Origin of the sequence: uncultured Exiguobacterium sp. (assembly GCF_964277885.1) — a bacterium.
In the GTDB taxonomy this organism is placed as follows: domain Bacteria; phylum Bacillota; class Bacilli; order Exiguobacteriales; family Exiguobacteriaceae; genus Exiguobacterium_A.
In genome coordinates this window covers 919,318-1,034,660 of the sequence record NZ_CAXYJR010000005.1, presented here as the reverse complement: position 1 = coordinate 1,034,660, position 115,343 = coordinate 919,318, and the positions used below count along the sequence as shown (strand labels likewise).

At 46.7% G+C, this 115,343-nt stretch carries 121 protein-coding genes (2 of these 121 only partly in view); 8 read left to right on the top strand and 113 right to left on the bottom strand.

The genetic code is table 11. From position 1 onward, the window contains the following. Together ACHWTJ_RS06900 and yvfG are read right to left on the bottom strand one after the other, a co-directional pair. A protein-coding gene (locus tag ACHWTJ_RS06900) for an NUDIX hydrolase (RefSeq protein WP_394679295.1) crosses the window boundary here: on the bottom strand, nt 1-288 show its 5' end (the start). The gene continues 315 nt to the left of window position 1, outside the view; the window shows 288 of its 603 coding nt (coding positions 1-288); the start codon lies at nt 286-288; its stop codon lies off the left edge, out of view. Nucleotides 289-293: 5 nt separating this feature from the next. Next, nucleotides 294-524 (bottom strand): protein YvfG, encoded by a 231-nt coding sequence (yvfG, locus tag ACHWTJ_RS06895; RefSeq protein WP_217448908.1) that lies wholly within the window; start codon nt 522-524, stop codon nt 294-296. A gap of 79 nt (nt 525-603) precedes the next feature. Between yvfG and ACHWTJ_RS06890 the strand changes: the two genes are divergently transcribed. After that, nucleotides 604-2,178: an FAD-dependent monooxygenase gene (locus ACHWTJ_RS06890; protein ID WP_294741024.1), complete on the top strand. Its 1,575-nt coding sequence runs from the start codon at nt 604-606 to the stop codon at nt 2,176-2,178. A gap of 33 nt (nt 2,179-2,211) precedes the next feature. Further along, on the top strand, nt 2,212-2,529 hold the full coding sequence (locus ACHWTJ_RS06885) for a hypothetical protein (protein WP_294741023.1): 318 nt from the start codon (nt 2,212-2,214) through the stop codon (nt 2,527-2,529). A gap of 44 nt (nt 2,530-2,573) precedes the next feature. Here the strand turns inward: ACHWTJ_RS06885 and ACHWTJ_RS06880 are convergent, their stop codons facing one another. From ACHWTJ_RS06880 to recU, 7 genes are all read right to left on the bottom strand, one after another. Continuing rightward, on the bottom strand, nt 2,574-3,128 hold the full coding sequence (locus ACHWTJ_RS06880; protein WP_294741021.1) for a nuclease-related domain-containing protein: 555 nt from the start codon (nt 3,126-3,128) through the stop codon (nt 2,574-2,576). 129 nt (nt 3,129-3,257) lie between these two features. After that, complete coding sequence (gpsB, locus tag ACHWTJ_RS06875; RefSeq protein WP_394679294.1) at nt 3,258-3,572, bottom strand: cell division regulator GpsB; 315 nt, start codon at nt 3,570-3,572, stop codon at nt 3,258-3,260. 5 nt (nt 3,573-3,577) lie between these two features. Beyond that, on the bottom strand, nt 3,578-4,138 hold the full coding sequence (locus ACHWTJ_RS06870; protein WP_294741018.1) for a DUF1273 domain-containing protein: 561 nt from the start codon (nt 4,136-4,138) through the stop codon (nt 3,578-3,580). Beyond that, nucleotides 4,135-5,340, bottom strand: a complete 1,206-nt coding sequence (locus ACHWTJ_RS06865; protein ID WP_394679293.1) for a ribonuclease H-like domain-containing protein — start codon at nt 5,338-5,340, stop codon at nt 4,135-4,137. Before ACHWTJ_RS06865 ends, ACHWTJ_RS06870 begins: the two co-directional genes overlap by 4 nt. Next, a complete protein-coding gene (locus ACHWTJ_RS06860) occupies nt 5,337-7,601 on the bottom strand; it encodes a DEAD/DEAH box helicase (protein WP_394679292.1) in 2,265 nt (754 codons plus the stop codon). Before ACHWTJ_RS06860 ends, ACHWTJ_RS06865 begins: the two co-directional genes overlap by 4 nt. A gap of 97 nt (nt 7,602-7,698) precedes the next feature. After that, nucleotides 7,699-10,365: a PBP1A family penicillin-binding protein gene (locus ACHWTJ_RS06855; protein ID WP_294741015.1), complete on the bottom strand. Its 2,667-nt coding sequence runs from the start codon at nt 10,363-10,365 to the stop codon at nt 7,699-7,701. Between the two features lie 36 nt (nt 10,366-10,401). After that, nucleotides 10,402-11,028: a Holliday junction resolvase RecU gene (gene recU, locus ACHWTJ_RS06850; protein WP_294743337.1), complete on the bottom strand. Its 627-nt coding sequence runs from the start codon at nt 11,026-11,028 to the stop codon at nt 10,402-10,404. A gap of 74 nt (nt 11,029-11,102) precedes the next feature. On the opposite strand from recU, the gene ACHWTJ_RS06845 reads away from it, so the two are divergent. Then, nucleotides 11,103-11,405, top strand: coding sequence for a DUF1798 family protein (locus tag ACHWTJ_RS06845; RefSeq protein ID WP_294741013.1), 303 nt, complete (start codon nt 11,103-11,105; stop codon nt 11,403-11,405). Nucleotides 11,406-11,581: 176 nt separating this feature from the next. Beyond that, entirely contained in the window at nt 11,582-12,496 is a 915-nt protein-coding gene (locus tag ACHWTJ_RS06840) for a DUF3800 domain-containing protein (protein WP_023468614.1), read from the top strand. A 223-nt stretch (nt 12,497-12,719) separates the two neighbouring features. Here the strand turns inward: ACHWTJ_RS06840 and nth are convergent, their stop codons facing one another. The 10 genes from nth to panB all read right to left on the bottom strand — a co-directional run bounded on the left by nth (nt 12,720) and on the right by panB (nt 22,217). Next, nucleotides 12,720-13,376: an endonuclease III gene (gene nth / locus ACHWTJ_RS06835; RefSeq protein WP_294741012.1), complete on the bottom strand. Its 657-nt coding sequence runs from the start codon at nt 13,374-13,376 to the stop codon at nt 12,720-12,722. Between the two features lie 4 nt (nt 13,377-13,380). After that, a complete protein-coding gene (locus tag ACHWTJ_RS06830) occupies nt 13,381-13,959 on the bottom strand; it encodes a DnaD domain-containing protein (RefSeq protein ID WP_029341990.1) in 579 nt (192 codons plus the stop codon). A 75-nt stretch (nt 13,960-14,034) separates the two neighbouring features. Further along, a complete protein-coding gene (gene asnS / locus ACHWTJ_RS06825) occupies nt 14,035-15,324 on the bottom strand; it encodes an asparagine--tRNA ligase (RefSeq protein WP_290721746.1) in 1,290 nt (429 codons plus the stop codon). A gap of 29 nt (nt 15,325-15,353) precedes the next feature. Then, nucleotides 15,354-16,535: a pyridoxal phosphate-dependent aminotransferase gene (locus ACHWTJ_RS06820; RefSeq protein ID WP_214854399.1), complete on the bottom strand. Its 1,182-nt coding sequence runs from the start codon at nt 16,533-16,535 to the stop codon at nt 15,354-15,356. 14 nt (nt 16,536-16,549) lie between these two features. Beyond that, complete coding sequence (locus ACHWTJ_RS06815; RefSeq protein WP_294741009.1) at nt 16,550-17,017, bottom strand: hypothetical protein; 468 nt, start codon at nt 17,015-17,017, stop codon at nt 16,550-16,552. Further along, nucleotides 17,014-17,184: a YpmA family protein gene (locus ACHWTJ_RS06810; protein WP_012370646.1), complete on the bottom strand. Its 171-nt coding sequence runs from the start codon at nt 17,182-17,184 to the stop codon at nt 17,014-17,016. The genes ACHWTJ_RS06815 and ACHWTJ_RS06810 overlap by 4 nt, the downstream gene beginning before the upstream one ends. Before the next feature lie 62 nt (nt 17,185-17,246). Further along, a complete protein-coding gene (gene dinG, locus ACHWTJ_RS06805) occupies nt 17,247-20,063 on the bottom strand; it encodes an ATP-dependent DNA helicase DinG (RefSeq protein WP_394679291.1) in 2,817 nt (938 codons plus the stop codon). Between the two features lie 101 nt (nt 20,064-20,164). Further along, nucleotides 20,165-20,548: an aspartate 1-decarboxylase gene (gene panD / locus ACHWTJ_RS06800; RefSeq protein WP_029341994.1), complete on the bottom strand. Its 384-nt coding sequence runs from the start codon at nt 20,546-20,548 to the stop codon at nt 20,165-20,167. A gap of 2 nt (nt 20,549-20,550) precedes the next feature. Then, nucleotides 20,551-21,381, bottom strand: coding sequence for a pantoate--beta-alanine ligase (panC, locus tag ACHWTJ_RS06795; protein WP_394679290.1), 831 nt, complete (start codon nt 21,379-21,381; stop codon nt 20,551-20,553). After that, on the bottom strand, nt 21,378-22,217 hold the full coding sequence (gene panB / locus ACHWTJ_RS06790; RefSeq protein ID WP_394679289.1) for a 3-methyl-2-oxobutanoate hydroxymethyltransferase: 840 nt from the start codon (nt 22,215-22,217) through the stop codon (nt 21,378-21,380). The genes panC and panB overlap by 4 nt, the downstream gene beginning before the upstream one ends. Before the next feature lie 88 nt (nt 22,218-22,305). Here panB and ACHWTJ_RS06785 point away from each other — a divergent pair, with 88 nt between their 5' ends. Next, nucleotides 22,306-22,428 (top strand): hypothetical protein, encoded by a 123-nt coding sequence (locus ACHWTJ_RS06785; RefSeq protein ID WP_294740999.1) that lies wholly within the window; start codon nt 22,306-22,308, stop codon nt 22,426-22,428. A 37-nt stretch (nt 22,429-22,465) separates the two neighbouring features. On the opposite strand, the gene ACHWTJ_RS06780 is transcribed toward ACHWTJ_RS06785, so the two are convergent. From ACHWTJ_RS06780 to bshA, 3 genes are read right to left on the bottom strand one after another with little or no spacing between them, the layout of a single operon-like run. Continuing rightward, the gene (locus tag ACHWTJ_RS06780) at nt 22,466-23,437 is read right to left on the bottom strand and encodes a biotin--[acetyl-CoA-carboxylase] ligase (protein WP_394679288.1); all 972 of its coding nucleotides are present in this window, start codon (nt 23,435-23,437) and stop codon (nt 22,466-22,468) included. Next, nucleotides 23,407-24,540, bottom strand: a complete 1,134-nt coding sequence (locus ACHWTJ_RS06775; protein WP_294750101.1) for a CCA tRNA nucleotidyltransferase — start codon at nt 24,538-24,540, stop codon at nt 23,407-23,409. The genes ACHWTJ_RS06780 and ACHWTJ_RS06775 overlap by 31 nt, the downstream gene beginning before the upstream one ends. Continuing rightward, nucleotides 24,527-25,669, bottom strand: a complete 1,143-nt coding sequence (gene bshA / locus ACHWTJ_RS06770; RefSeq protein ID WP_294740996.1) for an N-acetyl-alpha-D-glucosaminyl L-malate synthase BshA — start codon at nt 25,667-25,669, stop codon at nt 24,527-24,529. Before bshA ends, ACHWTJ_RS06775 begins: the two co-directional genes overlap by 14 nt. 170 nt (nt 25,670-25,839) lie before the next feature. Here bshA and ACHWTJ_RS06765 point away from each other — a divergent pair, with 170 nt between their 5' ends. Continuing rightward, the gene (locus ACHWTJ_RS06765) at nt 25,840-26,727 is read left to right on the top strand and encodes a YitT family protein (protein WP_294740995.1); all 888 of its coding nucleotides are present in this window, start codon (nt 25,840-25,842) and stop codon (nt 26,725-26,727) included. 50 nt (nt 26,728-26,777) lie between these two features. Here the strand turns inward: ACHWTJ_RS06765 and ACHWTJ_RS06760 are convergent, their stop codons facing one another. The 26 genes from ACHWTJ_RS06760 to prsW form a co-directional block, all read right to left on the bottom strand. Beyond that, nucleotides 26,778-27,458, bottom strand: a complete 681-nt coding sequence (locus ACHWTJ_RS06760) for a zinc metallopeptidase (protein ID WP_294740994.1) — start codon at nt 27,456-27,458, stop codon at nt 26,778-26,780. Between the two features lie 45 nt (nt 27,459-27,503). Next, complete coding sequence (locus ACHWTJ_RS06755; RefSeq protein WP_394679287.1) at nt 27,504-28,106, bottom strand: DUF1405 domain-containing protein; 603 nt, start codon at nt 28,104-28,106, stop codon at nt 27,504-27,506. 54 nt (nt 28,107-28,160) lie between these two features. Then, the gene (locus ACHWTJ_RS06750) at nt 28,161-28,952 is read right to left on the bottom strand and encodes a menaquinol-cytochrome c reductase cytochrome b/c subunit (protein ID WP_294740990.1); all 792 of its coding nucleotides are present in this window, start codon (nt 28,950-28,952) and stop codon (nt 28,161-28,163) included. A 40-nt stretch (nt 28,953-28,992) separates the two neighbouring features. Further along, nucleotides 28,993-29,664 (bottom strand): menaquinol-cytochrome c reductase cytochrome b subunit, encoded by a 672-nt coding sequence (gene qcrB / locus ACHWTJ_RS06745; protein WP_294740988.1) that lies wholly within the window; start codon nt 29,662-29,664, stop codon nt 28,993-28,995. Between the two features lie 3 nt (nt 29,665-29,667). Beyond that, nucleotides 29,668-30,174, bottom strand: coding sequence for a ubiquinol-cytochrome c reductase iron-sulfur subunit (locus ACHWTJ_RS06740; protein ID WP_035396830.1), 507 nt, complete (start codon nt 30,172-30,174; stop codon nt 29,668-29,670). A 104-nt stretch (nt 30,175-30,278) separates the two neighbouring features. Further along, nucleotides 30,279-30,719: a DUF2487 family protein gene (locus ACHWTJ_RS06735; RefSeq protein WP_035407181.1), complete on the bottom strand. Its 441-nt coding sequence runs from the start codon at nt 30,717-30,719 to the stop codon at nt 30,279-30,281. Between the two features lie 183 nt (nt 30,720-30,902). Continuing rightward, entirely contained in the window at nt 30,903-31,433 is a 531-nt protein-coding gene (locus tag ACHWTJ_RS06730) for a ReoY family proteolytic degradation factor (RefSeq protein ID WP_294740984.1), read from the bottom strand. Between the two features lie 28 nt (nt 31,434-31,461). Continuing rightward, entirely contained in the window at nt 31,462-32,748 is a 1,287-nt protein-coding gene (locus ACHWTJ_RS06725) for a tetratricopeptide repeat protein (RefSeq protein ID WP_294740982.1), read from the bottom strand. Between the two features lie 11 nt (nt 32,749-32,759). Next, nucleotides 32,760-34,016: a 3-phosphoshikimate 1-carboxyvinyltransferase gene (gene aroA / locus ACHWTJ_RS06720; RefSeq protein ID WP_294745714.1), complete on the bottom strand. Its 1,257-nt coding sequence runs from the start codon at nt 34,014-34,016 to the stop codon at nt 32,760-32,762. Further along, nucleotides 34,007-35,068 (bottom strand): 3-dehydroquinate synthase, encoded by a 1,062-nt coding sequence (gene aroB, locus ACHWTJ_RS06715; protein WP_394679286.1) that lies wholly within the window; start codon nt 35,066-35,068, stop codon nt 34,007-34,009. Before aroB ends, aroA begins: the two co-directional genes overlap by 10 nt. Beyond that, nucleotides 35,065-36,219, bottom strand: a complete 1,155-nt coding sequence (gene aroC, locus ACHWTJ_RS06710; protein WP_294743334.1) for a chorismate synthase — start codon at nt 36,217-36,219, stop codon at nt 35,065-35,067. The genes aroB and aroC overlap by 4 nt, the downstream gene beginning before the upstream one ends. Nucleotides 36,220-36,238: 19 nt before the next feature. Next, on the bottom strand, nt 36,239-37,015 hold the full coding sequence (locus tag ACHWTJ_RS06705) for a CheR family methyltransferase (protein ID WP_394679829.1): 777 nt from the start codon (nt 37,013-37,015) through the stop codon (nt 36,239-36,241). Between the two features lie 191 nt (nt 37,016-37,206). Next, complete coding sequence (ndk, locus tag ACHWTJ_RS06700; protein WP_294740976.1) at nt 37,207-37,623, bottom strand: nucleoside-diphosphate kinase; 417 nt, start codon at nt 37,621-37,623, stop codon at nt 37,207-37,209. 93 nt (nt 37,624-37,716) lie between these two features. Then, entirely contained in the window at nt 37,717-38,679 is a 963-nt protein-coding gene (locus tag ACHWTJ_RS06695) for a polyprenyl synthetase family protein (protein ID WP_294740974.1), read from the bottom strand. A 1-nt stretch (nt 38,680) separates the two neighbouring features. Beyond that, entirely contained in the window at nt 38,681-39,388 is a 708-nt protein-coding gene (locus tag ACHWTJ_RS06690; RefSeq protein ID WP_035407160.1) for a demethylmenaquinone methyltransferase, read from the bottom strand. 22 nt (nt 39,389-39,410) lie between these two features. Further along, complete coding sequence (locus tag ACHWTJ_RS06685) at nt 39,411-39,989, bottom strand: heptaprenyl diphosphate synthase component 1 (protein ID WP_294745708.1); 579 nt, start codon at nt 39,987-39,989, stop codon at nt 39,411-39,413. Nucleotides 39,990-40,129: 140 nt separating this feature from the next. Then, nucleotides 40,130-40,402 (bottom strand): HU family DNA-binding protein, encoded by a 273-nt coding sequence (locus ACHWTJ_RS06680; RefSeq protein ID WP_012370671.1) that lies wholly within the window; start codon nt 40,400-40,402, stop codon nt 40,130-40,132. An 85-nt stretch (nt 40,403-40,487) separates the two neighbouring features. Continuing rightward, nucleotides 40,488-41,222 carry a hypothetical protein gene (locus ACHWTJ_RS06675; RefSeq protein ID WP_294745705.1) on the bottom strand — a complete coding sequence of 245 codons (735 nt, stop codon included), beginning with the start codon at nt 41,220-41,222 and terminating at the stop codon, nt 40,488-40,490. Further along, a complete protein-coding gene (locus ACHWTJ_RS06670; RefSeq protein WP_231496841.1) occupies nt 41,219-41,416 on the bottom strand; it encodes a DUF2768 domain-containing protein in 198 nt (65 codons plus the stop codon). Before ACHWTJ_RS06670 ends, ACHWTJ_RS06675 begins: the two co-directional genes overlap by 4 nt. An 18-nt stretch (nt 41,417-41,434) precedes the next feature. Next, a complete protein-coding gene (locus tag ACHWTJ_RS06665) occupies nt 41,435-42,460 on the bottom strand; it encodes an NAD(P)H-dependent glycerol-3-phosphate dehydrogenase (protein ID WP_294740964.1) in 1,026 nt (341 codons plus the stop codon). Nucleotides 42,461-42,474: 14 nt separating this feature from the next. Then, the gene (gene der, locus ACHWTJ_RS06660) at nt 42,475-43,785 is read right to left on the bottom strand and encodes a ribosome biogenesis GTPase Der (RefSeq protein WP_029342014.1); all 1,311 of its coding nucleotides are present in this window, start codon (nt 43,783-43,785) and stop codon (nt 42,475-42,477) included. A gap of 123 nt (nt 43,786-43,908) precedes the next feature. After that, the gene (gene rpsA / locus ACHWTJ_RS06655) at nt 43,909-45,042 is read right to left on the bottom strand and encodes a 30S ribosomal protein S1 (protein ID WP_294740962.1); all 1,134 of its coding nucleotides are present in this window, start codon (nt 45,040-45,042) and stop codon (nt 43,909-43,911) included. Between the two features lie 102 nt (nt 45,043-45,144). Beyond that, complete coding sequence (locus tag ACHWTJ_RS06650) at nt 45,145-45,744, bottom strand: 1-acyl-sn-glycerol-3-phosphate acyltransferase (RefSeq protein ID WP_294740959.1); 600 nt, start codon at nt 45,742-45,744, stop codon at nt 45,145-45,147. Beyond that, the gene (gene cmk / locus ACHWTJ_RS06645; RefSeq protein WP_294740957.1) at nt 45,741-46,415 is read right to left on the bottom strand and encodes a (d)CMP kinase; all 675 of its coding nucleotides are present in this window, start codon (nt 46,413-46,415) and stop codon (nt 45,741-45,743) included. Before cmk ends, ACHWTJ_RS06650 begins: the two co-directional genes overlap by 4 nt. Before the next feature lie 76 nt (nt 46,416-46,491). Beyond that, on the bottom strand, nt 46,492-47,148 hold the full coding sequence (locus tag ACHWTJ_RS06640) for a flagellar brake protein (RefSeq protein WP_294740955.1): 657 nt from the start codon (nt 47,146-47,148) through the stop codon (nt 46,492-46,494). Nucleotides 47,149-47,159: 11 nt separating this feature from the next. After that, the gene (gene prsW / locus ACHWTJ_RS06635; protein WP_294740953.1) at nt 47,160-47,834 is read right to left on the bottom strand and encodes a glutamic-type intramembrane protease PrsW; all 675 of its coding nucleotides are present in this window, start codon (nt 47,832-47,834) and stop codon (nt 47,160-47,162) included. 169 nt (nt 47,835-48,003) lie between these two features. Between prsW and ACHWTJ_RS06630 the strand changes: the two genes are divergently transcribed. Then, complete coding sequence (locus ACHWTJ_RS06630; protein WP_294740952.1) at nt 48,004-48,972, top strand: asparaginase; 969 nt, start codon at nt 48,004-48,006, stop codon at nt 48,970-48,972. A 52-nt stretch (nt 48,973-49,024) separates the two neighbouring features. Here the strand turns inward: ACHWTJ_RS06630 and ACHWTJ_RS06625 are convergent, their stop codons facing one another. From ACHWTJ_RS06625 to ACHWTJ_RS06590, 8 genes are all read right to left on the bottom strand, one after another. Then, nucleotides 49,025-50,014, bottom strand: a complete 990-nt coding sequence (locus tag ACHWTJ_RS06625; protein ID WP_294752012.1) for a YpdA family putative bacillithiol disulfide reductase — start codon at nt 50,012-50,014, stop codon at nt 49,025-49,027. Nucleotides 50,015-50,144: 130 nt separating this feature from the next. After that, nucleotides 50,145-51,410, bottom strand: coding sequence for a Glu/Leu/Phe/Val dehydrogenase (locus tag ACHWTJ_RS06620; RefSeq protein WP_023468654.1), 1,266 nt, complete (start codon nt 51,408-51,410; stop codon nt 50,145-50,147). Between the two features lie 146 nt (nt 51,411-51,556). Further along, nucleotides 51,557-52,489 (bottom strand): D-alanine--D-alanine ligase, encoded by a 933-nt coding sequence (locus ACHWTJ_RS06615; RefSeq protein ID WP_294740947.1) that lies wholly within the window; start codon nt 52,487-52,489, stop codon nt 51,557-51,559. Nucleotides 52,490-52,629: 140 nt separating this feature from the next. Continuing rightward, the gene (locus ACHWTJ_RS06610) at nt 52,630-53,220 is read right to left on the bottom strand and encodes an adaptor protein MecA (protein WP_294740945.1); all 591 of its coding nucleotides are present in this window, start codon (nt 53,218-53,220) and stop codon (nt 52,630-52,632) included. A gap of 57 nt (nt 53,221-53,277) precedes the next feature. Further along, nucleotides 53,278-54,162, bottom strand: a complete 885-nt coding sequence (locus ACHWTJ_RS06605; RefSeq protein WP_294740943.1) for a B12-binding domain-containing protein — start codon at nt 54,160-54,162, stop codon at nt 53,278-53,280. Between the two features lie 71 nt (nt 54,163-54,233). Continuing rightward, a complete protein-coding gene (locus ACHWTJ_RS06600) occupies nt 54,234-54,428 on the bottom strand; it encodes a hypothetical protein (RefSeq protein WP_035407120.1) in 195 nt (64 codons plus the stop codon). 43 nt (nt 54,429-54,471) lie between these two features. Next, on the bottom strand, nt 54,472-55,902 hold the full coding sequence (locus tag ACHWTJ_RS06595; protein WP_394679285.1) for a RecQ family ATP-dependent DNA helicase: 1,431 nt from the start codon (nt 55,900-55,902) through the stop codon (nt 54,472-54,474). After that, the gene (locus ACHWTJ_RS06590; RefSeq protein ID WP_394679284.1) at nt 55,902-56,924 is read right to left on the bottom strand and encodes a helix-turn-helix domain-containing protein; all 1,023 of its coding nucleotides are present in this window, start codon (nt 56,922-56,924) and stop codon (nt 55,902-55,904) included. The genes ACHWTJ_RS06595 and ACHWTJ_RS06590 overlap by 1 nt, the downstream gene beginning before the upstream one ends. Before the next feature lie 230 nt (nt 56,925-57,154). Here ACHWTJ_RS06590 and ACHWTJ_RS06585 point away from each other — a divergent pair, with 230 nt between their 5' ends. After that, nucleotides 57,155-57,403, top strand: coding sequence for a ferredoxin (locus ACHWTJ_RS06585; protein ID WP_029342027.1), 249 nt, complete (start codon nt 57,155-57,157; stop codon nt 57,401-57,403). Nucleotides 57,404-57,534: 131 nt separating this feature from the next. Here the strand turns inward: ACHWTJ_RS06585 and ACHWTJ_RS06580 are convergent, their stop codons facing one another. From ACHWTJ_RS06580 to fliI, 57 genes are all read right to left on the bottom strand, one after another. Then, nucleotides 57,535-58,494: an ABC transporter permease gene (locus ACHWTJ_RS06580; protein WP_294745685.1), complete on the bottom strand. Its 960-nt coding sequence runs from the start codon at nt 58,492-58,494 to the stop codon at nt 57,535-57,537. Beyond that, nucleotides 58,494-59,564: an ABC transporter permease gene (locus tag ACHWTJ_RS06575; RefSeq protein WP_294740932.1), complete on the bottom strand. Its 1,071-nt coding sequence runs from the start codon at nt 59,562-59,564 to the stop codon at nt 58,494-58,496. The genes ACHWTJ_RS06580 and ACHWTJ_RS06575 overlap by 1 nt, the downstream gene beginning before the upstream one ends. Continuing rightward, nucleotides 59,561-61,090 carry an ABC transporter ATP-binding protein gene (locus tag ACHWTJ_RS06570; RefSeq protein ID WP_294740930.1) on the bottom strand — a complete coding sequence of 510 codons (1,530 nt, stop codon included), beginning with the start codon at nt 61,088-61,090 and terminating at the stop codon, nt 59,561-59,563. The genes ACHWTJ_RS06575 and ACHWTJ_RS06570 overlap by 4 nt, the downstream gene beginning before the upstream one ends. A gap of 66 nt (nt 61,091-61,156) precedes the next feature. Further along, the gene (locus ACHWTJ_RS06565) at nt 61,157-62,230 is read right to left on the bottom strand and encodes a BMP family protein (protein ID WP_294740929.1); all 1,074 of its coding nucleotides are present in this window, start codon (nt 62,228-62,230) and stop codon (nt 61,157-61,159) included. Between the two features lie 130 nt (nt 62,231-62,360). Further along, nucleotides 62,361-63,080 carry a GntR family transcriptional regulator gene (locus ACHWTJ_RS06560; protein WP_294740928.1) on the bottom strand — a complete coding sequence of 240 codons (720 nt, stop codon included), beginning with the start codon at nt 63,078-63,080 and terminating at the stop codon, nt 62,361-62,363. A gap of 222 nt (nt 63,081-63,302) precedes the next feature. Beyond that, on the bottom strand, nt 63,303-64,316 hold the full coding sequence (locus ACHWTJ_RS06555) for a BMP family protein (protein ID WP_394679283.1): 1,014 nt from the start codon (nt 64,314-64,316) through the stop codon (nt 63,303-63,305). A 330-nt stretch (nt 64,317-64,646) separates the two neighbouring features. Further along, on the bottom strand, nt 64,647-66,794 hold the full coding sequence (locus ACHWTJ_RS06550) for a DNA translocase FtsK (RefSeq protein ID WP_294745682.1): 2,148 nt from the start codon (nt 66,792-66,794) through the stop codon (nt 64,647-64,649). A gap of 68 nt (nt 66,795-66,862) precedes the next feature. Continuing rightward, the gene (locus ACHWTJ_RS06545) at nt 66,863-68,527 is read right to left on the bottom strand and encodes a ribonuclease J (protein WP_294740925.1); all 1,665 of its coding nucleotides are present in this window, start codon (nt 68,525-68,527) and stop codon (nt 66,863-66,865) included. A 153-nt stretch (nt 68,528-68,680) separates the two neighbouring features. After that, nucleotides 68,681-69,343, bottom strand: coding sequence for a M15 family metallopeptidase (locus ACHWTJ_RS06540; RefSeq protein ID WP_294750560.1), 663 nt, complete (start codon nt 69,341-69,343; stop codon nt 68,681-68,683). Further along, a complete protein-coding gene (locus ACHWTJ_RS06535; RefSeq protein WP_294740920.1) occupies nt 69,343-70,602 on the bottom strand; it encodes a lipid II:glycine glycyltransferase FemX in 1,260 nt (419 codons plus the stop codon). The genes ACHWTJ_RS06540 and ACHWTJ_RS06535 overlap by 1 nt, the downstream gene beginning before the upstream one ends. After that, nucleotides 70,599-72,062 carry a UDP-N-acetylmuramoyl-L-alanyl-D-glutamate--2,6-diaminopimelate ligase gene (locus ACHWTJ_RS06530; RefSeq protein ID WP_294745674.1) on the bottom strand — a complete coding sequence of 488 codons (1,464 nt, stop codon included), beginning with the start codon at nt 72,060-72,062 and terminating at the stop codon, nt 70,599-70,601. The genes ACHWTJ_RS06535 and ACHWTJ_RS06530 overlap by 4 nt, the downstream gene beginning before the upstream one ends. A gap of 59 nt (nt 72,063-72,121) precedes the next feature. Beyond that, nucleotides 72,122-73,354, bottom strand: coding sequence for a pitrilysin family protein (locus ACHWTJ_RS06525; RefSeq protein WP_294740916.1), 1,233 nt, complete (start codon nt 73,352-73,354; stop codon nt 72,122-72,124). Between the two features lie 74 nt (nt 73,355-73,428). Further along, nucleotides 73,429-75,648 (bottom strand): polyribonucleotide nucleotidyltransferase, encoded by a 2,220-nt coding sequence (gene pnp / locus ACHWTJ_RS06520; protein WP_394679282.1) that lies wholly within the window; start codon nt 75,646-75,648, stop codon nt 73,429-73,431. A 138-nt stretch (nt 75,649-75,786) separates the two neighbouring features. Beyond that, on the bottom strand, nt 75,787-76,056 hold the full coding sequence (rpsO, locus tag ACHWTJ_RS06515; protein ID WP_023468676.1) for a 30S ribosomal protein S15: 270 nt from the start codon (nt 76,054-76,056) through the stop codon (nt 75,787-75,789). Between the two features lie 123 nt (nt 76,057-76,179). After that, the gene (locus ACHWTJ_RS06510) at nt 76,180-77,109 is read right to left on the bottom strand and encodes a bifunctional riboflavin kinase/FAD synthetase (RefSeq protein ID WP_029342039.1); all 930 of its coding nucleotides are present in this window, start codon (nt 77,107-77,109) and stop codon (nt 76,180-76,182) included. A gap of 16 nt (nt 77,110-77,125) precedes the next feature. Beyond that, the gene (gene truB / locus ACHWTJ_RS06505) at nt 77,126-78,034 is read right to left on the bottom strand and encodes a tRNA pseudouridine(55) synthase TruB (protein WP_294740910.1); all 909 of its coding nucleotides are present in this window, start codon (nt 78,032-78,034) and stop codon (nt 77,126-77,128) included. A gap of 50 nt (nt 78,035-78,084) precedes the next feature. Further along, nucleotides 78,085-78,426: a 30S ribosome-binding factor RbfA gene (gene rbfA / locus ACHWTJ_RS06500; RefSeq protein ID WP_023468679.1), complete on the bottom strand. Its 342-nt coding sequence runs from the start codon at nt 78,424-78,426 to the stop codon at nt 78,085-78,087. Nucleotides 78,427-78,465: 39 nt separating this feature from the next. Next, nucleotides 78,466-80,637 carry a translation initiation factor IF-2 gene (gene infB / locus ACHWTJ_RS06495; RefSeq protein WP_023468680.1) on the bottom strand — a complete coding sequence of 724 codons (2,172 nt, stop codon included), beginning with the start codon at nt 80,635-80,637 and terminating at the stop codon, nt 78,466-78,468. Between the two features lie 15 nt (nt 80,638-80,652). Continuing rightward, on the bottom strand, nt 80,653-80,955 hold the full coding sequence (locus ACHWTJ_RS06490) for a YlxQ family RNA-binding protein (RefSeq protein WP_023468681.1): 303 nt from the start codon (nt 80,953-80,955) through the stop codon (nt 80,653-80,655). Further along, nucleotides 80,948-81,217 (bottom strand): RNase P modulator RnpM, encoded by a 270-nt coding sequence (gene rnpM, locus ACHWTJ_RS06485; RefSeq protein WP_023468682.1) that lies wholly within the window; start codon nt 81,215-81,217, stop codon nt 80,948-80,950. Before rnpM ends, ACHWTJ_RS06490 begins: the two co-directional genes overlap by 8 nt. Nucleotides 81,218-81,220: 3 nt before the next feature. Then, nucleotides 81,221-82,330 carry a transcription termination factor NusA gene (nusA, locus tag ACHWTJ_RS06480; protein WP_023468683.1) on the bottom strand — a complete coding sequence of 370 codons (1,110 nt, stop codon included), beginning with the start codon at nt 82,328-82,330 and terminating at the stop codon, nt 81,221-81,223. Nucleotides 82,331-82,347: 17 nt separating this feature from the next. Further along, nucleotides 82,348-82,815, bottom strand: a complete 468-nt coding sequence (rimP, locus tag ACHWTJ_RS06475; protein ID WP_023468684.1) for a ribosome maturation factor RimP — start codon at nt 82,813-82,815, stop codon at nt 82,348-82,350. Nucleotides 82,816-82,944: 129 nt separating this feature from the next. Continuing rightward, a complete protein-coding gene (locus tag ACHWTJ_RS06470) occupies nt 82,945-87,216 on the bottom strand; it encodes a PolC-type DNA polymerase III (protein ID WP_394679828.1) in 4,272 nt (1,423 codons plus the stop codon). A 147-nt stretch (nt 87,217-87,363) separates the two neighbouring features. Next, nucleotides 87,364-89,064, bottom strand: coding sequence for a proline--tRNA ligase (locus ACHWTJ_RS06465; protein ID WP_294740906.1), 1,701 nt, complete (start codon nt 89,062-89,064; stop codon nt 87,364-87,366). Nucleotides 89,065-89,098: 34 nt separating this feature from the next. Next, a complete protein-coding gene (gene rseP / locus ACHWTJ_RS06460; RefSeq protein ID WP_294740904.1) occupies nt 89,099-90,340 on the bottom strand; it encodes an RIP metalloprotease RseP in 1,242 nt (413 codons plus the stop codon). 14 nt (nt 90,341-90,354) lie between these two features. Next, the gene (locus ACHWTJ_RS06455; protein ID WP_394679281.1) at nt 90,355-91,509 is read right to left on the bottom strand and encodes a 1-deoxy-D-xylulose-5-phosphate reductoisomerase; all 1,155 of its coding nucleotides are present in this window, start codon (nt 91,507-91,509) and stop codon (nt 90,355-90,357) included. 14 nt (nt 91,510-91,523) lie between these two features. Continuing rightward, nucleotides 91,524-92,324 (bottom strand): phosphatidate cytidylyltransferase, encoded by an 801-nt coding sequence (locus tag ACHWTJ_RS06450; RefSeq protein ID WP_294740901.1) that lies wholly within the window; start codon nt 92,322-92,324, stop codon nt 91,524-91,526. 19 nt (nt 92,325-92,343) lie between these two features. After that, complete coding sequence (locus tag ACHWTJ_RS06445) at nt 92,344-93,084, bottom strand: isoprenyl transferase (protein WP_294745658.1); 741 nt, start codon at nt 93,082-93,084, stop codon at nt 92,344-92,346. Between the two features lie 79 nt (nt 93,085-93,163). Then, nucleotides 93,164-93,721, bottom strand: coding sequence for a ribosome recycling factor (frr, locus tag ACHWTJ_RS06440; RefSeq protein WP_058704863.1), 558 nt, complete (start codon nt 93,719-93,721; stop codon nt 93,164-93,166). Between the two features lies 1 nt (nt 93,722). Continuing rightward, nucleotides 93,723-94,442 carry a UMP kinase gene (gene pyrH, locus ACHWTJ_RS06435; protein ID WP_294740897.1) on the bottom strand — a complete coding sequence of 240 codons (720 nt, stop codon included), beginning with the start codon at nt 94,440-94,442 and terminating at the stop codon, nt 93,723-93,725. A gap of 111 nt (nt 94,443-94,553) precedes the next feature. Beyond that, nucleotides 94,554-95,435, bottom strand: a complete 882-nt coding sequence (gene tsf / locus ACHWTJ_RS06430) for a translation elongation factor Ts (protein ID WP_023468693.1) — start codon at nt 95,433-95,435, stop codon at nt 94,554-94,556. An 82-nt stretch (nt 95,436-95,517) separates the two neighbouring features. Continuing rightward, nucleotides 95,518-96,252: a 30S ribosomal protein S2 gene (rpsB, locus tag ACHWTJ_RS06425; RefSeq protein WP_012370721.1), complete on the bottom strand. Its 735-nt coding sequence runs from the start codon at nt 96,250-96,252 to the stop codon at nt 95,518-95,520. Nucleotides 96,253-96,381: 129 nt separating this feature from the next. Continuing rightward, on the bottom strand, nt 96,382-96,840 hold the full coding sequence (locus ACHWTJ_RS06420) for a hypothetical protein (protein WP_394679280.1): 459 nt from the start codon (nt 96,838-96,840) through the stop codon (nt 96,382-96,384). 13 nt (nt 96,841-96,853) lie between these two features. Further along, complete coding sequence (locus ACHWTJ_RS06415) at nt 96,854-97,627, bottom strand: FliA/WhiG family RNA polymerase sigma factor (RefSeq protein ID WP_053453774.1); 774 nt, start codon at nt 97,625-97,627, stop codon at nt 96,854-96,856. 13 nt (nt 97,628-97,640) lie between these two features. Then, nucleotides 97,641-98,123: a chemotaxis protein CheD gene (locus ACHWTJ_RS06410; protein ID WP_294740890.1), complete on the bottom strand. Its 483-nt coding sequence runs from the start codon at nt 98,121-98,123 to the stop codon at nt 97,641-97,643. Continuing rightward, entirely contained in the window at nt 98,116-98,724 is a 609-nt protein-coding gene (locus ACHWTJ_RS06405) for a chemotaxis protein CheC (protein WP_294740888.1), read from the bottom strand. The genes ACHWTJ_RS06410 and ACHWTJ_RS06405 overlap by 8 nt, the downstream gene beginning before the upstream one ends. Next, nucleotides 98,717-99,145 carry a chemotaxis protein CheW gene (locus ACHWTJ_RS06400; protein WP_294740886.1) on the bottom strand — a complete coding sequence of 143 codons (429 nt, stop codon included), beginning with the start codon at nt 99,143-99,145 and terminating at the stop codon, nt 98,717-98,719. Before ACHWTJ_RS06400 ends, ACHWTJ_RS06405 begins: the two co-directional genes overlap by 8 nt. A gap of 11 nt (nt 99,146-99,156) precedes the next feature. Then, nucleotides 99,157-101,151: a chemotaxis protein CheA gene (locus tag ACHWTJ_RS06395; RefSeq protein ID WP_294740884.1), complete on the bottom strand. Its 1,995-nt coding sequence runs from the start codon at nt 101,149-101,151 to the stop codon at nt 99,157-99,159. A gap of 26 nt (nt 101,152-101,177) precedes the next feature. Next, nucleotides 101,178-102,032, bottom strand: a complete 855-nt coding sequence (locus ACHWTJ_RS06390; protein WP_394679279.1) for a MinD/ParA family protein — start codon at nt 102,030-102,032, stop codon at nt 101,178-101,180. Then, entirely contained in the window at nt 102,029-103,087 is a 1,059-nt protein-coding gene (locus tag ACHWTJ_RS06385) for a GTP-binding protein (RefSeq protein ID WP_294749588.1), read from the bottom strand. Before ACHWTJ_RS06385 ends, ACHWTJ_RS06390 begins: the two co-directional genes overlap by 4 nt. Nucleotides 103,088-103,090: 3 nt before the next feature. Beyond that, nucleotides 103,091-105,115 (bottom strand): flagellar biosynthesis protein FlhA, encoded by a 2,025-nt coding sequence (flhA, locus tag ACHWTJ_RS06380; RefSeq protein WP_394679278.1) that lies wholly within the window; start codon nt 105,113-105,115, stop codon nt 103,091-103,093. Between the two features lie 14 nt (nt 105,116-105,129). Further along, on the bottom strand, nt 105,130-106,221 hold the full coding sequence (gene flhB, locus ACHWTJ_RS06375) for a flagellar biosynthesis protein FlhB (RefSeq protein ID WP_294740876.1): 1,092 nt from the start codon (nt 106,219-106,221) through the stop codon (nt 105,130-105,132). Nucleotides 106,222-106,225: 4 nt separating this feature from the next. Next, nucleotides 106,226-106,993, bottom strand: coding sequence for a flagellar biosynthetic protein FliR (gene fliR / locus ACHWTJ_RS06370; protein WP_394679277.1), 768 nt, complete (start codon nt 106,991-106,993; stop codon nt 106,226-106,228). Beyond that, the gene (fliQ, locus tag ACHWTJ_RS06365) at nt 106,990-107,262 is read right to left on the bottom strand and encodes a flagellar biosynthesis protein FliQ (protein WP_294740873.1); all 273 of its coding nucleotides are present in this window, start codon (nt 107,260-107,262) and stop codon (nt 106,990-106,992) included. Before fliQ ends, fliR begins: the two co-directional genes overlap by 4 nt. 10 nt (nt 107,263-107,272) lie before the next feature. Continuing rightward, entirely contained in the window at nt 107,273-107,941 is a 669-nt protein-coding gene (gene fliP, locus ACHWTJ_RS06360; RefSeq protein WP_053453782.1) for a flagellar type III secretion system pore protein FliP, read from the bottom strand. After that, nucleotides 107,938-108,426, bottom strand: coding sequence for a flagellar biosynthetic protein FliO (locus ACHWTJ_RS06355; protein WP_294740870.1), 489 nt, complete (start codon nt 108,424-108,426; stop codon nt 107,938-107,940). The genes fliP and ACHWTJ_RS06355 overlap by 4 nt, the downstream gene beginning before the upstream one ends. Continuing rightward, nucleotides 108,423-108,788 (bottom strand): response regulator, encoded by a 366-nt coding sequence (locus ACHWTJ_RS06350; protein WP_023468708.1) that lies wholly within the window; start codon nt 108,786-108,788, stop codon nt 108,423-108,425. The genes ACHWTJ_RS06355 and ACHWTJ_RS06350 overlap by 4 nt, the downstream gene beginning before the upstream one ends. Nucleotides 108,789-108,802: 14 nt before the next feature. After that, the gene (fliY, locus tag ACHWTJ_RS06345) at nt 108,803-109,924 is read right to left on the bottom strand and encodes a flagellar motor switch phosphatase FliY (protein WP_294740868.1); all 1,122 of its coding nucleotides are present in this window, start codon (nt 109,922-109,924) and stop codon (nt 108,803-108,805) included. A gap of 1 nt (nt 109,925) precedes the next feature. Beyond that, on the bottom strand, nt 109,926-110,909 hold the full coding sequence (fliM, locus tag ACHWTJ_RS06340) for a flagellar motor switch protein FliM (RefSeq protein ID WP_023468710.1): 984 nt from the start codon (nt 110,907-110,909) through the stop codon (nt 109,926-109,928). Between the two features lie 9 nt (nt 110,910-110,918). Next, entirely contained in the window at nt 110,919-111,371 is a 453-nt protein-coding gene (locus ACHWTJ_RS06335) for a flagellar basal body-associated FliL family protein (RefSeq protein WP_294740864.1), read from the bottom strand. After that, entirely contained in the window at nt 111,343-111,582 is a 240-nt protein-coding gene (locus tag ACHWTJ_RS06330) for a flagellar FlbD family protein (protein ID WP_294740863.1), read from the bottom strand. The genes ACHWTJ_RS06335 and ACHWTJ_RS06330 overlap by 29 nt, the downstream gene beginning before the upstream one ends. Beyond that, entirely contained in the window at nt 111,579-112,469 is an 891-nt protein-coding gene (gene flgG / locus ACHWTJ_RS06325; protein WP_294740861.1) for a flagellar basal body rod protein FlgG, read from the bottom strand. Before flgG ends, ACHWTJ_RS06330 begins: the two co-directional genes overlap by 4 nt. Next, complete coding sequence (flgD, locus tag ACHWTJ_RS06320) at nt 112,469-112,924, bottom strand: flagellar hook assembly protein FlgD (RefSeq protein WP_294740860.1); 456 nt, start codon at nt 112,922-112,924, stop codon at nt 112,469-112,471. Before flgD ends, flgG begins: the two co-directional genes overlap by 1 nt. Beyond that, the gene (locus tag ACHWTJ_RS06315) at nt 112,908-114,053 is read right to left on the bottom strand and encodes a flagellar hook-length control protein FliK (RefSeq protein ID WP_394679276.1); all 1,146 of its coding nucleotides are present in this window, start codon (nt 114,051-114,053) and stop codon (nt 112,908-112,910) included. Before ACHWTJ_RS06315 ends, flgD begins: the two co-directional genes overlap by 17 nt. 10 nt (nt 114,054-114,063) lie before the next feature. Then, the gene (locus ACHWTJ_RS06310; RefSeq protein WP_394679275.1) at nt 114,064-114,615 is read right to left on the bottom strand and encodes a MotE family protein; all 552 of its coding nucleotides are present in this window, start codon (nt 114,613-114,615) and stop codon (nt 114,064-114,066) included. After that, the gene (locus ACHWTJ_RS06305) at nt 114,612-115,046 is read right to left on the bottom strand and encodes a flagellar export protein FliJ (RefSeq protein WP_294740853.1); all 435 of its coding nucleotides are present in this window, start codon (nt 115,044-115,046) and stop codon (nt 114,612-114,614) included. The genes ACHWTJ_RS06310 and ACHWTJ_RS06305 overlap by 4 nt, the downstream gene beginning before the upstream one ends. An 11-nt stretch (nt 115,047-115,057) precedes the next feature. Beyond that, a protein-coding gene (fliI, locus tag ACHWTJ_RS06300; RefSeq protein ID WP_294740851.1) for a flagellar protein export ATPase FliI crosses the window boundary here: on the bottom strand, nt 115,058-115,343 show its 3' end. Its footprint extends 1,028 nt past the window's final position; only the last 286 of its 1,314 coding nucleotides appear in the window; the start codon falls outside the window, past its right edge — the gene reads right to left on this strand; it ends in the stop codon at nt 115,058-115,060.

Genomic DNA, 115,343 nt, shown 5'->3' with positions numbered 1-115,343 from the left:
TGTCACGAGTGGTTCCAGTGTGCCGATTACTTCGATCTCAGAAGCACTGATATTTAATTCTTCGACCGTTTCACGGACAGCTGCTGCTTTCGGTAATTCACCGCCATCGATCCGACCACCCGGAAAAGCGATTTCACCTGGTTGCGAACGTAATGTCTTGGCTCTCACTTGAAATAATAAATAGACTTCGCCATCCTGCTCGACTAACGGAACGAGTACAGCTGCCGCATGACGAGGTAAACGCTCTTCAGAATCTACGTAATGCTTTCGGATATCGGCTAAGTTCACCTGTTTCATCGCCCTTCTTGTGCAACGTGTTGGTACGCCTCTTCCAGATGACGCATACGGACGATAAGATCTGCATTTTTAGCAATCCGGTCCGATAAAATCGATCCTGCTACCGTCTTGTAATAGGCGTTTAACGCATGTCGTTTCGTCAGATGTGCCTCATTCTGACGAATGTATTCTTTAAAATTCGCAATCAATCGTTCTGTCGTAAAAAGTTGTTCGTTCACAAGTTTCATCCTTTCACACGTCAAGCGTGTCATCAATAGTTTAATGGTAACGAGTTTTGGCTAAGATGTAAATTAAGGGGGGTTATCCGTGAATAAAAAATTAGATGTCCTCATTATCGGTGCCGGACCAACCGGTTTAACACTCGCACTCGCACTCTCGCGCTATGGATTATCCTTTCGCATCGTCGAACGTGCCAGCGGACCATCCGTCGTCTCAAAAGCAATCGGGATTCAAGCGCGTTCTTTAGAGTTGTTCGCAAGGCTCGGTGTTGCAGAAGACTTGATGGAGAATGCGATTAAAATCAATCAAGGAAACCTCTATGTTAATGGTGCATGGCAGGCAAAACTTGATTTTACGGATTTGAATACACCTTTTCCGTTCGTCACGCTTTTGCCTCAAAGTGAGACGGAACGGATTCTTGAAGCACGACTCGCCACATATGGACACGTAGTCGAGCGTGAAACAGAATTAACAGGGTTTGCTCAATTTCCAACGTTCGTCACTGCATCCTTACAACATAAAGGAGAAACAGAGACAGTCGATGCTTCTTTTATCATCGGAGCAGATGGTGCGAACAGTTTCGTTCGTCGTGAGCTCGGGCTTCCGTTCAGCGGGAAGTCGTTCAAAGAATCGTGGGCACTGGCTGACATCGAGGTCGACTGGCCGCTCTCTTCTGAGGAAGTTCATATCTTTTTCTCTGATCATGGCGTCATCGAGTCGTTTCCTCTCCAGTCAAATTTGTTCCGGATTACGGGCAATCTAACGAGCGGACCTGTTCCGACCGACCATAAAGCGATTGACGATTTTTTACAAAATCGAGCCAAAGTACCGTTTGAGCTCAAAAAAGTCCATTGGTATTCGATGTTCCGCGTTCATAATCGGATCATTGAAAAATTTGGACATCATCGAATCTATTTGATTGGGGATGCGGCACACATCAATTCCCCTGTCGGTGGTCAAGGAATGAATACTGGGATCGCTGATGCGATGAACCTTGCTTGGAAGCTCTGGTGTGTCCATCAGTTCAAAGCAAGTTTTCCGTTGCTTGATTCTTACAGTGTCGAACGTCGCGAAGCGGCACAAGGTATCTTACGATCAACGAACCTGGCGACGGAACTCTTGCAAATCAACATTCCTTTTTTATTACCCTTGCAGGAAAAAGTCATTCGAAATAGTCTCAAGATCGCACCCTTACATCATTTCGTGACGAATCGAATTGCTCAGCTCAATAGCCACTATCCAGCGAGTTCGACCTTCGTCACACAAGGACATTTTAGTCCATTGACACCAAAACCAGGTGAACCGATGCCTTACAGTGAAGTTGTCCATCCGCGGACGAAAAAGAACGAACTCTTATTGCGTCGTGCCGATCGAAATTTCTTATTACTATTGTTTTTACCAAAAAATGCAACCGATGATCTTCTTGAACCATTCAAGGAACTCGCCTATACCTATCCCGATCTATTTGAAACGGTACCGATTCATCAATCCCTGAAGGAGGATGGTGTCGTCGATCAAGGCGGTGAACTCGCACGACGCTTCGGTGTTAAACAGTCTGGATTATATTTGATTCGCCCTGACGGTTATATCGCATATCGCCAGCAAGGTTTAAAAAGTAAATCGTTCGCTCGCTATGTTGAACGTTTACTTTATGCGCGTTAACTCGGTATGATAATAGATGAGGTGAAGGCAAAGATGGATATACAACTGATTCGCACGATTTTGATTATTCTTTTGATTGTCGCATTTCTTGTCATCGTCAGCAGACGAACGAAGGAGAACCTTCGATGGTCGCTTCTTGGAGAAGCATTCGGTGAAAAAGGAGAAGATTTATTAAAGGATGCTGCGCGACTTGAAGCAGCCGACTTAGATATTCGAGTCGAACGTGGCGTTAAGACTTCGTTTTTATTCCGACGCTTTAGTAAAGATTTAGACGATCGCGTAGCAGTGTATGTCTTAAAAGAAGACCTAGATCAGGCCGAGGACATTCTTGCGTCTCGACCAAGACGATGATTTTGAACGAAAAGGCAGTGAAGCGAGCGCTTCACTGCCTTTGTTCATTCCTGCTGCTGCGCGAGATAAAACGCAACTTGTTTTCGTTCTTGCTCTTTAACAGGAGAGGATTTCTTTGAGACGATGAACGCCCGGACATCATTAAAGCTGTGTCCCATCGGAAATTTAATACGTTCCGTCCGCATCTGTGGTGCATTCGGAAAAAGTGTGATGCCATGAATCGGTAAGACGATTCCTTGCTCTTTTAGCGTTTTTCGAACCATTTGGACAATGCGTTTCGATTGATTAATCGGATGAGGTGTAAACATTTTTCTACCATGCATAGGATCGATGACATGACAAGATTCTTCTGTCATCCATTCTACGACAGCCTCGTTTTGCAACACGAGAAACAATCCTTTAGGACCAATCAAAGCAAAAGGAATGACAGTCGTGTCAGAAAGACGAATCCGATCAAACAACATCCAATCAAAACGACATACTTGACGAATCTCATTGCAGAGCGCATCCGTCTCACTCGTCGTCGTACTTACTTGTTTACTTGCAAAAAAACGACGACGCGGTGGTGCCGGAACAGAAGCAGTCATGACTTGTAACATGGTTCATCATCCTTTGTAATATGTATTATTAGTTATCTTAACACCATTTTCATTCAGATGACGATTCTTTCGAAAAGAAGGAAATCAAAAAAGACATTTCTGACGATTGGCAGAAATGTCTTTTATTCATTAGTCTTGATGAGGACGACCGAAAACGGCTTTCTCAAGATTCGAAATACGGCGTAACATATCATAATTAGATGAACTCGATACTTGTGGTTCCACTTGTTCGACGCGACGCTCTTCCCGTTTTTCCGGTTGAGCCGGTGTTTGTTTCAATGCCTCATTCTCTTTCTTCAGACGCTCGATTTCACGTTCGAATCCTTCATAGTCTTTAATGATTTGATCCAAGTATCCATCGACATCCTCGATGACATAGCCACGGAGGCCGGTCTTAAATTCCTTTTTGTAAATATCGTCCGCTGTCAACAATGGCTTATACATCTTCTTCACTCCCACTGATCATTGTATTGTAATTCTTGTTCGAGCCAAGATAAATCATCTTGTGTTATCAAAAACAACTGATAATCGGATTGTTCCATTTCCATTCTAGCACGCTCTACTAAAAATTTCGCTGATCCTCCATGCTCTTCATCAAAAACCGACAACAATCCTTGGCTTTTTTGGATCATGAATTCCGTTTTATTACGCAGTTGTGATGGATCCGTGTACGGTTTCTGACTGATTGCTTCGACAAAGTCGGCTTGTTCAAGAATCGAAAGATATTGTGCTTGGACTGGTTCTTTCCAGCGAGCCTCCTGCTCTAAAAATGGCAAGAGGATACCAAGACGAATATGTGGATACTCTTCTTTTAATTCAAGAACGACCTCGCATGCCCAGATTTCGCATCCCGGCGAGGCATTCGTGATGAACCACTCTGTTCCACGATCTTCAATCAAGCGAATCATCCGCTCTCGATATGCTGCCTTTAAGATCCGGATACCAGGATGTTTTTGATCGAAGATGCCTAGTTCATTGGGTTTATATCCTGTGATGGCGACTACTTTCACACGTCACACTTCCTTTTTAACCGACGTTCTCGATGATCCAGTTCAGCTAATATCCGTTCTTTTTTAGTGATTAACCAATGATGTCGCTCGACGTGTTGTCGTGCTCGTTCCGTATAATCATAAGCAAGCACAGGATTTTTTGCAATGTGCTCTGCCCACTTCGCAAGTTCGATATATCCTAAATAACTATCACTCTTTAAAAAACATTCTCGTGCTTCTTCATGATTCTTCATTTTTTTATGCAAGTATCCTTGGCGTAACCATCCTTCTGCTGATAGTTCTTTGACTTGCTGAAAATGAGCGTGTGATCCTTCATGAATTCCGAGATCTGCCAGCCAAATCGCGATGTTTTCTTGAATCGGAGAAGGAGCCTCCGCTCGGTGTGTGACGAGGCGGTTGCACACATCATACAGTCCGACAAGCGTTAAACAGTCATCCAGATGATGTTGCAAGACTCCCGTCATGATATCGGGATGCTGGTGTTCGACGTACTGGAAGTAATGCATCGGTGCTAAAAAACCAGGTAAATCCCCTTCCCGTTCAAATCCGATACGCTCTTCCATCGCTGTCAATCGATAGGAATCATACATTCCTTTAAAGATCCGTCGCGCAACATGAAGTAAATCGAGATGACCGACTTTCGGCAAACGAGGAACACGTTCCCGAACGAAGACATGACGTGTCTTGATTTGCGGCCAATCAAAGCTTTTCCCGTTATAGGTCACAAAGCGGACATCATCTCCGATATCATGCAGGAAGTGATGGTAAAAAGCAGCTTCAAAGTGCGGATGCGGTAAGAAATATTGTCGCATCAGCAATCCGCCCCGCTCAAAGCGCGCAAACCCGAGTAAAAAGATAGTCGTTCCGGTTCCTCTTAATCCTGTCGTCTCTGTATCAAAGAAGATGACTTGCTCAAGTGGCACATCTAGTGCAAGCGGTGGATGAGGAAGCTGTAAGGACTCATACACTTCGGCAAAACTTCGGTCTCCATGCCGGTCTGTTAATGCATATCGTTTGTCGATCCTGACAATCCATTCTTCTTCGAACGTCAAGATATCGGCCCCTCGATCAATCCAGGCTTGCTGTTCGTCAGTCCATCCGATTGGTGTCTTCAGCGTCTCCACTTCAGGAGCGGGAGACACTTGATTCTCCGTTGAGACGTCTGATGTAGATTTCAGCATGCGTCTAAGACGATTTTTCATGATAGTTCGTTCTCCATTTCTGCTAACAACTGAATCGTTCGTTCCTTCTCGTCTGCTACGCCGACCATGCCGATACAAGCAGGACAACCGTCCTGACAAGGGCATGTAACGATCGAATCACGGGCGGCGCGCAACATGACACCGCGCTGTTTATAAATAGACTCCGCGAGACCAACGCCTCCGGGATAACGATCATACAGATAAACAGTTGGCTGTTGTGTGTGTGTCGCCTTGACTTGAGGAACGACGAAGACATCACTGGCATCACACATCAAATAAAGCGGAGCGACACGTCTGAGACTATTCGCGACCCCTTCTAAAACTTGTTCAAGCTCCGTTGACGAGCGTGCGTGATCGGGTAAAGTGAACCAGACACCTGTCGTATGAATTTCTCGTTCCGGTAAGTGAATCGGACCAGACCCGATGTTCTCATGCGTACCGAACTTAATCTTCTTAAACATCGTTGCCATTCCCCGGACGCTGACATCGCCTCGTGCAACACTATATTCTCCCTCTGCATACTGCTCATCTTCTTCGAGCACGGAAAGGTCGACTGAAAAATTAGCATCCGTATAATAATCAACGTCCACGGCACGGACGAACGCTTTTTTCTCCTCAAAATCCAAATGCTCAACCTGGTATTGATCGGCTCCGTGCAGATAGATGGCCTCGTCATGTAATAACGTCATCGCACTAAAGGTATCCATTTCACCGATGACTCGATTCGGTACCTCGGTCTGATCGATGATGATGACATTCTCTTGATCACTCGACCGAAGCGATATCCCATGAGCCGGAAACGCATCGTTCATCCAATAAAACCGATCGCCACGTTCGTGCAGGACACGCTCTTCGACTAAGTACTCGAGGATATCTTCCGTCTCGAGCGTTCCAAATGATTCGCCTTTCGCAAAAGGCAATTCAAACGCCGCACATTTGACATGATCGACGGCAATGATTAGATTATCCGGATCGAGTCGTGCTGCTTCCGGGGATTGATTCAAGAACAACTCTGGTCGTTCTGCGACATATTGATCGAGCATACCGGATGAGGCGACGAGAATGATTAGAGCATCATCTTGACGGCGCCCTGCGCGCCCCGCTTGTTGCCAGAGCGAAGCAATCGTTCCCGGATAGCCATTCATGATACAGACTTGCAGTTGACCGATATCGACACCAAGTTCAAGAGCATTCGTAGAGACGATACCGGTGATTTCTCCTTGACGTAACCGTCGTTCGATATCCCGGCGTTCACTTGGTAGATAACCACCCCGGTACCCCTCGATGGATCTAGGACCAAGCTCATGCGGATAGATACTCCTTAGATATGTCAATAAGACTTCGACACGGACACGCGACCGTGCAAAGACAATTGTTTGGAACTTCTTCTTGATAAAGCGCATCGCTAGTTGTTTCGTCTCAAGCGTCGCAGAACGTCGTATCCCGAGTTGTGCGTTGACAATCGGCGGTTGATAGACAAAAAAATGTTTACGTCCTGTTGGAGCACCATTGTCATCAATCAAACCAACTGTTTTCTCCGTTAATCTTTCGGCTAGTTCCTTTGGATTGGCAATTGTCGCACTCGTCATGATGAAGACGGGATCACTGCCATAATACCGACAAATCCGTCGTAGACGACGAATGACATTGGCGACATGGCTACCAAACACACCACGATAGGTGTGTAATTCATCGATGACGATGTATTTTAAGTTCTCGAACAGTTCAATCCATTTCGTATGGTGTGGTAGGATGCCGGAATGTAGCATATCTGGATTCGTAATGACGATATTTCCGGCTTTTCGTACCTTTGTCCGAATCGTCGGTGACGTATCTCCGTCATAGGTAAAACATCGGATTGGTGCCTCTAATTGATCGATCAATTCAAGTAACTCACTATTTTGATCCTGTGCGAGGGCTTTTGTCGGGTAGAGATACAACGCGCGTGCGTTTGGATGCTCAAGTAAGTGTGATAAGACGGGTAAGTTAAAACAATAGGTCTTTCCCGAGGCGGTCGGTGTGACGATGACCGTCGATTCTCCCGCCTGCACATGTTCAAATGCTAACCCTTGGTGACGGTATAATTGCGTAATCCCACGTGTCCGAAGAGCTTGGCGCAAGCGTTCCGGCAGTCGTTCTGGAAAATCGACATAGCGTCCAGCTGTCGCTTCCATCGTTTTCATATACGTAATCCGCTCCATAAATGAACGGTCTTGTTTTAATTCTTCAAGAAATGCAACGAGCGTTTGTTTCGCTTGCATGCCTTCACTTCCTTCCACCTTTCATTATACAAAAAAAGAAGCAAGACCAAAGAACGATCTACTCGTCTTTGATCTTGTCTTTCTTTACAAGTCGTACTTATGGTGTTGTAGAATTCGTAGCGTCGTTGCCACGACCACTATTTCCATTATCATTCGAATTGTTTCGTTGCGCAGGAGCATTTGAGTTGCTTTGAGTGTTTGCTCCATCATTAGAAGCAGGTTCATTCGTTGATGGCTCGTCCGTTGCTGGTTCGTCCGTCGTCGGTTCATCCGTCGTCGGTTCATCCGTCGTCGGTTCATCCGTCGTCGGCTCGTCCGTCGTCGGTTCATCCGTCGTCGGTTCATCCGTCGTCGGTTCATCCGTCGTCGGTTCGTCTGTCGTCGGTTCGTCTGTCGTCGGTTCGTCTGTCGTTGGTTCGTCTGTCGTTGGTTCGTCTGTCGTTGGTTGATCAGCTTCGGGATCGGTAACCGTTACCGTCGTCGAGACCGGACCTGATTCCTCTCCAGACGCTTTCGCGACGACTTGGAACGTTGACCGTCCTGGTTTTAAACCATTGATAGCAATTCGATTTGTCGTGCTCGTTCCGACTGTCGATGATTTACCATCAGCATCCGTCATTGTCACTTCAAACGAGACATCGTCATATCCATTAGCACGAAGCGCAGCATCATTATAGTTCCATGTCAGTTCACCGCTCTTTGTGTCTTCATCGTATGATGCTTGTAAACCAGTCGGAGCGGGTACTGTCTTTTTTTCAACGTCAGGTTCCTTCGTCCCCTTCACGTACAGTTCATTTCCAATACTCAGAACGGAACTAGGTTGTTTAAATGGTGCAGGTGTTCGATCACGCGTTTTTGTAATGAAATCTTTCCAGATTTGTTGCGCCATCGTACTATTATATGGACCACTGAGCCCTGCACCATTGTTATTGCCGGATTTCGTAGTTCCTGTCCATACACTGATTGAAACATCTGATGTGTATCCAGCAAACCAGACATCTTTATACGCATTCGTCGTACCAGTTTTCCCAGCTGCGTCAAACGATAACCCAGCGCTTGGGAACGTACCGCCTGGTTTCAAGACATCACGCAGCATATCTGTCAACATATACGCCGTATAGTCCTCCATTGCTTTTTTCGATTTAACTGGTGATTTGATTTTTGATCCATCACTGTATTCAATCGATTTGATCAGGTGTGGCTTGATATAATCGCCACCGTTTCCGAGTGTCGCATAAGCTCCAGCCATTTGAGTCGTATTGAACCCATGCTTCATCCCACCAATCGCATAAGCTGGTGAAATCGACTCATCATCTTCTAATTTCAAACCTGATTTTTCAGCGAATGCTTGAACTGGGTCACCACCAATTTCTTGGAACGTCTGAATAGCTGGTGTATTTGCTGAAATTTTTAACCAATGGCGTATCGTATTCGTGCCGCGATACCCATCGTAATAGTTTCCGATGTTCTTACCATTCACTTCGGTTGGTTTATCCGTTAATTGTTTTGCTGTCGACCACTTATCGTTTTCGATGGCTGGACCGTACGCGAAGAATGGTTTAGCTGATGAACCCGGTTGATGAGGTTCATTCGCGTAATTACGTCGCGCTGTTCCTTTACCTGGATTTTTACCATCGACGACTGCGAGAATTTCTCCCGTTTGTGTGTTGACCGCCGTAGCAGCTGTTTCGGCATACTCTGGTAATTGAACGATTTGGTCTTTTTTGATGGCTTCGTTCATATAGTCATGCATAGGTTTATCGATTGATGTATAAATCTTTAACCCTTGACCATAAATATCTTTTCCTTCTAGACCAAAATCATCTTCCAATTCTTTTGATACCATATCGAAGATGACGCTGTCATATGACTCATCCTTCGTTGACTTCGGCGCTGGATTGATCAATTTTGAAATTGGTTGCTTGACTGCTTTGTCACGTTGCGCTTTTGTAATGACCCCCGTCGTCTGCATCGCATTGAGTACTTGTGTTTGACGCCATTTTGTCAGCTTCGGATCCCCTTTGATTGGATCATAGGCTGTCGGACGTTGAGGAAGTCCTGCGAGCATCGCGGCTTCCGCATAATTCAATTTATTTACAGGCTTATTGAAGTATGCTTTTGAAGCGGTTTGGATACCGAATGAATTTTGACCGTAATAGTTTTTGTTCAAATACATTTCTAAAATTTGATCTTTCGTATAGTCCTGCTCTAACCGAATCGCAAGCCATTGTTCTTGGACTTTCCGCGTGATCGTTTTATCAAAGCTGAGGAATGATTGTTTGACGACCTGTTGCGTAATCGTCGAAGCACCTTCTGATCCAAATCCATCGGTGACGTTTGCAATGATGGCTCCGCCAAGACGACGGAAATCAATCCCGTTATGCTGATAGAAGCGACGGTCCTCGATCGAGATGAATGCATCCTTGACGACCTCTGGCACTTCATCGATGGACACATACTCTCGGCTCGTTCCACCTTTCGTGATTTCTTTTTTATTACTCGCATAAATTTTTAGTGGCAACGCATCACGTAACTCCGCTTCATCTAGCTCTGGAGCAGTAGCTACGGCATATGCTGCAAAACCGCCTCCAATCAGCATCATTAAGATGAATAGACCGGTAGCAATCAATAATAACTTTTTCCAAAGTGGACCTTTCCCACCGGAACCTCCACCTGATTTTTTCTTTTGGGGACGTTTCGTCCGTTTTATCTTTTTCTCAGATGACTTCGTCTCTTCACGACGTGCGACACGACTTCTTTCCATATGTTATCCTTCTCCTTCAATCAAAAAGTGTCTGAATTAAAAAGTGTCTGAATTGAAATATAGTTCGTCCACTGCCTTTAAATAATCGATGGCAGGATACGCTCCTGTCTCGACTTTAATGCCATCTCGTTCGATGGTTGTCAACGGAATCGATTTCCGTCCGCTCTCTAACTGATCCCACCAGGGGAACACGTGCTCGACTGAAAGCACATATTGCACATTATACAGACTGAATCGAATGATGACAAAACAAATTCCTCCATGTTCGACACATTGACGCATGTGTGCGATTTGATGGGGGTGAAAATTTTTTATCGGGAAGGAGGTTTTATTCGTCGTCTCCTTTGCCTCGAAATCAATATATTTTCCACGGTAGACACCGTTATAGTCCGTCGTCGACGGTTGCTTAAAATAGGCTTCCTTGACGACAGCAGCTGATCGTTTTGGATAATCGACCTGGACGATTTGTAACGGAGTGGGTTTCTTGTGAATGATTGCCCGATTATGAGTCAGGTAAAACGTATTACTTTCATTCAATAATTTTTCAAGCGTCATTCCTCGGTTGGAAAAGGTCGAATCCGTTGATCGTGCCTTCTTGATTCGGCTTCCATGCGACTCGAGTGGCTTTTGAAATTTTTTCCCATTCGGGTAATTCAAAACGATTCCCCTCCTATCGCGTTTATTGTACCATGATATGTGATTGTACCGTATCGGCCGAGAGGAGTAGTTAAAAACCAATGACAATTGAACCGTTATTACAAGAGATTGAACGTATTTATCAAGAAGGACGTGCCGGAACCGAATATGACTTCAATCGTGACGTCGTACCATTCGTTGAACGAGCGGATCAACTGATTGCACAGTGGCAAACAAATGCCCAAGATAGTCCTTACTTACGTCCGAATATGGTCGAAAGTGCTGTGGATCAACTAAAGCAGATTTCTGTCCAAGCCTTTCAGCCGAAGACGAGTTTGAAGCGTTTCAATGAAACAATTAAATCCGTCCGCTATATCGATCGATTGATGAATGGCGAAGAATAACAATTAATAAACAGGAATTATCTTCCTTAAGTCGAACACCTAATCATACGGGAGAGATGTTTCCACGGTTTCACTTATCAGGCTATAGCTTTTCAGCCGCCTAGCGTGTAAAGTGGCATCAAGAGCATTTCTTTCGAAAAAACTGTGTAATTATTGTGCAATTGGAGGAGATTCATTTGAACAAACGGGTACAATCGAACGTCAAAGGCGTTGACGTCAAAGGATTTCCTAAGAATTCAACCCCTGCCCCGAAGAAATACATCATGTTCGTTGATGAGACGGGGACACCGAAAGGGAATACACAATTCAACTTAACGGGTGTCTTGATGGAATATAAATATGCCATCGATTCGGATGAGACTGGTGAACCGAGTCCGCTTCGTCAACGTTTGATGGATTTTAAGGCAAAAGTTTTTGAAGATCCACATATTCCACTTCATCTCAAAGAAATTTTAAAAGCCGAGCATCCGTATGGAAAAGAAGATGGCATCACGATCGATATGTTGCGTCACTTCTGGATTGCCTTACCGGAATTTTTAGTCGATATCGATTGTACGATCGTCAGCGTTGAAGTCGATAAACAGAAGTTACAAGACTTCTTCTCGACACCTAAGGATCCGTATGTCGTCGCCTTCGCTCATTTGATGAAGTCGTTTTATTCCTTCCTCGATGAGACAGAAGCAACGAGTGCGCGGGTTGTGCTCGAAAGTCGTGATGATTATCAGAATTTACTGATTCAAAAGGCGTTCTTTGATATCTTCAATTCAGGAACGGTCCATCTCGACGTCGAAAAAAGCCGTCAAAAAATCAAGGGCTTTATCTTTGCTGAAAAAGACAGCGACCTCTACCAATCTGGTCTTGAGATTGCCGATTTGGTCTGCTTACCTTTATCTCGCGTCCGTCGTGGTGTCATCGAGGTAAAACCACGGTTTGTCCATTATGGGGACGAAAACCGGATTTTTAAAGCCATCAAAGATAAGATTTACATTCGACGCGATAGTCCGGACCAAGATTTCCGCAACTGGGGATTCAAAAAAGTACCGATCACGAAAAAGCGTCGTGAATGGTCCGATACACCTTGGAATGGTTAATGATTCAAATCTATAAAGATAAGGGTGGCAGAATGATCTGCCACCCTTATCTAATAAAAAAGAATGACTCGTCTTTTCACGCTCCTTCCTCAGGCAAGACACAAGCCAGTTTTCCTGCTTCATTCAAGCAGAAGAGCGGGTCTAGTTTGTCTCAGACAGCGCAAATTGCGCTTTTCCTGTAGGAGTTGCGTGTGACGAGTCATTCTTTTTTAGTCTGTCCCTTTTAGGGTGTAGCTATTCCTTTTGTCCGTTTTTTCCCCTCTCGACACATGTCGAGTAACGGGCACGCTTCACAGTTCGGACGTTGTGCCTTGCAGTGATAACGTCCAAAGAAGATGAATTGGTGATGGAGCTTTGACCAACGCTCCCGTTTGAAACGGCGCATCAGTGTCGCTTCGACCTGCGTGACATTATCCTTCCAGCGACAGATCCCGAGGCGTTTCGAAACACGTTCGACATGTGTATCGACCGCAAATGCCGGTACATCGAAAGCGACAGACAAGACGACGTTCGCCGTCTTGCGTCCAACGCCAGGTAAGGCTTCGAGCCCGGCGCGTTCCGTCGGGACTTCGCCGTCATGCTGCGCAAGGAGTTGTGCCGCAAGCGCCTTGATGTTTTTGGCTTTATTCCGGTACAATCCAAGTCGTTTGATTTTGTCCTCGATTTCCTCGACGGGTGCCGCTGCAAGCGAAGCAGGATCCGGATATGCTGCGAATAATCCAGGCGTCACCTGATTGACAAGCACATCGGTCGCTTGCGCACTGAGTGCGACCGCGACGACCAGTTCAAACGGATTGCGGTGAATCAATTCACAAAATGCATCCGGAAACATCTCTTCTAACGTTGTTTCAATCCGATCGATTTCTGCCTTTCGTAACATCTTCTTAACCTCCCCGTCCTGCGAGATCTTCGAGCGTTTTGATCCCTTCACGTTCCCACGTCCGTAAAATTTGATTGATATAAGTCATTTTGCGGACGTTATGATAGACCGCTTCTCGAAGTGCGGCAAGCACCAGCTCTTCCGAAATGTTCTCGATCGTCAACCACTGGATGATCTGCTCCATTTGAAACGGTGACATCATCCCGAGTTCCCGTTCGAATTGTTGGAAGACGGACGGATTAATCGTATCAAAGTTCGGCGTTTCCTGTTCCGGTGGTGCCATCAGCTTTTCGTAAAGCGGAACAAGCGAATAACGTTCTGATCCGTTGACATTCTCCATTGCCAGTAATCCTTTTTGTAATAAACCGAGTGTCGTCTCGATCGTTTCCGTCTCGGATAGTCCAAGTCGATTGCTTAACTCTTCCGGTGACGGCATCTCCATACCTTCTGCCCGGCAAGCAAACAGTTGACCAATCAACGTGAACTCGACAAAACTGATGCCTAACCGTTTTGCCTCGGTGAACAATCGTTTCGGTAAGACGACCGTCCCCTCCTCGAATAATTGTACTAAATTATGATTCATCGTATTTCCTCGATTCTCTAGTCTAAACAAGAAATCGACCCGTCGAGACGATGGGTCGATGTTTTTCCTTACTGCTTATGGATAGAGGCGGTTCAGCAAACGTGGGAACGGAATCGTTTCCCGAACGTGCTCGACACCTGTGATCCAAGCGACTGTCCGCTCTAAACCAAGACCGAAGCCACTGTGTGGAACAGAACCGTATTGGCGGGTTTCGAGATACCATTTATAAGCACCTGTCTCGTCAAGACCATGTTTCTTCATCTCTGCGAGGAGTTTGTCATGATCTTCTTCACGTTGTGAACCACCGACGATTTCCCCGTATCCTTCAGGGGCAATCAAATCATCACACAAGACGAAGTCTGGGTTTTCCGGGTCTTCTTTCATGTAGAACGGTTTGATTGCTTTTGGCCAGTGCGTGATGAATACAGGACGAGCGAAGCTGTTTGCGATTGCTGTTTCATGTGGTGCACCAAAGTCATCGCCAAATTCGATATCGTCGAATCCTTGCTCCTTGAGCATGTCAATGGCTTCTGTATACTTGACGCGTGGGAACGGTGCTTTAATGTTTTCAAGGACCGTCAAGTCACGCCCAAGTAACTCAAGCTCCGCACGGCAGTTCTTCAGTGCCGATTGCACGAGGTGCGAAACATAGTTTTCTTGGACTTCGAGGTTCATCTCATGATCGTGGAATGCCATCTCCGGCTCCATCATCCAGAATTCGATCAAGTGACGACGTGTTTTTGATTTTTCAGCACGGAACGTCGGACCGAACGAGAAGACCTTTCCAAGTGCCATTGCTGCCGCTTCCATGTAAAGCTGACCAGATTGTGAAAGGTACGCATCTTCATCGAAATATTTCGTGTGGAACAATTCGGTTGTTCCTTCTGGCGCGCTACCTGTCAAGATTGGCGGATCCACTTTGATGAATCCTTCTTGGTTGAAGAATTCGTACGTCGCACGAATCAATTCGTTCCGAACGACCATGACCGCATGCTGACGCTTTGAACGTAACCAGAGGTGACGGTTATCCATCAAGAAGTCCGTTCCGTGTGCTTTTGGTGTGATCGGATAATCGATTGCTTCATGGATGACTTCGATTTTTGAAATTTCCATTTCATGACCAATCGCTGTCCGACCGCCATCTGATTTGATGACACCTGTCACCCAGAGTGATGATTCCTGCGTTAGACCTTTTGCTTGTTTAAATAAGTCTTCGCCAACCGTTTCTTTGACGACGACACCTTGCATGAATCCCGAGCCATCCCGAAGTTGGAGGAATGCGATCTTACCGCTTGAGCGTTTGTTTGCTAACCAACACCCGATCGTCACTTCTTCTCCTACATATTTGTTTACATCCCGAATCATTGCTTTCAACAGTCAACATCCTCTCTCTATTAAACGGCTGTATGTGCCGTGATGAATCCTTCAATCCGATCGAGTGCCTCTAGGACACGTGCCGGATCTGTCGCGTAAGATAGGCGGACATAGTCCGGTGCACCAAATCCTGAACCTGGAATCAAAGCGACCTTCGCTTCAGATAAAACAGCTGTACACCAGTCATCGACATTATCGAATCCACACATCTCGGCAGCTTGCTTTGCATGTGGGAACAAGTAGAATGCCCCTTCCGGCTTCAGACACGTTAATCCTTCGATCTCGATGAGTCGTGCATAAATTTTTTCAAGTCGTTCTTCAAAGATGACACGCATCGCTTCAACCGGTGCATCACCCTCTGCATACGCAGCAACTGATGCGGCTTGCGCAATCGATGTCGGGTTCGACGTCGAATGGCTCGCTAAGTTCGTCATCGCTGAGATGATCTCCTTCGGTCCGATTGCATAGCCGATCCGCCAGCCTGTCATCGCATGGGACTTCGAGACACCATTGATGATGACTGTCCGTTCGCGCATCTCTGGCAAGGACGCGATCGAGATATGTGTCGCACCGTTATAGAGCAACTTTTCATAAATCTCATCACTGATGACGAGTAGATCGTGTTTGATTGCAACATCTGCTACCATCTCGAGCTCTTCTTTCGAATAGACCATTCCTGTTGGATTCGATGGCGAATTCAAAACAAGCGCTTTCGTCTTCGGAGTGATATGTTGCTCGAGCAATTCTCGCGTCACTTTGAAGCGAGACGATTCGTCCGTTTCTAAAATGACCGGTACGCCGTCGCTGAGTTTAATTTGCTCTGGATAACTGACCCAGTATGGTGCTGGAACGATGACTTCATCGCCTGGATCGAGAATCGCTTGGAACAACGTCGAAAGTGCATGCTTTGCTCCTGAAGCGACCATGACTTCTGAGCGCTCGTATGGCATCCATAAGTCACGGCGTGTCTTTTCGATGATCGCATCCTTTAAGGCAACCGTCCCGCCAGACGGCGTGTATTTCGTATCGCCCGCTTCTGCCGCTTCGAATGCCGCTTGGATGATGAATTCCGGTGTATTGAAGTCGGGCTCTCCCGCACCTAAACCGATGATGTCTTGACCTTCTTCACGTAGTGCCTTGGCTTTCGCTGTGATGGCTAGCGTTGTAGATGGTGTCAATTGTCGTACGCGTTTCGATAACATGTCGCCCACTCCCTTTACTTGATTCGTAATCGTTTGATGAAAGAACCTTCTTGGTACGTATAATACGAATAATCATAGCCTGTCTTCGTCTGTGAAACGATCTCGATGACAGCCCGGTCCTCAAAACCGTACTTAGCAGACACGATATCTCCGAGTTCCGGATGATCCGCGATGATGGTCTTGATGGCAAAACCATCGGCAACCGGTCGTGTCTCAATCGTTCCTTTTTTCGGAACGAACGCCCGTACCGCCTGTCCGTTCTGCTTCATCGTAAAAACGACATATTGGCGTTTTCCGTTAAAGACAGATTCGAACCGGACGTCCGTTGGCTTGAGTTCTTTTTTCAGACGCGCCTCTGCTTGTTCGGCGACGCTCTGTTCCCGGTCTTTTGCCTCAGCGATCGTCACCTGGTAAACGGCTGTCCCGAGTACAGCCAAGATGATGAGTGCGCTCAGCAGACCAAGCGTGACTTTCCACTTCATGTGCGGTAGATGGTGAAGACCATCTGCTCCTTATCTTTTTCATCGAGAGCAAGACCGAACATTAAGTCTTCCGTTTTCAGCGTCCGGTTCAATAAGTCGACGATTTTATACGTATCGTCATGGCGGTTCACTTTGACGGTCGCAAGTGTTTCAATTTTTGAATCCATCTGTATGTCCTCCCTCATTTTTCTCTATCTATTATAATGCGATAGGGTTTATCTGAATAGACTCAATCGCCATCATTCAAGAACAATTCGAGTTCTGCCGTCAGTTCGTCGAGTGGTTTTGATAAAACAGGCACTTTTGGCAGACTCGTGACGAATCGTTTTCCATAACGCGTCGTCTCGATCCGGCGATCAAGCACGAAGACGACACCACGGTCGTTCGTCGTCCGGATCAAGCGACCAAATCCTTGCTTAAAGCGAATGATCGCTTGCGGTAGACTGTATTCGAAAAATGATGATTTCCCGAGTTTCTCGATCCGTTCCGAACGTGCCTGAACGATTGGTTGATCCGGTGGCGCGAACGGTAGTCGGACGATAACAAGACAACTAAGGTCATCTCCTGGAATATCGACACCTTCCCAAAAACTAGCTGTTCCGAACAAGATACAGGCGTCGAGTTGTTTGAATTGTTTCATCAGTCGTTGCCGTGAACCTTGCGTGACCCCTTGTGAGAGTAACGTAAACCGGTCAGGTAGTAACGGCTTCGTCGCTTCATGCGTCAGTCGAAGTAAATCATTTGAGGTAAATAAGACGAGCATCCGTCCTTCCGTCACCTCTGCGATTTGTAAGATGGCTTCCGCAATCGTCTCTGCAAATTCCGGCAGTGGCACATCCTGTAGAAGCGGAAGGTCCGTCGGAATCATCAATCGCACGTTATCAGCATATCCGAACGGCGACGGGACGACAAAACGGCGTGTCTCAAACGCATCGAGCCCCAAACGGTTCTCAATGAACTGGAACTTGTTCGAGACTGTCAACGTCGCAGACGTCAGGATACACGTCCGTTTTGAAAAGACATCGCGACGCAGTCGCTCTGAAATGTCGATTGGTTGTGTGTAGACCCGTGTCAGTTTTCGATTCTTAACGGACGTTTCAATCCAAGATACCGTCTCATCGTGCGGAGCAAGCATCGTCTCGAAAATCGCGAGCTCCGCTTCTTCGATTTGTGACGTGATCGCTTTTAAATCCGCGACGAGCGAACGCTCCCGATAACTCATCTGCTCCCGGTGTTCATGGAACAGTTTATGAATCGCGCGGATTGCTTGACGCAAACGTCGCAACACCAATTCAACCCGTTTGGCACTCTCTTGGACGGCACGCATCGAACGATCGAGTCGCTTAAAACGAATGCTGACCATTCCTTCCCGTCGTGCTTTGCGGGAAGCCAGTTCGAGCCCGTATGCTTGAATGATCATCAAGAGACCGTCCGCTTCTTCGAGTAACGTCGTCAGTGCCTCATCGACCGTCTCACTATGGGCTTCGACCATCTCGGCGATATCCCATTCTTCCGACAGATCGAGCAAGCGGTGCAACAGTTTTTTATCAGACGAATACCCAAGTTGTCGGAACAGACGATCAAACGTATGACCATCAAAGACAAGACCAAAATGATGACTCGCAACTTCTTCGATTTGGTGTGCTTCGTCAAGAATCAACGGACTTCCTTTCGGTAAGACCCCTGCTTCGAACTGTAGATCACTGAACAACAAGGCATGATTCGTGACGATGATCGTCGCATCTTTCGCTTGGCGAATCGCATGTTGGAAGAAATCCCGGCTATACCAGGGATCAAATCGTCCAAGCTGCGATTGACTATCGGATTGAATCAACTGTTTGATACCGATATTGCCTTGCGCCGCTCCACCTGGTAAGCTGACTTCTTCTAAATCTCCCGTTTCCGTCTCTGTCAACCAAACGAGCAAAATCGCTTTCGCGAGCGTGAAGTTATAGGCGTCCTCTTGATCATTCAAGAAAAATTCGAATTTCCGTAAATCAATATAGTTACTTCGTCCCTTAAGCAATGCAATCTGGACCGGCGCATCGAACAGTTGACGCAAGAGCGGTAAGTCACGCGCGAATAACTGTTCTTGCAATTGAATCGTGTGCGTACTGACGACGATCGGAACCTCATGTTCGAGCGCGTAATGCGCTGCCGGCACAAGATAACCGAGCGACTTCCCGGTTCCCGTTCCCGCTTCGACGAGTAACGGTGTTTCTTGATCGAGCGATTGATAGACATGACGCATCATCTCAAGCTGCCCACGTCGCTCTTCATATCCTTCGAATAAACGCGGGAACGTGACGGCATTCAATTCATCAACGAATGGTCCAAACGGTTCAAGAACGGGCGGATGCGTCAAGCGTTCGATCGTCTGGCGCTTTTTCAAAGCGATTTTTCGAAAACGATCGAATCCTTTATCCTCTTCGATACCGACCGAGCGAATCGCATGGTCGATCTCCTCTTCGATCGCACTGAACAGACGCGGTGATAAACGTCTGAGGTGTTTTAATGTCTCAAGCGGCAACGTATGTAGTCGTTTGAGTAGTTCGAGCAACAATTCAGCCGTCGCCGAAGCGTCACTCCCTGCCCGGTGCGCTTCTTGATGAGCAAGATCTAATGATTCTGACAGATGCGACAGCGCATGGCTTTCTGCTGTTGGAAGTAAGATTCGCGCAAGTTCAACCGTATCAATGACGGGACCTGTGTACGGCAAGTATCCTTCTTCTTCTAACGCATCGTTTAAGAAGTTTAAATCGAACTGCACATTATGTGCGACGAAGACACCACCATCAAGCAATGATAAGACTCGTGGTGCAAGGACATCGAACGTCTCTGCATTTTTGACATCTTTATCCGTGATGCCCGTCAACTGGGAAATGAATGGAGGAATCGGTTGGGTCGGACGCACGAAGGCAGACAATTGTTCTGTCAACTGTCCATCTTCAATGACCGCCATGCCGATCTCAATCATCTCATCGCCAGCCTTTATGGAGTGACCTGTCGTTTCCAGGTCGACTACGACGTACTTTTTCTTCAACACTGATCCTCCACCTTTAATCCATCCTCTCCATGATCGGATGGCATCTCATTCTTCATCTTAACAAAAAAGAGACCCGCTGACATAATCGGGTCTCTAAAATTTCATAAGATCGTGTGGGCGATTTCTTGAGACAACATTTGTTTGATGTCATTCTGCTCATTTAGAACAGCTACTTTTGGGACATGTGTCGCGATTTCTTCCGTCGATAATTGCGCATATGCCATGATGATGACCTCATCCCCAACTTGGAAATGGCGTGCTGCCGCACCGTTCAAACAAATGACCCCTGAACCACGAGCACCTTTAATCGCATACGTTTCAATTCGCGCACCGTTCTGATTGTTTGTCACTTGGACTTTTTCATTTTCAAGGATTCCAACAGCATCGAGTAAATCCTCATCGATCGTAATCGAACCAACGTAGTGTAAGTTTGCCTCGGTGACCCGTGCCTTGTGTAGTTTAGCGTGCATGAATGTGCGTAACATCGTCATGCTCCTCTCGTATATAGTAAATTATCGATCAAGCGTGCCGATGCGAACTGCACGGCGACAGCTAAGAGAATCGTAGTCGTTTGTTCCGTAACGGCTAGTAGTGATGGATAGTCGACGGCTTCGACGTAATCGATCGTCGTCCCTTCGAATTGAAGTGCTTCACGCGTCCGTTCAAGAACCGTTTCAACAGGCAGACCTTGATCGAGTGCTTGTTTCGCTCGCTGCAATGCCTGCTGGATTCCCGGTGCTTGCGACCGCTCTGTTTCCGATAGATAGACATTACGTGACGATTTCGCTAGACCATCCTCTTCGCGAATGATCGGGCAACGGACGATTTCAACCGGAACGAAGTAATCAGCGACATACGCTTCAATCAAGGCGAGCTGTTGTGCATCCTTTAAACCAAAATATGCACGGGTTGGACGGACGACGTTCAATAGTTTGCTGACGACCGTCAAGACACCATCAAAATGTCCTGGTCGCGATGCGCCGCATAAGACATCATCCCCGGACCGGACTGTGACACGGGCCATATCTAGCGGATACATCGTCTCGTTCGTCGGATAGAACAGGTAATCGACCCCTTCTACCTCCGCGATCTTCTGATCTCGTTCCGCGTCTCGTGGATAACGATCCAAATCTTCGTTTGGTCCGAATTGTGTCGGGTTGACGAAAATACTCAAGACGACGACATCATTCTCTTGTCGTGCTTGTTTGAGCAAGGAGGCATGCCCTTCATGCAAGAATCCCATCGTCGGTACAAAACCGATGGAACCTACTCCCGCTAAACATTCGCGTAACGTCTGGACGTCCTGGATGATTTTCATTCTTTAGTCCCTCCATAAAGCGCACCAATCAATTCTTCGTCCATCTGGAACGAATGTGCTAGTTCAGGGAAGGCACCGGCTTTGACGTCTTTGACGTAAGCAGCGATTGCTTCCGTTCCTGAAGTATTCCAGTCCGTGTACGCTTTAACGAACTTCGGTAATCGACCGACACCATACGTCAAGATATCATGATAGACAAGTACTTGACCGGCGACGTCTGCGCCGGCACCGATTCCGATGACGGGAATCGAGATAAGCTCTTGAATCCGTTTCGCGAGCGGATGCGGCACACACTCGAGGACGAGCATCTTCGCTCCGGCACGCTCTGCTTCCAAACTATCTGCAATCAGTTGTTCGGCTGCTTCTAATGATTTCCCTTGGACTTTGAATCCTTCAAGGACACCGACGGATTGTGGTGTTAATCCGAGGTGTGCGACGCAAGGCATCCCAGCATCCGTCAAACGACGAATCGTCTTTAAGATTTCCCCTGCTCCTTCAAGTTTCAAGGCATCCGCCTGCGATTCTTGAAAGATACGAGCTGCTGATTCCAATGTGCGATCAAATGAACCGTGATAGCTTGCGAACGGCATATCGACAATCATAAACGTCTGTGATGCGCCGCGGCGGACAGCGCGCGCATGATGAACCATGTCGTCTACCGTGACGGCAATCGTTGAATCATAACCAAGGATGACGTTCCCGAGGGAGTCGCCGACGAGCAACATATCAACCCCTGCTGCCTCTGATAGTTTTGCTGAAGGATAGTCATATGCCGTCAACATGACGAGCTTCTCTCCAGCTTGTTGTTTTTTGAGTAATGGACCCATTGTGTGCATTGTGTTCTCTCCTTACGTGTGTAGGGAGGACAAAAGGAAAACGCCTTCCTCTCCATAATAAACGCATGCGGAAAAGAAGGCGGAATAATTGAATATCGTCCTTCTGTCCCTGTCCGTTAAGATCAAGGCAGTTGAAACAGCTAAAACTGGCACCTGTCAATTCGGTATGGTTCCGACGAGCGGATACCATCCGTGGCTTTATTATACATGACGGGAAAAGCTCTCTGCAAACCGTCTGATTCAAACCCTCATTCTTTTTCCCAGTAAATCAGTTCTGCCGAATGGAAACATGTCTCGCCTGCATCCGTCTCAATCCGGATCGTTCCCGTCTCGTCAATACCGAGCAATGTTCCTGAAGCGGTCGCCTGACGTGTCCGTAGCGTCACTTGTTCATGTAAGCGATCAGCGAGTGTTTCCCACTCGGAGACGAAAGGTCCGAATCCTAATTCGAGCCACTGCGTATACAGTCGTTCAAATCGATTCAAAAACGTCGCGACGACTTCCGCCCGTCGGAAAGTTGTTCCTGATTCACGGACGAGCGAAGTGGCGCGATCTTTGATGCCTTCCGGAAACTGTTCGTGATGTACGTTAATGCCAATACCGATGATGACGGAACTGATCCGGTCTGCCTCGGTCTGCATTTCCGTCAAGATGCCTGCTACCTTACGACCGTTGATCAAGATGTCGTTCGGCCATTTAATCGTAACCGGAATATCGAATGTCCGGAGAGACTGCGCGAGCGCAATCCCTGCTACGAGCGTCAATTGCCCCGCTTGGTGCATCGGTACATCCGGTCGAACAAGCAAACTCATCGCGATCCCCTCATTTTTCGCCTCATGCCACGTTCTCCCCAGCTGTCCGCGTCCATTCGTCTGATGATCGCATACGACGAGCGTTCCTTCTTGCGCCTGCTGTTGTGCTTGTTCATGCGCGATCCGTTGCGTCGTGTCCAATTCTTCGAAATGAAGGATGTGTCGACCAAGACGCGCTGTTGTTAATCCGTGTTCAATCGCAATCGGCGTCAGCAGATCGCCTTCATCGATTAATTGATAGCCTTGTTTTTTATTGGAGATGATCTGGTATCCTTCTTCCTTCAAAATCTGCATATGTTTCCAAATAGCGGTACGTGAAATATTTAGTGTCTCCGCTAGTTCCTGTCCGGAGTACCATGTCCGCTTGCGCAGTGCCATCAAGATTTGTTCTCGGACTGTATGTGCCATCGCTCTACCTCCTCCATTAATGCCGATCGGTCGTTTGGACAAGATCGCATGACAACGCTGTACTCCAAGTGCAGAAGTGCTTCTTTGATCTGTTGTTTTTGAAGACCAAAGCGAATCATATCTTTTCCGTCGACAGCAAGCTCTTTGCGACCGCGAATCGGTAAATTCGATCGATCCGGATAATCCGTTCCAGTCATCTCCCGCAGGATCCCTAGCTCTTCATCCGATAACTGATAACGATCCCAGTCCTGTAACGGTCGGTATAATAAAGGCACTAAACACACAGCGAGCTGCATTTGATGTTTCGATCGTTTCCAGCGTGTCAATTGATCGCGTGCAAGACCGGCATCGAGCACGAGTGTCCAAACGGCATCTTTTGAAACACCTCGAAACGATTGCTTGGCGAGTCTCTCGACGATTTCTGCAGTCATGCCGGGGAGATAGCGTTCGATTCCTGTCCGAAGCATTGCCTGTAACGCTTGCTGTTTACCTGGACCAAGTAATAATTTCTCAAACTCGGTAGCGATCCGCTCAATCGCAACGGCCGCTAGATGCGGAGCAAGTTCAACAATTGCTTGTTCCGTCGCCTCGTCAAGCGAGAAATCCAGTTGACTCATGAAGCGGAAAGCCCTCATCATCCGAAGCGCATCTTCATTAAAACGTTCGACCGGTTGACCAACCGTCCGAATGATCCGCTCTTCGATGTCGCGCGCTCCGCCGAACAGATCGACGCGCCCCGATGGTCTGAGTGCCATCGCGTTGATCGTAAAGTCACGTCGGGTCAAATCCTCTTCTAAACTAACGCCAAGCGTCACCGCATCCGGTCGCCGGCGATCGCTATAAGTTTCTTCCGAGCGAAACGTCGTGATTTCATACGGCACGTGGTTGAGAACGACCGTCACGGTTCCATGCTCTAGCCCTGTCGGAATGACGACAGGGAATAAGTCGATGATCTGTTCCGGTAACATCGAACTCGCTAAATCATAGTCTCCTGGTGTCCGGCCGAGTAACATGTCGCGAACGGCACCACCAACGATATACGCCTCACCACCCGCTTGTTCGATCGTTTGGATGATGTGATGTGCGCCTTCAAGCAAGTTCATGACGCGCACACACCCGTTCATAGACTTGTTCATAACGACGGACGATCTCATTCGAATCAAAACGGCGACGCGTATCGCGAATGCCCTCTTCTGCCATCCGTTCCCGTAGCATCGGATCATCTGCGAGTTCACCAATCCGCGCCGCAGCGACTTTGACGTCGTAGGTTGGAACGATATATCCGGTCACACCGTCCTGTATGACTTCTGGTAATCCACCCGCTGTCGAGACGATACTCGGGACACCAATTGCCATCGCCTCGAGGACGACGAGCCCGAACGCTTCTTTTTCCGATAGCAACACATGAATGTCACTGATGGCGAGCAGTTGCGCGACATGTTCCTGTTTACCAGCGAAGATCACTTTGTCGTCAATGCCAAGTTCCTTCGCACGCCGTCTCGTTTGTCCCATCTCTGGACCATCTCCGACAAGTAAGAGACGCATCTTCCGATCTTTTGCTGCGATGGCGAATGCCGCGAGCGTATCGTCGATTCGTTTGACTGGTCGGAAGTTCGAGATATGAATGACGACGACTTCATCTGATTCGATGCCATAATGCCGCTTCAAGCGCTCATCCCGCATCGGATAATAGACACTCTCATCAATCGAGTTTGCAATGACATCGATGTCGTAATGGGCGTTGAGTGTTGCATTCGTTTCAAGCGCTAGACTCTCGGAGACGGCCGTGACCGCGTCCGATCGTTCGATACCGTACCGGATTGCTGGCTGCATCTCTAAGTCTTGCCCGATGACGGTAATGTCCGTTCCGTGTAACGTCGTTACGACGGCAACGCCTTTTTTCTTCGCCATGTTCCGTCCGAGATCTGCACAAACCGCATGCGGAACGGCGTAATGGGCGTGAATGACATCGAGATCAAATAAATCAATGATCTCTGCAACTTTTGACGCCAACGTAATGTCGTAGGGTGGATATTTAAAAACGGAATACTGGTTGACTTCAACCAAGTGGACCGTGATGTTTGGCCGATATTCCGTCAGGCGAAACGGCATGCTCGATGTAATGAAGTGGACGTCATGTCCACGATCTGCTAATTTCATACCAAGTTCCGTCGCGACGACCCCACTCCCACCGACAGATGGATAACAAAGAATCCCAATTGCTTTTTTCATGATAAAACCACACTCTCTTTATGACTTCTATTCGTCTCTATTCTAAGCAATATCGATCAGAATGACCATACTGATCACTTTTCGCCTGATTTTTGTAGGAAAAGCTAGTCTTTTTCCGACCGTGCCGTTACCCTAAAGAAAGAGTCTTGATTTGAAAGGAGCACACGGAAATGGCACCTCCATTCCAGTTTCCGATTCGGATTCAGAACATCCTCTGGATTTTAGTCGGATCATTCATCTTTGCTTTTGGTATTTATCATTTTAACGTCCAAAACGAATTGGCTGAGGGCGGCTTCACCGGAATTACGCTGATTCTAAAAGGGTTGTTCGGTTTATCACCATCAATCACGAACTTAGTACTGAACGTTCCTCTGTTTTTCGTCAGCTATAAGATTCTAGGTCGGACAACGTTCGTCTATACGTTGATTGGTACTTTCAGTTTTTCCTTTTGGTACGGATTGATCGCGAAGTATTCACCACTCGTGATTGATTTACGAGAAGATATGGTCCTCGCTGCCTTATTTGCGGGTGTGTTCATCGGGGTGGGACTCGGGATCATCTTCAACAACGGCGGAACGACGGGTGGTGTTGATATCATCGCACGTCTGACGAAACGCTACTTTGGTTGGTCAATCGGTCGGACGTTCTTAGTCTTTGACTTCTTCGTCATCGTCGCTTCCTTGACGTATCTCGATTATAAACAGGCGATGTATACGTTACTTGCTGTCTACGTCGGTGCCCGCGTCATCGATTGGATGCAAGAAGGCACTTACGCCGGTAAAGCGGCGATGATCATCAGTGATCACCGGACAGAGATCGCGGACGGCATCCATGCTACGATGAACCGCGGTACGACCCGTCTGATCGCAAAAGGCGGGTACTCAGGACGCGACCTCGAAGTGTTATATGTCGTCGTCGCCCGAAACGAGATCAATCGTTTGAAGACACTCGTTAAAAGTGTCGATCAGCACGCCTTCATCACGTTGCATGACGTCTATGAAGTAACGGGAGAAGGCTTCACATTCGACGAAAACCGAGTCCCGATCAAAGAAACCTAAACAGACAAAAAAACACGGATCGCTCAAACGAGCAATCCGTGTTTTTCGTTTTAGTCATCACTTGACGGGTTGAAGACAATCAGTGCGAGACGAAGGAACTCAGCGACGGCAACGAGTGTTGCTGCGACATACGTCCAAGCGGCTGCGTTCAAGACACGACGCGAACCACGCTCCTCTTCGGCGTCAATGATTCCGTGTTCCGTCAATTGCGCCATTGCTCGGTTTGAAGCATCAAACTCAACCGGTAACGTGACGAGTTGGAAGACGACTGCTCCAAGCATCAAGACGACACCGAGCATCGCAAGACCCGTAAATCCGGCGAATAGACCAATCAACAACAGTGGGAACGATAAGTTTGACGTGATCGACGCGACAGGTGCGATCCGGTGCCGGACACGCATCATGTTGTAATCCGTCGCATCTTGAATGACGTGACCGATTTCGTGCGCTGCGATCGAAACGGCTGAGACCGTCGAACCATAATAGACGTCTTCCGACAAACGGACGACTTTGTTCGTCGGGTCATAATGATCGGACATCGTTCCACCAATCGGCTCGAGTCGGACGTTCGTGATGCCGTTTTGCTTCATGATGAAGTCGGCGACCTGTGCCCCTGTCACCCCGCTCTGAATCGGAACATCTTGATATTTTTTATAGGTGCTCCGCACCCGCATCTGAGCCCAAATCGGGACGATGATGATGATCGCGAGATAAATCAAATAGTTTGCCACGAGACATCGTTCCTTTCTTTTTTTGTTTATAGGTCTATTTTATGTTCAAGCGACCTTATTGTCAATTGAATCGCGTGCGACTAGCAGATATCCCATCAAAAGACATAATCCAGTCAACCAGAAAGAACCGTACCCAATCCATTTGATATGCTCCGCAAGCGCAGGGTACCGGGGCCATTGCCCGAGGACATAATCGACGACATCGTTATGGATCACCCAAATCGCGACAAGGACGAGCTCCTTCACACGAAACGTCATCAAGGGACTATACAGTAACGCTTGGAACGCCATCGCTCCGTGTGACACCATCAGCATCAATGCCATCGCTGTTAAGAACAAATCCTCTGTTCCAAGCTGATTTAACATCAAGGCGTTCATGATGACCGCCCAGACACCGTACTTGATCAACGTCACGAAGGCAAGCGCTTCAAACAAGCGGGAACGTCGTCCAAAGATCCAGAGAAAGACGATGATCGTAAAGAACAGCGATGCGGTTGGACTATCCGGAATGAACGGATAGTAGTACCACTTCGATGTCGCAAGTTGTGGTTCATACCAGTAGTAGCCATACAAGGTGCCCGCTAAGTTGATCAATCCGACGACCCAAAGCACAGCTTTATGGCGGAGTAATGTAAGTATTCCTTGCAATCGTTTCACCTCATCATCGACAAAAGCCGGAGGATTGCTCCCCCGGCTTTTGGCTTATTTATTGTTTTCGCCGCCTTCACCGTATGAAGCGATGAATTTCGCAAGTTCTTTATGATCGGCATCTGATCCTTTGAACTGACCAGCAGGCATCGCACCGACACCTTTAACCGCGATATCATAAATCTCTTTTTCTGTCTTTTTCGTTCCTACGAGTGCTGGGGCTGCTGCTCCACCTTCGAGGTTTTTACCATGACAGTTGACACATGACTGGTTCGAATAAATTTCGTATCCTTTTGCCGATGTATCAATTTTTGGTCCTTCGTTCATCGTCAACTCACCTTGCTTGTGGATTGTATCCCAGTGAGTCGTTTGAACAGATTCCCATGTCAAGAAGACGATTGAGACGACTGCGAGGAGCATCATGCTGACTGCGATCGGACGTTTCGCAGGACGACGTTCAAGACCTTGGTCGAGCCATGGCGCGACGAGAAGTGCTGTGAACGCAAGACCTGGGAGGATGACCGTTCCCATCAAGATGTATGGACCTGCTGCGAATTGGTATTTCAAGAGCTGATAGAGGAATAGGAAGTACCAGTCCGGAAGTGGAATGTACGACGTATTCGTCGGATCGGCAATGTTTTGAAGTGGAGCTGCTTCTACGATTGTCAAAGTCATGAAGCCGATCAAGAAGACCGCTCCAACCATCCATTCGCGAAGTAAGAAGTTCGGCCAGAACGCTTCCGTTCGACCTGGATATTCCGAATAGTCTTTTGACTTGTTCGGCATCCGGTTGTTGATCGACACCCGTGAATCGGTGACGAATTTCATTCCTTTACCACGATGCATCGTGTTCTCCCCCTTTTTTGTTGTCTAGATGATAGTCGGTTTAAAGTGGTCCAGAGATCCCTTGTTTACGGATCATCATGAAGTGGGCCCCGAGCAAGACGAACAATGCTGCAGGAAGGAAGAAGACGTGAATCGCAAAGAATCGAGCGATTGTACTTGCGCCGACGATTTCTCCACCCGCAAGGAGGGTCTTCGCGATACCACCGATGACCGGAATACTTTGAGCAATCTGAATCGTTACTTTCGTCGCGAACAAGGCTTTCATGTCCCAAGGCAATAGATATCCTGTCAGACCGAGAGCTAAGACGACGAAGAACAAGAGGACTCCGACGACCCAGTTCAATTCACGTGGTTTTTTGTATGAACCAGTGAAGAAGACACGTAATGTATGTAAGAACAACATTACGATAACGACAGATGCGCCCCAGTGGTGCATACCACGAACGATTTGTCCGTGCGCGACTTCGTTTTGAAGATAATAGACGGACGCGTGCGCGTTGATGATGTCCGGTACATAATACATCGTCAAGAACATCCCCGAAAGAATCTGGATGACGATCGTAAAGAACGTCAATCCGCCAAAACAATAAACGAAAGCTGAAAAGTTATGTGCCGGGTTGACGTGCTCCGGTACTTCATGATCGGCGATGTCTCGCCAGAGCGGCGTAATGTCAACGCGCTCATCAATCCAATCATAGATTTTTTGCATCATCGCTTACGCACCTCTTTCGACTGGTTTACCAAGGTAGAGGTAACCATCTTTCTGTTGCATTTCATACTCATCGAGTGGTTTCGTTGGAGGCGTACCAGGTACGTTCGTGCCATCCTTCGTATACCGTCCGAAGTGACATGGGCAATAGAATTGCTCCGGGTGCGTTGGATCTGCGCCGAAGCTGACTTGGCAACCTAAGTGTTTACAAATCGGTGAAAGGGCAAGAATTTCTCCCTTATCATCTTTGAACACCCAAGCAGACAACGTTTCTTCGAACTCATACCACGCATCTTGCGTTTGTTTCTTGAAGTCGACCCGTTTTGGTTCTGTCGTGATATCCGACAACTTCATTACTTTTACTTTATCGCCTGCTCCTGATTTCTTCAGGACTGGATCAACTGCGAAGTTGACCATCGGCATGACCATTGTCGCAGCCATGAAACCGCCGACGCCTGTCAATGTATACGTCAAGAATTGACGACGTGTTACGTTAGACCCGTTTTGAGCCATCTCGATCCCCCCTTGTGATGTACGCTGTGCCCCAAGACGACAGTACTTCACACAAATTTCTCACATGGTAATAGTATCTTAATAAAATCATTGCGTCAACCGCTTCATAGCGCGGTCCAACGGTTTCCTAACTGTTCGAGAACTTGTCCAACAAAATTCCCGACCATCTGACCTTGTTGGTCACGACTCATCGTCTCAAGAGCTAGACGTGGCACGTAGATAATCTCTTCTGCGGCAGTCTCCTTCCACCTTAAATCAGCGGTGATGAAGGTGATGAAACGGAATTGCCCGGAAGCAGCCGCTTGACGCCATCCTTCCAACTGTTCGATCGACGGTACATCGATGTAGGTCATGGCAGGTAAGAGCAACGCCCGTCCGGATAACTGGCGTTCGACTTCGGACGCCACCGTCAATGTCATGTCTGCGCATTCCGCGTAAGCATGCATCGCCTCATCGAAACCGATCGGAAGCAAAGGCACGATCAGCGTATCGATATACGCTTGCTCGCTTCGTGTCCGCTGTACGTCGGATGGTTTGAAACGCAAGTCATTTCCCCCTTTCTTTCTTACTTACAATTCGTCACATTTAATGTATCATATCCACATTTCCTCCTGCTCTCTTAATGTGAACGTTTTATGAAATTCCGCTCTATTTTTCTTCATATTTTGCACAAATCTTCACATACGAAAAGGACTCTATCACCTGTTATAAGCAATAGAGTCCTTCGATTAAGGGAGTTGACTTCGAACGAGACGTAACTGTTCGGAAAGGGAGTGGAACCGATGTTGATCGCGTGCATCCAGTGCTTCGTCAATCAAGCGGACCAATCGTTCTTCTTCTTGCCGATTGACCGTGACAGCGATGAATTGTGTCGCTTCATCCGCTAAGCGGGGTTCAACAGCGACTTCCGGGCGAAACGGATTTTCTTCTAGTAAAGACAAATATTCATCGTCCATCATCATACCTTGGAAGTTCAGCTCGATGTAGATGTCTTCCGATGTCAGGCGAATGTCATGATATGCTTTTTCTGGGTCCATCGTCGTGACGTCACCTTTTTTAAAAAGAAAGGGTTCCGCATCAAATCCGTATGTCGTCATGATGATCGCTTTCGGAGCAAAGGTTGCGTTTTGCACGAAGTGTACCTGTTCGAGTTTTGCCTCATTACGTAACCAATAATCGATGATCCATTTTGCTTCCCTTCGCTTTAACGTGTAATAGGTTAAGATGCGGCGTAAGAATCGCTGCTTTCTCTCTATCATCTCAATCCTACTCCCTTCTCCCGTGAAGTCATCCATCCATTCGTTCAACATAGTCGACGAGTTCGTTATCCTCTGGTGTCAACTGTGCAGCGCGTCGTAAGAGACGTTGTCCCTCTTCACGCCGTCCTTCCTCGACGAGTGCAAAACCATACTCTTTCAAGAAGAGCGCATCTTCCGTGAATGCACCTTCGACTATCGCATAGTTCTCCATTGCTTGCGTGTATTCCTCTAATGCATATAAAGCGCGCGCTCGATACCATGTCAGAATCGGAGCCGTGACGTGTTCTTCAATGGCTGAGATCGTCTCGATCATCGCCTCATGATCCTCGTCTTCCGCAAGTAACGAGAGCAAACGTTCCGCTGCGACGATCGATTCCGGATTCAAGGCAAGTGCTTCACGTAACGCTTGAACACTTCCTGCGCGATCGCCGAGTTTTAGAAGGAACAAGGCTTCCATCGTCCGTAACTCGTCATTATAATCATCACGCTCCATCCCTTGCTTGATGACGTTCAGTGCCTCTTTCGTCAGACCAAGTTCAGCTTGGCTTTCCGCATACGGGACATAGGCTGATGTATAATCCGGATCCTGCGCGATCAATTGTTGGAATGTCTCGACCGCTTTTTGGTGTTGACCGACACGGTGAGCCGTCATCGCAAGACCAAACAGTGTATGCAAGTCGGACCGTTCCGCGACAGCACGTTCATACAGCGGAATCGCATCTTCAAACTGCCCTGTCATCGCGAGTGATTCCGCGTAAAGGGCATCAAGTGGTAATTCAGCACGTAACTCTGGTCGTTCCGCGATTTCAGCGAACAGCGGTACCGCTTGATCGAATGCTCCAAGCGTCATGTAGAGCTCGGCTAATCCATACGCGAGTAACGGCTCTTCCGGTGCAAGATTACGCGCTTCCTTCAATTTCGCTAATGCCACTTCGTCAAGACCTTGCGACTGGTAAAGGTCAGCAAGTAACACGAGAGATCGGGGACCGTATTCCATGTCCGATGTGTCGACCTGCTCAAGGACGGAGATCGCTTCCTCTTCGCGATCCAAATCGATATAACATTCGGCTAGTAACAAGGCGACCCCCGCATTACCCGCGTATTCGACGTAAAGCGGTGCCAACAAATCAACTGCTCGGTCTGATAATCCGAGTTCGATATAAAGGTCCGCAACAGCGAGGCGGTCCTCATCCGTTCCTGTCTTTTCGAGTTGTTCCAGTGCCGCTAAAGCCTCAGAGGTGTGACCGTGTTCCAATTCTTCGATGATGCCGTTCAATAGTTGTTCATTCAAGGCAAGCGCCCCACTTTCTGTCATCCGCCTATTTCTTACTCAGATCGGTCGGATTGAAGTTTCTTTAAATCATCATAGAACGTTGGGTAGCTGACTTCAACTACTTCGCGTCCATGCACTATAATTTCCGGATTGATCGTCGCCGCGATCGTCAACATCATTGCGAGTCTGTGATCCCCCGCACTGTCGACTTCCGCTGCTTGCAAAGGTGTCGGACCTTCGATGATCATGCCATCATCCGTCGCTTCGATGTTCGCCCCGAGGCGCTGTAACGCTGTAACGACCGTCTCGATCCGGTCCGTCTCCTTGACGCGGAGTTCTTCCGCATCGCGAATAACCGTTCGTCCTTCTGCTTGCGTCGCAAGTAATGCGAGTAACGGAATCTCGTCAATCAACGATGGAATCTGTGCTCCTTCGACCGTGATCGCTTGCAAAGATGTCGTCTCGACCGTCACGTCTGCCGTCTCTTCTCCAGCGTCTTCTGAGCGATGATCGATTTCGACACTTGCACCCATCTGGCGTAACGTCTGTAAAAAACCGATCCGTGTCGGGTTCATCAAGACGTGAGTCGTCGTGATCCGGCTATCCTGTCCGATCGCTGCCGCTGTCCACCAGAATGCAGCTGACGATGGATCCCCTGGAATGTCGAGTGATGTCGCTTGCAGTCGAACAGGACCTTGCAGTCGAATGTGACGGCCATCTTCGTGTTCATCGATTGATACATCGACACCGAACTGCGGCAACATCCGTTCCGTATGATCCCGTGATAGAATCGGTTCGATGACCGTCGTCTCACCCGTCGCATGAAGACCAGCGAGCAAAACGGCACTCTTCACTTGCGCACTCGCGACCGGCAACGTATACGTCGTTCCGACAAGCGGTGTTCCTGTGATGTGAAGCGGTGCTGTCTCGCCTGTCACGTTCGCCCCGAATAAGGCAAGTGGTTCCGTGATCCGTTTCATCGGACGTCTACGCAAGGAATCATCTCCATCAAGTGCATACGTCGCTTGACCGCCTGCTAGGATCCCACTTAAGAGACGAATCGTCGTTCCAGAGTTTCCGCAATCAATCGCCGCTTCTTGAAACGTATCCGTCCCGGTGATCCGAATCTCACCTGCTGTACGCTCGACTTGTGCACCAAGCGCCTGCATCGCTTCTAATGAAGCAAGACAATCCGCTCCCTCAAGTGCGTTTCTGACCTGTGTCGTTCCTTCGGCGATTCCACCGAACAGAAAGGCACGGTGTGTCATTGATTTATCTCCTGGTACTTGTACTGTTCCTCTTAAGCCCATTCTAAACACCTCACTGTTTGATTGAACGCTTGTTGCAATCGTTCTTCACTGATTGCCTCTAAGTCGAAACGTCCTTCTTTCTCAAGGACGAATCGAATCGTGGTTTGGTGATTCTTTTTGTCGCGACGCATCAGTTCTAAATACGAGGCGAATGATTTCCGAGCCGGTAACACCGTACCGAGACGGCGAAGCAATCTTCCGAGTTGTTCCGCCTGCAAGTCATTTCCTTCAAGATACTTCACGAAGACGAGCCCGATCCCTACTGCTTCGCCATGCGACAGACCGGGACTCGCATATTCAACAGCATGTCCGAAAGTATGCCCATAATTCAAGAAGGCCCGCATCCCTTTCTCCGTCTCATCTTGTTCGACGATATCTCGTTTGACGCTGATGCCTCGGGCAAGCCAGTCTTCTAAATCGAGCCCTTTGACATCGTCCAGCGAAACATCAAGTAATATATCCGCAAACGATGGTCGTGCGAGGAATCCATGTTTGACTAACTCAAAGAAGCCACTTCGCCATTCCCGGTCCGGAAGTGTCTGAAGGAGCGCCAAATCATATATGACACCACTTGGCTGATAAAATGCCCCAACTAAGTTTTTTCCGAGGGATAGGTTTAAGCCGACCTTTCCCCCTACACTTGAATCATGTGCTAAGAGTGTCGTCGGAATTTGAATGAACGGGATGCCGCGCAAAAAAGTTGCTGCGACGAATCCCGCTAAGTCACCTATCATGCCACCACCGAATGCAAGGATGATACTGTGCCGTGTCATTCCATGACGTATTCCCTCTTCTAGTAAGGAACCGTAGACCGCAAGCGACTTACTCCGCTCTCCAGCCGGCACAGCGCTAACATGCATGCCTATCGATTGAGGTCTAGACGCTAATGCCGCTTGTAGCGTGTGCAAGTGCAAGTCGTGGACCGTCTCATCCGTAATGATCCAAATACGATCTGCCTCGTTCAGCGCTGAAAGATCTGATAACCGCGCCAATGCTCCGTTTCCGACAAGCACGGGGTATGACGTTTTCAACCGGATATTGAGTTCGATCAAAACGTCCGAACCTCCTCTTTATAAGCGGCGACAGCAGCCTGAAGACGATTGAGTGTTGATGTTCCGAACATTTCAAGAATGGCGACGGCGATTTCAAACGCGACCACTGCCTCAAGGACAACGGACGCGGCAGGAACAGCACAGGCATCACTCCGCTCGATTTGAGCTGTGAAGGCTTCCTTCGTCTCGATGTCAACCGATTGCAACGGACGATAGAGCGTCGGAATCGGCTTCATCGCGACTTGGACGCGGATCGGCATCCCTGTTGACATTCCGCCTTCGATTCCACCTAGGTGGTTCGTCCGTCGATGATATCCAGCGTCATCATGAATGATTTCATCTTGGACGGTACTACCCTTGCGACGACCGAGTTCGTACCCGTCACCAAAACCGACGGATTTCATCGCATTGACGCTGATGACAGCTTGCGCGATTCGGCTATCGAGCTTTAAATCGTTTTGAGTGAAGGATCCGACTCCTGGCATCATGCCCGTCACGACGACTTCGATCTCACCGCCGAGTGTATCGCCTTCTTTTTTAGCGGCATCGATTTCTTCCATCATTCGTTGTCCTGCAAGTTCGTCGGCACAGCGAACAGGTGAAGCATCAATCGTTTCCTGATATTCCACAGGATCTTTCCAAGGAGCATCAATCCCACCGATTGATCGTACATGCGAGAACACTTCAATCCCGAGTTCATTCAGTAATTGTTTAGCGAAGGCACCGACGGCAACACGTGCTGCCGTCTCACGTGCTGAAGAACGTTCAAGCACATCGCGTAAATCGCGATGACCGTACTTCAATCCGCCAACGAGATCCGCATGTCCGGGACGTGGACGCGTCAAGGTCCGTGGGCGCTCCAACTCTTCTTCGAGCGGTTCCGCCTGCATGACTTGTGTCCAGTGCGTATGATCCTTGTTCTCGATGAACAAACTGATCGGTGATCCTGTCGTGTATCCATGGCGAATCCCGCCACGTGAATCGATTTGATCCTGTTCGATTTGCATCCGTCGTCCTCGTCCGTATCCCCCTTGGCGACGCGTCATTTCGCGCTGAATGGCTTCAAAATCAATCGTGAGTCCTGACGGCATCCCATCAATGATGACGGTCAATCCTTTTCCGTGTGATTCCCCTGCTGTCATGTAACGCATTCGCTTCATCCCTTCCTGTTCAACCGATTTTTTCATAAAAGAAGCTTTGTTTCATCTTTAATCCAAATCGTTCGGGTTGGAAAATTTGTTCCGTTCCCCCAACGAATAGGATACCGCCTGGTTTTAATGCCTCGACGAACGAACGATAGACATGCGCTTTCGCTTCTTCCGTAAAATAAATCAGTACATTACGGCAGATGATTAAATCAAAACCGGTATCATACCGGTCGCCCAACAAATTATGCTTACTGAAACGAACCAGTCGTTTGATTTCCGGAACGATTTCAAATGTCTGCTCCTGCTCGATGAAATATTGCTTTTTGCGCGCTTCTACGACCTCATTCAGTGCGGAAGCTCCGTATCGACCCAGCTTCGCTTTTTCAAGAACGAGTTCATCCAAATCCGTCGCTTGAATCGTAAAGGCGGATGGATCGAGCCGTTCACTTAAGATCATCGCAAGGGAATATGGCTCTTCCCCAGTCGAACAAGCGGCGCTCCATGTCCGGATTCGTCCATGTGCCCGTGATTCCAAGACCGGTAAGATATCTTGCTCCAATTGTTGCCAACGTATCGGATTTCGGAAGAATTCACTGACATTGATCGTCATCCGATCTAGGAATTCTTCGTATAACGAGGTACTTTTGTCCATTGCCTGCATATAGGACGCAAACGTACTGTACCCTTTTTTGTCACGTAACGCCGTCAACCGTCGTTTCATCTGTGCTTCTTTATACTGACCGAGATCAATCCCTGATTTGGTCTTGAATCGTTGAATGAAAAGTTCGTAATCTTCCAATTGGCACACCTCGCTCACTCTCGATATCGAATGGTCATCGCTTTGACCGGTTCAACTTATTTTCTATAGTAGCATAAAGCTATAGGCATTCCAAAAAGCAATTAACCAATCCGGTCAGTCCGTTTTACAAGAATATGACAAAAGGGATTCGATTGAATCGAATCCCTCCCCGTTGTCCTGCTATTCATATATTAGGCGTTGACTGGCTGTCCTTGAAACCAAAGACCAAGCTCACGCTCCGCACTTTCGACACTGTCTGAACCATGAATGACGTTCTCACTCATCGTGTTCGCAAAATCGCCACGGATCGTTCCAGGTGCTGCTTCAAGCGGCTTTGTTTTCCCGATCATTAAACGAGAGACAGCAACAACGTCTGTCCCTTCAACACGAAGTGCAACGACAGGTCCCGATGTCAGGAAAGTGACCAACTCTCCAAAGAACGGCTTCTCCGCGTGCTCTTCATAATGTGCTTTCGCTAATTCTTCTGTGACGTTCATCATTTTCATCTCACGAATGATGAAGCCTTTGCGTTCGATCCGTCCAATGATTTCCCCAATCAATCCACGTTCTACGCCATCCGGTTTGACCATCAAAAATGTCTGTTCCATCTCTAGTTCCCCCTATGAAATGCTTTTAGAAAAGCGCTTACATAGTCAGTTTACTGGCTTTTAAGAAGAACAGCAAGAAATTTTTGACATCCATCATCCTTTTCGTTTTCCAACGTAGCGCGCTACCTCTTCGAGCGATCGTTTAGCAGAGGATTTAGGCAGTGGTTCGAGACGCAGAATAGCACGACGGATGTAACGATCAACTGTTTGTTGTGTCCGCTCAAGTGCACCTGAAGTTTGAAGAAATGCTAGTAATGGCGCCACTTCTTCATGAGTCGGCATCGTCTCGATTTTCGACAGACGTTCGTAAAAAGCTGCATCTTCCGCTCCATAAAAAACGGGTAACGTCTTGTGTCCATGGCGCAGATCCTCTGCTACTGGCTTACCAAGTTGCGTTCGATTCGCTGTAAAATCAAGCAAGTCGTCAGCAATCTGAAAAGCGAGTCCGATATCTCGTCCAAACAGTCGTAACGCTTTCGTATCGGCCGCTGAACAATTCGCAACGATGGCACCTAGATGGCAACTTGCTTCGATGAGAATGGCTGTTTTTCGTTCAATCCGTTTGATATAACGTTTAATCGACTGTTCCCAATCATATTGGTCATAGATCTGCTCAATCTCACCTTCGCAAATTTCACGCATCGTATGGACCATCACTTGAACGAGTTCTGGTTTTCCGACTTCTCCAATCAACCGAATCGCTTCTCCGAACAAATAATTGCCTGAATAAAGCGCCACTTCTTCATCAAAATACTGCATGACGGTCGGTTTTCCTCGTCGTAATTCTGCGTCATCAATGACATCGTCGTGCACAAGCGACGCCATATGGACGAGTTCAAGGCTTGCTGCTACACGAATCAATTCATCTCGGTCTGCGTCGCCGAATTTAGAGGCTAACAATACGAAAGCCGGACGAATCCGTTTTCCACCAGCTTTCAGCAGTTGTTTTCCTGCTGCATCGATCGTCGGTTCATCCGAAGCGATATGACTAATCAGGAAACGATCAACTAAATTAACTTCCTTCGTGACATCACGGTATATGGAATGCAGTGACATCTCACCACTTCTTCCCAAGGTGCATCGCAGCAGCCCCACCCGCGAATGCTTTGACTTCCACTTGCATGAAGCCTGCCTGTTCGAAGAGTTGTTTCAGTTCGACACGGTCGAGGAACACTTCTGTTGATTCTTGTAACCAGTTGTATTGATCGTACGATTTAGCAAGCAAACGACCTACTTGTGGCATAATTTTTCCAAAGTATAGTGAATATGCTTCTCGGAAAATCGGTGCCGTTGGTTGACTCGTTTCAAGACAGACAACTGTTCCGCCTGGTTTTAAGACACGATGCATCTCTTTAATGACCTGAAGGTAATCAGGAACGTTCCGTAAACCGAAACCGATCGTCACGAAATCAAACGAGTTGTCGCCAAACGGTAAATCCATCGCGTTTCCGTGAATCAGTTCAATATTTTTCATATCGAGCGCTTCTACTTTCTCTACGCCGACTTTCAGCATGTTCTCCGAAAAATCAAGTCCCTTAATGACACCAGTCGGACCAGCTGCTTTTGCCAATTGAATCGTCCAGTCCGCCGTTCCACAACAAAGATCGAGACATTTAGCACCTGGGAAGACTTGCATCCGGCGCATTGTCTCGCGTCTCCACAATTTATGCAGTCGGAAGCTGATGACTGAATTCATTTGATCATAGTTCGTTGATATCGATTGAAACACTTCATATACTTTTTTTTCTTTATCTTTTGTCTGCACACTGCTCACCCTTTCCAAGATCTCATGCTACCGCCATCTGTTCGAGATGCGATAACAGTAATTTCTGTGCGACCAGATCTAGTTGCTCTGCCTGTTGCTGAATGATCTGCCGTCCTTGTCGTGTCAGCCATTCTCGTTTGGTAATTGTCGCAAGTCCTTGCATTAACCCGAACTCTGCCGTTAACCATAAGAGAACCCGTTCTTCTGTTGATTCGTAGTTCATTTCGTGTAAGGCACACTTCGCTTCATTGACACGTTGAATAGTCCGTCCGAGTGAGACAAGAATCTCTTTCGGCAAACCCGCTAATTGTTCGAAGAAATAGCTCGAGAAAAGATCTCCAGCTAATACAAGAAGCTGTCTTTCCTTCGAACCGCGTAGTGTTTCATTGACGCGTTCATGTAGACGTAAGGCGACTTGTGCGAAATGAATCGCTTTAACTAGTGCTTCTGAATCTAGCGTGTCATGTTGAGCGACATCAATCAACCAACGGATCTGTTCACGATCGATGGAAGGGAAATCCACATGTCGAGCCAATCGTGTCGTTTGTTTAATGGTGAGTGCAGTGATGATTTCATCCACGCGCAGCTCATGTTGTTCCATGCTTTTACCCCCCGATCTCCAGTGCCATCTCGTTGATGGACGTTCTTCTTTTTTAATATACCATAATCGGCGGGCTTTCACGCTTCTGAATGTCCACAAAAAAGCCGCCCGAGAAAATCTCGGGCGACTATGTAGCCGGATTACTTCACAGCATCTTTCAATGCTTTACCTGGTTTGAAGGCAGGTACTTTGCTTGCTGGAATCTCGATATCTTCTTTCGTACGTGGGTTACGACCTTTACGGGCTGCACGCTCACGGACTTCGAAGTTACCAAATCCAATCAATTGGACTTTCTCTCCAGACTGAAGTGTCTCAGTGATCGATTCGAATGTTGATTCAACAACTTTCGTCACGTCTTTTTTCGTAAGACCTGATTTTTCGACGACTGCTTGAATGAGTTCAGTTTTGTTCATTACTTTCACCCCCTCCCAATCACTTCTTCGAGGGTAATCATACCCCATAAACGTTGCTATTACAACATTTTCGTGTAAATAACGTTCAATTTTCAGATTCTTCGCTCGATTTCTCTGAAAACACAGGTTCGCCTTTTTCGTTTATCGTGTAGCTTTGAGAATAGGCAGGAACAAAAGGTTGATCTTCATAGAGCAAATACCGAATATCTTGACCGACTTTCGGCTTTTTCTTCGCAGTTTGCACGGCTTTCTTCAACTCTGGCAAGTAGTTGATGAAAAGACGACCTTGACCATCGACATAAATCGATAATTTTTCATCTGAGTACGGACTTGGGACAGTTGGTTCTTTTTTGATGAATAACTTTTTATAGTCGAGGGTGAACTGGTTTTTTCCGATGGAGCCTTTAAACGGGTACTTATCGTTTTTCTTCCGATACGCATCGATTCGGACTTGAAGCTTCTGTAGTTCTTCCGCGACAAGTAAATCCATCAATTTGACAGTCGGCTTCGTCTCGACGTCGACCAACAAATAGATGAATGTTCCGCCACCTTCAAAACTGTTCGATGGTGGATCACTCATATAACGAGGTATTAGACGCCCTAGTTCGATTTGATATCGTTCCATAAGTGGTGTATCTGCTTCCATCGTTTTGATCGGCAAAACACCTGTGTCTTTCTGATACGCATCGACAGCATCCTGAACAGTACGTAATTGTTGTGGATACGGCACACGGTTCGACGGTTTCTGGCTGTCTGGAAAGAGACACCCTGATAATAACGTCACCGGAATGAGCATGAGTAGTACGAACCACTTTTTCATGCGCTTGGCCCCGCCATGACGATGAATACCATGATGATCGACGCGACGATGAAACAAACGAATGCTAAGGTTGACACGAGAATCTGCCAAATCCCTTTTAACTTCGTCCGACTGACCGTGACCAGCAAGACGCTGATCGCAAAGAGTCCGATGCCAGCGAACGAAATCCACATTTTTAATAATCCTGGACTCAAGGTTTCCACCCCACTCCGTTAATCTTTCGTCGTGAAGAGATGCTCGATCTCATTTTTTTGCGGTCGTTGCATCAACTTTTTGACTTCTTCTTCCGGTGTATGACCGTCAAAGAGAACATGATAGAGAGCAGAAGTGATCGGTAGTTCACACTGTTTCGACTCTGCTAGATCATATGCAGCTTGTGTCGCACGAACACCTTCTACGACCATTCCCATATTTTCAAGCACTGTCTCTAGTTTTTCTCCTCGACCAATAGCATTCCCGGCACGCCAGTTTCGGCTATGCACGGATGTACACGTCACGATCAAGTCACCCATTCCGGTCAATCCTGTGAACGTCATCGGCTTTGCCCCGAGCATCGTGCCAAGACGTGCCATTTCGACCATTCCACGCGTAATCAAAGCAGCCTTCGCATTGTCTCCGTAACCGAGACCATCCGTCATTCCGGCAGCAAGCGCAATGATGTTCTTCAATGCACCACCGAGTTCTGCGCCGATGATGTCCGCATTGAGATACACACGGAAATTCTCATTCGTAAACAACTCTTGCACACGACCAGCTTCCACTAAATCTTCTGAAGCAATCGTTACCGTTGTTGGTTTACGTAATGCGACTTCTTCTGCATGCGAAGGACCCGTCAAAACGCAAATCGCTTTACGCTTCGCTGGATCAATCTCTGCTTCGATCAATTCAGATAATCGAAGATGTGTCTTTGGTTCGATTCCTTTTGACGCATGAATGAGAACGACAGGTTCTGTCAATAATTCATTCAATTGACGAGAAACCGCACGAATCGCAGAAGATGGTGTGACAATCAGGATATGTGTAGCACCCTCAATCGCCATTTTGAGATCCGTCGTCGCCTTTAGTGCTGAAGGCAACTCAACACCCGGAAGGAATTGTGCATTTTCATGATGCTCATTGATGCTGTCGACGTTCGTTTGTTCACGACCGTACAAAATAACTTCCTGATTATTGTCGGCTAAGACGAGCGAGAGTGCTGTTCCCCAGCTCCCCGCTCCAATGACTGCGATTTTGGTCATACTGACTCACCTCATTATTGTTTTTGACGAGCTAAAATTCGAATCGGTGTTCCAGTGAAGTCGAATGCTTCACGAATCCGGTTTTCGAGATATCGTTTATACGAGAAATGAAGCAACTCTGGATCATTGACGAACAAGACAAATGTCGGCGGACGCGACGCGACCTGCGTCGCATAATTGATCCGAAGACGAACCCCTTTATCCGTTGGCGCAGGATTCATCGCGACGGCATCCACGATAACATCGTTCAAGACGCTTGTCTGAATCCGTTGTGCATGACTATGTGCTGCTTGTTGGATGACTGGTAATAAAGTCTGCAAGCGACGTTTTGTTTTCGCCGAGACGAAGACAATCGGAGCATAGTCAAGGAAACGGAATTCTTCCCGAATCTCTTCTTGCATCTTTTTCATCGTCTTATCATCTTTTTCGACAGCGTCCCATTTGTTGACGACGATGATGACTGCACGACCTGCTTCATGCGCATAACCGGCTACTTTTTTATCTTGCTCGATGATACCTTCTTCACCGTCAAGTACAACACAGACGACATCTGCGCGCTCGATTGCTTTTTGTGCACGCATAACGCTGAAACGTTCCGTCGATTCATAAACTTTTCCGCGTTTTCGCATCCCAGCCGTATCGATGATGACGTATTCTTGCTCATCTCGCGTAAACGGTGTATCGATTGCATCACGTGTCGTACCGGCGATATTTGAGACGATAACACGCTCTTCACCAAGAATCGAGTTCGTCATACTTGATTTCCCGACGTTCGGACGACCAATCAAGGCAAACTTGATCGTACTTTCGTCGTATTCCAACTCTTCTTTATCTGGCGCGAGTTCAAGGACACGATCGAGTAAGTCACCAAGACCAAGACCATGTGTACCAGAAATCGGGAACAAGTCTCCGAATCCAAGGGAGTAAAATTCATACATTAAATCACGCATTTCAAAGTTATCGACTTTGTTGACAGCTACGACGACTGGTTTGTTCGAACGGAACAACATGTTCGCGACTTCCTCATCCGCTGCTGTGATTCCTTCGCGTCCGTTCACCATAAAAATGATAACGTCCGCTTCATCAATGGCGAGCTCCGCCTGATGACGCATCATTTGAAGTAGGGGCTCATCCCCGACTTCGATTCCACCTGTATCAATCAAATGAAAATGACGATTCAGCCATTCTCCAGTTCCGTAAATACGGTCGCGGGTAACGCCTGGCTTGTCTTCTACGATTGAAACCCGATCTCCAATCACCCGGTTAAAAATCGTCGACTTTCCGATATTTGGGCGACCTACGATCGCCACGACTGGAATTGCCATCCCAACACCTTCTTTCTCTTCTCTCGCTTCATAGCCGTTCTATTGTATCAAATCAAACTCCCATATACCATAACAAACCGCATATAAAAAGCGGACACGCTTGTGTCCGCTTTGTGTCATTGCTTATTCTTTCTTATCAGAATCGTCCTCAGTCAAGTCAGCGACAGAGAATCCTTCTGATTGATTCGTGTAATCAGAATAGTCGTCAGAAGAGCCTTCTTCCTCTTCTAGGACGCGTGTCGAGAGCGAAATCTTATGCTCATCAAGACGTACTTCGAGTACTTTCGCCTCGATTTCCTGCCCTTCTTCAAGTACTTCTGAAGGCGATCCGATATGACGGTTCGCAATTTGCGAAATGTGCAAAAGTCCTTCTACTTGCGGCGCAAGTTCGATGAAGGCCCCGAACTGGACGAGACGACGGACGCGTCCCTTGACGATATCGCCAGCTTCGATCTTCCCTTCCATTTGTTGCCATGGACCAGGTTGTGTTTCCTTGATCGACAACTTCACCTTTTCTGTATCACGGTCGACACCAAGTACTTTGACTTCGACTTTCTGACCTTCCGTGACGATATCCGAAGGACGTTCGACACGATGATGCGCCATTTCCGAAATGTGAACGAGACCATCTACGCCACCGATATCAACGAAAGCACCGAAATCTGTCAATCGTTGGACTGTACCTTCGAGGATTTGACCTACTTCTAAATTTTCGAGTGTCTCTTTTTTCTTCGCGTTCAATTCACCTTCAACGACGGCTTTGTGCGAGAGAATGACACGATTCTTCTCTTGATCGAGTTCAACGACCTTGACTTCGATCGAACGACCGATGTAATCCGAGAAATCCTCGACGTAGTGACGCTCGACGAGTGACGCCGGAATGAATCCGCGGACACCGATATCAACGACGAGTCCACCTTTGACGATGTCCTTGACGACAACTTCAAAGATTTCACCTGATTTATACTTCTCTTCAACTTGCTCCCACGCTTTGAGCGCGTCGATTTCTCGTTTTGAAACGACGACCTCTTCATCCGTGATTTTCTTGACCTTCACTTGGAGTTCATCTCCGACGTTCAATACACCACGAATATCATCGAGATGAAGACTCGATACTTCGCTGATCGGTAAGATGGCTTCTGTTTTATATCCGATATCAATGAGTGCTTGCTTGTCTTCAATTTTCACGACCATTCCGGTAACTACCTGGTCCCGATGAATTTCAAAATCAGGCATATCTTTCATTTCTTCGACCATTCCAAAACAACCTCCTCACGATGAGTACAAGAAACGCCTGACACGTGTCAATGCGTTTATCCTGCTTCTAACTTCTTACAATTCTGACTATTTGTCAAGGTATTACGCGTGATTGAAGTAGACGGATTTGATTTCGTCCATGATTCGGTCAGAAATCGATTTCGCTGCGCCCCGCTGGTCACGTAAATCCGAAATATCAACCGGTTTTCCGACCGCGACGTGCATTCGTTTGAACGGGCGGTATGATCCGATGATGGCAATCGGTAAAATCTGCGCATTCGATCGTAACGCAAAGAACCCGACTCCTGGTTGTGCTGCTGTAAATTCACCTGGTGCGGAACGTGTTCCTTCTGGGAAAATACCGACCGTTTCATCTGAATTCAACAGTTCAATCGTCCGTTTCAAAGCTTGACGATCTCCTTGACCGCGACCAACAGGATATGTTCCTGCCGCAATCATCAATTGTTTTAAGGCAGGAACTTTGAATAGTTCTTCTTTTGCCATATAACGCACCGCCCGTTTCGGTGGAATCGCGCTGACGAGGAAGACCGGGTCCCAGTTCGAACTATGATTGGCACAGACGAGTAAGGAACCATCTTTCGGAATATTTTCTTGTCCTGTCACTTTCAATCGGAAGACTGTTTTCGCAATGACCCAGACGACGAACCGTGCGATCCGGTAAACGCTATCTCGACGTTTCATTTCAAAACACCGTCCGTTAATTCCATCAAACGGACAACGACATCATCAATCGTCATCTCTGTCGTATCGAGATACAGCGCATCGTCAGCTTGACGTAAAGGCGAGACTTCACGTTCACTGTCCCGTTTGTCACGCAATGCGATTTCTTCTTGAAGAATCGTGATATCACTGTCCATACCACGTGCGATATTCTCCCGGTGTCTTCGAGCTGCACGCTCTTCCACACTTGCTGTCAAAAAGACTTTTAATTCTGCATCTGGCAACACGACTGTGCCGATATCACGTCCGTCCATGACGATTCCACCACGTTCAGCTAATTTACGTTGTGCCGTGACGAGTGCTGCCCGGACTTCTTTTTGACGAGCGACGAACGAGACGTTATTTGTGATTTCGATGGAACGGATCGCATCCGTCACTTCGCGATCACCAATAAAGACACGTTGCCCGTTTTCGCCTGGTGTTAAACGAATATCAAGCGATTTCATTAATTCTCCGAGCACTTCTCCATTATTGAGATCAAGTGATTGTTCGAGTGCTGCGAGCGTCACGGCACGATACATCGCTCCTGTATCAATATATACATAGTCAAGGCGCGCCGCCAGTTGTTTTGCGATCGTACTTTTCCCAGCACCTGCTGGTCCATCTAAAGCAATTTGAATCTTCTTCATCATCCATCTTGTCCTTCCATCTTCCCCATGATTGATGGGAATTCATTCTTCCGAACGTTATCATAGCAAAAAAATGCGGTCAGGTGAATGGATTCATGCCCCTTCTTGAACTTTTCATTTGCATTTGATAACAGTGACGTAATACAAGTTCACGACTTCTGTCAGGAATCATCGTAAATTGAAAGGCGAGTTCATACCGTTCTTCCCGTCGATCGATCCGAACAAGTTCTGCAACGACGTCTAACGTACTCGACATACCTTCTCCCATTGGTAAAATGAATGTCATCTCGACCTCTTCCTCTTTTTCAATGGGTAGCTGATCTGACAAAATCATCATCCCACCAGCTGATAAGTCAAGCGTCACCGTTGTGAACGGTTCGAAATTCGTTTTATGTGGATGAACCGCGACATCGAGCATTTGTGGAACACGAACGAATTGCCGTCGTTGAATATGTTCAATTTGATCATCTTTTGGGCGTCTTAAAGCGTAACGTTGACCACGAAGCGGATCATTCTGTCGTTCCACGACAACTGTCTCAAATCCGTACAACTTTCCTTTTTCTTTGAAAAAGTAAAATGAAATCTCTTCTTGATCGGATAAGATAAACGTTTTCAGTGTCGCCACCTCACTTGGTGCCTCAATCCAAATTAATTGATTGGTTATAGCTGTCACCTTTGAACGACCTTGTCGTTCTTCACTGTTCGAAAGCATAATTAAATCTCCGATTTCCATCATGTCACTCGCTCCTACCTTCTATTCTGATTGGTGCTTTTACGTTTGAATCGACGATTCAAACGATTGGCTCCTCGCACTTGAAATAAACCGATCGTCCATAAAATAAGCATAAAGACGATTGGCAAAAAAGATATACCACCATTTTCCAATATTAACAAATTAAACAGAATATGTGCAAATACCGGAAGGGTGATTGATAACGATAACCACCGATATGGATGCGCCGAAAATTTGGCCATTCCCATGAAGAAGCCCATGATAACCGCAAACAATGCATGTCCGGAAACTGGTAATAGCGCTCGGAATAACATGTGTTCGACCGTTCCATTCACCATTAGATATAAGATGTTCTCAAGGGTTGCGAATCCAAGGGAACACGCCACAGCATAGATGATGCCGTCATAATAATCATTAAAGCGCTGATGGATATAGACCGTGTAGAAGACGACGAACCATTTCGCAAACTCTTCTGTGACAGCAGTACGAATTAAGCGTATTTCTTCATGTCCACCAAACTCCGTCTGGACGATATAGTCAATGAACATCAGAGGAAAGACGAGTAATATTCCAAAGATGAAACTTCGCAAGATATATCCGACAGGCTCGGATTCATGTTCGTGACGTAGATAAAAATATGTTAGGAGCGCGATGCCTGGGGCAACTCCGGAGAAAACGATTTGAATCACGCTTCCTCTCCCCCCTTTCTTCCTCATTAATAAGAATAAAGGTTTCTTTGAAAAAAGAAAACGTCCTCGTTGTTTCAGGAGTGAAAAAGGTTACAATATGGAAGAACGAACCGAAAACACCATAGAAAGTAGGTGAAGGTCTTCTGTCTTTTGACATGGACCCTTTAACATGAAATCATTATTACTCATTCATACGGGTGGAACAATTGCGATGGCACAGGATCACTCCGGGCACGTTTTACCGAATGATATCAATCCACTCGATGCTTCGTTGCCTCGGGCAACGGATATCGCAAATATCACGACACGCCATTTTGCGAATTTACCTTCTCCGCACATGACACCTGACATCATGCTTCGCTTAGCTCATTTCATCGAGAGTGAACGAGCAAAAGAACATTACGACGGGGTCGTCATCACCCATGGGACGGATACGCTTGAAGAGACCGCTTATTTTTTACATTTGACAATAGGTGCGCCTATTCCGATTGTATTGACTGGCGCCATGCGTTCATCCAACGAAGTCGGATCAGATGGCGAGTTTAATTTAATCACGGCGCTTCGTGTCGCCGTCAGTGATGCCGCGCGCGGAAAAGGTGTCCTCGTCGTCTTCAACGGGGAAATCCATTCAGCATTCAACGTCACGAAAACGCATACGTCATCCGTCGATACGTTTAAATCGGTTCACTTCGGAAATCTTGGCATGGTGACGAAAGACCACGTCTACTTATTCAACACGCCACTTCTGAAGCAAACACATATGGTGACTTCGCTCTCGAAACGGGTTGCCGTTCTCAAAGTCTATGCCGGTATGGAACCCGATTTATTACTAGCTGTGAAACAACTCGGTTACGATGGACTTGTGCTAGAAGTTCTCGGTCAAGGAAACGTTCCTCCAAGTATCGTTGATGCCATCGCTGAATTGATTGCCGTCATGCCAATCGTCATCGTCAGCCGTTGCTTCAACGGAATCGTTCAAGACGTTTATGGATATACGGGCGGTGGTCAACAATTGAAGGAACTTGGCGTCATTTTCTCAAATGGACTGAACTCACAGAAAGCGCGGCTTAAACTGATGGTTGAACTCGAAATCAATGCGACCCAATCAGAACTCGAAGAATCATTCCGGGTCGAATAAGTGAAAAAGCCTCTCGCTTCGGAAATAAGGGTCCGAAGCGAGAGGCATTCGTTTAGCCTTGAATTGATGCACCACGTAATCGTTTAGCGAGGTGATTCGCAATGCTCGCGCCATGAAAACGTCCGTTTTCAATGAAAATTTTATTGGCATCATAGCCCGCCGCAACGACTCCGGCAATATAGATCCCCGGAACATTTGATTCCATCGACTCTTCATCATGACTGGGAACACCCGTTTTGCGATCAATCGCGATACCAGCATCAGCGAATAAGCCGACGTCTGGTGTATACCCTGTCATCGCAAATACAAAATCCGCACGGACAGTCCGTTTGACTCCGCCGATTTGATAAACGACTTCTTGCTCCGTGATTTCCTCAATTGTCGCATCAAACACCATCTTGACCTTTTCCGAACGTACGAGTGACTCGAAGTTCGGTAATACCCAGGGTTTGATCGACGGACTATATTCAGGTCCACGATAAAGAACAGTTACGCGTGCACCCGCTTTTTCAAGCTCGATTGCTGCATCGACGCTTGAGTTCTTTCCACCGATGACAACGACATCCTGATCAAAGTATGGATGCCCTTCCGTGAAATAGTGCGATACGTGAGGTAATGTTTCTCCTTGGACGTCCATTCGGTTCGGTAACCCATAATATCCTGTCGCAAGAACGACGGATCGCGCTTCTCGCACTTTCTTAACCCCTGATCGTTCTGAATGGATGATGAAATGATCCGCTTGGCGTTCAATACGCTCGACCGTCTCAAACGGACGAATCGTCAACTGCTTTCGTTTGACGACTTCTCGGTAATAGACGAGCGCATCGAGACGACGTGGTTTTAATTCCTTATTGATGAACGGTATACCACCGATTTCTAACTTCTCACTACTTGAAAAAAACGTTTGATGCGTCGGATAACGATAGATCGCTTCGACGATATTTCCCTTTTCGAGTACTTCGACGTCTAGTCCTCGATCTTGCATTTCGATCGCTGCCGATAACCCGCATGGTCCTGCACCGATTACGATACAATCTAACATTCAAATATCTCCTCTTCCAGTTGCTTTTTTTATATCTTAGCAAATCTCACCAAGAGACGAAAGAAATTGCAATAGGAAAACACCCGCTCCTCATCTAGAGGAACGGGTGTTACGTATCTTTGACGTTTAATTAGACCCAACCACGGAAACGAGATGCTTCTGCCATTTTCCGAACACCGACCATATAGGCGGCGAGACGCATGTCGACATTTCGCGTCTGTGCTGTCTGATAGACTTGGTTGAACGAGTTCACGAGTACTTTTTCGAGTTTCTCATGGACTTCCTCTTCCGTCCAGTAATACCCTTGGTTATTCTGCACCCATTCGAAGTAAGAAACCGTTACGCCACCACTCGAAGCAAGGACGTCCGGGACGATCAAAATGTCACGTTCTGCGAGAATTTTCGTCGCTTCGTTCGTTGTCGGACCATTCGCTGCTTCAACGACAATCGCTGCTTTGATATCGTGCGCATTGTCTTCTGTAATTTGATTCTCGATTGCTGCCGGAACAAGAATATCACATTCGAGTTCAAGCAATTCTTTGTTTGAAATCGTATTTTTGAACAATGTCGTCACGGTACCGAACGAGTCACGACGGTCGAGTAGATATGGGATATCGAGACCGTTCGGATCATGAAGTGCTCCGTACGCATCGCTGATGGCGATGACTTTTGCACCTAAGTCATACATGAACTTTGACAAGAAGCTACCTGCGTTCCCGAACCCTTGAACGACAACTCGTGCTCCTTCAAGTGAAATGCCTTTTTTAGCAGCTGCTTCCCGGATCATGATCGCGACACCCTTCGCCGTTGCTGTCTCACGACCGTGTGAGCCACCAAGGACGAGCGGTTTTCCTGTAATGAAACCAGGTGAGTTGAATTCATCGATCCGACTGTACTCATCCATCATCCAAGCCATGATTTGTGAGTTCGTGAAGACGTCAGGTGCCGGAATATCCTTAGTCGGTCCAACGATTTGACTGATGGCACGGACATATCCGCGGCTGAGACGCTCAATTTCACGGAAGCTCATCTCACGTGGATCACAAATAATCCCGCCTTTCCCACCACCATATGGTAAATCAACGATACCTGCCTTTAGACTCATCCAGACGGATAACGCCTTTACTTCGACTTCCGTCACGTTCGGGTGGAAACGAATTCCACCTTTTGTCGGTCCAACGGCATCGTTATGTTGTGCACGATATCCTGTGAAGATTTTCGTCGAACCATCATCCATTCGCACCGGAATCCGGACTGTCAACATCCGGAGTGGTTCTTTAAGTAATTCATACATCTCGTCTGGATACCCTAGTTTCCCTAGTGCTTCCTTGACGATTTCTTGTGTTGCTTCCAGTACGTTCTTGCGATGATTCGCATGTTGTTGGTCAGTGATCATTCCAACGTTCCTCCCCATAAGTGGCATCCCCTATGCCGTTTCCTTGTTCGGATAAAGTATACTCTTTTCTCGAACGTAATGAAAGGGGTTACGCCTATATTTGTAAGCGCTTTCTCACTTCTTTTCCTAGGATATCAATGATTGGATTACTGGATTTGACGGTGGCGTTCTATCGCTAATTCCATGAAATATTCAACCAATTCCGGATATTCGATACCAACTGCCCGTGCGCCGTCCGGGAATAAACTCGTTGACGTCATACCTGGCAATGTATTTGTCTCTAAAATAACTGGATTTCCAGACTCAGGTACAAGGAAATCTGATCGAGAATACCCCGCACAACCAAGGACTTGATGTGCTTTGACTGCCCACTCTTGAAGTATGACTGTCGTCTCTTCGTCTAATTCGGCAGGGCAGATATGCTCTGATCCTCCGATGGCATATTTCGACTCATAATCATAAAAGGCATTCTTTGGAATGATCTCAATAACCGGTAATGCTTTTTCTGCCCCTTTATGCCCAACGACCGGAACCGTCACTTCGCGCCCTTTAATGAATTGTTCGATGAGAACCGCATCATCTGCTTCGAATGCTTTCGCAATCCCTTCGCGTAACATCGTCTCGTCTTGTGCAATCGTCAATCCGTTCGATGAACCCTCTTGCGCTGGTTTAACGACACAAGGGAATTGACCATTCCATTCTGCGATTTTTGCTTCGATATCCTCTCCACGCTCTAACAGCACATCACGGGCGATCGTAATACCTGCTTTGTCAAAATGAACTTTCGAACGTGCCTTATCCATCGCAAGTGCTGACGCTAAAACGCCTGAACCGGTATATGGAATATTCGCAAGTTCAAGTAACGCCTGCACGCGTCCATCTTCACCAATTTTCCCGTGAAGAGCGATGACAGCCACATCTACATCCAGCTGGAAGAGTTCATGTGCCCGATCAGGATGGAAATCAACAGCCGTGACCTCATGTCCTTTGCTGTTTAACGCTTCCATGATCGATTTTCCACTGTTTAATGAAACCTCCCGTTCACCTGAAGTCCCACCATATAACACTGCCACTTTCATCCTACTTCACTCCTTCTTCTTACGTTCAATGATTATCATACCATCCTTCTGACGATGAAAAAATACAAAATGGTGCCACTTCTGGTAGAAGATAAAAAGGTGCGACATCGCCTTGATGAGGCAATGTCGCACCTGATGATTTAAATGTCGAATTGTTCAGCTATCGTAACGACAGCTTGTTTCGATTGAATCGTTTTTCCATACTCAGCCATAACGAGCGGACTTTTCGGACTCGGTTCCCCGTATTCTGACAAAATCGTTGTCACCGTACGTTCGAGCGCGTCGTTCATTCGTTCCTGGAAATAAAGATAATAGCTGCCTTCGAAGAAATAAAGACTACCGCCCGTCTCCGTATGCGACATATGTCGTAATAATCCATGGCTCGCTTGAATGACGTCTTCTAGCGAATTCAAGGCGTACAAGACGTGATGGACGATGTCGACCGTCATACGGATCTCGACTTGATCAAATTCGTCATTCATCTCTTCCGGTAATTCACCTTCACGACGTACATCAACGAGCATGCCGTCATTCGGGAAGAACGTAACGAAAAATTCAAGTGTTCCTGCTGCCTGAAAACCAAAATTCGATTCAGCTTCCTCTAATAAATTTCGCAATAGAGCTTGTCCCTTTCCGACAGCCAACGTTTCTGGTCGGACATCGTGAAGTGATAACTCTTGCTTCGTAATGAAGACACGAAGGTGCCCTTGTTTCATTTGTTCAAACCTCATATAGACTCCTCCAGTCAAAACCGGAAACGTAGATGTCTCCGTTCGCTATGAACCATACTATACACCAGAAACCGGAGTGAGTCGACTTAACCAACTTTTCCATGATTGATCGTCCGCACCAAGTAAATGTGACCCATATCGTTCCGGAAGCTGATCGACCGCATATCCCCCAAGTCCAATCTCAAGATTCGGAAAATCAGCCATCAAACACTCTAATGCTTCATCAAGCAATGGTAAATGATCGGGTAACGTGCACGATAAGATGACAGCTTTCGGTTGCAATTGATGCGTCACGGCTACTAAGTCTGGCACTGGAATACCAGAACCGAGGAAGATTACATCAAAACCCGATTGCCGCAAGTAGAGTGTGAAGAAGAGTAGTCCGAGTTCATGTTCTTCTTCTGGTGCACAGACACAGACGATTCGCGGCAAGAACGGATTGATCGGCATTTGTAGTGATAACGTCGAAAGACGCGCTCTAAGAAATGCCGTCGCGAAATGCTCATGCGCAATCGTAATCTCGCCCGACTCCCATTTCAATCCGATTTCATGTAGGAGTGGACCAACGATATCTTGAATAACTTTATCGAAACTAAACATCGAGAACGCTTTATTCATGATGTCATGCGCATGCCGTTCTTCAAAGTTCGTCAATGCACGGAATAACTGATCTCGTAGTTCGACTCCGTAATCATGTGGCACTTCTGCTCGATTGACAGGCATCTCATACAATTGGATTGCTTTAGAGACAGACAATCCTTCTTTTTGTTTATCGACGATCCAACGTAACTTCGCGACATCATTGTCACTGTAGATACGATGTCCGGATTCACTTCGATCCGGATCAAGCACTTGATATCTCCGCTCCCAAGCACGAATGGTCGTCGGGTTGAGTCCCACCAACGCAGCGACTGCTTTGATATTGTATTTCCCACGATCCATGCATCGTGCCTCCTTCCCCTTCCTTTCTATTATACGCTGAAAGGAAAAAAATCTCCGTTCATAATGTGCCTTTACATCATGAAACCGATGGAGACGAAGGCGATGATGATCGTGATCATGAGTACCGTCAGCGTGATCGCTAGCGGATTTTTTCGAAATGGTTGCTTCAATCGTTCATTTCGAACGTGTTCGATACGCGAGGAACGTGGTGGTAAAAGTTGCTCCTCTTCGTTCTGATGTAACCGCCGTTGATCTTGTTTACTCAATGTTCATCACCTTTTCTTGAAAAAAATAAGGATATTTTCTAGTTTACACCGAATCTGGTGATGAAAAAAAGACTTGTTCTAAACGCTTTTTCCAATTTACCGTTTGAAGCATCTTACTCTTCACGGGATCCTGCCATTCAATCGTACCGCATATGTCACAACAACGTGGCTGGACGACTGCTGGCTCATCAAAATGATGCAATAACATCGTACGGCGACATTCGTTCCGGTGAATATAGTCCATCATCTGGCTGACTTCTCGTCCTTTGAGCTGTTTTCGTTCCACCTGCCATTGAATAATACGTTCCTTCGACCAGCCATTTTCAAGTTGCGATTTCAATAACCGGTATGCCGGATCTTCCGGATTAAAGTGTAGACGAGTCTCGATTTTCGCATAAGACTCACCTCGTCTCATCCCTTGTTGTAGCTGATCAATCCAAAGGACAGGTGCATATTGCGTCTCAATCAGAAAGGATTGTAATTGTTCATCCTGAGGAGCATAGAGTAAGATCGCAGTCGCCTCTTTTCCGTCCCGACCGGCACGTCCGATTTCCTGCATATAAGCTTCAAGTGTCGCCGGCATCGTATGATGGATGACCGTTCGAACGTTTCCTTTATCAACACCCATTCCAAACGCGCTCGTGCAAACGAGACAGTCCATTTCATCATGAAGAAATTGTTGTTGAACAAGCTGACGGTCTTCCATTGTTAGTCCAGCATGATAGTACGTTGCCCCTTCAATGATTCCTGCAATCCGTTCCGCTTCTTTACGCGTTGTCGTATAGATGACGCACGGACGAACGATACGCGTCATCCAACGCTCGAGTGCTGCGTCTTTTTTTTCTCGACCGACTCGATCCACGATGTACTGGATTTCGGGTCGATTAACGGAACGACGGATAACTTGCGGTTCTCGCATCTGCAATTGTGTTCGAATATCCCGTTCGACAGCTTGAGTCGCTGTTGCGGTTAAGGCGAGGCACTGTGGAAAACCTAGTTCCCGTCGAAGTTGTCCAAGCCTTGCATATTCTGGTCGAAACTCGTGTCCCCACTGTGAGATACAATGGGCTTCATCGACGACGAATAGCGCGATGTTGACCTGTTTCAAACGAGCTCGTATTTGCGGTAATGCGAGTTGTTCCGGTGATAAGTAAAGGTACCGTAGATGTTCGAGCACGGACAAGATTTGCTCTTTTTCTTCACGTGTCTCAACCGATGTCAATTTCGCGACAGAACGTTCTCCTCGACGTTTGATTTGCATGACTTGATCCTCAATCAAAGAAAGCAGCGGAGACAAAATCAATGTCAGTCCCTCGCCTTTTACATACGAAGGAAACTGATAACAAACAGACTTTCCTCCGCCTGTCGGTAGGATGGCTAACGTATCCGTTCCATTCAAGATGGATTCGATGATTTCGCGTTGTCCAGGTCGAAACGATTCATAACCGAAGTGTCGATGCAATAACGCTTCCATTAACTTCCCTCCCATTTACTACGAGCTAAGACTAATCGAATTTGAAAATAGGACACGTCTGATTGCATCGCGCTTTTGATTCGCTTAAGCGCGAAAGTCTTGAGTTGCTGCGCGATATGTCGAATTTCTTCTTGTTGTGCCACACCGACAAATTGATCTAACGGAAAAGTGGACGCATACATTGCAATTTCAACAAGATGGTCTTCCATCGTGCTATTTTTTAGACGTCTTCTGACCGCGACGTCTTCAACAGTGAGTCCTTGTTGTAATAATTCCCAAGTCGTTTGAGCAGACTGTGTCATCTTCGGTGTATGGAGGTCGGCTCCGATTTGTTGTATGAGCGGTGTATTGCTTAAGTCATTGATGCATCTACGCCAAGCTATGATAAATTCGAACTGGACCGTCTCGACATCCACCTTCATCATTCGTGCCAATTGTGGATACGACCATCCCGTTTGCACGCCTGATAATCGATGACTGATCAAAGTCGCATCTCGTTCCGATAAGCGCTCAAGGAGGAGTATCCATTCTTGATACATCTGAGCTAACCACTCTGCTCGATTCGAGATGGTTGGAAGAACACTTTTTACCCATTCCCGGAAAATCGTCTCTTGTTGCACGGGAATGAATGGTTGTTTCGCTTCTAAACAAATCACCGTCTGAACAAGAAGACTGAGTCGTTTCCACATCATTTCAGTATATCCGCGAAGTTCACCACCAAGTTGGTCGATGATTACTTCATCTGTTTGTCTAACTAGTCGAGCACCCTCGCTCGTCAGCCGAAGTGTCTCCTGCCGTTCAATCCACTTCTTTTGAGCAAGCTCCGTTAAAACTGACTCAAATCGCTGTTTACTGACTAATACAGTACCGAACGTCGACTCCAAATCATAAAAATGAGCATCTTGCAGAGAAGTTGCTGACTTTTTCCCCTGAAACACATGATAAAGGCTTCGGTCTGAGCGTTCGTCTCGAAGACGTTGAATCGATTCCAGAAAAATGCGCTCCAGTAAAGAAATTTCCATACGTCACGCTCCCTTCGAATGTATATGGTTTATCGATTGGAAGAAGATTTCCCTTCCTTTTTCTTTTCGTTACGTTTTAGACATACGGTTTGCGGGCATGTGATGATATATACATTTTCTGTTGTCACTTACGCTTCGTCATTGAAATGCAACGATGAGTCCGATACAATGACATATAGATGAGAACAGCGTGTTTCAATAATGTTTTCGTATAGAGAGGAGACCGTTCAATGGCTAAATTTACGATTGTCGACAAAGATACTTGCATCGCTTGTGGTGCTTGTGGGGCAGCGGCACCAGATATCTATGATTATGATGATGAGGGTTTGGCATATGTCATTCTTGATGATAACAATGGTACTGCCGAAATTCCAGAAGCATTATTCGACGATATGATTGATGCATTCGAAGGATGCCCGACGGATTCAATCAAAGTAGCAGATGAATCGTTCGAAGGCGATGCGTTAAAATTCGAATAAGTGAATAAAAAAGATGTTTCCTCGCGAAACATCTTTTTTTATTGATCTTTTATTCAAGTGATGGATTCATCAATCATCCAAAAAACCGAACATCGCCATTTGGCAACATCCGGTTTAGAAGTGGTAAAAAATTAGCGTTTTCCTTTGATATACGGTACACCAACAGCTTTTGGTGCATCCGCCCGACCAACGACACCAGCGAGTGCCAGGATCGTTAAGAGATACGGTGCAATCAATAGATACACTTGCGGAATTTGATCTAGTAATGGCAACTGCTGACCGATGATCGAAATCGCTTGAGCGAATCCGAAGAAGAGCGCAGCACCCATGGCACCGAGTGGATTCCATTTTCCAAAGATCATCGCCGCAATCGCAAGGAACCCTTGGCCGAGAATCGTCGTGACACTGAAGTTCAGTGAGATCGATGTCGCATAAACAGCACCAGCAAGTCCACCGAAACCACCAGAGATCATGACACCAATGAAACGCATCTTCGTGACGTTGATTCCCATCGTATCTGCTGCCATCGGATGTTCCCCGACAGAACGTAAACGAAGACCAAATGGCGTCTTGAAGATGATGTACCATGCGACGAAAGCAAGGATGATCGCGATATACGATGTGTAGTAGACGTTCGCAAAGAACATCTTCAACACAGGAATATCAGACAAGAACGGCACGTTCTCTTTTGAGATCCGGTTTGGAATCGAATCCGTTTGTCCTTTATTGTAAAGCGCCCGGACGAGGAAGATGGCAAAACCGACTGCAAGCAAGTTGATTGCCACTCCAAGGACCGTTTGATCAGCCCGGAAGAGGATTGCCGGAATCGCAAGGAACAGCGAGAAAATTGCTCCGACGACGATCGCAATAAGCATTGCAATCCAAGGACTCGCAGCACCTAAGCCCATTTTTGATAGAGTCAATGCCGTGACGACACCTGTGAAGGCACCCATGACCATTAAACCTTCTAACGCGATGTTAACGACGCCGGAACGTTCACTGAAAATGCCGCCAAGCGCTGCAATGATCAACGGAGCCGAATAGGCAAGTGCGATTGGCACGATGATATAGAGTACTTCAAGAAAGCCCATTATTGACCGGCTCCTTTCGCTTTTTTAGATTCTTTCTTAACCGTGAACTTCTCGATGACGAGACGAATCGCGTAACCAGAAGCCACGAAGATGATGATGAACGCAATAATGATTTTGATCAGTTCTGGTGGAATACCAATCTGTTGCATCGACAGACCACCGATATTGAGTCCTGCAAATAGTAATGCAGCAAGCACGACACCGATCGGGTTATTCGCACCTAACAAGGCAACCGCAATCCCGTCGAATCCAACACCAGTGAAGGACGCGTTCAATGTCATGTTTTGGAACGTCCCAAGACCTTCCATCGCCCCAGCAAGACCAGCGAACACACCTGAGATGACGAATGATAGGACGATGTTGCGGTTAACGCCCATCCCTGCATATTCAGCAGCATTCTTGTTAAATCCAACAGCCCGTAGTTCATAACCAAGCGTTGTTTTCCAAAGAATGAACCAGAAGACGAGTGCAGCGATGATTGCGATGAAAATCCCGTTATGAAGACGTGAGAAATCCGTGAGTTCTTGTAAGAACGGTGACGCAAGTGATGCTGATTCCTTGATTGTCTCCGTCCGTTCATTTGTGATACCAATGACGTGACGTAAAATATCGTTCGTGACGTACAACGCGATATAGTTCATCATGATCGACGTGATGACTTCATGGACGTGGAATTTCGCTTTTAAGATACCAGGAATCGATGCCCATAGTGCACCCGCTAAACCTGCTCCAATCAAAGCGAGGGGTAAATGAATAATTGTCGGCAAATCAAACTTGATTCCGATCCAGACAGCGACCATCCAGCCGACGAGTACTTGACCTTCGACTCCGATGTTAAAGAGTCCTGTCCGAAAGGCAAACGCGACAGCAAGACCGGCGAAGATTAATGGAGCCGCCGCACGCAATGTTTCACCGATGCTGTATGGCTCACCAAAAATACCATAGAATAATTGATCAAACCCAGCAACCGGGTCATACCCACCGATGAGCATGACGATGGCTCCGACGACCATTCCAAGAATGATCGAAAGAATCGGAATGAGGATGCCGTAAAAACGCTCTAACTTCATGAATGACCTACCTCCTCTTTCTTACCGCCGGCCATCAGGAAGCCAAGCTCAATCTCGTTCGTTTCTTTTGGATCCAAGAAAGCTACTGTTCTTCCTTCATATAACACAGCAATCCGGTCGGAGACTTGCAGAATTTCTTCGAGTTCGAATGAAATCAACAAGACAGCACGACCTTTTTCCCGCTCGAGAACTAATTGTTCGTGAATGAACTCGATTGCCCCGACATCAAGACCACGCGTCGGCTGAGCCGCGATCAACAAATCTGGTGAACGATCGACTTCACGCGCGATGATCGCCTTCTGTTGGTTACCACCAGACAAGGCGCGAGCGAACGTCTCTGGACTTGGAGTTCGGACGTCGAACTTCTCGATGAGCGTTTTGGCTTTCTCCATAACTTGTTTATAGTTCATAATGCCCGCTTTTGAGTACGGTTGTTTGTAGTACGTTTGTAAGACCATGTTATGTCCAATCGAATAATCAAGGACTAGTCCATGTTTATGCCGGTCTTGCGGGATGTGACCGACACCTGATTCCGTTACTTTCCGTGGCTTCAAGTTTTTAATCGATTTGTTGTTGAGGAAGATTTCGCCACTGTCCGCTTTACGAAGACCAGTAATGGCTTCAATCAATTCCGTTTGCCCGTTCCCGTCGATTCCGGCAATACCAACGATTTCACCGGCACGAATGTCGAGATTCAATCCATCGACAGCTTTGATGCCACGACTGTCCTTGACGACTAAATCCTTGATGTCGAGAACAAGTTCTTGTGGAGTTGCCTTGGAATACTCCGCATTAAAGTTGACTTCACGACCTACCATCATTTCAGCAAGACGTGACTGTGTCATCGTCTCATCGATATCAACCGTACCGATATACTTCCCACGGCGAATCGTCGTACAGCGATCAGCTACTTCCATGATTTCCTTCAGTTTATGCGTGATGAGGATGATCGACTTTCCTTCCGCAATCAAGCGATTCATGATTTGAATCAATTCCTTGATCTCTTGCGGTGTCAAGACAGCAGATGGTTCATCAAAGATCAAGATGTCTGCTCCACGGTACAACGTCTTCAAAATTTCAACACGTTGTTGCATTCCGACTGAAATATCCTCGATTTTTGCATCAGGATCAACAGCAAGACCATACTGTTCAGAAATCTGGCGTACCTTTTCACGCGCCGATGCACGGTCAATTTTAATTCCTGCACGTGGCTCTGCACCTAAAATGATGTTTTCAGTAACAGTGAAATTTTGAACGAGCATGAAGTGTTGGTGCACCATGCCGATTCCAAGATCATTCGCGACGTTCGGACTCGTAATATTGACTTTTTCACCACGTACACGAATTTCTCCAGCCTCAGGCTGATACAAACCAAATAAGACGTTCATCAGCGTCGATTTTCCGGCACCGTTTTCACCAAGTAAAGCGTGAATCTCACCTTTCCGAAGCTGGAGCGTGATATTATCATTTGCGACGAAACTGCCAAACTCTTTTCTGATGTTTAGCATCTCAATGACGTATTCCAAGAAAATCCACTCCCATGTTTAGTTTAAAAGGGGGAGTCGCAATGCTAGCGACCCCCGCTTTCATTATTATTTCAGTGACGCTTCGTATTCTTTGTACTCGTCGTCTGTCGCAGGGACTTTGATGTCGCCAGCGATGATTTGTTTTTTGTACTCTTCGACTTTGTCGAGTGCTTCTTTTGAAACGTTGTCTTTTGAAGGAGCGATATCAACACCGCCGTCTTTTAGACCGAACTCAACAACTTTACCTGCTGGGAAGTTGCCGTCTTTCGTATCTTTTGCGACTTGCTCTACTGCTGTATCAACACGTTTGACCATTGAAGTCAATGTGACGTTCTCTGGCATACCCTCTTCGACTTGGTCACGGTCTACACCGATAACCCAAACATCTTCACCGTTCTTCTTACGGTTTTTCGCTTCTGTGAATACCCCTTGTCCAGTACCACCAGCTGCGTGATAGATGACGTCGACTTTTTTACCGTACATACCTGAAGCGATCGCTTGTCCTTTTTCAGCTGCGTTGAAGTCTTCTGCATATTGAACTTCGATTTCCGCTTTTGGGTTAGCCGCTTTAACGCCTGCTTTAAATCCGCTTTCGAACTTTTTGATCAAGTCAGAGTTGACACCACCGACGAAACCAACTTTATCCGTTTTAGTCGTTAGACCTGCAACGACACCAACGAGGAACGAACCTTCGTTTTCTTTGAAGACGATTGACGCGACGTTTGGTTTTTCGACGACTTGGTCAACGAGTGCGAAGTTGCTCTTCTTGAACTGATCCGCTACTTTCCCGATATCTTCAGCCATCAAGAAACCGATACCGAGAATCAAGTCGTATTTCGCACGTGCTAATTGCTGAAGGTTCGGTTGATAGTCTGATTGTTTCGCAGATTGAAGGTATTTGTAGCCAGTACCTTCTTTTAAGTCGTTGTCTTTCCCGAACTTTTGGATACCTTCCCAAGCAGATTGGTTGAATGATTTATCATCCACGCCGCCTGTATCTGTAACCATACCTACTTTAAAGCCTTCTGATTTGCTACCGCTACCTGAATCTTTCGAATCGTCGTTGCCACCACATGCTGCAAGGACGGAACTCATTGCTAAACCTGTTGCTGCTAATGCGAGAAGTGACTTCTTTTTCATCTGGAAAAATCCCCTTTCGAATATGGTCATACAAAGTTCAAGACTACGTCTAGCACCTGAGGCTGGCGATGAGGAGCGTTACGTAGGTTTTGACGGAAAGCGCTTTCAGTATTCATCCTAAAACAATGGCTCACACACGTTTACGGATGACGTGGAAATCGAACTTATCTGCTCGGAAATAGTTCGCTGAAAAAAGAACGGAACGGTCGAGCTCATCATAATGCGTCTGACGCAAAGCGAGCAGAGGTTGGTCCGTATGTAATTGTTCAGCGATTTTCGGATCAATACGCGGCTCGATATGCGTCACAGCATGTGTGACACGTCGTCCGAGTTCTTTTTCTAAAGCATCAAACAATGATGTCGAAGAGGTGAACTGCTCTTCATTTTTAATATAATGGCTTGGAATCTTATCGACACAATAGACGACAGGAACATCTCCTGCAAGTCGGATTCGTTCGATTCGATATACCAATTCATCCGGACCAAGTTGAAAGCGTTCTCGGTCGCGCTCAGTCGGTTGGACCATCTCGGATGATAGTACTTCTGAGGTCGGAATCATGCCTGCGCGCGCGATCATCTCTGTCACGCTGTATAACTCCTCGATACCAGAAGTAAACGGTGGTCTTGCATTGATAAACGTACCGACACCGTGTTTACGGATGACGATGTTCTCATCTTCAAGAATTCGTAATGCCTCTCGAAGAGTAGCTCGACTGACGCCAAGTTGCTTTGAAAGTTCAAACTCTGAAGGGAGCTTCTCGCCTTCCTTGTAAACGCCGTCATCGATGTCAGACTTGATTTTTTCAATCACACGTAAATAAAGCAAACGATGATCTAGTTTAATCGACATGACGCATCTCCATCCTCTATCTAGTTGTAACCAGTGCTCAGACTTCTGACGTATGAGAACTCCAGCCAAGATAAGTATATGACGCTCAACACAATCCTGCAATCATTTTGTAACAGGTTAGAAGTCTGACTTCTGGCGCTTTTGTAACCCTTTTCATATCGTAATCAATAATGGAAGAAAATAGGGCATTCTACCTAAGAATGCCCTTAATCTTTTCAACGCTTATTGCTCAGGCACTTCGATTTTCCCTGAAACGACAGCCGCTTTTGCTTTTTCAAGCGCAGTCATCGTCTTCTTCGAGATTTTTTCAGATGGAACGATATCAACGCCGTCTTCTTTCAGACCGTAACGAATCGTCTTACCACCTTCGAGTTTTCCGTCCTTCGCTGCGTTTGCTGTATCTTCAACTGCACGATCGACACGTTTGATGACCGATGTCAACGTCACGTCTTCCGGCATACCTTCTTCTTTTTGATCACGGTCAACACCGATGACCGATACATCTTCTCCATTTTTCTTACGGTTCTTCGCTTCTGTGAAGACACCATTTCCTGTACCACCTGCTGCTGGGAAGATGATATCTGCTCCTTTACCGTACATGCCGGCTGCAATCGCTTGACCTTTTTCAGGTGCTGCGAAGTCCTCTGCGTACTGAACATCGATTTTGATTTTTGGATTGACGGATTTAGCGCCGGCTTCGAAACCAGCTCGGAACCGCTCGATGACGTCCATTTTCATACCACCCACGAAACCGATGTGATCTTTTTTCGTCTCCATAGCAGCAACAATCCCTGCAAGGTACGCACCTTCATTTTCCTTGAACGTGATCGATGTGACGTTTTTCCCTTCAACTACGTTATCAACGATTGCAAATTGTGTATCCTTGAACTGATCTGCTACGGTTTTGATATCTTCATTGAATGTATTCCCGATACCAAAAACGAGATCTTCTCCGCCACGTGCAAGACGCGACAAGTTCGGTTGATAATCTTGTTGCGATTTAGACTGTAGGTAAGAGAATCCTTCATTTTGCTTGAGTTTATTGTCTTTTCCGTACGCTTGTAGACCTTCCCAAGCGGATTGGTTAAACGATTTATCATCGATTCCACCTTTATCCGCTACCATAGCGACAGAGAACTGATCTTTTGGGTCAGCTTTCTCACCTGAACCACCGCAGGCTGCAAGACCAACTGTTGCTACTGACATCATCGATACGATTACCTGTTTTTTCTTCATCCCATCCATCTCCTCTACTTTTATGAGAGCGCTTTCATTATCTATTTGTGAAAAAGTCGCTCCCAGCCCTCTGTTGAAGGTCGGTCACTCATATGTCTGAGTATGCCAAAAAGAATACTGAAAATCAACAGACGTCTGACAACTATTTTCATGAAAGCGATTTTATTTTTGAGACATTCATTAAATTTTCCAGTCATTTCTATTAATGCAAAATCATCGTGTCTTTTTTCATCTGTCTTTTCTTTTTTCGTGATACCGATTCTTATTTATACATTTTTTTAGAAAAGAAAAGGAAGCCTTGGAATATCCCATGACTTCCCTTCTACTTGATTAACGTCCCATGACGCGACGTGGTTTTGATCCTTCCGAAGGACCAATCAGACCGTTTTCTTCTAACGCATCAATCAACCGCGCAGCTCGATTGTAGCCGATGCGATACTTCCGTTGAATCATTGACGTTGATGCCGTCTCTTGTGTCAGAATAAACTGGACGACTTCATCATAGAGTGAGTCATCGACCTCTGTTTCACCTTCCGGTACATCTTTTGGAATCATCGCTTCAACATACTGCGCTTTTTGTTGACTGATGACATGATTGACGACCTTCTCGACTTCTTCGTCTGATAGGAACGCACCTTGTACACGGACGGGTTTGTTCATGCCGTTACCAAGCAATAACATATCCCCTCGTCCGAGTAGCTTATCCGCACCTCCTGTATCAAGAATCGTCCGCGAGTCGGTCGCACTCGATACACTGAAGGCGATCCGCGACGGGATATTCGCTTTGATGACACCGGTGATGATATCAACACTTGGTCGCTGGGTCGCGATGACCATATGAATTCCTGCTGCTCGCGCCATTTGCGCAAGACGCATGATCGCATCTTCGACTTCGTTTGACGCGACCATCATCAAGTCAGCTAACTCATCGACGATAACGACGATGTAAGGTAGTCGTTGGTGTACCTTTTCTTCCGCATTCATCTTATCGATTAGTGCATTGTAGCCTTCGATGTTGCGCGCTCCGTTTTGACTAAAGATCTCATAACGACGTTCCATTTCCGAGACAACCTGTTTTAATGCCTGCGCCGCTTTTTTCGGATCGGTGACGACCGGTGCTAAGAGATGTGGAATACCGTTATAAACGTTTAATTCGACCATTTTCGGATCAATCATCATCAAGCGCACTTCATCTGGTCGTGCCCGCATCAAAATCGACACAATCATTCCGTTAATACAGACTGATTTACCAGAACCGGTCGACCCAGCAACTAAGACGTGTGGCATCTTATTCAATTTTGCTGTCACCGTCTCACCAGAGATGCTTCGTCCAAGTGCGACGAGTAAACGATCGCTGTCCGATTGAACACTTTCCGCTCCTAGTACTTCTCGGAGAGATACCATCGCGACTTCCCGGTTCGGCACCTCAATTCCAACAGCCGCTTTCCCCGGAATCGGTGCTTCGATCCGGATATCTTTTGCGGCTAATGCTAGCGCCAAATCATCAGCGAGTCCCGTGATTCGACTCAGCTTGATTCCTTGTTTTGGTTCAATCTCGTACTTCGTAACACTTGGTCCTAAGTGAATTTTTAAGACCTTTGCTCCAATCCCGAACGATTTTAAAGTCGCAATCAATTTCGTCGCATTGTCCTTCAGTCGTTTGTTCTCCCCGGACAAGTCTTTTGATGTCGGTTCTGCTAACAAATCAAGCGACGGTAATTGATAACCGTCGGGTGTCTCTGTCATCGTCAACGGTCCTTGTGTCTCCGCTGCTTGCGGTTCAACGTGATCCGTGAAACCGATGATTGGAACGTCTTGAATATTGACGGATGGATCTTCTGCTTCTTGTTCCGTTTCGATCGGTTCCTCGACAGTTGCTGGTCGCAACGTCTTCGGTCTTTTCTCACGAACCGGTTTCGCTTTCAACTCTTTTTCAACACGAGGACGTGGTGTTCGTTCACGATTGCGAAACTCTTCTGCACGTTCCCGAAGCCCAAGCCACAGCTCTCCATAAAACGATGGGCGTAGGATATGAACAGCCGTTCCGATGAAGAAGAGACCAATCAAGAAGGCACCCGCGCTCGATATATAATAAGCTGCGTTTTGATAGAGCCATCCATTAAGAAGACCACGTGGTGCTCCGAGTATTAGATCGATCCAGACGAGTGAACCCATCAGTAGCATCGACCATGCCCATTTCTGAGCACGTGTCGCATTCGAGAGTAACAAGAGTAGCACAGCACCGATTCCACCATACAGTAAGGAACCGAACTGACCGATTAACCGTTCTCCTCCACCAGCTAGCGTTAATCCGACTTTTCCGAACTCTCCAAAAGCGAGAACGAAAGCTAGTAATGAGACGATAGCGATGATAGTCGCATATGTACGATACGCAATCGGCTGGCGTTGTTTCTTCGCTGCCGGTCGTTTCCGTGGCGGCGTTTTTTTTCGTACGGGTTTTCGTTTCGTCGTCGCCATATGTCATCCCCCCTGATAAAAAAACGGCTCAGTGGACCAGGTATTGGTCAATCTGAGCCGCTCGTTTGTTAAATCTCCATGATGATTGGAAGAATCATCGGGCGGCGTTTCGTCTGTTCATAGAGATAAGCACTCAGTTTATCTCGAATCAACGACTTCATTTCCGTCCAATCCAATTCTCCGTTTAATTTACCTTGTAGTTGTTTCGCAACGATTCGGTTCGCTTCATTGATCATATCCTCTGATTCTCGCATGTAGACGAATCCGCGAGAGATGATTTCCGGTCCCGAAACAATCGTTTTGTTTTTCCGGCTGATCGTAATGACACAAAGGACGACACCGTCTTGCGATAACAAGCGACGATCACGAAGGACGATGTTTCCGACATCACCCACACCGATTCCGTCAATCAAGACGTTTCCAGCGTTCACTTTGCGTGACATTCGTGCTTTGCGCTTCTCGAACTCAACGACATCCCCATTCTCGATGATGAAGATATTGTTCGAATTGACGCCAACCGTCTGTGCGAGACGACTGTGTGCCTTTTGCATCCGGAATTCTCCATGAATCGGTAGGAAGAATTTCGGTTTGATCAAGTTGAGCATCAATTTCAGATCTTCCGCATGACCGTGACCGGACACGTGTACTTTCCGTTGGTTGTAAATGACATTCGCACCCGCGCGGAATAAGAGATCGATCGTTTTCGAAACCGACTTTTCGTTACCCGGAATCGGCGAAGCCGCAACGACGACCGTATCGTTTAAGCGAATATTGACTTGCTTATGTGCGTTACGTGCCATTCGTGTCAAGGCTGCCATCGGCTCACCTTGTGATCCTGTCGTCAAGATGACGACTTGATTATCGTCGAGGCGGTTGATGTCAGATAGATCAATCAATGTTTTCTGTTTGAAGCGTAAGTAATTCAAACGCTGTGCCACTTCGACGTTATTGACCATGCTACGACCAACGACTGCTACTTTACGATTGTTAGCTTCTGCTGCTGCAAATACTTGTTGTAGACGATGAATATTCGAAGCGAATGAAGCGACGATGACACGACCTGGTGCCTCATAAATGACGTCGTTCAGTTCAGAACCGACGATTGATTCTGATCCAGACATTCCTGGTCGCTCTGCATTCGTAGAGTCAGACAGTAAGCAAAGTACGCCCCGTTGACCAATCGCTGCAATTTTCCCGAAGTCTGCTTGTTTTCCATCAACCGGTGTGTAGTCGAACTTGAAATCCCCTGTATGAACGATGGCACCTTGAGACGTTTGAATACAAACCCCAACCGCATCTGGAATCGAGTGGTTGACCCGGAAGAACGTAATAAAATGACCTGCAACGGTTAATTTCGTCTTGGCATCAATTGGACGAAGATCTGCCTTTTTCAATAAACCGGCTTCTTTTAATTTGTGTTCAATCAATCCGAGCGTCAAACGTGTTCCGTAAACAGGTACCTTCAAGTCACGCAAGACGTAACTGAGTGCCCCAATATGATCCTCGTGACCATGGGTAATGAAAATCCCCTGAATCCGCTCTTTGTTTTCTTTTAAATAACTGATGTCTGGAATGACCTTATCGATTCCAAGCATCTCATCTCCTGGGAACATTAACCCGGCATCGATGACGAAGATGTCTTCGTCGAGTTCGACGACGTACATGTTCTTACCGATCTCACCGGCGCCACCAAGAGCAAAGACGCTTACTTTTTCCGTCTTCTTCTTTGACACGACATGACCTCCTATAATTCATATTCACTTTTCGTGAGCCGTCCACTTATCACTATCACTATTCTAGCCGAATTTTCACAATCTGCCAACAAGCGGACTAGGAAATCTAAAAAAAACGTCATTCCTGCCACAATACTCCAGGAATGACGTTGATCATGTATTCAACAAGTCTTCGACTTCGTCCGTCCGTTTCGCTTTTTCCGAACGACTCGGACGTTCACCAGTCTTCAGTTCATCGAGCGAGTATCCGAACGTCATTTCAAAATGCGGATAATCAACAAATCGTTTCCAATCGCCACCCCATTCAAAACCAAGTGCTTTTCCAATCTCAGCGACTTCACGCCAGTCACTTTTTCCTGATTGATTCCCGTCATATTCAAGATCATATGAAATCTTTCCATTCACGAGTTGCACAAAATCAATCGCAAGTCCATAGTTATGCATCGATTCGCCGCCACGTGCATTCGTGACGACTTCACCTGCTTCAGAACGCCCTTGTTCATAGAGTACATTCTGTTGCTGGATCGAGCGGTATCCTTGCGTGATTTTGATGTCAATATTGTAGCAAGAATGCGCCACACGGATTAAGTCCTTCGCACCTGCCTCGACAGCTGGGTGGAGACGCTTCAGATTTGCTTCGCTTGCATTGATTAAACGATTTTCACCCGCTTCGTCCCGAGGGCAACTCTCGATTCCGAGTTCTGGCTGATCCATTAAAATCGTCGGCACCCGGTTCATAGATGCCGCAAGAAACAATCCAACCGCAAACATCGTCAATAAAAATACGATCCAACCGAAGATTGTCCCCCGTTTCATCAGCGACGAAGTTTCTTCCGGAGTTTTTGTAGAATCGGTAACCCAGTCTCAAGCAACAGATACAGCGGACGATTGAGTACATAGTCGAACTCGCCGATTTTTTCAATCATCCGACTGCCCCAACCAGATTTAAAGGCGTAGAGTCCCGCATAATGATCGTCTGGATCCGTTGAACCACTGACACCACCGAAGTCATAGGAGAGCGCCCCATGTTCTTTCGCATATTGCATCATCGTCCATTGCATCAAGTGATTCGGCATGAACTCCCGGTACTCGTTCGATGAAGCGCCGTATAAGTAATACGAGCGGCGTCCGGCAAGCGTCAACAACCCACCAGACAGAATGACACCGTTTGGATGTTTGGCGGCAATTGTCATCAATTCCGTCTTCGACTTCTCTGCTTTTTCAATTTGTGCAGTCGTCTGCTCCAAACGATTGTTTAAGCTCTTCAATTTTTTCTCAGCCGTCTCTTTCTCAAGCTGACGATGAATCTTCGAGAGTTCCTTATCTGCTTGAAGTAATAAGGCTTCCGTGTTTTCAAGCGCACGTACGACATCAAGTTTCGTCAAAAACAAGACCGCATCACCCTTTGGATGGAGATGATCATAAAGGTTTTCAAAATAATCCAGACCACGAATCGAGAACCCATCCCGTTCGCCCGTCTCGACCATCAGCTTCGCGAATGTCTTTAGTCCTTCACGATCCGCTTGTTCACATACAATCCCTTTGCGTTCTGCTAGGCGGACGTTATAACGAAATTTTGAATGGAAGCCGTCGAAGATCTCTTTTTCTGTTCCTTCCAGACTCGTCTCCATCGTAAAGCGTGGTTGCGCATAGTCAAAACCACCGCCAAAGCCGTTATGTTTGAAACCAAGTCCTTGCATTTCCTGTAACAGGCCAGGATATTCTTGCCGCTCGACGTTCGGATCAAATTTAATCGCAATCGCCTTCTGTTGTTTTGCGACACGAATCGCTTCGTCACGAAGAGCGCGGAGCGCGTCAGTATCCGTATAATCGACGACGAAACCGCGCGGTGCGTAACAAAGTGTGAACGGAAGCTTCGGTACTTTCTTGAATAAGAGAAGACCAACTCCGGCAATCTCTCCGGAAGCCGTCCCGACCGCAATGCGTTCATGTGTCCATCCTGTCGCGCTCTTAACTTCTCCCCATGCCGGAAGCTGGAGTAAATCACCTTTTGGATGTGTTTTTACGAATGCTTCAAATTGATCTAAAGTTACAACGATTGGTTGATAAGTCACTTCTGTTCCTCCATTTGCCGTATCATCTCTTTGACGATGACTTCCTCATCGAGAGGGATTTTCTCATCCCCAATGATTTGATATTTTTCATGACCCTTACCGGCCAAGATGACGATATTATCTGGTCGTGCGAGACGTGCTGCGTAACGCACCGCCTCTTCTCGATCACCGATTTCAACGAACTGATCGTGTGTCATCCCTTTGGCAATACCGGATGTAATTGACTCATAAGCTTCATATCGTGGATCATCCGTCGTGATGACGACGGTTCCTGCGTAGGTCGAAGCGAGTTCGCCCATTTTCGGTCGTTTCGTCACATCTCGGTTTCCGCCTGTTCCGATTAGGAAGACGATTTTTTCCTTCGGTACATCAACGAGTGCTTTCAGACACTGTTCTATGCCATCAGGAGTATGCGCGTAGTCGACATACACGTTATATCCTTCAATCGGCAAGCGTTGCATCCGACCTTTTGCCGGACGGATTACTGAAATCGCGCCTGCAATCGTCGCTAGATCGTATCCGCAAGACAAGAGGATCCCTGTTGCAAGCAATAGATTGTAGACGTTAAAGCGACCGATAAAATTCGCCGTGACATCGACTTGTTCCTCCTTGTACAGCATCGTGAACGTTGTTTGTTGAAGCGATTGTTCAATCGCCGTTGCTCGGAGATCAGCCGCATTGTCGATGCCATACGTCATGACGCGAGCCCCTGTCATCATTTCATACAGTTCACTCGTCGGATCATCAGCATTCAAGACTGCGACTTTCTCTGTCGACAGCCGTTGACCGAGTTGTGCGAATAACAATCCTTTGGCACGCGCATAGTTCTCAAACGTTTTATGAAAATCGAGGTGATCATGGGTCAGATTCGTGAATCCCGCAACGTCGTAATCGACACCCGTTACTCGACCAAGCTCTAGTCCATGTGAAGAGACTTCCATGATGACATCTTGGACATCTTCTTCATACATTTGATGCAGAAATGCTTGTAATTCGGAACTTTGTGGTGTCGTATTACGACTTGGTACGACGCGGTCACCAATCTTGACTTCAACCGTACCGATGATCCCCGTCTTCCGACCAAGATGCGCTAATATATCACGGACGATTGTCGTCGTCGTCGTTTTCCCATTCGTTCCCGTAATACCAATCATCCGCATCTTTTCAGAAGGATAATCATAGAATTTGCCAGCCAACTCGGCAATGGCACGTGATGTACTACGAACAAGAATGACAGGAATCGACACGTCGACCGGTTGTTCCGCGACGATTGCGACCGCTCCTTGTGCTTCCGCCTGTTTAGCATAGTCGTGTCCATCAACAGTATATCCTTTGATGGCGACGAACAATGTTCCCGGTTTAACATCCCGTGAATCGGTCGTGATGGACGTAACATCCACCTCTACCATTCGTTCGATTTTTTGCGTCTGTATGACTTGAATCAATTCAGCTAAATTCAACGGTATTCCTTCTTTCTCGACATCGTCATTTCATATGTTTCATCTATTCCGTTCTGCTATCATGCTTCCTCTTCTTCGTCTGCCGGAAGAATATAGGCCTTTGCCGGTTCCTCCGAAAAGATGTGCTCAATCAGCCCTTCGATGTCCGATGGACGAATCCGTTCGACATCCGCTAACACTTCTTCAAGTGATGGGTGACGATGCAGATGCAACTCATTGCGGGCGTTTCGATTCATGTGACTCGATGTGCCTTCGTTCCCTAGAATCAGAGAACCTTTCAGCTGTTCAATCCCATCTTCGAGTTCCTTCGTCGATAATCCATCCCGCTTCAAGCGATCGATTTCAGCAGCGAGGACCTGTTCGACCTCTTCGACTGATTCCGGAGACGTTCCGACATAAATCGTGAACGTGCCATGATCGTCAAACGTCGTGTAATAGGAGAAGACAGAATAGGCAAGACCACGTTCCTCTCGGATGGATTGGAACAAGCGACTCGACATCGTCGCACCGAATGCATTATTGAGTAAGGCGAGGGCAGGCAAACGTGGGTCAGCAGAAGGAATCGCACGGAAATTATAACAAATATGAGCCTGTTCCGTATCCTTTTCCTTGCGAATCACACCATTTTGTAACCTTGGCTCTGTCGTCTCGCGTGTCTTCGATCGTGATTCGAGGATCGACATCCGCTCTTGAATCTGCGCAATCAACTCGTCTGAGACGTTTCCGGCAACGGAAATGACGATTTGATCCGGAGCATATGCTTCTTCAAGATACCGCCCGATCATCGCACGATCAATCCGAAGCACACTCTCTTCCGTTCCAAGAATCGGACGAGCCATGACATCCTCTCCGTAAGCCGCTACAGCTAATAACTCATGGACGAGATCATCCGGTGTATCATCATACATTTTAATCTCTTCAATGACGACCTTTTTCTCTTTTTCTAATTCCTCCGCGTCAAACGTTGATTCGAGGAACATATCCGCTAATACTTGGAAGGCTTCACCAGCATGTTCATCTAATGTCTTGACGTAATAACACGTTTGATCCTTGCTCGTGAACGCATTAATATTTCCACCAAGTCGATCAAAATAAACCGCAATCTCTTTTGCCGTATGGCGTTTTGTTCCTTTAAACATCATATGCTCGATGAGATGACTAATACCATGCTCCTCGATTTGTTCCGTCCGACTTCCTGCTTGAATGAAGATTCCGGTCGCAACGCTGCGTGCTTCCGGCATCCGTTCAACGATCAGTCGAACTCCATTTTCTAATTGTATCCGTTCGATCATAGTAATTCCTCCAAATATAGGAAACAAGGTGGCTCTCGTTGCATTCTCTGCACCGTCGAGCCACCTTGGATTCATTAGTTACGACGTGGTGGACGTTGTCCGTCACGTGGTGGGCGTGAACCCTGATCCCGGCGTGGCGGGCGGTTCTCACGCTCTGTCTTTTTCTTTTCTTCGTATGCGGCACGATCTTCTTCACTTAAGCCTTCGACGAGCAGGACTTTGTGCGAAGCGTTGACGCGTCCTTTGTCATCGATTTCCGTGACACGGACTTTTAGCTTATCCCCAAGTTTGACGACATCTTCCGTTTGACCGACACGGTTAAGTGCGAGTTCCGAAATGTGGACGAGTGCGTCTTTTCCTTTGAATAACTCGACGAATGCACCGAATTTCTCAACGCGACGGACTGTTCCGTCGAACTCTTCGCCGACGACAACTTCACGGACGATATCTTCGATCAATTGACGAGCACGATCGATACCAGCTTGATCCGTCGAAGCGATGAAGACGGTCCCGTCTTGATCGATATCGATCTTGACGCCTGTCTCATCGATGATACCGTTGATGACTTTACCACCAGGTCCGATGACATCACGGATTTTATCTGGATTGATTTTGAGCGTGACGATTTTTGGCGCGTATTGCGACAATTCGACACGTGGTTCAGCGATGACCGTTTGCATATGCTCAAGAATATGCAGACGACCAAGACGCGCTTGTTCGAGTGCTTCTTCGAGGATTTGACGCGTGATTCCGCCAATTTTCATATCCATTTGCAGAGCTGTGACACCCTCTTGTGTTCCAGCGACTTTGAAGTCCATATCGCCGAGATGATCTTCCATCCCTTGGATATCCGTTAGAATCGAGTAATTGTCGCCTTCCATGATCAAGCCCATCGCAATACCAGCGACAGGTGCTTTGAGTGGAACACCCGCATCCATCATGGCGAGGATCGAACCACAGATTGAAGCCTGTGATGAAGAACCATTTGATTCAAGAACTTCTGACACGAGACGAATCGTGTACGGGAAATCGACTTCATTCGGAAGAACTGGTAAGAGTGCGCGTTCTCCAAGTGCCCCGTGACCAATTTCACGACGACCTGGTGCACGCATCGGACGTGCTTCCCCGACTGAGAATGGCGGGAAGTTATAGTGGTGCATGAAACGTTTCTCTTCCTTCAGACCAAGACCATCGATGATCTGTGCGTCAGCTGCAACACCGAGTGTCGCAACAGACAAGACTTGTGTCTGACCGCGTGTGAACAGACCTGAACCGTGTGCACGTGGTAAGAGACCGACTTCTGAATCGAGTGGACGGATTTCAGCAAGACCACGACCATCTGGACGAACTTTGTCTTCCGTGATGAGACGACGGACTTCGTCTTTGACAAACTTGTTGAGAACGCCTGATACTTCTGCCAGTTGCTCTGCTGTGACTGACTCGTCAGCCGCATACAACTCGATGTATTTTGCGATGACTTCGTTGATGGCAACGTCACGCGCTTGTTTTTCTTCGACTTGAACCGCTTGTGTGACTTCTGCCAATGCTTCTGCTTTCAAGCGATTGACGATTGTCTCATCGAAGCTTGATACCGTGTATTCGAACTTTTCTTTACCGACTTGTGCGACGATTTCTTCTTGGAACGCGATCATTTCCTTGATGACATCGTGTCCAAGCAAGATCGCTTCAAGCATTGCTTGTTCCGATACTTCCTTCGCACCTGCTTCAACCATGTTGACGGCATGTTTTGTTCCGGCAACTTGAAGGTCGATGTCGCTGACTTCCATTTGCGCTGAGGTCGGGTTCACGACGAACTCTCCGTCGACGCGACCGATCGTCACGCCTGCGATTGGACCGTCGAATGGAATATCCGAGATCGAAAGCGCAATCGAAGCCCCGATCATTGCAGCGACTTCTGGTGAATTGTCAGCATCTGACGAAAGGACTGTCGTCGCCACTTGAACGTCGTGACGGAAACCGTCCGGGAATAATGGACGGATTGGACGGTCGATCAGACGCGAAGTCAAAATCGCACTCTCTCCAGGACGTCCTTCACGTTTCAGGAATCCACCTGGGATTTTTCCTGCCGCATATAATTTTTCTTCATAGTTCACTGTTAATGGGAAGAAATCTAAGTCCTTCGGTTGTTTTGATGCAACGACCGTAGCAAGAACGGCTGTATCGCCGTAGCGAATCAATGCTGCTCCGTTCGCTTGTTTTGCTAATTGACCGATTTCAATCGTTAATGGACGTCCACCGAGTTCGGTCGAAAACGTCTGTTTTGTTTGTGACATGCACAAATCTCCTCTCACTGCTATCCGTTTTTTCATTCAAATCTAATTATGTAGGTTCTTGCGCAAAAAGTCCACGAATCGGCAAAAAAAAGAAACAGGAGACGATGCTCCTGCTTCCCTACCTCGTTCTCGTCGGAATTAGCGACGGAGACCAAGACGCTCGATCAACGAACGGTAACGTGCAACATCCTTGTTACGAAGGTATGTGAGCAAGTTACGGCGACGACCGACCATTTTCAAGAGACCACGACGTGAGTGGTGATCCTTTTTGTGTGTACGTAAGTGATCGTTCAAAGTTGTGATCTGTTCAGTTAAAACAGCAACTTGTACTTCCGGCGAACCAGTATCGCCTTGTTTCGTAGCATATGCTTCGATGATTTCGTTTTTACGTTCTTTTGTGAGTGCCATTGTCACTCCACCTCCATCTTATGAATGACCGTATTCCCGAGCATCGGATGGTGAGACCAGATGCCAAGTGAATCGGCTGTACGTGATCGTACTGACCTATCATAACGAACCCTGTCCGTACTGTCAAACGCTTAATCGTGTATTTGCCTCTTCGCGGTCCCGTGCCAATTGTTCCTTTAGTTGATCGATACCGTTGAAGGCTTTTTCATCACGTAAATAAGCGATCCATTCAAGCGTCAATTCTTGACCATAAAGATCCTCATCAAAGTCAAGAAGATGTGTCTCGATACTGACGTCTCCTGTCTCATAGAACGTCGGGCGTCTCCCGACGTTCGTCATCGCTTTGAACCGACGACCGTCCGCTAAACGAACGAATGTCGCATACACACCAAGTTTCGGTATGACGTAGGCGAATTCTGGGCGCATGTTGGCTGTCGGGAAGCCGATTTGTCGACCGCGTGCGTCACCGTGAATGATCGTACCTTTGATTTGGTAGGGTTCTCCGAGTAAACGTGCAGCAGGTTCGACTTCTCCTGCAGCAAGTAAACGACGAATCCGGGTTGAACTGATTTTTTCCGCTTCTTCCTGAAATTCTGCTACGACGGTGTGTGTGAACGTGCCCCGACTATGAAAATCAAGCGTCGTCATCTTGCCCGCTCCGAAGCGACCATAGGAATAATCAAATCCAGCGACGACGTGCTCTGCTCCAGACGCAATCAGATATTCATCGACGAACGCTTGCGGTGACAATTCCGAAAAAGGAATCGTGAACTCAATCACATAAACACGATCGACACCGAGTCGTTCGATTTTCTCTAATTTTCGTTCAAGCGGCGTGATGTAGCGGACCGGTTCATCCCCTTTACCAAGTACTTGTTTCGGATGTGGATCAAAGGTCATGACAGCCAAGGGCAGGCGACGAGCCTCCGCTTCTTTCCGTGCTGCTGCGATGACTTGCTGATGTCCGAGATGTACACCGTCAAAAAAGCCGAGTGCGATGACAGCAGGGGCTTTTTGAGGCTGTTCCGGATATGTCAAATGTATGATGTCCATGATGCTCTCTCCGATCTTAATCGATTTGTAGCATGACCTCGACGCGTGCTACCTGTTCTTCTGGAAGACGTCGATATAGTGCTAAAGGTACGTCTTCTTCATTATAGACAGTAAACAGCTCGAATTCGACTGGAATGCTTGTCAGCTTGGCTCCGTTCAAGACACGCTGCGCTGTTGCTGCATCGACCGTCAAACGAGGCCATTTTTGGATGACGTGTTCGATTGGTAGGACGTGTTGCATCCGTTCTTCGACTGTCTCGTACGATTCGAGTGTCTCAAGTGTGACGGTGTCCGTCTCAGCAATCGCACCCGAACCTGTCCGGCGTAAGTCGCTCATATGTGCGGCATAGCCGAGTCGTTCTCCGATTTCGACTGCTAGTGTCCGGATATACGTTCCTTTTCCACATGCGATATCGAGGCGGAAGCGACAAAGACCATCTTCAAACACAAGGTCCGATGTCCGTTCCAATCGATCGATACGGACGATCCGTGTCGGTCGCTCGATTTCAATCCCTTTTCGTGCATATTCGTATAATTTCTTCCCGTTCACTTTAACTGCTGAGTAGTAGGGTGGCGTCTGCTCGATCTCTCCTGTCAAGGCGCTCAGGATATCAGCGATGGCCGTTTCAGTAATACTTCCGGGTTCGACCGGCGTTTCACGAACCGTCTCTCCGTGTGCATCTTCCGTCGTCGTCGCGAAGCCGATCGTCACCTCCGCCGCGTAACGTTTTCCTTCATCCGTGATGAAGCGGGCAAGCTTCGTCGCTCGACCGAGACAGATCGGTAAGACACCTGTTACTTCTGGGTCAAGCGTCCCTGTATGTCCGACCTTTTTCGTCTGAAACAAACGACGTAGACGAAAGACACAATCATGACTCGTCATGCCGGCTGGTTTATCTAGTGGTAATACTCCAATGGGTTCCACGTGATGTCCTCCTTGAAAAAAGGCAACCACACACGTGGTTGCCTTAAGTGTTAATCTTTGTTCAAATTCCGAAGCAACTCATCAATGCGTGATCCGTATTCGACAGAAGAATCGACCTCGAACAATAGTTCCGGTGTTTTCCGTAGACGAATCCGTGATCCGATTTCCTTACGCATGAAGCCTTTTGATTTTTCAAGACCGATGCGCGCATCCTCACGTGCTTTTTCGTCACCGAGGACCGAATAGAAGATCGTCGCTTGTTGCAAGTCTCCTGTCACTTCGACACCTGTGACGGTAATCGGCTTGACGCGTGGATCCTTGACATCTTTGATAAGCAGTTGCGTAATTTCCTTACGCACCTGTTCGGCGACACGATTCGAGCGTAAACTCATGTTTGTTCCCTCCAGTTCGGAAGAATGGATTCCGTTCTGTTACTTCCGTTTGACTTCTTCCATGATGAACGCTTCGATGACATCATCGACTTTTACGTCATCATAACGTTCGATCTTAATACCACACTCGTAACCAGCAGCGACTTCTTTGACATCATCTTTGAAGCGGCGAAGTGTATCGAGTTTTCCTTCGTAGATGACGATGCTATCACGAACGACACGGACACCTGCATCACGCGTCAACTTACCTTCCGTGACATATCCACCTGCGATCGTACCGACTTTCGATACTTTGATGACATCGCGGACTTCAGCTTGACCGATGATTTTCTCGACGAATTCAGGATCAAGGAGACCTTTCATCGCTTGCTCGATTTCTTCAATCGCATTGTAGATGATCCGGTGAAGACGAATTTCGACTTTCTCCTGATCTGCCATTGATTTTGCGTTACCATCCGGACGAACGTTGAATCCGATGATGATCGCATTTGCTGCCGAGGCGAGGATGACGTCACCTTCTGTGATCGCACCAACACCTGAGTGTACGATGTTAATTTTAACACCTTCGACATCAATTTTCTTCAATGAACCGGCTAAGGCTTCAACTGAACCTTGAACGTCACCTTTGATGATGATGTTGAGGTCCTTGACTTCGCCTTCTTTGATGCGGTCGAAGAGATCTTCTAAGCTAACTTTCGCTGAATCGCGACGTTGTGCTTCGATTTCACGTTGGTAACGTGCTTCACCGATTTGGCGTGCTTTTTTCTCATCTTCGAATGCGAAGAATTGATCGCCCGCTTTCGGGACATCGTTTAAACCTGTGATTTCGATTGGCGTCGATGGTCCGACTTCTTTGACACGACGACCGATATCGTTGACCATTGCCCGGATACGACCGAACGTGTGACCGACGACGATCGGGTCACCAACGCGAAGTGTTCCGTGTTGAACGAGAAGTGTAGCGACGGGACCGCGTCCTTTATCGAGTTTCGCCTCGATAACTGTTCCGCGACCGTTCATGTCTGGTGTTGATTTGTATTCTTGAACTTCTGAGACGAGAAGGATCATCTCGAGCAATTCGTCGATGCCGTCTCCTTTAAGAGCTGAAACCGGTACGAAGATTGTATCGCCGCCCCAGTCCTCTGCAACGAGTTCGAACTCTGTCAATTCTTGTTTGACACGGTCAGGGTTTGCACCCTCTTTATCCATCTTGTTGACCGCGACGATGATTGGGACGCCAGCTGCTTTCGCGTGGCTGATCGCTTCTTCTGTCTGCGGCATGACACCGTCATCTGCTGCAACGACGATGATTGCGATATCCGTGACATCTGCTCCACGTGCACGCATCGTCGTGAACGCCGCGTGACCTGGTGTATCAAGGAACGTGATCTTCTTGCCGTCGATCTCAACTTGGTAAGCACCGATGTGCTGCGTGATCCCGCCGGCTTCGCCTGCAGTGACCTTCGTGTTACGGATTGAGTCGAGCAATGTCGTTTTACCGTGGTCGACGTGTCCCATGATCGTAACGACCGGTGGACGCTCAGACAATTCGTACTGGTCAAGGTTCAATTCGTATTGATCAAAGTCCGTCTCATCGACTTGGACAGTCTTTTCGACTTCAAAACCAAACTCTGTCGCGAGCAGTTCGACTGTCTCGTCATCAAGATCTTGGTTGATTGTCGCCATGACACCGAGACCCATCAATTTCATGATCAGTTCATTCGGCTTTTTCGCCATTTTTTCAGCGAGTTCACCGACTGTCAAGTTATCAGAGTATTGAACGACGTTTGCCATCGCCTCTTCTTGCGCCCGGCGAGCTGCTTTCCGTTGACTCGACTTCGAGTTCGGATCCGCTACTTCAAGTTTACGCGGTTCTGCTTTCTTTTGGTTCGGACGACGTTTGCCGCCACGGTTGTTACGGTTGCCGAATTCTGGGCGTCCGCCTTTGCTGTTACGTGATTGGTTACCTGCTGGTTTGTTTGTACTTCCTGGTCGGTTCGGTTTATTATCTGATTTCACTTGTTTTGGAGCCTCCGTCTTTTGAGCCCGATATTTTTCGGGATTAAATACTTGATCGAGTTGCTGTACTGTCTGTTCATCTAATACTGCCATATGATTCTTGACTGGTTTCTCCAGCTTTTCGAGCTGGGTGATGACCTGCTTACTTGTTACGTTTTGTTCCTTGGCGAATTCGTATACACGTTTACCCAAAGGATCCACCTCCAATTAGTCGTTCGAGAGGAGTTCAGTTAGCTTTTTCGCAAATCCGGCTTCATTGACTGACACGACAACACGCGCATCCTTTCCTAATGCTTGACCGAGAATCGTCCGGTCGGCGACTTCTAGGTAAGGAACCTGATAACTCGTACATTTATCTGTGACTTTCTTACGCGTGGCAGCCCCCGCATCTGCTGCTAAAAGAACAAGCTTCGCTTGTCCTCCTCGTACTTCTTTCAGTACAAGTTCTTCTCCCGTCGTCACTTTTCTAGCTCGATTCGCGAGACCGAGAAGGGATTCCCATTTACTCATTTGTACCTCCCGCGATTTCAAGCAATTCATCGTATAAGGCATCTGTCGTCTTGACCTTCAAATGATGATCAAGCGTCCGTTTTTTCTTCGCCGTCGCAATGACTGCCGCATCTTTTGATAAATAGGCACCCCGCCCATTCATCTTACCATTTAAATCGATGACGACCTCTTGTTCAGGTGTCCGGACGACACGAATTAATTCTTTTTTCGGTTTCATTTCTTGTGTGATGACACACTTGCGTAATGGTACCTTTTTTTGCACGAATTATTCCTCGCCTTCGACTTGGACCGCTTCTACTGCCGGCTCTTCCGTTGCGAAGACATCTTCGAGATCCATCGCTTCCGCTTCAGACTCGCTCTTGATGTCAATTTTCCATCCTGTCAGTTTCGCTGCGAGACGCGCGTTTTGACCACGTTTCCCGATGGCAAGCGACAATTGGAAATCCGGAACGACGACGATTGTCGCTTTCGCTGGTTCATTGACATAGACCGCAACGACTTGAGCTGGGCTAAGTGCGTTCGCGACATATTCTTTCGGATCATCCGAGTAACGGACGATATCGATTTTTTCCCCGTTTAAATCATTGACGATGCGTTGAACACGCGCCCCTTTTTGTCCGACACATGCACCGACTGGATCGATGTCGTCGGCCGCGACTGCGATTTTTGAACGGTCGCCCGCTTCACGCGCAACAGACTTGACTTCGACTTCGCCACTTGAAATCTCTGGTACTTCGATTTCGAAAAGACGTTTTAAGAGACCTGGATGTGTCCGTGATACGAGAATCGATGCCCCTGATCCTTTGACCATTGGATCAACTTTCGTGACGTACACCTTGATGCGATCACGAATCCCGAAACGCTCATTCGGCATTTGTTCGTGTGTCGTCAAGACAGCTTCGATCCCTTCTAGGTTAACGTACAAGTTGCGTGCATCTTGACGCTCGACGATACCTGTCATGATCTCGTCTTCACGATCCGCGAAGTGATTGTAGATGCGTTCGCGTTCTGCTTCACGCATTTTTTGTGTGACGATCTGTTTCGCCGTTTGTGCTGCAACACGACCGAAGTCGCCTGGCGTCACTTCGACTTTATGGAAATCGCCGAGTTCATATGTCGGATCGATCTCGTGCGCTTCTTCAAGCGAAAGTTGCTCTTCTGGTTGTGTCAATCGTTCGACGACTTCCTTAAGCGCGAAGACACGGATGTCTCCTGTCTGCTGGTCGAATTCGACTTTTACAGCCTCCGATTCTTTTCCGAAGTTGCGTCGGTACGCTGAAATCAATGCCTGTTCGAGCGCATCGATGATGATGTTCTTGTCAATTTCCTTCTCTTTCGCGATTTGATTGATCGCCTCGAGTAACTGTGGTCCCATCGTTCTCTTCCTTTCCGTCAGAACATTACCGCAAGTCGCGCAAGTGAAATCTTGTCGACCGGTATCTCAATTTTCAATTTTCTTGTTTTGACACGCACTTCGATTTCAAGCATCTCAGGTGTGTACGCGAGCAACGTTCCTTCGAATTCAACCGCATTCTTTACTGGATCGTGCGTTTTGATGTACACATGTTTCCCAATCGCCTTTTCGAAGTCCTCGTCTTTCTTCAGTGGACGTTCCGCTCCTGGACTAGCGACGTCGAGGTAATACGGCTCGTCGATCGGATCATTGTCATTCAATGCTTCCGATAACTGTTCATTGATTTTGACGCAGTCTTCAAGATCCACGCCACCCTCTTTGTCGATGGAGACACGTAGGAACCAATCCGCCCCTTCTTTGACGAATTCAACGTCGACTAGCTCCATCCCCTCTCGTTCGACGATTGGTTTTGCGAGCGCTTCGACCTTTTCCGTTACGTTCGTCATCTTCATCCTCCTTCAAAAAACAAACAAGAAAGGAGCAGGTCCCCCTACTCCTTCCAAGTCGTAGTATAAAAAACATTTCCTCACTCAATATAGCATAGGAAAGCGCTCAAAGCAAGTGTTCCTAAGGGCTTACAAGTCGAACAAGGAGAGCTGATTCTCGTCTGGTAGCCCTTCGAGACAGCCTAGGTTATCGAGCGTCTCGATGATCGATTTCGACAATTTGGCGCGTTTTTGAAGGTCTTCCTTCGAAAGGAATTCGCCGCCTTTACGTGCTTCAACGATTTGCTTCGCAGCATTCGTTCCGAGACCTGTCACGGCGTTAAATGGTGGTAACAACGTATCCCCGTCTATGAGGAATTCCGTTGCACTTGAGCGGTAGAGATCGACTTTTTGGAACGTAAAGCCACGTTCGATCATCTCAAGCGCGATTTCAAGAACCGTGTACAATCCTTTATCCTTCGCCGTCGCTTCAAATCCTTTGTCCTTGATGTCTTGCAAGACTTTCCGAACGGCAGCAGAGCCCTTATTCATCGCACCGATATCAAAGTCACCCGCACGTACCGTAAAGTACGAAGCGTAGTAATACATCGGATGGTGGACTTTATAATAAGCAATCCGGACAGCCATCAAGACGTAGGCAGCAGCATGGGCTTTCGGAAACATGTACTTGATTTTCTTGCAAGAATCGATATACCAGAGTGGCACATCGTTCTCAATCATCGCCTCTTCCATGTCAATCGAGAGTCCTTTCCCTTTACGGACCGACTCCATGATTTTAAAGGCGAGTGACGGTTCAAGACCGGCGTAGATCAAGTAGACCATGATGTCATCTCGACAACCGATGACGTCTTTTAGTTCACATGTTCCGTTGTAAATCAATTCGCTGGCGTTTCCGAGCCAGACATCCGTTCCGTGCGAGAGTCCTGAAATCTGGACGAGTTCCGAGAACGTCGTCGGTTTCGTCTCTTCTAACATTTGGCGAACGAACTTTGTTCCAAACTCCGGAATACCGAGCGTTCCCGTTTTTGAATCGATTTGCTCCGGCGTCACACCGATCGATTCCGTCGAACTGAAGATTTTCATGACTTCCGGGTCATCGACCGGGATCGTCTTTGGATCTCGTCCTGATAAATCCTGTAGCATCCGAATCATCGTTGGGTCATCGTGACCGAGAATATCGAGTTTGAGTAAGTTATCGTGAATCGAGTGGAAGTCGAAGTGTGTCGTCTTCCATTCAGAACCCATATCGTCTGCCGGATACTGAATCGGACTAATATCGTAGATGTCCATATAGTCCGGTACGACGATGATCCCACCTGGGTGTTGTCCGGTCGTCCGTTTGACACCGGTGACACCACTGACGAGACGATCGACTTCCGCATTCCGATACGTCAGTTCATTCTCCGACTGATACCCTTTGACGTATCCATACGCCGTCTTCTCAGCAATCGTTCCGATCGTTCCGGCACGGTAGACGTAATCGTCACCGAACAAGACTTTCGTATAGGCGTGTGCTTGCGGTTGGTATTCTCCACTGAAGTTCAAATCGATATCCGGTACCTTATCCCCTTTAAATCCGAGGAACGTCTCGAACGGAATATCATGACCGTCTTTGAACAACGGGACATCGCATTTCGAACATGACTTATCCGGTAAATCGAATCCTGAACCGACCGAACCGTCATCGAAGAACTCCGATTCCTTACAATTCGGACAAACATAATGTGGTGGCAATGGATTGACTTCCGTGATCTCGGTCATCGTCGCAACGAGACTTGATCCGACCGATCCCCGTGAACCGACCAAATAGCCGTCGTCAAGCGACTTTTTAACGAGTTTATGAGAAATCAGATAGATGACGGCAAATCCGTGACCGATGATCGACTTCAACTCTTTTTCGAGTCGGGCTTCTACGATCTCTGGTAACGTGTCGCCATAAATCCGGTGCGCCATATCGTACGACAAGTTCCGAACTTCTTCATCCGCTCCTTCGATCTTCGGTGTATAGAGATCTTTTGGAATGATATCGATGTTCTCGAATTGTTCCGCGACGGCTTGACTGTTCGTGATGACGAGACGTTCCGACACATCCGGTCCGAGAAACTTGAAGTCGTCCATCATTTCCTTCGTCGTCCGGAAGTGTGCCGGTGGCAGTTGCTTTCGCATGTTCAGCATGTTCGCTCCACCTTGCGTCCGAATCAAAATTTCTCGGTACGTGGCGTCATGTTGATCGAGGTAATGCACATTCCCTGTCGCGACTGGTAAGATATCATGTTCTTCCGCGACACGGATGATCTTTTTAATCAGTTCGCGCAGTTCGAGTTCATTCTGAACGATTTCCCGTTCGATCAAATGACCATACATCGCGGGTGGCTGAATTTCGATGAAATCATAGAACTGCATCACTTTTGCTAAGTCTTCGTCTGACTTATTCAAGGCGGCATCAAACACCTCGCCGTTATCACAAGCTGATCCGATGATCAATCCATCCCGGTGCGCGACGAGTTGCGAGCGCGGTGTGCGTACGACACGGTGCACGTGTTTCGTATGGGCGAGTGAAATCAACTGGTACAGATTCTTCAAGCCCGTCCGGTTCTTCGCATAGACCGTCGCGTGGTATGGTCGTGCCCGCGAAATATCTTTCCCCATCTCCCGGTTGAGTGAGGCGTGTGTCTTCATGTCGAACATCTCATCCGCCATTTGCAGCAACTTGACCATCAAGTAGCCTGTCGCTTCCGCGTCATAGATGGCGCGGTGATGCTGCGTCAATTCGATGTCAAATCGTTTCGCGAGTGTGTTCAATCGGTGGTTTTTTAGCGTCGGCATCAAAACACGGGCGAGCTCAAGCGTATCAATGACTGGCAAGACCGATTCATCGTGTCCACCGGATCGTAGTGTTGCATTCAAGAATCCGATATCGAATGAGGCATTATGGGCAACGAGAATCGAGTCGCCGACCCAGTCCATGAATTCCTTGACGACTTGTTCCGGGTCTGGTTTTCCCCGGACCATATCATCGGTGATCCCAGTCAAATCAATCGTCGTCGCCGACAATAGATGCTTCGGATCCGCGAACGCTTCGAACTTATCGATGATATCACCATCGTGGATCTTGACGGCTGCAAGTTCGATGATCTTGTTGTACATCGCCGATAAACCAGTTGTCTCGACGTCAAAGACGACGAATGTCGCGTCATCTAAGTTACGATCCACCGGATGATAGGCGACTTGCACCCCGTCATCGACGACATTCGCTTCGATTCCATACAATACCTTGATATCGTTTTTCTTTCCGGCATAGTAGGCATCCGGGAAACTTTGGGCACCCGCGTGATCCGTGATCGCAACAGCAGGATGACCCCATTTTGCTGCGCGTTCAACGTATTTCGTCACGTTCATGACGGCGTCCATCTGACTCATTTGCGAGTGCGCGTGTAACTCGACACGCTTCTCGCCTGCCCAAGGATCAGCCGGTGCTTCCATCTTCACTTCTGACAGTTGGGCAATCATCATACAAAGATCGCGCAGGAATGTATCAAACTCAACGCGACCTGCCGCCTGAATCCACATCCCTTTTTTGATTGCAGAGAGGATCTTGACGTCTGTCTCGTCACGCGCAAACATCTTGACGACAAGGGAGTCCGTATAATCCGTCATCTTGAACGTAAAGATTGTCTTTCCGCTTCGTAATTCACGACTTTCAGCTGAGAAAACGAGACCACGGATCGCAATCCGTCGTTCCTCATCTTGGATCGTCTTGATTGGGACAATCTCATCTTGAATCGGTTTCCCGATTCGGATCTCAACTGGTCCTTCATCGTCATCCCGCGATTGTTCCCGTTTGAATTGCAACTCGAGCATCCGCTTTGCTTCTTCCATGTCTTCCTGTTTCACCTGATTGCGCAACGCTTCTTGTTTCGATTCGTTGATTTGAACAATCGGTTCACAGTTGAATTTCGGGAATCCGTAAGCACTGTAGAGTAACTGCAATTCCCCACATAAGCTACTTTTTAAGAATCCTGCTTCCGGTTCACTCCGGACCGGAATGAATAATTTCTGTTCTTTGAACTCTGGTAAGACACGCCCGAGTTGTGTCCGCATCGCCGATGAGACGTCTGCGAGATCTTGCACGACATATGGCCAGTAATCATGATATAGGCGTTCGTCTGGTCGACCATCCGCGAATAGGATGACTTTGACTTCGGCGAATTGCTGGTACCGACTTATCAAACGACTCGTAAAGAGTTGATAGACGTTTTGGGGCAAAACGTGTGGCAAGCGGATTTCAAATGTCCAGGTTGCTTTTGCTTTATTGACGCGAAGCTTCTCAAGAACTGCTTCGTTAAAGTATTCTTCAATGATACCGTTCGGTAATTCTAAGTCACTGAGCAACAGTGACATGCGTTGTTGTGTATCCACTCGCAATTGTGCTGTCTGATCGCTTCACACCGTGACAGCAACTCCTCCTCCTCTTGCGGATTGCCCAAGGGGCGAATGGGTGTGAGACAAGAAAACAGTCACTTTATGAAAAGTGACCGTCTCCATTCTTTATTCTAAACCTTCATAGAGTGAACGAACAGCATCAACGACTTGTTCCTGTCCAATTTCTTCTGCATCGCCACCGCGACGGGCTTTTAATTCGACAATTCCTTCTGTCGCTTTTTTCCCGACGTTCAAACGAACCGGTAGACCGATCAAATCCGCATCGGCGAATTTGACGCCTGCTCGTTCTTTCCGGTCGTCAAGCAAGACGCTGAATCCTGCAGCTGTCAACTCCCGGTATAGTGTCTCTCCGAGTTCAAGCTGTTCTGCATTTTTACCATTGACGACAATCAAATGGACATCGTATGGTGCGATCGCTTTTGGCCAAATGATTCCGCGCTCATCATAATGTTGTTCAACGACTGCCGACAATGTCCGCGAGACACCGATCCCGTAACATCCCATGATGAGTGGTTGTGCTTTACCGCCTTCATCGAGGAACGTCGCTCCCATTCCTTCAGAGTAACGTGTTCCGAGTTTGAAGACTTGACCGACTTCGATCCCACGTGCGAATTTAACGTTTCCGTTGCCGTCTGGTGACGCGTCACCTTCTTCGACGAAGCGCAAGTCCGTATAGTCTGCTTCAAAATCACGGCTTGGATCGACATGGATATAATGGGTTTCCGCTTTGTTTGCCCCACAGACAGCGTTCGTCAAGGCACGTACCGCGTAATCAGCAACGATTTTCATGTCTGCCCCGATCGGTCCGAGTGTTCCAGGCGTCGAGTGAAGTGCTGCTTCAATCTCTTCGTCGCTCGCCATCGTGATGTCGAGTGCGCCCAGATAGTTTTTCAACTTGATATCGTTGACTTCGTGATCACCCCGGACGAGAGCCATGACAAGCCCTTGTTCCGTTTTGAAGATGACAGTTTTGATCGATTCGTTTGCTGGTAAGTTCAGATGTGCACTGACCGCTTCGATTGTCTTCGCATCTGCCGTATGCACTTCTTCCAGTGCTTCTGATGCTTTGTCTTGCTTCGGATAGGCATCAATCGACTCTGCCATCTCTAAGTTCGCTGCATAATCCGATTGGTCCGAGTAGACGATCGTATCTTCACCGATTGCTGCTAACGCATGGAACTCATGTGTTCCACTGCCACCGATCGCACCAGAGTCCGCGACGACTGGACGGAACTCAAGACCCACACGTGTGAAGATCCGCGAATACGTATCAAACATGTTTTGATACTCTTCGTCTAAGCTCTCTTGTGACGAATGGAACGAATAAGCGTCCTTCATGATGAACTCACGACCACGTAATAAACCGAAACGTGGACGACGTTCGTCACGGTACTTCATTTGAATCTGGAAGAGATTGACCGGTAACTTTTTGTACGAGTTCAATTCATCACGAACGATTGAAGTGATCAGTTCCTCGTGTGTCGCTCCGAGCGCGAACCGGCGATCATGACGATCCGTCAAGCGCATCAATTCAGGTCCATAGATATCCCAGCGTCCTGTTTCTTCCCATAGTTCAGCTGGTTGAATCGCTGGCATGAGCAATTCTTGTGCACCCGCAGCTTCTAATTCCTCACGAATGATTGTCTCGATGTTTGCGAGAACACGTTTCGCGAGTGGGAGATAAGAATAGATTCCAGCGGCATTTTGACGCATGAACCCTGCACGAAGCAAGAGTTGGTGACTGATGGCTTCTGCATCAGATGGCACTTCACGCAACGTTGGCATGAATAGTTTTGATTGTTTCATAATGAGTCACGAACTCCTTTGATTGAGTGATTAATTAAAAGAACTTCTGAATGTCGTTCCAAGTGACGACGAGCATGAGTAACATTAAAAGTGCGAAACCGACGAAGTGAACCAATCCTTCTTTTTGAGGATCAACTGGTTTTCCGCGTAAGGCTTCAAGGAAGAGGAACAGCAAGCGTCCTCCGTCAAGTGCCGGGAGTGGCAATAAGTTGAAGACTGCTAAGTTGACAGACAACAGTGCCGTCCATGTCAACAGCATCGAGAATCCACTTGCTGCGACCTGATCGGTCATCTTAACGATCCCAACTGGTCCTGATAACTGATCAACGCCAACGACACCGGTCACTAGATCTCCAACCGCTCCGACGATGAGCGTCGACATGCGCCACGTTTCCGACACACCCGTTTGTAGTGCTGTTCCGAATGATTTTTCTGTCTCATTCGTAACACCGATGATGCCGACCTTCTGTTCTCCTTGCTGTTGCACTTTTGGCGTGATTTCGGTTGTTGTTTCTTTCCCATCACGTTCATATTTGACTTCTGTCGCTTTACCGGCACGATCTTGGAATCCTGCGCGTAAATCAGTCCATTTCGATGTATCTTGTCCGTTAACCGAAACAATCCGGTCACCTTCAACTAGTCCAGCTTGGTCAGCCGGTGAACCTTTTTGAACTGTTCCGATGACGCTGTCTCCCGTCGGCGAGCCGTTATATAAAGCAAGACCGAATAGGATAACGAACGCGAGGACGAAGTTCATGAACGGTCCTGCAGCAATCGCAAGGACACGTTTCCATACGGATTTCGAACCAAATGTACGGTCATACGGCGCAATTTGTGTCCGTGTCTGACCTTCTACGAGAAATGCTGTTGGTGAGACGGGGTAGCGAACCGATGTCTCGTCTTGTAACCCAACGAGTTCGAGTTGATGCAATAAGTCAATCCGCTCGACAGTAACGACTTGATCGACTTGTGGTTGATCCGCATCGAAATAAATCGTCTCAATGACACCGTCCTTTAACTGTAATCCAACGGTTTGACCTGATTTGATCTCAACGAGTTCAGGTTCTTCACCCGCCATCTTGACGTAACCGCCAATCGGCAACAGGCGTACCGTATACAATGTCTCATTCTTAAACACTGAAAAGATTTTCGGTCCAAATCCAATAGCAAATTCCCGACAGAGAATACCTGCCCGCTTCGCCATTACGAGATGACCCCATTCATGGACGGCGACGAGTACACCGAACATCAGCACGATTGAAATAAAGGTCGTCATTACTTATCCCATCCTTAGTTAGCGAATGTAAGAGACGATACGAACTCACGCGCCCATCGATCAGCTTCAAGGATTTGATCCAACGAAGGCTCCTCGATAAGCTCATGAGCTTGAAGCGCCGCCTCAACGCTCGCTTCGATTTCTAAAAAGCGAATGTCCCCTTTTAAGAAACGGTCCACCGCTTGTTCGTTCGCAGCATTGAGTACTGATGGCATCGATCCGCCGGCTTGACCCGCTTCAAAAGCAAGTCGTAACAAGGGATAACGATCAAATGATGCATCAGCAAAGTGTAAGCGTCCGATTTCCTTTAAGTTTAACCGTTCTCCCCCTTGGATTTCAAGGCGGGACGGATATGTAAGAGCGTACTGAATCGGTTCTCGCATGTCGGGCATACCAAGCTGCGCCATGACAGCTCCATCGTTGAATGCGACCATCGAGTGGATAATGGATTCACGGTGGATGACGACATCGATATCCGCATAGTCGACATCAAATAACCAATGCGCTTCAATGACCTCGAACCCTTTGTTCATCATTGTCGCGGAATCAATCGTGATTTTTGCTCCCATCGACCAGTTCGGATGCGCCAGTGCTTGTTCGACCGTCACATCTGCCAGTTCTTCCCGTGATTGATCGCGGAAGCTGCCGCCTGACGCCGTCAAGATGATTTGACGCACATCTTCTCGCCGCTCACCGTTCAAGCATTGGAAAATCGCCGCATGCTCACTATCGACGGGTAAAATTGTCACGTTTTTTTCGCGCGCGAGCTTCATGACAAGGTGGCCTGCCGTGACGAGTGTTTCTTTGTTCGCAAGACCAATCGTTTTACCCGCCTCGATCGCAGCAAGCGTTGGACGTAAGCCAACAGCTCCTACGACCGCTGTAATGACCGTATCGATTTCAGGATGCGTCACGATATCCAGCAATCCTTCTTCTCCGATGACGATTGTCGGATGATACGTTAAGTGATGCTCAAGTTCTTGGCGGGTCGTCTCATCTTGAACACCGACAAGCATCGGTTGCAGACGATTCAACCACGGTACAGCGATTGTCGTGTTACGCCCAAATGCAAAACTCGTCAATTCAAAAAGGTCTGGATTGGCCGCAATGACGTCAAGCGTCTGCGTACCAATCGATCCTGTTCCACCGATGATACTGATTTTCTTCATAATGAAGCGCCTCCTCAAGCAAAGATATCGAGTACGACGAGGACCGTAAAGACGATCATCATGCTGTCGAACCGATCTAAAATACCACCATGCCCCGGTAGTAGCGTCCCTGAATCCTTGACACCATAATGGCGTTTGTAAGCGGACTGGACCAAGTCACCAAGTTGACCTACGACGGCAACGATGATGGCGAGTAGAACGACTTTCCCAAAACCGACTGTCGGTTCGATACTTTCGAACACGACACCGAGTAAGATGGCAAGTAACACGCCACCGACTGCCCCTTCAATCGTTTTGTTCGGACTGATCGATGGCCACAGTTTATTCTTACCAAATCGTTTGCCGACGAAATAAGCCCCTGAATCCGTGAACCAGATCAAGAGGATGATTAGCAATGACCACGTTAATCCATGTTCGAGTAAACGGATATAGGCAAATGACGCAAAACCGACACCGACATAAACTGCAGTCAGCAGTAAAAAGGCAACATCATCGAATGTAAAGACATTCTTTGAGAACACGTTCCAGAAGAGGCTAATCAATAAGATGATCATTGCCCAAGCAATCGGCGAAAGTCCGATCGGCAGTGTCTGATCGACTGCTTCTTCATAGATACCAACAAACGGCAATAATGTCCCAATCCCAAATAGAATCCGAGGGACGCGCGAGCCGCTCCATTGTCGCATCCGAACGAGCTCGGTATATCCGAGAATCGTTAAGATTGCCATAAACGCTAAAAAGGGAAGTCCGCCGATGTACAGAAGTGCCAAAAAGATGGCACCAGCCCATATCCCTGTAATAATTCGAGTTTTCATAAGCTAGTTCCTCATTTGATCAGACGCCGCCGAATCGGCGTGTCCGTTGATTATAATCTTCGATTGCCGCCAAGAAAGCATCCCGGCGAAATTCTGGCCACAAGACATCTGTGAAATAAAACTCCGCATATGCTGCTTGCCAAAGTAAAAAGTTGGATAACCGTTGTTCCCCACTCGTTCGAATAACGAAATCGACATCGGTTACGGATCCTGTCATCAACTCTCGTTCGATCGTCTCCGGTGTAATCGCATCCGGTGACAATGATCCTGCTTGGATTTGGGCACCCAGTTTCTGCATGACTTGAACGAGTTCATCGCGTCCTCCATAATTCAGAGCGAAAATCAGACGAAGTCCTGTATTGTGTTGCGTATCCAGTTTCGCTTGCTCGACCGCCTCACGCGTGAAATGAGGGAGGCGTGATACTTCACCCGCCACCTCGACTTTGACATTTTGCGCGTCTAACTCTTTTAAATCCGACTCTAAAAATTGTGCCGGTAACTTCATGAGAAAGCTCACTTCTTCCTCAGGACGCGTCCAATTCTCTGTCGAGAAGGCATACAGTGTCAGGCTTTTGATGCCAAGTTCATTTGCCACCCGAACGACTTCACGAATTGATTTCATACCTTCGCGATGACCCATGATACGCGGAAGTCCGCGTTTTTGTGCCCATCGTCCGTTTCCGTCCATGATGATGGCAACGTGTTCAGGTACCCGATCATAGGTTTCGGTTTCTTTCGTCTGATTCAACCATTGAAACATCCGCACTTCCTCCTCTCTCAATTATGAAGAAAGGGACTCTTCGTGTGACAAAGAGTCCCCCCCATGACGATCCGATGCGTCATACTTCCATGATTTCTTGTTCTTTTTCCGTTGCCGTCTGATCAAGTTGTTTGACGAACTTGTCTGTCAACGTTTGAACATCTTCTGTGTATCCACGCAGATCGTCTTCTGTCAATGCACCATCTTTTTCTTGTTTCTTTAACTGCTCGTTCGTATCACGACGAATGTTACGGAGAGCAACTTTCCCTTCTTCCGTATACTTCTTGACGAGTTTAACGAGTTCCTTCCGACGTTCCTCCGTTAGTGGCGGAATCGCAAGACGAATGACCGTACCATCAGATGATGGTGCAAGACCAAGATCTGCACGCTGAATCGCTTTTTCAATTTCACTGACCATTGATTTATCCCACGGAGTAATCAAGATCAGACGCGCTTCTGGTGTGTTGACGTTTGCTACTTGATTGAGCGGTGTCGGTGCACCGTAGTACTCGACTTGAACGGGATCTAAAATCGCTACGTTCGCGCGACCCGCGCGAAGTGTCGCAAGTTCCTTTTTAAGTGAGAGGTGTGCCTTTTCCATCCGTTCTTCGGCTTGTTTTAAGATTTCTTTTGACATATTAGTTCCCCCTTACGATTGTCCCGATTTCATCACCGATGACGACACGTTTGATGTTACCTTCTTCCATCAACGAGAAGACGATGAGCGGGATGTCATTGTCCATACAAAGTGATGTAGCTGTAGAGTCCATGACTTGAAGACCATCTTTTAAGACATCCAAGTAAGAAAGCGTCTCGAACTTCTTCGCTTCTGGATCAACATTCGGGTCCGCTGAGTAGACACCATCAACGTTGTTCTTCGCCATCAAGATGACTTCCGCTTCAATTTCAGCTGCACGAAGAGCAGCTGTCGTATCTGTTGAGAAGTACGGGTTTCCTGTACCTGCCGCAAAGATGACGACGCGTCCTTTTTCTAAGTGACGCATTGCACGGCGACGAATGTACGGTTCTGCCACTTGACGCATCTCAATCGATGTTTGAACGCGTGTCTCAACACCTACATCTTCTAAGCTATCTTGAAGCGCAAGCGAGTTCATGACTGTCGCTAACATCCCCATATAATCGGCATTGGCCCGGTCCATCCCAAGTTCTGCACCTGTTTTACCACGCCAAATGTTTCCAGCTCCGACGACGACCGCTACTTCAACATTCAATTCAATCAATTCGCGAATCTGTTTCGAGATAGATTTGACGATGACAGGATTAATCCCAAACCCTTGATCTCCTGCGAGCGCTTCTCCGCTCAATTTTAACACAATCCGGTTATATTTCGGTTGCATGACTATGTCCCCCTTGCTAAATTCCGTAAAAAAGGAACACGAACCACTTCCACACGAAAGTGGATTGAAGCATACGTGTTCCTTCTCTTGTCATCAGGATGATCCCGATTCTTATTTTTTAAGTTGGTTCATAACTTCTTCAGCGAAGTTCTCTTCGCGTTTTTCCATACCTTCTCCAACTTCGAAGCGTACGAATGACACGACTTTACCGCCTTTAGATTCTACATATTTACCAACTTTGAAGTCTGGATCCTTGACGAACGTTTGATCGACGAGGCAGATTTCCTCGAAGAACTTGTTCATACGACCAACGATCATTTTTTCAACGATGTTAGCAGGTTTTCCTTCGTTCAATGCTTGCTCAGTGAGGACTTTTTCTTCACGCGCTTTTTCTTCTTCTGTGACAGAAGTACGGTCAACGTAAAGTGGACGTGCTGCTGCGATGTGCATTGCAACGTCTTTTGCAACTGTTTCGTCTGTCGTACCTTCGATAACGACGACTGAACCGATGCGTCCACCCATGTGGAGGTAAGAACCGAATACTGCATCATCTGCTTTTGTGAAGAGCGCTACGCGACGGAGTGAGATTTTCTCTCCGATTGTTGAAGCTTCTTCTGAGATGTATGTGTCGATTGTTTTGCCTGCTTCGTATTCAGAAGCAAGAGCAGCTTCTGCTGTCTCAGAACCGTTACGGAGAACAGCATCTGCGATGTTTTGAACGAGTGTTTGGAAACGTTCGTTTTTCGCAACGAAGTCTGTTTCTGAGTTGATTTCAACGAGTGCCGCTTTGTTACCGTCAACTGCAACTGCAGTTAATCCTTCAGCTGCGATACGATCGCCTTTTGCCGCTGCTTTAGCGATCCCTTTTTCACGCAAGAAATCTACTGCTGCGTTCATATCACCGTCAGTTTCAACGAGTGCTTTTTTGCAGTCGAGCATACCTGCACCTGTTTTTTCACGAAGTTCTTTAACCATTGCTGCTGTAATAGCCATTCGATATTCCTCCTTATAACATCCTTAGTTTCAAAAAAAAGGTGATAAAAGGTCGATTCCCTTTATCACCTGGCATCACGAATTACTCAGCGTCTGCTACTACTTCTTCAGTAGTTTCAGGTGCTACGTTATCTTCGCCTTGTTTAACTTCGAGGATTGCGTCAGCCATTTTACCAGTGAGCAATTTGACTGCACGGATCGCATCGTCGTTCGCTGGGATGACGTAGTCGATTTCGTCTGGATCACAGTTAGTATCAACAATCGCAACGATTGGGATGTTGAGTTTGTGTGCTTCTGCAATCGCGATACGCTCTTTGCGTGGGTCAACGATGAAGAGTGCATCCGGAACGCCTGGCATATCTTTGATACCGCCGAGGAATTTCTCAAGACGAGTCATTTCTTTTTTAAGAATGATGACTTCTTTTTTAGGAAGAACTTCGAATGTACCGTTCTCTTCCATTTTTTCGAGTTGTTTCAAACGGTTGATACGTTTTTTGATTGTAGAGAAGTTCGTGAGAGTTCCACCCAACCAACGTTCGTTGATGAAGTATTGACCTGCACGGATCGCTTCTTCTTTCACAGTGTCTTGAGCTTGTTTTTTCGTACCAACGAAAAGAACGTTTCCGCCTTCAGACGCTACTTCACGGATGAAGTTGTATGCTTCGTCTACTTTTTTGACCGTTTTTTGAAGGTCGATGATGTAGATTCCGTTCCGTTCTGTGAAGATGTATTTCGCCATTTTTGGGTTCCAACGGCGTGTTTGGTGACCGAAGTGTACACCAGCTTCTAACAATTGTTTCATCGAGATTACTGCCATGATGAATTCCTCCTTTTGGGTTTTGGATGTCCTCCGCGATGATCGTCTATCCAGCTAACCTATTAAAGGCACCACAGCTGGCGATACATGCGTGCGTAATTAACACCGTAGACTAATATAGCATAAAGATTAACGAGGGGCAACCTTCGTTTGATGAGAAAGTTTCGCGATTAAAGCGACCTCACCCGTTCCTCGGTTCAAGGAACGAGCGAGTGTCTCTATATCTGTACCTTCTTGTAATGCTTGTTTGACATCCGTCATCTCTTGTTCTTGCGTAACTACCGGTTCTTTGTGTACGATTTTCTTCACTTCAGGTTGTCCCGTGTCCGGATCAGTCTTACTATGCAACACTTGCTCACTTGGAGCGAATCCTTGGGCATCTACTTGTAATGAAGGTTCCAGAGTGGATTTTGAATCGCTTTCCGTCATACCGTTCACCTGTTCCATGAAACGCAGCAATATTTGTTCCGTCTCATCCTTCTCACGCTCTAAACGCGTGATACGATCCTTTAAATCCGCTTGCTGACGAAACAGTAGAAGTAACGCGTAGCATATAAGCGCTGCGAGGAGTATATACACGACTGTCATGATCAATTTCCTTTCACATTGCGACACGATCTGCTAAGTATGCACTTCCCAATGCATTTTTTAATTTACGTAGAGCTTTAGAGTGGATTTGAGAGATCCGTGAAGTCGACAATTCCAGAATTTCACCAATCTCGGTCAATGTTAATTCCTCATAGTAGAAGAGCGATACGACCAACTGTTCTTTTTCAGACAGTTCTTTTACTTCCTCTGCCAGTTTAGCGATCAGTTCACGCATTAATAACATGTCCTCAGGCGTTGCTGTATCCGGATCTAAATAGGACACCGTCATGGCTTTCCCTTCATCTTGTAAGGTGACCGCTTCATCGATTGATAATACGTTCGCAAAATAACTTTCGGCTAACGCACTTTTCACTTCATCCGTAGACATCTCGACAATCGAAGATACCTCTTCAATTGTCGGTGTTCTTTGAAGTGATTGCTCTAGTATCTCAACAGCTGCCTCGACCCGTTTTGCTTTTTCTCGTAAAGAACGCGGTAACCAATCGATCTTTCGCAGTCCGTCTAAAATTGCTCCCCGAATCCGAAAGGCGGCATACGTGTCGAATTTATTATTATGATTTTGATCGAATTTTTGAAGAGCGTCGTACAATCCCATCATCCCTAAACTTTTCAATTCATCCCGATCGACACTTTTAGGTAATGTAGCACTCAGGCGTTGAACATGATATTGAACGAGAGGTTCGTAATTCAAGAGTAACTCATCCGCTACCGTGATATCACGTGTCGATAGCCATCGATCCCAAAGTTGTTGTAATTCCTCACGCATGACCATTCCTCCTCTATATTTCCAACGTCCCGACATTTACTGTCCGGATCACGAGACGTCCTGACTTTGAGTGGAACTCGATCGTCCGTCCATTTGTACCTCCGACATCTTCTGCGACAAGTGGAATACCTGTCTTTTGTAGCATGTCTTTGACGGACGCAATGTTTCGTTCTCCAATTCGCATCGATTCATGTTCATATTTGAATTGGAACATTTGTGCACCACCAGCAATTTTAGCGCGTAATCTCACCGCACCTTGCGCTCGTAAACGTTTTACGACCTCCAGAATAGCAGTATCCGCAAACTTACCGACTTCAGCTTCACGATTTCGACTAATCGCTGAGTCTGGCAACATCACGTGTGCCATACTGGACAATCCTCGCTCCTGATCATAGATGACGACACCGACACATGAGCCAAGACCAGCGGTGCGGAGAATGACGGGATGTTTACTGATCGCATATTCCGCGATTCCAATTCGTATGAGTTCATCCATCAATATCCACACCCAATCGCTGAAAGACGGTCTGAAATGCATTAGCTTCTGGTAAAAGAAGCAAATGACCAGTCAATTCATTCCCCGCACTCGAAAGATGCGTGTCGATGTATAATGCCATGTTTCCTGGAGTCGAAGATTCAAGAAGAGCCACTTCAAGCAAGGCGCCGACCATATCAAATGCAGAAGCAGGTACGCTGACTTGTAGGGAAAGGTTCAACCAATCTGAAATCGAACGTGCATATGCGCCGATTAGTATATTCCCGATTTCCTCCCAGGCAGAAACCCCCATTTCATGAAAATCAGAGAAAAATTGGAACTCGGACTTCATCAATTGGCCAATCAATTTCTCTGCGTCGTGCAGAGGCATTAAAAAGAGTAAGGTTGCTCGAATATCTCCTGAGAAACGCAGTAGTGCTCCAGCCGTATACGCTTCCGCTCCTCCGACCCGATCGATAATCGACGAGAATGGCTCTAACTCAGCCGAAGGAACTTCGATTTCAATCGGTTTTCCTAAGAGTGTCGATAATGCTGTAGCTGCATGACCTGCTCCGATATTTCCGATCTCTCTGAAAATATCTTTTTCGTCAGCATTAAGCATGAACGATGTCCTCAAACAAACGGTTCGGCTCGATTAACGAAAACAGCTGATGCTCACCCTTGGCGACTGCTGTCAAATACGATGCATCCTCTTGCTTTTGTTCACTTAAAGGCTCGATTCTGACATCTGATGATTCTACGACTTCATTCGCTCGATCAACGATGAAGCCCGCATCTCCGTGTTCGAGAGTGGCAATGATGATCCGCGTTTCTTCCGTTTCTTCGATCATCTCAAATCCTAAGCGTGCCCGAAGATCAATCACAGGTGTGACGACCCCACGTAAGTTAATCACACCTTTAACGAAAGATGCGGCATTCGGAATCCGTGTGATGGGAATGAGGCGTTCGATCGAACGAACAGATTGTACGTCAATCCCATATGAATTCTCTTCTAATTGAAAAACAACCCACTTTTGTTCCATCTTCAATTCCCTCACTTTCGTAATAGAGCATTACTGTCAATGATCAATGCAACCTGTCCATCACCGAGGATGGTTGCTCCAGAAATCGCACGAATTCCTTCAAGATAACTACCAAGCGGCTTCATGACGATTTCTTGTTGTCCAATCAATTCCGAGACGACCAAACCGGCTAGTTTCTCACCGCTTCGAACCACCACAACGGAGTATGCATCCGCATCATGTTGCGGCAAGCCATAGACTTCATTTAACGAAATCAATGGAACCAATTGTCCACGGAAATCGAATACTTTCTCACGATGCGCCTGTAGGATCGAAGAGCTTCTTAATGATGTCGTCTCGATGATCGCCGTCAACGGAATAGCATACGTTTCTGTACCAAGTTCCACTAGCATCGCTGAAATGATAGATAGTGTCAGTGGTAAGCTGATACGAAAAATCGTTCCTTCTCCACGTCGTGTTTCCACGAACACTTCTCCGCCAAGTGACTCGATCTTGGATTTGACGACATCCAGTCCGACTCCGCGACCAGATAAATCTGTTACGGTTTCCGCCGTCGAAAAACCAGGGGCGAATAATAACATCGATGCTTCTTCTATTGTTAATTGCGTCGCTTCTTCTTCTGTGATCAAACCTTTTTCAATCGCGATTCGTGTAACACGTTCATGATTGATCCCAGCACCATCATCTTCGATTTCAATGAAGACACGATTTCCCGAATGATACGCACGTAAGGACAGGTTACCTTCAACAGGTTTACCGGCAAGAATCCGGTCCGCCTTATTTTCAATTCCATGATCGATTGCGTTACGAATCAAGTGAACCAACGGATCTCCGATTTCGTCGATGACAGTTCGATCTAGTTCTGTCTCAGCACCCGTGATATGTAACTTGATGTGCTTTCCGACATCTTTTGATACAGAACGTACCATCCGTGGGAATCGATTGAATACTTGTTCGATTGGCATCATACGTAACGTGAGTACGAGAGACTGCAATTCATTCGTACCGCGTTTAATCCGTTCGACCGTATCCGTCAATTCTGGAGAACTTACTTCAGCTGCAATCCGTTCCAACCGTCCACGGTCTATGATGAATTCTTCGAATAAGTTCATCAAGCGATCGATTCGTTCTAAATTAACGCGAATCGTCTTGGATGCGACGGGTGCAGTTGTGTCTAGCGTTTCATTCACGGATGTTTCTGTTTTCGGAACATCTACAGTTGCTGGTTCTGGTTGTAACGTGGAGATGGCGACTTCCGCTTCGGGCATGGTCTCGAATGGAACGATTGTTACATTTGCGACTTCCGATACAGTTTCAACGGCTTCCTGGATCGTTTTTTGCTCACTTTGTGTGACGAATAAAATTTCAAAAGAAGTATCAAAATGCTCTTGTTCTAAGTCATCAGAAGTTGGATTCGATAAAATTACATCCCCAAGCGATTGAAGACGATCAAAGACCATGTAGACACGAGCCGCCTTTAAGATCACATCCGCTGAAAGCTCGATGGATAAGACATATGCCTGATATCCTGCCGCAATCGATTGTTGGACGACCGCTTTCGAATACACATCACATTCAAAGTTCTGTTGCGCCACCTCAGGAACGACTGTCGCAGTTTGTACATCGTTCGGCTGGATGAAACGCTTCAAGCGATTGACCGTTTCTGCTACATCTAGCTTTCCTTTTCCGCCTCTGCTAATATCTTCGACCATCGTCTCGAGTTGTTCAGCTGCAACGAATAATACATCAATCAACTCTGCAGTCGCTGGTTGCTTTTTAGAACGAACTAAATCAAGGGCGCTCTCCATTTCATGCGTAAGATCAGCAATGGCATCATACCCCATCGTTCCCGCCATTCCTTTAAGTGTGTGCGCCGAACGAAAAATTTGATCAATGACGGCTTCATCGTCCATCCGTTGTTCGAAATCCAATAAGCTTGTATTGATTGCTTGAAGATGCTCCATTGATTCATCAAGGAACAATCCTACATATTCATTTAAGTCCATGAATGATTTCCTCCTTTATCTCCAACTTAATGGACATGATCTTTCCCATGCTTTAGTCGACCGAATAATCGATCTAAAAATCTTCGTTCTTTTACGCGAACACCTGTCAGTGAAGTCGTGATGTGGTCCATTCGCCAACTGACGTTACTCTTTCGGTCCATGATATAAAATGGCATTTGGGCTTTGACCGCCTTTACGACTGTCTGATCTTCAGGTAAAAAACCGATGAAACGTAATGACTTTTTTAAGAATTGAGAACTAACCAACTCAAGACGATCGAACGTTTCAAGCGCTTCTTCACCATGAGACGCTCGATTGACGATTACAGAGATTGGCAATTCTTTTGCATGATGATGGGCTAACTTCACAAATGCATACCCATCCATGATGGAAGTAGGTTCTGGTGTGACAATCAACCACGCTTCATCTGCACTGCTAATGAAGTCAAACGTTTGATGGTTCGCACCCGCCCCTAAATCCAGCAAGACGTAATCATAGTCATAGAAGAAGCGAAACTCTCGTAGTAAGAAGGTCGTATCCTCTGCCGTAAGATTGGTTAATTCCGCAAACCCACTTCCTCCATGGATGAAGTGTAACGTAGAGGAATACTCCACGATGGATTGCTGCAATGATTCCCTTTTCTTCACACATTCCATGAGGGATAACTTTGAAGATTTCCCTAGTAAAATTCCGATGTTCGCCATACCGATATCTAAATCGATGAGAAGTACCTTCTTATTTTGAAGAGATAACGCAACGCCTAAGTTGACAGCAACATTCGTTTTACCAACGCCACCTTTACCACTGACGATCGCTATCGTCTTGGTCTCATTTACAGATAATTTAGAGCGTAGGACACGTGCTTGATCTTCTTGCATCATCCCATTCCTCTCTTAACGACCATCTCAGATATCTCTTCTGCGGAAGCAAACATAATATCTTCGGGCACCTCTTGACCAGTAGTTATACAATAGATCGGCAGTTCACTTTCCTCCGCAAGACCCACGATCGACCATAATTCACTTGTCTCATCTGCTTTGGAAAAAATAACACCAGATACAGGGACGGTTTGAAAACGATCATACATCCGAATGAGGTCTTGATATTTCGCCGTCAAGCTTAGTACAAGCAACACCTCGGTCTCTTTAAAATCATGACGACTTTTCAATTGCTCAACATATCCAACATCGAGGAAGTTTCTGCCCGCTGTATCGATTAGAACGATATCGCATGATTGCAATGCTGTTTTCGCTTGCTCGAAGTCGTCTAGATCGTATGCGACATGAATCGGGATAGACAGAATATCCGCATACGTCTTTAACTGTTCAATTGCTGATATTCGGTACGTATCCGTCGTGATGAGACCTACTCGTTTTTTCTCTGTCAATGTGTAGTAGGCCGCTAGTTTTGCGATTGTCGTCGTTTTACCGACTCCCGTAGGACCTGTGAGCATGATGTATTTTGCGTTCGTCGTCTTCGTTCGAATCTTCGAACGAACTTCTTCACGTAATACAGCGTTCAAGTCAGATTGTTGCGTCTGATAATAGGATGACACGAGTTTTTCATGTAAATGTTCTGCTAATTGATTCAATGCAGGCTCCGCAAGTAGTCCGGCATAATGACTTATTTCTTTTGGTAGCGGTCTCTCACCAATCGTAATGATCGTAGGACGTTCCACAAAAGCGCGCTTTTCGGGTTGACTTACATGAGGTGGTATCTTATCCGGTAATGGAGAATCGACTTCTTGAGCCGTCTTCTCTTCTCGATATTCATCAATCGAACCGACGAGCTCTACTTTTCGTTTAGCAAAGATCCCGAACAGTCCTCCTACCTTTATGTGCCTCGTGTTCAAGATGATGGCTTCTTCACCTAGCTCTTGTTTAATCCGCTCCATCGCTTCAGCTACTGTATCCGCTACGACTTTTTTCACTATCATTGCTTATATCACCCCAATGCTCTTCACTTCGATCGTCGGCATCAATTCGTTATATGACAAAATTGGTATATCCGGGAAGTAGCGTTCTGTCAATTGACGGACGAACATCCGAATGCTCGGAGAAGTCAGAATGATTGGATGAGCACCATAACGTTCAAACTCCATCGTTCGCTCTTGTAATGCTTCGATGAAACGACTTGCTTTTTCGGGATCAAGGGCTAAGTAGTTTCCGAACTCTGTTTTCTGAATCGCCGATTGTATGTCAAGTTCCATCTCACTTGATACTGTCACGACATGTAATACTTCCCCTTGCATTACTTGTTCCGTAATTTGACGCGACAAGGATTGGCGAACATATTCAGCGAGTAATTCACTATCTTTCGTGACTGCGGCATAATCCGCAAGTGTTTCAAAGATCAATGGTAAATTGCGAATCGAAATCTTTTCTTTAAGCAGTTGTACGAATATTTTTTGTAGATCTCCAATCGATAGAAGTTGTGGTGTCACTTCTTCCACTAAAATTGGATGAGACTCCTTCAAGTGATCAACTAGTTGCTTCGTTTCTTCTCGACCGAGTAACTCAGCGGCATGTTTCTTCAAGAGCTCCGTTAAATGTGTTGCGACGACAGATGGTGGATCAACGACCGTATAGCCTGACATTTCTGCTCGGCTCCGTGTCTGTTCATCAATCCAGAGCGCCGGCATACCGAAAGCCGGTTCAACGGTTTCGATACCGCGGATTTCTGGATCGTCAACCCCGGGACTCATCGCTAAATAATGATCCAGTAATAGTTCACCAGTCGCCATTTCACTTCCGCGAATCTTAATCCGGTACTGATTCGGTGATAACTGCAGATGATCGCGAATCCGAACGGTCGGAAGTACGAACCCAAGTTCAAGCGCCAGTTGCCGACGAATCATGACGACACGATCAAGTAAATCACCGCCTTGTGCTTCATCAGCGAGTGGAATCAATCCATAACCAAATTCGAATTCAATCGTATCGACGTTCAGTAAGGAAATGACCGATTCGCTTGATCGCAAGTTTTCACTTGGTGCTTCTTCGACGGCGACTTCTTCTTGCATCGTTTTCGTCGTCTGCTTCATTCGCCAAGCGAAGAAACCGAACAGTGCTGCAATCGGCATCGTGACGTAATCGGGAATCGCTGTGAATAGCCCGAGTAAGAAGATCGCCCCAGCTGCGATTCCGACGAGTAACGGTGTCCGTGCCAATTGACCGATGACATCCTCACCAAGGTTTCCGTCGGATGTCGAGCGTGTGACGATGATACCGGTCGCAACCGAAATCAAAAGGGCTGGAATCTGGCTGACAAGACCGTCCCCAACTGTCAATAATGTATATAGATTTACGGAATCCATCATCGGTAAGCCTTGCTGGACGACACCGATGATCATTCCGAATATCAAGTTGATGATGACGATGATAATACCGGCGATCGCATCTCCCTTAACGAACTTCGACGCACCGTCCATCGCACCGTAAAAGTCTGCTTCTGACTGAATTTTTTGGCGACGAGTCCGGGCTTGTTGTTCGTCAATCATGCCGGAGTTCAAGTCGGCGTCGATTGCCATCTGTTTCCCTGGCATTGCATCGAGCGTAAAACGTGCCGAGACTTCCGAGACTCGTTCTGAACCCTTCGTGATGACAAGAAACTGAATCAAGACGAGAATCAAGAAGACGACGAAGCCGACGAGCGCATTTCCGCCAACCACAAAACTACCGAAAGCCTCGATGACTTCGCCACCGTTTCCGTTTGACAGGATCGCCCGTGTCGTCGAGACGTTAAGCGCAAGACGAAACAGCGTGACGATCAGCAACAGCGTTGGAAAGACAGAAAACTCAAGTGCCTCTTTGGCATTCATCGCAACGAGTAATACCATCAAAGCAATTAAAATATTAATGATGATTAAAAAATCGAGCATGATAGCGGGCAGTGGAATGACGAGCATGAAGACGATCATGATGACGCCTAACAGAACCGTTAAATCTCGTGTTGATATACTCATGATGCTTCATCCTTTCATTTTGCTTGTTTCAGTTGATAGACAAAGGCGAGTGTTTCAGCGAGCGCCTGATAGAACGTTTCATCCACTGCCATACCAATCTCTGATTGAGCGAACAACGCCCGCGCGAGCGGACGATTTTCAACAATCGGGACGTCAGCTGCTGTCGCCTTCTCCCGAATCCGGAACGCGACAGCATCTACGCCCTTGGCAACGACGATCGGTGCCATATGTTTTCCGTCATCGTATTGAATCGCTACCGCATAATGGGTCGGGTTCGTGATGACGACATCGGCATTCGGTATTTCTTGCATCATCCGACGCATCGCCATCTCCCGTTGTTGTTGTTTAATCTTACCTTTGATTTGAGGGTCACCTTCCGTGTTCTTATGCTCATCCTTTAAATCCTGTTTACTCATTCGGATCGACTTTTCAAAATCAAACTTTTGATAAGCGAAGTCAAGAATGGCTAACGCAATCAAGGCGATACTGACCGACAAACCGAGTAAAAATGTTAAATGACCAATGATGGCTAACGCATCGCCAATCGGTTCAGAAGTTAACCGCGAAATTTCAACCTTGTTATTCCACAAGACCGTTCCACTCGTCACACCGATGACAAGTAGTTTAAAGACAGATTTTAAAAATTCGACGAGTGCTTTGACGCTCACAATCCGTTTGACGCCTTGAAGCGGATTAATCCGGTCCAGTTTCGGTTGAATCGCCTCGCCACTCAAAAGCACACCGATTTGAACAAAGTTACCTAAAATACCGATAATAATTGCCGTTAAAAAGAACGGTGCGACGAGAATACCCATTTGAATTAACATCTCGATTAGTATCTGTTCGACGCGTCCTTGTTCGACGGCTTGCAACACTTGTTTGGCGCTAAGTCCATCTTGCAGAACGAGCACGAACCGTTTGCCTAAAAACGGACCGAAAAAATATAAGACAAGAAACATGGCGAATAGCATGAAACTACTTGTCAAATCTGCTGACTTAGCGACTTGTCCTTTTTTTCGTGAATCATCACGTTTTCGTGGTGTCGCCTTTTCCGTCTTTTCACCTGCGAAATACTGAAGGTCGAGGCGTAGTCGATATGTATGCATGTCCTCAACCTCCTAGTAATCGAATCGCATCGGCAAGTACATCTTGTAGTAACGGAACGAATCGTCCGATTCCGGTAATTGTCGCACCTGCCAATAAAAACAAAATCGCATATCCCATCAGTAATTTGACAGAAAAACCAATTGCAAAAATATTGAATTGTGGTGCTGTCTTTGCTAGAAATCCCAATGCAAGATCCACTAAAAATAAGGAAACGACTAATGGCATCGCCATTTGTAATGCTGTAAGCATCGCAAGCCCCACCACACGAATGACTAAACTCATGCCTGCATCTCCTGAGACCGAAATCAAACTCCCCGGAGGAAAGATTTGAAAACTGGTATAAATACCATCGAGCAAGATGAGATGCATATCAGATGCAAGTAACACAAGCAAAGTCATCATGTAATAAAATCGTCCGACGATGGGTGACTGCCCACCGAACATCGGATCATATGCAGAAGCCATCGCTAAACCCATCTGTAAATCAATGATGGAACCAGCAATTTGTGGTGCATAGAGCAAAAAGCTTGCCAGTAAACCGAGAGCTAGACCGACTAAGACTTCTGTTCCCATGCGAAAGAAAAAATCGAAGTCTTCCACCCGAACATCCGTTTTGACAGCATAACTAGCAAAATACGAGAGTCCTGCCGCTAAAGCTAACTTATGCTGAGCTGGTAATTGCCGAGATGAAAATAAAGGAGCCGATACCAAAAAACCGACGATCCGTCCAAAGACAAGTAAAAAGACGCTCAGAAACGAAAGTAACGTCATTTGCGGGAAACCTCAGCAATCTGTTTAAACAATTCAATCGTAAAAGTTTGTAACTCCTGCATGATCCATGGTCCAAAAAAAACGAGTGCTAAAAACACGGCAACGATTTTCGGAACAAACGATAACGTCTGCTCTTGAATTTGCGTCGTCGCCTGCAAGATACTGACGAGCAAACCGACGACGAGCGAGACAAGTAGCAAGGGAGCCGATACTTTGAGTAATGTCCAGACGGCAGAACTTGCAAGCTGTATGATCATTTCTTGAGTCATTCGGATCCCCCTAACGCATGCTGACAAGCAGTGATTCGACGATCAGATGCCAGCCATCCACTAAAATAAACAACAACAGTTTAAAGGGTAAGGCAATCATGACAGGTGGTAACATCATCATCCCCATCGACATCAGGACACTTGAGACAACCATATCAATGACTAGAAACGGTATGAAGATCATAAATCCGATTTGAAAAGCCGTTTTCAATTCACTGATCGCATAAGCTGGGACGAGCGCGACGAGTGGAATATCTTCAATTTTTTTCGGTTTTTCGTAATTACCATATTTCAGAAACAACTCTAAATCATTCGTTCGCGTATGTTTCGACATGAAGCGCTTCATTGTATCTCCCGCATTATCAAAAGCCTCATCTTGACTGATTTTATCTGCCATGTACGGCTTCAATGCTGTCGTATTCAATTCTGAAAGGACAGGCGACATGACGAATAACGTAATGAATAAGGCCAAACCCACGAGTAACTGGTTCGGGGGCGTCTGTTGAGTTCCAAGAGCCGAACGTACGAAAGATAATACGACGACGACACGGGTAAAGCAGGTCATCAAGATGAGCAGTGATGGTGCAAGTGATAACAGTGTTAGCAACACAAGTAGCTTAATCGATGTCGCTGTTCCTGAAGGAGTATCAAGTGATATCAGATTCTCAATCGTATTCATGAGCGACCTCGATTCTTCTGTAACTGTTCGAGTTGATGCTTGAACGTCTCTAGAAACGGTGAAGGGGTTTGTTTCGATGACGTTTCAAGATCCATCGGCTCGTACCCTTCCAGATCATCCAATTTATCTAATAATTGGACGTTTTCTCCGACACCAACGACGTAAATCTTATCTTGTATCTTGACTAACTGAACAGACCGATCCTTCCCAAGCGGAACACCACCTAAGTGCGTCAATCTTCCAGAATGTCTGACTCCTCTTGTCCGTTCATGAATGAATCGAGTCACAAAGATGAACCCGCCAATCAAGACGACGAGAACGACGACTCCTTTAAAGATGGTCAACGCCATGGAAGGACTCTCATCGACTTGCTGAGTCGTCGGTGCATCATTCTGAGTTGGATTCAATTTTTCTTCGACCGTTTCTGCCTTTACTGGAAGCGTAAGCAGAAACAGCAGACAAATCAGCAAAGTCACTTTTTTCATGACGAGACAGTTTTCGAAACCGCTTCAAGTACACGGTCTGCTTGGAACGGTTTGACGATGAAATCTTTTGCGCCGGCTTGAATGGCATCAATAACCATCGATTGTTGCCCCATTGCTGAGCACATGATGACTTTAGCAGCAGGGTTGATTGCTTTGATTTCTTTCAGAGCAGAGATCCCATCCATTTCTGGCATCGTGATATCCAATGTAACGAGATCTGGTGTTAATTCCTTATACTTCGAGACAGCTTCTAAGCCATTCTCCGCTTCGCCAACGACATCATAGCCGTTTTTCGATAAAATTTCCTTGATCATCATTCGCATGAAAGCAGCGTCATCTACGATTAATACTTTTGCACTCATCTTATAGTTCCTCCTTAGAACATCCGAAGACGTTCTTTTGTATTTACGATTTCTGTGATACGTACACCGAAGTTTTCTTCGATGACGACGACTTCACCAGTAGCAATCAATGTATTATTCACGAATACATCTACCGGTTCACCCGCTAATTTGTCTAGCTCGATGATCGAACCTTGTGTCAGCTCTAAGATGTCTCGAACTGAACGTCGAGTACGTCCTAATTCCACCGTGACATTTAAAGGTACGTCATACAACATTCCGATATTACCTGGCGCTCCATCTACTTGTGCATCACTCAGTTGACCGAATTGAACGGGACTGACGGCAATACTCTCTTTTACCTGCTCCTGTACCGGAGTTGGCTGAACCGGTGGCGGAGAAGCTTCGACTACTGGTTCATGGTGCGTATGGGTAGTCGGTGGAACGGATGCTGATTCATTTGATACTTCCGTACTGGCTAAGAACAACTTTTGGATGAGCTGTTTCGAAAATTCGAGTGGTGCCAGTTGAACGATTTTTGAATCGATTAATGTTCCGATTTTCAAATCGAACTCAATGATGACCATGCTATCCCAAAGCGAAAAACTATCTACGATACTCTTTTCCTGCGAAAAATCAAAGATTTCTACAGCAGGTGGAGAGATATCGATTCGCATTGAAAATACGGTTGACATCGACGTAGCTGCTGCCCCCATCATTTGGTTCATGGCTTCTTGCACCGCTGAGAGCGCAATCGGCTCCATTTCTGCTGTCTCATCGATGACACCGTCTCCGCCCATCATCAAATTTGCGATAATGGATGCATCTCGTTGCGTTAGAATGAGAACATTTTCACCTTTGAACCCTTCCGTATAGCCAACACGTAACGCAACATGTGGGATAGGATATCGGCTTCTTAACTCGTCCATCGTAATCATCCGGACGTGTGGCGTCGTGATCTCTACCTTTTGATTCAACAATGCGGATAAAGCGGTTGCTGAATTTCCTAACGAAATATTACCAACTTCTCCGAGTGCATCGATCTCCATCTCGTCTAAAACTTCTTCATTTGCTGGCACATCATTTGTATCATCTGAAGCAGATGGTGCACCTCGTAATAAAGCATCGATTTCATCTTGCGAAAGCATGTCGCTCATGTTATTCCTCCTCAATTCGTTGTATGACTTGTAAAGCGAGATGCTTCCCGTTTAGACCTGGTCGCGCCTTGAACATTTTACGATCATCGACGAACAGTTCAACCGGATCCGATGTACGTGTCTTCAGGGATAAACAGTCGCCTACTTCGAGGTGTAACAACTCACCAAACGACAGATCCGTCTGGCCAAGCACTGCTTTCAAATCGACGACAGAACTCATCAATTGAGTCTGCATGTGTTCAGACGCTTGATCATTGATGGATTTACGCTTATCTTGCTGCATCCAAAAATGACTGGATAGTTTAGGTAGAATCGGCTCCAGTGTGACAAAAGGTAAACACACATTTAATGTACCGCTCACTTCACCGACAGTTACATAAATGGACACAAGAATGACCGTTTCGTTTGGAGAGACGAGCTGAAGAAATTGTGGATTGATCTCAAGATCATCGTATTCGGCTTCTAATTCTGTAATGGATTCCCAAGCCGCTCCATATTGCACGAATGCTCGTTTAAACAGTTGTGTCAAAATACGTGTTTCAATTTCGGTTAAGTTTTCAATTTTGTTCATTCCTTCTCCCGGACCACCTAAAAGACGGTCTAGCATTGCATACGCGATATTCGGATTTACTTCGAAAATCACTTTCCCATCTAACGGTTGAAGGTTGACCAAATTAATTAATGTCATATTGGGAATAGAATGAATAAATTCGTCATACGGCAGCTGTTCCACCGTATTCACCGTAAACTGGACATATGTTCTTAACTGAGCTGAAAAGTGAGTCGTTAACACCCGAGCGAATTGCTCATGAATGCGCGTTAAATTACGTAATTGATCTTTTGAGAAACGAAGAGCGCGTTTAAAATCATATACTTTGACACGCCGTTCTTCTTCTTGACTCCTGATTTCCTCAACTTCCATATCTCCACTTGAAATAGCTGATAGCAAGGCGTCAATTTCGTGTTGTGATAATACTTCGCTCATGCTGCCACCTCACTGGATGATTTTCTTCGTAGTGTAGACACGTTGGACGTCACCCTCTTGGATGAGTTTTTTGAACTGGACTCGTAACTTCTCCTCCAGCTTTTCCATATCGGCTTTTGAATCTAAATCCGATTTTTTCATGGTAGATAAATCTCCAAGAATGATATTGTTGATTTGGAATTTACGTAGCTCTAGGTCATCCCGTGTCTTTTGATCATCTGTCACAATCGTAAACTGTACATTTAAGAAGCGTTCGTCTGAGATATTCGTCGTCAAGTCATCCGTCTGTAGACTGCGCGCATCGAGTTCTTCTCCAGTCGGTTGTTCAACTTTCGCCTTTGTTTCATCTGGAGAAAGGAGGTATTTCGAGACCATGTATCCAGCTCCCACCATCATCAGAGCAACGACGATCATGATTAATGGTAATTTAAGCTTACTTTTCTTTTTCTCTTCTTCCGCCATCATCGATCCTCCTTACATTCGTCAAACCGGTTAATCCGATTTGACGATAAAATTGAATTGCCGCCTCCATTACTTCCTCCATCGATTCTTTCACGACATAGGTTTGACCTCCAATAAGATGGATGGTCGTATCAGGAGTCGAACGAATGGATTCAATCAAGCTGGCATTAATGACTAGAGGTGTTTTACGTAACGTCGTTAACTGAATCATCGTTTCAGATTGACGAGTTCTTCTAACACTTGGTCACTCGTTGTAATAATTCTTGTGTTTGCCTGGAAACCACGCTGTGCAATGATCATTTCCGTAAACTCTTCTGACAAATCGACGTTTGACATCTCGAGTGTTCCAGATGTCAATTGACCGAGACCATTCGTACTTGGTGATCCTAATGCAGCTCCACCTGAGTTTTGCGAAGCCGAAAATAGGTTAACACCAGACTTTTCAAGACCACCCGGGTTCGCGAAGTTTGCCATCGAAACATAACCTACTCGTTGCAATCCACCTGTAGCGTCTACAAACGTTACCAAACCGTCTTTACCAATGGAAAGGTTCTGCGCCCCAGTTGGAATTTGTAACTTAACGTACCCCGCCGGTGCTTTAGCAGTTATTTTCCCTTGATTATCGTAAGTATTTGTAGGTAATGTACCTGTGACCGTAGTTGGCGTTGGATTTGGAAGAGGATCAGATAATCCAATTAGATAGTTCCCGTCTCCTGTAACAATATTTCCTTGAACATCTGTATAAAAGTTTCCTGATCGGGTATATCTGACGCCATCTGCCGTCATGACTTGGAAGAACCCTTCTCCTGAAATCCCGATATCAAGCGTCCGACCAGTATTTTGAAGCGCCCCTTGGTTATAGACGTTATCGACTGTTGACATCGATGCCCCAAGACCGACTTGTTTTGGGTTCGTTCCGCCGACGCCGCCACCCGCACCTGAAGCAGATCCGACAGATTGGTTAACTAAATCTTTGAACGTAACACGCCCTTTTTTGTAACCGAATGTATTGACGTTTGCGATGTTGTTACCGACGACATCCAATTTCGTTTGGAAGTTTTTCAACCCACTGATTCCTGAATACATTGAACGTAACATTATTTTTCCTCCTTAGATTTAATTTGCGTCAGGTCATACACACTGACTCGTTTACCGTTCGACAATTCAGCAATGACATCCACACCATCTCGTTTGACACTTAGTACAGTGGCTGACTCTTCCGTCGAAGAGGTTTCCCCCTCAGCGTTAGAAGACGGTGTATAACTGACATCTTTTCCAATCAGGTTACTGTACGTCATCAACGCACCCGCATGCTGATTTAGGATCATCGTTTCCATCCCTTTTCCAATCGATTGCATCTGTTCTAATGAAGAAAACTGAGCCATTTGAGCAATGAACTCTTTATCTTCCATCGGAGCTGTTGGATCTTGGTTCGACAACTGGGCGATTAAAATCTTCATGAACATATCTTTATCCATCGAGTTGTTGGACACGGTTTGCTTTTTATCAGGTAACTGAAATGAAGAGCCATCGTTTTTAATCCCTTCCGTCATCTTCTTCCTCCTCTCGCTCTTCTTCTTGTTGATGTGAAGAAGATTCTTGTTTTTCATGTTCGCCTCGTTCTGAAGAGAATCCTTGATCGAATTCTTTTGCGGCATTGGCGATGACCCCTGTTTCGATTTTCACAATCGGACTCTGTTGGTGTAATGTCGTATGTAGTTTTCCGAGTTGTTGTTCGATCAGTTGTTTCGTCTGTTCATTTGCCATGAATAGCTTGACCGTAAGTTCATTTCCTTTTCGATCAACTTGAACGACCAGCTCTCCCAGTTGTTCCGGATACAATCGAATGGAAATTTTTGAAGAACCATCTTTACCATTGATAAAAGGCGCTTGTTTTAATGCTGCCTCGATTCGATTGATGATTTGCTCATCGACCGGTAAAAATGGAACTGCACGATTCACGTTATTGAAAAGGAACGCATGACTCATTCGGTTTACACTTACTGCCGGTGCTGCTGTATTCGCTTTAATATCTTGTTCTAATACCGAGGAAGGTTCTTGATTTTGTTTCTGAATGACATTCGCCATTTTATTCTGACTCGTTTCCATCAGCTTCTCCTTTGACGAAGTCAGCTCATTTTTGACGGGTAAAATCAAATTCTCCACGCTTTCTTCTGCCGGAGATGATCCAATACTTTGCACAGGATTTGCTTCTGGCTTCACTTGCTGATTTTGACTCTGTTTCTGTAATACGTGCCCTATCAACGTATTGATTTGAGCTGGTGTGATGGACGATTGATCGAGTAGCTGAACAGCAGATTCGATATTCCCTTCTTGAATCGCTTTCAAAATTTGTACGATCTCTCGATGTTTCACCGAATGAATCGGAAGATTACTCACTTCAGGTTGCTCCAGGACTTCTAAAATCATTTCTGGATGTTCCATCAGCTTCTCGATGTTTTGAAGCAACACTTCACGTTCAGTTGTTTCACCTGAGTTGATGAGATCTGACGCTATCGGTGACATATTCGTGTTTTCTTGTTTTAACGTCATGTCAGTCGATTGTGTAAGATATTGCAATAGCGACGCAAATTTCCCTGTCGTACCGCTACTGCTATTCGTGTCGTCGATACTTATCGCTGTTCCTTGTACTGCATTGATTTGAAGCTCTGAAATATTCACGTTTTCACCTCTATTCCGAAGCTAAAAGCTGAGTTAACGCTGCAGCTTTTTTAGCATCCATCTTGGCGATGATTGCCGCTTGCTGCTCCGCGTCAATATTTTCGATGATCGAGACCACCTCAGTAGGACTAAGTTCGTTAAAGATTAACGCCGCTTCTTTAGGTGACATTTCGGCATATACATCAGACACAGGTGTCTTTTTACTCTTTTTCTCGTTATTTGAGGTACTTGATGTAGTGGGTGTAGACGCCTTTTTCAACTGATCTCGTTCCGAAATCAATTTCGAAATTTCTTGTTCCTTTACTTGGAGCGTCTGTTTTTGTTCTTCTTTTTCGTTACGTAATTTCTTGATTTCAGTATTTGCTACTTTTAGACGTTTGATCAGTTCTTGATCATTAGAGGTAGCAGTAGATTTTGTTGTCTTTTCCGTATCAAACGGTAAAGACAATAACGGTCTTCCGTTCGCATAGTTTAAAACGAAATATGCCGTCAGTAAGATGATGATAAACGGAATGATCACCAATGGTAATATCCACTGCTTTGATGTCTTTTGTTCACTCATATCATTTGACCTCTTTTAAAGTGTAGAAGAGATAGCTCATCTAGTTGATTTTGTTCGACTATCGCAAGTTCACGTCTTGCTTCGATAAAATGATTTTCTTGTAGTTTCGTGAATTTCTTTTCTTCAATCATGGCTTCTTTTAAGGCTAGTTGTGCTTTTTCATAGACGTTCTTAGCTTGCGTCACGAACAACTGCTGTCTTTCAATTTGTTGCTTCACTACATCCCTAGCTCTTTCACGATATTGTGAATCAACTAACTCAATCTTTCCGATTTGATCCTGTTCTTTCAAAAACGTTTCGTACCGGATCAACAGATGATACAACTTCTGCATTTCCTCTTCATAACGCATCTTTTTTTCAGCCGTTTCTTTTGAGACCCGATCTTTTTCCGCTTCAGCGAGCGGAATGATCCGTTCATATATTGTCCGCATATCCGCTCTCCTTATGGAATAATTTGAAATAACTTGTCATTCGCAGTCTCTAGATCACTGACTTCGTGAACGGATTGTTTTAAGAAGTCGATGAGTTGTGGATAGATTTGAATAGCCCGATCGATTTCAGGATTCGTTCCGCTTTTGTATGCTCCGATGTTGATCAAATCTTCTGCATCCAAATACGTAGATAAAAGCTGACGAAACGCGATTGCCTTCTGCTTATGTGCTTCAGACGTGATTTGGTTCATGACTCGACTAATGGAACGTAACACGTGTATAGCAGGGTATTGTCCT

Excerpts from the sequence above, each read along its gene's own strand:
- yvfG (WP_217448908.1), bottom strand. The coding sequence starts at position 524 with ATGAAACTTGTGAACGAACAACTTTTTACGACAGAACGATTGATTGCG.
- ACHWTJ_RS06885 (WP_294741023.1), top strand. The coding sequence starts at position 2,212 with ATGGATATACAACTGATTCGCACGATTTTGATTATTCTTTTGATTGTC.
- ACHWTJ_RS06880 (WP_294741021.1), bottom strand. The coding sequence starts at position 3,128 with ATGTTACAAGTCATGACTGCTTCTGTTCCGGCACCACCGCGTCGTCGT.
- gpsB (WP_394679294.1), bottom strand. The coding sequence starts at position 3,572 with ATGTATAAGCCATTGTTGACAGCGGACGATATTTACAAAAAGGAATTT.
- ACHWTJ_RS06865 (WP_394679293.1), bottom strand. The coding sequence starts at position 5,340 with ATGAAAAATCGTCTTAGACGCATGCTGAAATCTACATCAGACGTCTCA.
- ACHWTJ_RS06860 (WP_394679292.1), bottom strand. The coding sequence starts at position 7,601 with ATGCAAGCGAAACAAACGCTCGTTGCATTTCTTGAAGAATTAAAACAA.
- ACHWTJ_RS06855 (WP_294741015.1), bottom strand. The coding sequence starts at position 10,365 with ATGGAAAGAAGTCGTGTCGCACGTCGTGAAGAGACGAAGTCATCTGAG.
- ACHWTJ_RS06845 (WP_294741013.1), top strand. The coding sequence starts at position 11,103 with ATGACAATTGAACCGTTATTACAAGAGATTGAACGTATTTATCAAGAA.
- nth (WP_294741012.1), bottom strand. The coding sequence starts at position 13,376 with ATGTTACGAAAGGCAGAAATCGATCGGATTGAAACAACGTTAGAAGAG.
- ACHWTJ_RS06830 (WP_029341990.1), bottom strand. The coding sequence starts at position 13,959 with ATGAATCATAATTTAGTACAATTATTCGAGGAGGGGACGGTCGTCTTA.
- asnS (WP_290721746.1), bottom strand. The coding sequence starts at position 15,324 with ATGATTCGGGATGTAAACAAATATGTAGGAGAAGAAGTGACGATCGGG.
- ACHWTJ_RS06820 (WP_214854399.1), bottom strand. The coding sequence starts at position 16,535 with ATGTTATCGAAACGCGTACGACAATTGACACCATCTACAACGCTAGCC.
- ACHWTJ_RS06815 (WP_294741009.1), bottom strand. The coding sequence starts at position 17,017 with ATGAAGTGGAAAGTCACGCTTGGTCTGCTGAGCGCACTCATCATCTTG.
- ACHWTJ_RS06810 (WP_012370646.1), bottom strand. The coding sequence starts at position 17,184 with ATGGATTCAAAAATTGAAACACTTGCGACCGTCAAAGTGAACCGCCAT.
- panD (WP_029341994.1), bottom strand. The coding sequence starts at position 20,548 with ATGTTACGCACATTCATGCACGCTAAACTACACAAGGCACGGGTCACC.
- panC (WP_394679290.1), bottom strand. The coding sequence starts at position 21,381 with ATGAAAATCATCCAGGACGTCCAGACGTTACGCGAATGTTTAGCGGGA.
- panB (WP_394679289.1), bottom strand. The coding sequence starts at position 22,217 with ATGCACACAATGGGTCCATTACTCAAAAAACAACAAGCTGGAGAGAAG.
- ACHWTJ_RS06780 (WP_394679288.1), bottom strand. The coding sequence starts at position 23,437 with ATGGCACATACAGTCCGAGAACAAATCTTGATGGCACTGCGCAAGCGG.
- ACHWTJ_RS06775 (WP_294750101.1), bottom strand. The coding sequence starts at position 24,540 with ATGAACTTGCTTGAAGGCGCACATCACATCATCCAAACGATCGAACAA.
- bshA (WP_294740996.1), bottom strand. The coding sequence starts at position 25,669 with ATGAAAAAAGCAATTGGGATTCTTTGTTATCCATCTGTCGGTGGGAGT.
- ACHWTJ_RS06765 (WP_294740995.1), top strand. The coding sequence starts at position 25,840 with ATGGCACCTCCATTCCAGTTTCCGATTCGGATTCAGAACATCCTCTGG.
- ACHWTJ_RS06750 (WP_294740990.1), bottom strand. The coding sequence starts at position 28,952 with ATGCATCGTGGTAAAGGAATGAAATTCGTCACCGATTCACGGGTGTCG.
- qcrB (WP_294740988.1), bottom strand. The coding sequence starts at position 29,664 with ATGATGCAAAAAATCTATGATTGGATTGATGAGCGCGTTGACATTACG.
- ACHWTJ_RS06740 (WP_035396830.1), bottom strand. The coding sequence starts at position 30,174 with ATGGCTCAAAACGGGTCTAACGTAACACGTCGTCAATTCTTGACGTAT.
- ACHWTJ_RS06730 (WP_294740984.1), bottom strand. The coding sequence starts at position 31,433 with ATGATAGAGAGAAAGCAGCGATTCTTACGCCGCATCTTAACCTATTAC.
- ACHWTJ_RS06725 (WP_294740982.1), bottom strand. The coding sequence starts at position 32,748 with ATGACAGAAAGTGGGGCGCTTGCCTTGAATGAACAACTATTGAACGGC.
- aroA (WP_294745714.1), bottom strand. The coding sequence starts at position 34,016 with ATGGGCTTAAGAGGAACAGTACAAGTACCAGGAGATAAATCAATGACA.
- aroC (WP_294743334.1), bottom strand. The coding sequence starts at position 36,219 with ATGCGTTACATGACAGCAGGGGAATCACACGGAAAAGGATTGACCGTC.
- ndk (WP_294740976.1), bottom strand. The coding sequence starts at position 37,623 with ATGGAACAGACATTTTTGATGGTCAAACCGGATGGCGTAGAACGTGGA.
- ACHWTJ_RS06695 (WP_294740974.1), bottom strand. The coding sequence starts at position 38,679 with ATGTCACTGCATTCCATATACCGTGATGTCACGAAGGAAGTTAATTTA.
- ACHWTJ_RS06685 (WP_294745708.1), bottom strand. The coding sequence starts at position 39,989 with ATGGAACAACATGAGCTGCGCGTGGATGAAATCATCACTGCACTCACC.
- ACHWTJ_RS06680 (WP_012370671.1), bottom strand. The coding sequence starts at position 40,402 with ATGAACAAAACTGAACTCATTCAAGCAGTCGTCGAAAAATCAGGTCTT.
- ACHWTJ_RS06675 (WP_294745705.1), bottom strand. The coding sequence starts at position 41,222 with ATGAAAAAGTGGTTCGTACTACTCATGCTCATTCCGGTGACGTTATTA.
- ACHWTJ_RS06665 (WP_294740964.1), bottom strand. The coding sequence starts at position 42,460 with ATGACCAAAATCGCAGTCATTGGAGCGGGGAGCTGGGGAACAGCACTC.
- der (WP_029342014.1), bottom strand. The coding sequence starts at position 43,785 with ATGGCAATTCCAGTCGTGGCGATCGTAGGTCGCCCAAATATCGGAAAG.
- rpsA (WP_294740962.1), bottom strand. The coding sequence starts at position 45,042 with ATGGTCGAAGAAATGAAAGATATGCCTGATTTTGAAATTCATCGGGAC.
- ACHWTJ_RS06650 (WP_294740959.1), bottom strand. The coding sequence starts at position 45,744 with ATGAAACGTCGAGATAGCGTTTACCGGATCGCACGGTTCGTCGTCTGG.
- cmk (WP_294740957.1), bottom strand. The coding sequence starts at position 46,415 with ATGATGAAGAAGATTCAAATTGCTTTAGATGGACCAGCAGGTGCTGGG.
- ACHWTJ_RS06640 (WP_294740955.1), bottom strand. The coding sequence starts at position 47,148 with ATGATGGAAATCGGAGATTTAATTATGCTTTCGAACAGTGAAGAACGA.
- ACHWTJ_RS06630 (WP_294740952.1), top strand. The coding sequence starts at position 48,004 with ATGAAATCATTATTACTCATTCATACGGGTGGAACAATTGCGATGGCA.
- ACHWTJ_RS06625 (WP_294752012.1), bottom strand. The coding sequence starts at position 50,014 with ATGTTAGATTGTATCGTAATCGGTGCAGGACCATGCGGGTTATCGGCA.
- ACHWTJ_RS06620 (WP_023468654.1), bottom strand. The coding sequence starts at position 51,410 with ATGATCACTGACCAACAACATGCGAATCATCGCAAGAACGTACTGGAA.
- ACHWTJ_RS06615 (WP_294740947.1), bottom strand. The coding sequence starts at position 52,489 with ATGAAAGTGGCAGTGTTATATGGTGGGACTTCAGGTGAACGGGAGGTT.
- ACHWTJ_RS06610 (WP_294740945.1), bottom strand. The coding sequence starts at position 53,220 with ATGAGGTTTGAACAAATGAAACAAGGGCACCTTCGTGTCTTCATTACG.
- ACHWTJ_RS06605 (WP_294740943.1), bottom strand. The coding sequence starts at position 54,162 with ATGGATCGTGGGAAATACAATATCAAAGCAGTCGCTGCGTTGGTGGGA.
- ACHWTJ_RS06595 (WP_394679285.1), bottom strand. The coding sequence starts at position 55,902 with ATGGAAGCGTTATTGCATCGACACTTCGGTTATGAATCGTTTCGACCT.
- ACHWTJ_RS06590 (WP_394679284.1), bottom strand. The coding sequence starts at position 56,924 with ATGGAAATTTCTTTACTGGAGCGCATTTTTCTGGAATCGATTCAACGT.
- ACHWTJ_RS06585 (WP_029342027.1), top strand. The coding sequence starts at position 57,155 with ATGGCTAAATTTACGATTGTCGACAAAGATACTTGCATCGCTTGTGGT.
- ACHWTJ_RS06580 (WP_294745685.1), bottom strand. The coding sequence starts at position 58,494 with ATGGGCTTTCTTGAAGTACTCTATATCATCGTGCCAATCGCACTTGCC.
- ACHWTJ_RS06575 (WP_294740932.1), bottom strand. The coding sequence starts at position 59,564 with ATGAAGTTAGAGCGTTTTTACGGCATCCTCATTCCGATTCTTTCGATC.
- ACHWTJ_RS06565 (WP_294740929.1), bottom strand. The coding sequence starts at position 62,230 with ATGAAAAAGAAGTCACTTCTCGCATTAGCAGCAACAGGTTTAGCAATG.
- ACHWTJ_RS06560 (WP_294740928.1), bottom strand. The coding sequence starts at position 63,080 with ATGTCGATTAAACTAGATCATCGTTTGCTTTATTTACGTGTGATTGAA.
- ACHWTJ_RS06555 (WP_394679283.1), bottom strand. The coding sequence starts at position 64,316 with ATGAAGAAAAAACAGGTAATCGTATCGATGATGTCAGTAGCAACAGTT.
- ACHWTJ_RS06550 (WP_294745682.1), bottom strand. The coding sequence starts at position 66,794 with ATGGCGACGACGAAACGAAAACCCGTACGAAAAAAAACGCCGCCACGG.
- ACHWTJ_RS06540 (WP_294750560.1), bottom strand. The coding sequence starts at position 69,343 with ATGAAACGGGGGACAATCTTCGGTTGGATCGTATTTTTATTGACGATG.
- ACHWTJ_RS06525 (WP_294740916.1), bottom strand. The coding sequence starts at position 73,354 with ATGATCGAACGGATACAATTAGAAAATGGAGTTCGACTGATCGTTGAA.
- pnp (WP_394679282.1), bottom strand. The coding sequence starts at position 75,648 with ATGTCACAAACAAAACAGACGTTTTCGACCGAACTCGGTGGACGTCCA.
- rpsO (WP_023468676.1), bottom strand. The coding sequence starts at position 76,056 with ATGGCACTCACAAAAGAACGTAAAAACGAAATCATCGAAGCATATGCT.
- ACHWTJ_RS06510 (WP_029342039.1), bottom strand. The coding sequence starts at position 77,109 with ATGGACATCATACATTTGACATATCCGGAACAGCCTCAAAAAGCCCCT.
- rbfA (WP_023468679.1), bottom strand. The coding sequence starts at position 78,426 with ATGAGTTTACGCTCGAATCGTGTCGCCGAACAGGTGCGTAAGGAAATT.
- ACHWTJ_RS06490 (WP_023468681.1), bottom strand. The coding sequence starts at position 80,955 with ATGAGTAAATGGGAATCCCTTCTCGGTCTCGCGAATCGAGCTAGAAAA.
- nusA (WP_023468683.1), bottom strand. The coding sequence starts at position 82,330 with ATGGGACCACAGTTACTCGAGGCGATCAATCAAATCGCGAAAGAGAAG.
- rimP (WP_023468684.1), bottom strand. The coding sequence starts at position 82,815 with ATGACGAACGTAACGGAAAAGGTCGAAGCGCTCGCAAAACCAATCGTC.
- ACHWTJ_RS06470 (WP_394679828.1), bottom strand. The coding sequence starts at position 87,216 with ATGTCACTGTTGCTCAGTGACTTAGAATTACCGAACGGTATCATTGAA.
- ACHWTJ_RS06465 (WP_294740906.1), bottom strand. The coding sequence starts at position 89,064 with ATGAAACAATCAAAACTATTCATGCCAACGTTGCGTGAAGTGCCATCT.
- rseP (WP_294740904.1), bottom strand. The coding sequence starts at position 90,340 with ATGACGACCTTTATTTCAATCGTGCTGATGTTCGGTGTACTCGTCGCC.
- ACHWTJ_RS06455 (WP_394679281.1), bottom strand. The coding sequence starts at position 91,509 with ATGAAGAAAATCAGTATCATCGGTGGAACAGGATCGATTGGTACGCAG.
- ACHWTJ_RS06450 (WP_294740901.1), bottom strand. The coding sequence starts at position 92,324 with ATGAAAACTCGAATTATTACAGGGATATGGGCTGGTGCCATCTTTTTG.
- ACHWTJ_RS06445 (WP_294745658.1), bottom strand. The coding sequence starts at position 93,084 with ATGTTTCAATGGTTGAATCAGACGAAAGAAACCGAAACCTATGATCGG.
- frr (WP_058704863.1), bottom strand. The coding sequence starts at position 93,721 with ATGTCAAAAGAAATCTTAAAACAAGCCGAAGAACGGATGGAAAAGGCA.
- pyrH (WP_294740897.1), bottom strand. The coding sequence starts at position 94,442 with ATGCAACCGAAATATAACCGGATTGTGTTAAAATTGAGCGGAGAAGCG.
- tsf (WP_023468693.1), bottom strand. The coding sequence starts at position 95,435 with ATGGCTATTACAGCAGCAATGGTTAAAGAACTTCGTGAAAAAACAGGT.
- rpsB (WP_012370721.1), bottom strand. The coding sequence starts at position 96,252 with ATGGCAGTAATCTCGATGAAACAATTGTTAGAAGCTGGTGTACACTTC.
- ACHWTJ_RS06420 (WP_394679280.1), bottom strand. The coding sequence starts at position 96,840 with ATGACAGTCGTGTATATACTCCTCGCAGCGCTTATATGCTACGCGTTA.
- ACHWTJ_RS06415 (WP_053453774.1), bottom strand. The coding sequence starts at position 97,627 with ATGCGTGAGGAATTACAACAACTTTGGGATCGATGGCTATCGACACGT.
- ACHWTJ_RS06410 (WP_294740890.1), bottom strand. The coding sequence starts at position 98,123 with ATGGATGAACTCATACGAATTGGAATCGCGGAATATGCGATCAGTAAA.
- ACHWTJ_RS06405 (WP_294740888.1), bottom strand. The coding sequence starts at position 98,724 with ATGCTTAATGCTGACGAAAAAGATATTTTCAGAGAGATCGGAAATATC.
- ACHWTJ_RS06400 (WP_294740886.1), bottom strand. The coding sequence starts at position 99,145 with ATGGAACAAAAGTGGGTTGTTTTTCAATTAGAAGAGAATTCATATGGG.
- ACHWTJ_RS06395 (WP_294740884.1), bottom strand. The coding sequence starts at position 101,151 with ATGGACTTAAATGAATATGTAGGATTGTTCCTTGATGAATCAATGGAG.
- ACHWTJ_RS06390 (WP_394679279.1), bottom strand. The coding sequence starts at position 102,032 with ATGATGCAAGAAGATCAAGCACGTGTCCTACGCTCTAAATTATCTGTA.
- ACHWTJ_RS06385 (WP_294749588.1), bottom strand. The coding sequence starts at position 103,087 with ATGATAGTGAAAAAAGTCGTAGCGGATACAGTAGCTGAAGCGATGGAG.
- flhA (WP_394679278.1), bottom strand. The coding sequence starts at position 105,115 with ATGAGTATATCAACACGAGATTTAACGGTTCTGTTAGGCGTCATCATG.
- flhB (WP_294740876.1), bottom strand. The coding sequence starts at position 106,221 with ATGCATACATATCGACTACGCCTCGACCTTCAGTATTTCGCAGGTGAA.
- fliR (WP_394679277.1), bottom strand. The coding sequence starts at position 106,993 with ATGACGTTACTTTCGTTTCTGAGCGTCTTTTTACTTGTCTTTGGACGG.
- fliQ (WP_294740873.1), bottom strand. The coding sequence starts at position 107,262 with ATGACTCAAGAAATGATCATACAGCTTGCAAGTTCTGCCGTCTGGACA.
- fliP (WP_053453782.1), bottom strand. The coding sequence starts at position 107,941 with ATGAATACGATTGAGAATCTGATATCACTTGATACTCCTTCAGGAACA.
- ACHWTJ_RS06355 (WP_294740870.1), bottom strand. The coding sequence starts at position 108,426 with ATGAAAAAAGTGACTTTGCTGATTTGTCTGCTGTTTCTGCTTACGCTT.
- ACHWTJ_RS06350 (WP_023468708.1), bottom strand. The coding sequence starts at position 108,788 with ATGAGTGCAAAAGTATTAATCGTAGATGACGCTGCTTTCATGCGAATG.
- fliY (WP_294740868.1), bottom strand. The coding sequence starts at position 109,924 with ATGAGCGACATGCTTTCGCAAGATGAAATCGATGCTTTATTACGAGGT.
- fliM (WP_023468710.1), bottom strand. The coding sequence starts at position 110,909 with ATGAGCGAAGTATTATCACAACACGAAATTGACGCCTTGCTATCAGCT.
- ACHWTJ_RS06335 (WP_294740864.1), bottom strand. The coding sequence starts at position 111,371 with ATGGCGGAAGAAGAGAAAAAGAAAAGTAAGCTTAAATTACCATTAATC.
- ACHWTJ_RS06330 (WP_294740863.1), bottom strand. The coding sequence starts at position 111,582 with ATGATTCAGTTAACGACGTTACGTAAAACACCTCTAGTCATTAATGCC.
- flgG (WP_294740861.1), bottom strand. The coding sequence starts at position 112,469 with ATGTTACGTTCAATGTATTCAGGAATCAGTGGGTTGAAAAACTTCCAA.
- flgD (WP_294740860.1), bottom strand. The coding sequence starts at position 112,924 with ATGACGGAAGGGATTAAAAACGATGGCTCTTCATTTCAGTTACCTGAT.
- ACHWTJ_RS06310 (WP_394679275.1), bottom strand. The coding sequence starts at position 114,615 with ATGAGTGAACAAAAGACATCAAAGCAGTGGATATTACCATTGGTGATC.
- ACHWTJ_RS06305 (WP_294740853.1), bottom strand. The coding sequence starts at position 115,046 with ATGCGGACAATATATGAACGGATCATTCCGCTCGCTGAAGCGGAAAAA.